The sequence below is a fragment of the Ruegeria sp. CDSC025 genome, assembly GCF_059610805.1.
Genome location: NZ_JBXWOJ010000001.1, coordinates 342,945 through 456,181, shown reverse-complemented (window position 1 = coordinate 456,181; position 113,237 = coordinate 342,945). Strand labels below are relative to the sequence as shown.

General features: G+C 55.8%; 114 protein-coding genes, 3 tRNA genes and 1 other RNA gene (2 of these 118 cut by a window edge). 51 read left to right on the top strand and 67 right to left on the bottom strand.

Features of this window, described 5'->3' with window-relative positions; genetic code table 11:
• From lpxB to AC2FH8_RS02190, 16 genes are all read right to left on the bottom strand, one after another.
• Window positions 1–451: the 5' end (the start) of a lipid-A-disaccharide synthase gene (gene lpxB / locus AC2FH8_RS02265; RefSeq protein ID WP_496688018.1), read on the bottom strand. It extends 707 nt beyond the left edge of the window; 451 of the gene's 1,158 nt are visible here — the first part of the coding sequence; its start codon is at window positions 449–451; the stop codon falls past the left edge of the window.
• Window positions 451–1,245, bottom strand: coding sequence for an LpxI family protein (locus AC2FH8_RS02260; RefSeq protein ID WP_271947045.1), 795 nt, complete (start codon window positions 1,243–1,245; stop codon window positions 451–453). The genes lpxB and AC2FH8_RS02260 overlap by 1 nt, the downstream gene beginning before the upstream one ends.
• Window positions 1,246–1,249: 4 nt before the next feature.
• Window positions 1,250–2,035, bottom strand: a complete 786-nt coding sequence (lpxA, locus tag AC2FH8_RS02255) for an acyl-ACP--UDP-N-acetylglucosamine O-acyltransferase (protein WP_271947043.1) — start codon at window positions 2,033–2,035, stop codon at window positions 1,250–1,252.
• The gene (gene fabZ / locus AC2FH8_RS02250) at window positions 2,032–2,505 is read right to left on the bottom strand and encodes a 3-hydroxyacyl-ACP dehydratase FabZ (protein ID WP_142633907.1); all 474 of its coding nucleotides are present in this window, start codon (window positions 2,503–2,505) and stop codon (window positions 2,032–2,034) included. The genes lpxA and fabZ overlap by 4 nt, the downstream gene beginning before the upstream one ends.
• A 72-nt stretch (window positions 2,506–2,577) precedes the next feature.
• Window positions 2,578–3,162 (bottom strand): OmpH family outer membrane protein, encoded by a 585-nt coding sequence (locus AC2FH8_RS02245; RefSeq protein WP_496688016.1) that lies wholly within the window; start codon window positions 3,160–3,162, stop codon window positions 2,578–2,580.
• Window positions 3,163–3,168: 6 nt separating this feature from the next.
• Complete coding sequence (bamA, locus tag AC2FH8_RS02240) at window positions 3,169–5,529, bottom strand: outer membrane protein assembly factor BamA (RefSeq protein WP_142633911.1); 2,361 nt, start codon at window positions 5,527–5,529, stop codon at window positions 3,169–3,171.
• A gap of 128 nt (window positions 5,530–5,657) precedes the next feature.
• Window positions 5,658–5,786: a hypothetical protein gene (locus tag AC2FH8_RS02235; RefSeq protein WP_271947040.1), complete on the bottom strand. Its 129-nt coding sequence runs from the start codon at window positions 5,784–5,786 to the stop codon at window positions 5,658–5,660.
• A gap of 92 nt (window positions 5,787–5,878) precedes the next feature.
• Window positions 5,879–7,231, bottom strand: coding sequence for an RIP metalloprotease RseP (gene rseP / locus AC2FH8_RS02230; protein ID WP_271947039.1), 1,353 nt, complete (start codon window positions 7,229–7,231; stop codon window positions 5,879–5,881).
• Between the two features lies 1 nt (window position 7,232).
• Entirely contained in the window at window positions 7,233–8,408 is a 1,176-nt protein-coding gene (gene dxr / locus AC2FH8_RS02225; RefSeq protein ID WP_496688012.1) for a 1-deoxy-D-xylulose-5-phosphate reductoisomerase, read from the bottom strand.
• Window positions 8,408–9,190, bottom strand: coding sequence for a phosphatidate cytidylyltransferase (locus AC2FH8_RS02220; protein ID WP_142633917.1), 783 nt, complete (start codon window positions 9,188–9,190; stop codon window positions 8,408–8,410). The genes dxr and AC2FH8_RS02220 overlap by 1 nt, the downstream gene beginning before the upstream one ends.
• Window positions 9,187–9,918, bottom strand: coding sequence for an undecaprenyl pyrophosphate synthase (gene uppS / locus AC2FH8_RS02215; RefSeq protein WP_281994644.1), 732 nt, complete (start codon window positions 9,916–9,918; stop codon window positions 9,187–9,189). Before uppS ends, AC2FH8_RS02220 begins: the two co-directional genes overlap by 4 nt.
• Window positions 9,919–9,927: 9 nt before the next feature.
• Entirely contained in the window at window positions 9,928–10,491 is a 564-nt protein-coding gene (gene frr / locus AC2FH8_RS02210; RefSeq protein WP_142633921.1) for a ribosome recycling factor, read from the bottom strand.
• 186 nt (window positions 10,492–10,677) lie between these two features.
• On the bottom strand, window positions 10,678–11,673 hold the full coding sequence (gene acuI, locus AC2FH8_RS02205; protein ID WP_496688008.1) for an acryloyl-CoA reductase: 996 nt from the start codon (window positions 11,671–11,673) through the stop codon (window positions 10,678–10,680).
• A gap of 85 nt (window positions 11,674–11,758) precedes the next feature.
• Window positions 11,759–12,862: a dimethylsulfoniopropionate demethylase gene (locus AC2FH8_RS02200; protein ID WP_281994646.1), complete on the bottom strand. Its 1,104-nt coding sequence runs from the start codon at window positions 12,860–12,862 to the stop codon at window positions 11,759–11,761.
• 140 nt (window positions 12,863–13,002) lie between these two features.
• Window positions 13,003–13,707, bottom strand: coding sequence for a DUF1326 domain-containing protein (locus AC2FH8_RS02195; RefSeq protein WP_281994647.1), 705 nt, complete (start codon window positions 13,705–13,707; stop codon window positions 13,003–13,005).
• A 4-nt stretch (window positions 13,708–13,711) separates the two neighbouring features.
• Window positions 13,712–14,503 carry a DUF2182 domain-containing protein gene (locus tag AC2FH8_RS02190; RefSeq protein WP_496688004.1) on the bottom strand — a complete coding sequence of 264 codons (792 nt, stop codon included), beginning with the start codon at window positions 14,501–14,503 and terminating at the stop codon, window positions 13,712–13,714.
• Window positions 14,504–14,590: 87 nt separating this feature from the next.
• Between AC2FH8_RS02190 and AC2FH8_RS02185 the strand changes: the two genes are divergently transcribed.
• The 7 genes from AC2FH8_RS02185 to AC2FH8_RS02155 all read left to right on the top strand — a co-directional run bounded on the left by AC2FH8_RS02185 (window position 14,591) and on the right by AC2FH8_RS02155 (window position 19,331).
• Window positions 14,591–15,325 (top strand): FadR/GntR family transcriptional regulator, encoded by a 735-nt coding sequence (locus AC2FH8_RS02185; RefSeq protein WP_142633929.1) that lies wholly within the window; start codon window positions 14,591–14,593, stop codon window positions 15,323–15,325.
• Window positions 15,326–15,332: 7 nt separating this feature from the next.
• The gene (locus tag AC2FH8_RS02180) at window positions 15,333–15,695 is read left to right on the top strand and encodes a DUF4345 family protein (RefSeq protein ID WP_496688002.1); all 363 of its coding nucleotides are present in this window, start codon (window positions 15,333–15,335) and stop codon (window positions 15,693–15,695) included.
• Between the two features lie 37 nt (window positions 15,696–15,732).
• Window positions 15,733–16,078: a transfer-messenger RNA gene (gene ssrA, locus AC2FH8_RS02175) on the top strand.
• 100 nt (window positions 16,079–16,178) lie between these two features.
• Window positions 16,179–16,610, top strand: a complete 432-nt coding sequence (locus AC2FH8_RS02170; protein WP_142633933.1) for an ester cyclase — start codon at window positions 16,179–16,181, stop codon at window positions 16,608–16,610.
• Between the two features lie 129 nt (window positions 16,611–16,739).
• On the top strand, window positions 16,740–17,543 hold the full coding sequence (locus tag AC2FH8_RS02165; RefSeq protein ID WP_142633935.1) for a chromate resistance protein ChrB domain-containing protein: 804 nt from the start codon (window positions 16,740–16,742) through the stop codon (window positions 17,541–17,543).
• On the top strand, window positions 17,540–18,796 hold the full coding sequence (chrA, locus tag AC2FH8_RS02160) for a chromate efflux transporter (RefSeq protein ID WP_496687999.1): 1,257 nt from the start codon (window positions 17,540–17,542) through the stop codon (window positions 18,794–18,796). Before AC2FH8_RS02165 ends, chrA begins: the two co-directional genes overlap by 4 nt.
• Window positions 18,797–18,872: 76 nt before the next feature.
• Window positions 18,873–19,331 carry an SspB family protein gene (locus AC2FH8_RS02155; protein ID WP_142633939.1) on the top strand — a complete coding sequence of 153 codons (459 nt, stop codon included), beginning with the start codon at window positions 18,873–18,875 and terminating at the stop codon, window positions 19,329–19,331.
• Window positions 19,332–19,365: 34 nt separating this feature from the next.
• Here the strand turns inward: AC2FH8_RS02155 and AC2FH8_RS02150 are convergent, their stop codons facing one another.
• Window positions 19,366–19,929, bottom strand: coding sequence for a hypothetical protein (locus AC2FH8_RS02150; RefSeq protein WP_142633940.1), 564 nt, complete (start codon window positions 19,927–19,929; stop codon window positions 19,366–19,368).
• 206 nt (window positions 19,930–20,135) lie between these two features.
• Here AC2FH8_RS02150 and fumC point away from each other — a divergent pair, with 206 nt between their 5' ends.
• The 4 genes from fumC to AC2FH8_RS02130 all read left to right on the top strand — a co-directional run bounded on the left by fumC (window position 20,136) and on the right by AC2FH8_RS02130 (window position 22,589).
• Complete coding sequence (fumC, locus tag AC2FH8_RS02145) at window positions 20,136–21,530, top strand: class II fumarate hydratase (protein WP_496687995.1); 1,395 nt, start codon at window positions 20,136–20,138, stop codon at window positions 21,528–21,530.
• Window positions 21,530–21,706, top strand: coding sequence for a DUF4169 family protein (locus AC2FH8_RS02140; protein ID WP_142633944.1), 177 nt, complete (start codon window positions 21,530–21,532; stop codon window positions 21,704–21,706). Before fumC ends, AC2FH8_RS02140 begins: the two co-directional genes overlap by 1 nt.
• Complete coding sequence (locus AC2FH8_RS02135; protein WP_496687992.1) at window positions 21,703–21,918, top strand: ribbon-helix-helix domain-containing protein; 216 nt, start codon at window positions 21,703–21,705, stop codon at window positions 21,916–21,918. The genes AC2FH8_RS02140 and AC2FH8_RS02135 overlap by 4 nt, the downstream gene beginning before the upstream one ends.
• Window positions 21,919–21,986: 68 nt before the next feature.
• The gene (locus tag AC2FH8_RS02130) at window positions 21,987–22,589 is read left to right on the top strand and encodes a DNA-3-methyladenine glycosylase I (RefSeq protein ID WP_496675474.1); all 603 of its coding nucleotides are present in this window, start codon (window positions 21,987–21,989) and stop codon (window positions 22,587–22,589) included.
• A gap of 6 nt (window positions 22,590–22,595) precedes the next feature.
• Here AC2FH8_RS02130 and AC2FH8_RS02125 read toward each other — a convergent pair whose 3' ends face one another.
• The 4 genes from AC2FH8_RS02125 to AC2FH8_RS02110 form a co-directional block, all read right to left on the bottom strand.
• Window positions 22,596–23,477, bottom strand: coding sequence for a fructose bisphosphate aldolase (locus tag AC2FH8_RS02125; protein WP_496687989.1), 882 nt, complete (start codon window positions 23,475–23,477; stop codon window positions 22,596–22,598).
• A gap of 72 nt (window positions 23,478–23,549) precedes the next feature.
• Entirely contained in the window at window positions 23,550–24,899 is a 1,350-nt protein-coding gene (locus AC2FH8_RS02120) for a cytochrome P450 (RefSeq protein ID WP_496687986.1), read from the bottom strand.
• Window positions 24,896–26,110, bottom strand: a complete 1,215-nt coding sequence (locus AC2FH8_RS02115; protein ID WP_496687983.1) for a hypothetical protein — start codon at window positions 26,108–26,110, stop codon at window positions 24,896–24,898. Before AC2FH8_RS02115 ends, AC2FH8_RS02120 begins: the two co-directional genes overlap by 4 nt.
• A gap of 63 nt (window positions 26,111–26,173) precedes the next feature.
• On the bottom strand, window positions 26,174–26,926 hold the full coding sequence (locus tag AC2FH8_RS02110; RefSeq protein WP_281994656.1) for a cytochrome c biogenesis CcdA family protein: 753 nt from the start codon (window positions 26,924–26,926) through the stop codon (window positions 26,174–26,176).
• Between the two features lie 105 nt (window positions 26,927–27,031).
• Between AC2FH8_RS02110 and AC2FH8_RS02105 the strand changes: the two genes are divergently transcribed.
• A complete protein-coding gene (locus AC2FH8_RS02105; RefSeq protein ID WP_271946987.1) occupies window positions 27,032–27,265 on the top strand; it encodes a sulfurtransferase TusA family protein in 234 nt (77 codons plus the stop codon).
• Window positions 27,266–27,310: 45 nt separating this feature from the next.
• Here the strand turns inward: AC2FH8_RS02105 and AC2FH8_RS02100 are convergent, their stop codons facing one another.
• The 7 genes from AC2FH8_RS02100 to purC all read right to left on the bottom strand — a co-directional run bounded on the left by AC2FH8_RS02100 (window position 27,311) and on the right by purC (window position 36,276).
• Window positions 27,311–30,046: an Rne/Rng family ribonuclease gene (locus AC2FH8_RS02100; RefSeq protein ID WP_496687979.1), complete on the bottom strand. Its 2,736-nt coding sequence runs from the start codon at window positions 30,044–30,046 to the stop codon at window positions 27,311–27,313.
• A 506-nt stretch (window positions 30,047–30,552) separates the two neighbouring features.
• Entirely contained in the window at window positions 30,553–31,887 is a 1,335-nt protein-coding gene (locus tag AC2FH8_RS02095; protein ID WP_142633961.1) for a sigma-54-dependent transcriptional regulator, read from the bottom strand.
• Between the two features lie 12 nt (window positions 31,888–31,899).
• Window positions 31,900–33,678, bottom strand: a complete 1,779-nt coding sequence (locus AC2FH8_RS02090) for a sensor histidine kinase (protein WP_496687976.1) — start codon at window positions 33,676–33,678, stop codon at window positions 31,900–31,902.
• 36 nt (window positions 33,679–33,714) lie between these two features.
• Entirely contained in the window at window positions 33,715–34,383 is a 669-nt protein-coding gene (gene purQ / locus AC2FH8_RS02085; RefSeq protein WP_271946978.1) for a phosphoribosylformylglycinamidine synthase subunit PurQ, read from the bottom strand.
• 22 nt (window positions 34,384–34,405) lie between these two features.
• Window positions 34,406–34,636 (bottom strand): phosphoribosylformylglycinamidine synthase subunit PurS, encoded by a 231-nt coding sequence (gene purS / locus AC2FH8_RS02080; RefSeq protein ID WP_142633967.1) that lies wholly within the window; start codon window positions 34,634–34,636, stop codon window positions 34,406–34,408.
• A gap of 95 nt (window positions 34,637–34,731) precedes the next feature.
• The gene (locus tag AC2FH8_RS02075) at window positions 34,732–35,391 is read right to left on the bottom strand and encodes a MarC family protein (protein WP_281994658.1); all 660 of its coding nucleotides are present in this window, start codon (window positions 35,389–35,391) and stop codon (window positions 34,732–34,734) included.
• A gap of 129 nt (window positions 35,392–35,520) precedes the next feature.
• The gene (gene purC, locus AC2FH8_RS02070) at window positions 35,521–36,276 is read right to left on the bottom strand and encodes a phosphoribosylaminoimidazolesuccinocarboxamide synthase (protein ID WP_271946969.1); all 756 of its coding nucleotides are present in this window, start codon (window positions 36,274–36,276) and stop codon (window positions 35,521–35,523) included.
• Between the two features lie 186 nt (window positions 36,277–36,462).
• Between purC and AC2FH8_RS02065 the strand changes: the two genes are divergently transcribed.
• On the top strand, window positions 36,463–36,780 hold the full coding sequence (locus AC2FH8_RS02065; RefSeq protein WP_142633973.1) for a DUF1476 domain-containing protein: 318 nt from the start codon (window positions 36,463–36,465) through the stop codon (window positions 36,778–36,780).
• Window positions 36,781–36,898: 118 nt separating this feature from the next.
• Entirely contained in the window at window positions 36,899–37,912 is a 1,014-nt protein-coding gene (gene bmt, locus AC2FH8_RS02060; RefSeq protein ID WP_496687971.1) for a betaine--homocysteine S-methyltransferase, read from the top strand.
• Between the two features lie 5 nt (window positions 37,913–37,917).
• Here the strand turns inward: bmt and AC2FH8_RS02055 are convergent, their stop codons facing one another.
• The 10 genes from AC2FH8_RS02055 to AC2FH8_RS02010 all read right to left on the bottom strand — a co-directional run bounded on the left by AC2FH8_RS02055 (window position 37,918) and on the right by AC2FH8_RS02010 (window position 49,334).
• Window positions 37,918–38,694 (bottom strand): enoyl-CoA hydratase-related protein, encoded by a 777-nt coding sequence (locus AC2FH8_RS02055; RefSeq protein ID WP_496687968.1) that lies wholly within the window; start codon window positions 38,692–38,694, stop codon window positions 37,918–37,920.
• A gap of 71 nt (window positions 38,695–38,765) precedes the next feature.
• Complete coding sequence (locus tag AC2FH8_RS02050) at window positions 38,766–39,224, bottom strand: cytochrome c-type biogenesis protein (protein ID WP_142633979.1); 459 nt, start codon at window positions 39,222–39,224, stop codon at window positions 38,766–38,768.
• Window positions 39,221–41,185: a heme lyase CcmF/NrfE family subunit gene (locus tag AC2FH8_RS02045; RefSeq protein WP_142633981.1), complete on the bottom strand. Its 1,965-nt coding sequence runs from the start codon at window positions 41,183–41,185 to the stop codon at window positions 39,221–39,223. The genes AC2FH8_RS02050 and AC2FH8_RS02045 overlap by 4 nt, the downstream gene beginning before the upstream one ends.
• Window positions 41,186–41,260: 75 nt before the next feature.
• On the bottom strand, window positions 41,261–41,839 hold the full coding sequence (locus AC2FH8_RS02040; protein ID WP_281972146.1) for a holin family protein: 579 nt from the start codon (window positions 41,837–41,839) through the stop codon (window positions 41,261–41,263).
• On the bottom strand, window positions 41,830–42,441 hold the full coding sequence (locus AC2FH8_RS02035) for a holin-associated N-acetylmuramidase (protein ID WP_281972147.1): 612 nt from the start codon (window positions 42,439–42,441) through the stop codon (window positions 41,830–41,832). Before AC2FH8_RS02035 ends, AC2FH8_RS02040 begins: the two co-directional genes overlap by 10 nt.
• Before the next feature lie 121 nt (window positions 42,442–42,562).
• Window positions 42,563–43,009: a cytochrome c maturation protein CcmE gene (gene ccmE / locus AC2FH8_RS02030; protein WP_281972148.1), complete on the bottom strand. Its 447-nt coding sequence runs from the start codon at window positions 43,007–43,009 to the stop codon at window positions 42,563–42,565.
• A gap of 7 nt (window positions 43,010–43,016) precedes the next feature.
• Window positions 43,017–44,045 (bottom strand): N-acetyl-gamma-glutamyl-phosphate reductase, encoded by a 1,029-nt coding sequence (gene argC, locus AC2FH8_RS02025; RefSeq protein ID WP_496687962.1) that lies wholly within the window; start codon window positions 44,043–44,045, stop codon window positions 43,017–43,019.
• 94 nt (window positions 44,046–44,139) lie between these two features.
• Window positions 44,140–44,949: a glutamate racemase gene (gene murI / locus AC2FH8_RS02020; protein ID WP_271946944.1), complete on the bottom strand. Its 810-nt coding sequence runs from the start codon at window positions 44,947–44,949 to the stop codon at window positions 44,140–44,142.
• Window positions 44,950–44,957: 8 nt separating this feature from the next.
• A complete protein-coding gene (locus AC2FH8_RS02015; protein WP_271946941.1) occupies window positions 44,958–45,836 on the bottom strand; it encodes a lysophospholipid acyltransferase family protein in 879 nt (292 codons plus the stop codon).
• A gap of 78 nt (window positions 45,837–45,914) precedes the next feature.
• The gene (locus AC2FH8_RS02010; RefSeq protein WP_496687959.1) at window positions 45,915–49,334 is read right to left on the bottom strand and encodes an indolepyruvate ferredoxin oxidoreductase family protein; all 3,420 of its coding nucleotides are present in this window, start codon (window positions 49,332–49,334) and stop codon (window positions 45,915–45,917) included.
• A 169-nt stretch (window positions 49,335–49,503) separates the two neighbouring features.
• Between AC2FH8_RS02010 and AC2FH8_RS02005 the strand changes: the two genes are divergently transcribed.
• The 6 genes from AC2FH8_RS02005 to grxD all read left to right on the top strand — a co-directional run bounded on the left by AC2FH8_RS02005 (window position 49,504) and on the right by grxD (window position 56,578).
• Window positions 49,504–50,409 (top strand): LysR family transcriptional regulator, encoded by a 906-nt coding sequence (locus tag AC2FH8_RS02005; protein WP_496687956.1) that lies wholly within the window; start codon window positions 49,504–49,506, stop codon window positions 50,407–50,409.
• Between the two features lie 277 nt (window positions 50,410–50,686).
• Window positions 50,687–52,936 carry a mechanosensitive ion channel family protein gene (locus tag AC2FH8_RS02000; RefSeq protein WP_496687954.1) on the top strand — a complete coding sequence of 750 codons (2,250 nt, stop codon included), beginning with the start codon at window positions 50,687–50,689 and terminating at the stop codon, window positions 52,934–52,936.
• Between the two features lie 233 nt (window positions 52,937–53,169).
• Entirely contained in the window at window positions 53,170–55,329 is a 2,160-nt protein-coding gene (purL, locus tag AC2FH8_RS01995; RefSeq protein WP_496688219.1) for a phosphoribosylformylglycinamidine synthase subunit PurL, read from the top strand.
• A gap of 134 nt (window positions 55,330–55,463) precedes the next feature.
• Entirely contained in the window at window positions 55,464–55,700 is a 237-nt protein-coding gene (locus AC2FH8_RS01990) for a BolA/IbaG family iron-sulfur metabolism protein (RefSeq protein WP_142634001.1), read from the top strand.
• Between the two features lie 238 nt (window positions 55,701–55,938).
• A complete protein-coding gene (locus tag AC2FH8_RS01985; RefSeq protein ID WP_282021284.1) occupies window positions 55,939–56,214 on the top strand; it encodes a hypothetical protein in 276 nt (91 codons plus the stop codon).
• A gap of 1 nt (window position 56,215) precedes the next feature.
• A complete protein-coding gene (grxD, locus tag AC2FH8_RS01980; protein ID WP_142634005.1) occupies window positions 56,216–56,578 on the top strand; it encodes a Grx4 family monothiol glutaredoxin in 363 nt (120 codons plus the stop codon).
• Here grxD and AC2FH8_RS01975 read toward each other — a convergent pair whose 3' ends face one another.
• Genes AC2FH8_RS01975 through AC2FH8_RS01965 form a run of 3 tightly spaced genes read right to left on the bottom strand, consistent with a single transcriptional unit; the run spans window position 56,579 to window position 58,070 of the window.
• Complete coding sequence (locus AC2FH8_RS01975) at window positions 56,579–56,896, bottom strand: MliC family protein (protein ID WP_271946931.1); 318 nt, start codon at window positions 56,894–56,896, stop codon at window positions 56,579–56,581. It lies immediately after the preceding gene.
• Window positions 56,897–56,928: 32 nt separating this feature from the next.
• Entirely contained in the window at window positions 56,929–57,324 is a 396-nt protein-coding gene (locus AC2FH8_RS01970; RefSeq protein ID WP_496687950.1) for a cell division protein ZapA, read from the bottom strand.
• Window positions 57,324–58,070 (bottom strand): hypothetical protein, encoded by a 747-nt coding sequence (locus AC2FH8_RS01965; protein ID WP_496687948.1) that lies wholly within the window; start codon window positions 58,068–58,070, stop codon window positions 57,324–57,326. Before AC2FH8_RS01965 ends, AC2FH8_RS01970 begins: the two co-directional genes overlap by 1 nt.
• 234 nt (window positions 58,071–58,304) lie before the next feature.
• Here AC2FH8_RS01965 and tkt point away from each other — a divergent pair, with 234 nt between their 5' ends.
• Window positions 58,305–60,329, top strand: a complete 2,025-nt coding sequence (tkt, locus tag AC2FH8_RS01960; protein WP_496687946.1) for a transketolase — start codon at window positions 58,305–58,307, stop codon at window positions 60,327–60,329.
• 58 nt (window positions 60,330–60,387) lie between these two features.
• On the opposite strand, the gene AC2FH8_RS01955 is transcribed toward tkt, so the two are convergent.
• Window positions 60,388–61,350, bottom strand: coding sequence for a DUF808 domain-containing protein (locus AC2FH8_RS01955; protein WP_142634015.1), 963 nt, complete (start codon window positions 61,348–61,350; stop codon window positions 60,388–60,390).
• 184 nt (window positions 61,351–61,534) lie between these two features.
• Between AC2FH8_RS01955 and gap (AC2FH8_RS01950) the strand changes: the two genes are divergently transcribed.
• The 3 genes from gap (AC2FH8_RS01950) to gap (AC2FH8_RS01940) all read left to right on the top strand — a co-directional run bounded on the left by gap (AC2FH8_RS01950) (window position 61,535) and on the right by gap (AC2FH8_RS01940) (window position 63,838).
• A complete protein-coding gene (gene gap, locus AC2FH8_RS01950; protein ID WP_142634017.1) occupies window positions 61,535–62,536 on the top strand; it encodes a type I glyceraldehyde-3-phosphate dehydrogenase in 1,002 nt (333 codons plus the stop codon).
• Window positions 62,537–62,607: 71 nt separating this feature from the next.
• Complete coding sequence (locus AC2FH8_RS01945) at window positions 62,608–62,751, top strand: hypothetical protein (protein WP_496687942.1); 144 nt, start codon at window positions 62,608–62,610, stop codon at window positions 62,749–62,751.
• 82 nt (window positions 62,752–62,833) lie between these two features.
• Complete coding sequence (gene gap, locus AC2FH8_RS01940; RefSeq protein ID WP_496687940.1) at window positions 62,834–63,838, top strand: type I glyceraldehyde-3-phosphate dehydrogenase; 1,005 nt, start codon at window positions 62,834–62,836, stop codon at window positions 63,836–63,838.
• Here the strand turns inward: gap (AC2FH8_RS01940) and coaD are convergent.
• The 3 genes from coaD to AC2FH8_RS01925 form a co-directional block, all read right to left on the bottom strand.
• Window positions 63,830–64,321 carry a pantetheine-phosphate adenylyltransferase gene (gene coaD / locus AC2FH8_RS01935; protein WP_142634021.1) on the bottom strand — a complete coding sequence of 164 codons (492 nt, stop codon included), beginning with the start codon at window positions 64,319–64,321 and terminating at the stop codon, window positions 63,830–63,832. The genes gap (AC2FH8_RS01940) and coaD overlap by 9 nt on opposite strands.
• A gap of 85 nt (window positions 64,322–64,406) precedes the next feature.
• The gene (locus AC2FH8_RS01930; protein ID WP_496687937.1) at window positions 64,407–64,844 is read right to left on the bottom strand and encodes a CBS domain-containing protein; all 438 of its coding nucleotides are present in this window, start codon (window positions 64,842–64,844) and stop codon (window positions 64,407–64,409) included.
• 60 nt (window positions 64,845–64,904) lie between these two features.
• Window positions 64,905–65,807 (bottom strand): LysR family transcriptional regulator, encoded by a 903-nt coding sequence (locus AC2FH8_RS01925; RefSeq protein ID WP_281972156.1) that lies wholly within the window; start codon window positions 65,805–65,807, stop codon window positions 64,905–64,907.
• Window positions 65,808–65,908: 101 nt separating this feature from the next.
• Here AC2FH8_RS01925 and AC2FH8_RS01920 point away from each other — a divergent pair, with 101 nt between their 5' ends.
• Window positions 65,909–67,408 carry a CoA-acylating methylmalonate-semialdehyde dehydrogenase gene (locus AC2FH8_RS01920; RefSeq protein ID WP_496687934.1) on the top strand — a complete coding sequence of 500 codons (1,500 nt, stop codon included), beginning with the start codon at window positions 65,909–65,911 and terminating at the stop codon, window positions 67,406–67,408.
• Window positions 67,409–67,610: 202 nt separating this feature from the next.
• On the top strand, window positions 67,611–68,198 hold the full coding sequence (locus AC2FH8_RS01915; RefSeq protein WP_185956612.1) for a L,D-transpeptidase: 588 nt from the start codon (window positions 67,611–67,613) through the stop codon (window positions 68,196–68,198).
• 55 nt (window positions 68,199–68,253) lie between these two features.
• Here the strand turns inward: AC2FH8_RS01915 and AC2FH8_RS01910 are convergent, their stop codons facing one another.
• Window positions 68,254–68,730, bottom strand: coding sequence for a fasciclin domain-containing protein (locus tag AC2FH8_RS01910; protein ID WP_142634031.1), 477 nt, complete (start codon window positions 68,728–68,730; stop codon window positions 68,254–68,256).
• A 77-nt stretch (window positions 68,731–68,807) separates the two neighbouring features.
• Window positions 68,808–69,653: a class I SAM-dependent methyltransferase gene (locus AC2FH8_RS01905; protein ID WP_271946902.1), complete on the bottom strand. Its 846-nt coding sequence runs from the start codon at window positions 69,651–69,653 to the stop codon at window positions 68,808–68,810.
• Window positions 69,654–69,797: 144 nt separating this feature from the next.
• Between AC2FH8_RS01905 and AC2FH8_RS01900 the strand changes: the two genes are divergently transcribed.
• The 8 genes from AC2FH8_RS01900 to AC2FH8_RS01865 all read left to right on the top strand — a co-directional run bounded on the left by AC2FH8_RS01900 (window position 69,798) and on the right by AC2FH8_RS01865 (window position 75,400).
• A complete protein-coding gene (locus tag AC2FH8_RS01900) occupies window positions 69,798–70,913 on the top strand; it encodes a carboxylate-amine ligase (protein ID WP_142634035.1) in 1,116 nt (371 codons plus the stop codon).
• A 128-nt stretch (window positions 70,914–71,041) separates the two neighbouring features.
• Complete coding sequence (locus AC2FH8_RS01895) at window positions 71,042–72,184, top strand: acyl-CoA dehydrogenase family protein (RefSeq protein ID WP_496687930.1); 1,143 nt, start codon at window positions 71,042–71,044, stop codon at window positions 72,182–72,184.
• Between the two features lie 7 nt (window positions 72,185–72,191).
• On the top strand, window positions 72,192–73,232 hold the full coding sequence (locus AC2FH8_RS01890) for an enoyl-CoA hydratase/isomerase family protein (RefSeq protein WP_496687927.1): 1,041 nt from the start codon (window positions 72,192–72,194) through the stop codon (window positions 73,230–73,232).
• Window positions 73,233–73,235: 3 nt separating this feature from the next.
• The gene (gene mmsB, locus AC2FH8_RS01885) at window positions 73,236–74,108 is read left to right on the top strand and encodes a 3-hydroxyisobutyrate dehydrogenase (RefSeq protein ID WP_281972160.1); all 873 of its coding nucleotides are present in this window, start codon (window positions 73,236–73,238) and stop codon (window positions 74,106–74,108) included.
• A gap of 94 nt (window positions 74,109–74,202) precedes the next feature.
• Window positions 74,203–74,601: a hypothetical protein gene (locus tag AC2FH8_RS01880; RefSeq protein ID WP_496687924.1), complete on the top strand. Its 399-nt coding sequence runs from the start codon at window positions 74,203–74,205 to the stop codon at window positions 74,599–74,601.
• A gap of 143 nt (window positions 74,602–74,744) precedes the next feature.
• Window positions 74,745–74,897 (top strand): hypothetical protein, encoded by a 153-nt coding sequence (locus AC2FH8_RS01875; protein WP_496687921.1) that lies wholly within the window; start codon window positions 74,745–74,747, stop codon window positions 74,895–74,897.
• A gap of 48 nt (window positions 74,898–74,945) precedes the next feature.
• Window positions 74,946–75,140, top strand: a complete 195-nt coding sequence (locus tag AC2FH8_RS01870; RefSeq protein ID WP_496688217.1) for a hypothetical protein — start codon at window positions 74,946–74,948, stop codon at window positions 75,138–75,140.
• Window positions 75,074–75,400: a site-2 protease family protein gene (locus tag AC2FH8_RS01865; RefSeq protein WP_496687918.1), complete on the top strand. Its 327-nt coding sequence runs from the start codon at window positions 75,074–75,076 to the stop codon at window positions 75,398–75,400. Before AC2FH8_RS01870 ends, AC2FH8_RS01865 begins: the two co-directional genes overlap by 67 nt.
• Window positions 75,401–75,417: 17 nt before the next feature.
• On the opposite strand, the gene uvrA is transcribed toward AC2FH8_RS01865, so the two are convergent.
• The 3 genes from uvrA to AC2FH8_RS01850 form a co-directional block, all read right to left on the bottom strand.
• Entirely contained in the window at window positions 75,418–78,276 is a 2,859-nt protein-coding gene (gene uvrA / locus AC2FH8_RS01860) for an excinuclease ABC subunit UvrA (RefSeq protein ID WP_496687915.1), read from the bottom strand.
• Between the two features lie 168 nt (window positions 78,277–78,444).
• Window positions 78,445–78,521, bottom strand: a tRNA-Asp gene (locus AC2FH8_RS01855).
• Window positions 78,522–78,565: 44 nt separating this feature from the next.
• Window positions 78,566–78,642: transfer RNA gene (locus AC2FH8_RS01850), tRNA-Asp, on the bottom strand.
• A 563-nt stretch (window positions 78,643–79,205) separates the two neighbouring features.
• Here AC2FH8_RS01850 and AC2FH8_RS01845 point away from each other — a divergent pair.
• On the top strand, window positions 79,206–81,032 hold the full coding sequence (locus tag AC2FH8_RS01845) for a M10 family metallopeptidase C-terminal domain-containing protein (protein WP_496687912.1): 1,827 nt from the start codon (window positions 79,206–79,208) through the stop codon (window positions 81,030–81,032).
• A gap of 142 nt (window positions 81,033–81,174) precedes the next feature.
• Window positions 81,175–81,249 (top strand) — tRNA-Val (locus AC2FH8_RS01840).
• 112 nt (window positions 81,250–81,361) lie between these two features.
• Here AC2FH8_RS01840 and lon read toward each other — a convergent pair.
• Window positions 81,362–83,770 carry an endopeptidase La gene (gene lon / locus AC2FH8_RS01835; RefSeq protein WP_142634051.1) on the bottom strand — a complete coding sequence of 803 codons (2,409 nt, stop codon included), beginning with the start codon at window positions 83,768–83,770 and terminating at the stop codon, window positions 81,362–81,364.
• A 351-nt stretch (window positions 83,771–84,121) separates the two neighbouring features.
• On the opposite strand from lon, the gene AC2FH8_RS01830 reads away from it, so the two are divergent.
• A complete protein-coding gene (locus AC2FH8_RS01830; RefSeq protein ID WP_496687908.1) occupies window positions 84,122–85,291 on the top strand; it encodes a sugar-transfer associated ATP-grasp domain-containing protein in 1,170 nt (389 codons plus the stop codon).
• A 49-nt stretch (window positions 85,292–85,340) separates the two neighbouring features.
• Here the strand turns inward: AC2FH8_RS01830 and tgt are convergent, their stop codons facing one another.
• Window positions 85,341–86,471 (bottom strand): tRNA guanosine(34) transglycosylase Tgt, encoded by a 1,131-nt coding sequence (gene tgt, locus AC2FH8_RS01825; protein WP_142634055.1) that lies wholly within the window; start codon window positions 86,469–86,471, stop codon window positions 85,341–85,343.
• Between the two features lie 63 nt (window positions 86,472–86,534).
• On the bottom strand, window positions 86,535–87,446 hold the full coding sequence (locus tag AC2FH8_RS01820; RefSeq protein ID WP_142634057.1) for a nucleoside hydrolase: 912 nt from the start codon (window positions 87,444–87,446) through the stop codon (window positions 86,535–86,537).
• Window positions 87,447–87,619: 173 nt separating this feature from the next.
• Between AC2FH8_RS01820 and AC2FH8_RS01815 the strand changes: the two genes are divergently transcribed.
• The 3 genes from AC2FH8_RS01815 (at window position 87,620) to AC2FH8_RS01805 (ending at window position 89,248) form a co-directional block, all read left to right on the top strand.
• On the top strand, window positions 87,620–88,510 hold the full coding sequence (locus AC2FH8_RS01815; protein ID WP_496687906.1) for an SPFH domain-containing protein: 891 nt from the start codon (window positions 87,620–87,622) through the stop codon (window positions 88,508–88,510).
• Window positions 88,510–88,788, top strand: a complete 279-nt coding sequence (locus tag AC2FH8_RS01810; protein ID WP_142634061.1) for an NfeD family protein — start codon at window positions 88,510–88,512, stop codon at window positions 88,786–88,788. The genes AC2FH8_RS01815 and AC2FH8_RS01810 overlap by 1 nt, the downstream gene beginning before the upstream one ends.
• Window positions 88,789–88,885: 97 nt before the next feature.
• On the top strand, window positions 88,886–89,248 hold the full coding sequence (locus AC2FH8_RS01805) for an SUF system Fe-S cluster assembly protein (protein ID WP_142634063.1): 363 nt from the start codon (window positions 88,886–88,888) through the stop codon (window positions 89,246–89,248).
• A gap of 22 nt (window positions 89,249–89,270) precedes the next feature.
• Here the strand turns inward: AC2FH8_RS01805 and AC2FH8_RS01800 are convergent, their stop codons facing one another.
• Window positions 89,271–89,600, bottom strand: a complete 330-nt coding sequence (locus AC2FH8_RS01800) for a hypothetical protein (RefSeq protein WP_142634065.1) — start codon at window positions 89,598–89,600, stop codon at window positions 89,271–89,273.
• Window positions 89,601–89,800: 200 nt separating this feature from the next.
• Between AC2FH8_RS01800 and AC2FH8_RS01795 the strand changes: the two genes are divergently transcribed.
• Window positions 89,801–90,166, top strand: a complete 366-nt coding sequence (locus tag AC2FH8_RS01795) for a HesB/IscA family protein (protein ID WP_142634067.1) — start codon at window positions 89,801–89,803, stop codon at window positions 90,164–90,166.
• Here AC2FH8_RS01795 and AC2FH8_RS01790 read toward each other — a convergent pair.
• Window positions 90,163–91,086 carry an isopenicillin N synthase family dioxygenase gene (locus AC2FH8_RS01790; protein WP_496687903.1) on the bottom strand — a complete coding sequence of 308 codons (924 nt, stop codon included), beginning with the start codon at window positions 91,084–91,086 and terminating at the stop codon, window positions 90,163–90,165. The genes AC2FH8_RS01795 and AC2FH8_RS01790 overlap by 4 nt on opposite strands.
• Window positions 91,087–91,202: 116 nt before the next feature.
• Between AC2FH8_RS01790 and tpiA the strand changes: the two genes are divergently transcribed.
• Window positions 91,203–91,952 (top strand): triose-phosphate isomerase, encoded by a 750-nt coding sequence (gene tpiA, locus AC2FH8_RS01785; RefSeq protein WP_496687901.1) that lies wholly within the window; start codon window positions 91,203–91,205, stop codon window positions 91,950–91,952.
• Here tpiA and AC2FH8_RS01780 read toward each other — a convergent pair whose 3' ends face one another.
• The 6 genes from AC2FH8_RS01780 to AC2FH8_RS01755 all read right to left on the bottom strand — a co-directional run bounded on the left by AC2FH8_RS01780 (window position 91,953) and on the right by AC2FH8_RS01755 (window position 98,912).
• Window positions 91,953–92,264 carry a DMT family transporter gene (locus tag AC2FH8_RS01780; RefSeq protein WP_142634071.1) on the bottom strand — a complete coding sequence of 104 codons (312 nt, stop codon included), beginning with the start codon at window positions 92,262–92,264 and terminating at the stop codon, window positions 91,953–91,955.
• Between the two features lie 156 nt (window positions 92,265–92,420).
• Window positions 92,421–93,797 (bottom strand): TRAP transporter large permease, encoded by a 1,377-nt coding sequence (locus AC2FH8_RS01775; protein WP_496687898.1) that lies wholly within the window; start codon window positions 93,795–93,797, stop codon window positions 92,421–92,423.
• A complete protein-coding gene (locus AC2FH8_RS01770; RefSeq protein ID WP_142634075.1) occupies window positions 93,797–94,474 on the bottom strand; it encodes a TRAP transporter small permease in 678 nt (225 codons plus the stop codon). Before AC2FH8_RS01770 ends, AC2FH8_RS01775 begins: the two co-directional genes overlap by 1 nt.
• Window positions 94,475–94,587: 113 nt before the next feature.
• Entirely contained in the window at window positions 94,588–95,589 is a 1,002-nt protein-coding gene (locus AC2FH8_RS01765; protein ID WP_496679567.1) for a DctP family TRAP transporter solute-binding subunit, read from the bottom strand.
• 363 nt (window positions 95,590–95,952) lie between these two features.
• Window positions 95,953–97,182: a sigma-54-dependent transcriptional regulator gene (locus AC2FH8_RS01760; RefSeq protein WP_496687895.1), complete on the bottom strand. Its 1,230-nt coding sequence runs from the start codon at window positions 97,180–97,182 to the stop codon at window positions 95,953–95,955.
• Window positions 97,179–98,912 (bottom strand): sensor histidine kinase, encoded by a 1,734-nt coding sequence (locus AC2FH8_RS01755; protein ID WP_496687892.1) that lies wholly within the window; start codon window positions 98,910–98,912, stop codon window positions 97,179–97,181. Before AC2FH8_RS01755 ends, AC2FH8_RS01760 begins: the two co-directional genes overlap by 4 nt.
• A 47-nt stretch (window positions 98,913–98,959) precedes the next feature.
• Here AC2FH8_RS01755 and AC2FH8_RS01750 point away from each other — a divergent pair, with 47 nt between their 5' ends.
• The gene (locus tag AC2FH8_RS01750; RefSeq protein ID WP_496687889.1) at window positions 98,960–100,141 is read left to right on the top strand and encodes a cytochrome P450; all 1,182 of its coding nucleotides are present in this window, start codon (window positions 98,960–98,962) and stop codon (window positions 100,139–100,141) included.
• A gap of 3 nt (window positions 100,142–100,144) precedes the next feature.
• Here the strand turns inward: AC2FH8_RS01750 and AC2FH8_RS01745 are convergent, their stop codons facing one another.
• Window positions 100,145–100,624: an Lrp/AsnC family transcriptional regulator gene (locus tag AC2FH8_RS01745; protein WP_496687886.1), complete on the bottom strand. Its 480-nt coding sequence runs from the start codon at window positions 100,622–100,624 to the stop codon at window positions 100,145–100,147.
• Window positions 100,625–100,766: 142 nt separating this feature from the next.
• Between AC2FH8_RS01745 and cobA the strand changes: the two genes are divergently transcribed.
• The 7 genes from cobA (at window position 100,767) to infC (ending at window position 106,390) form a co-directional block, all read left to right on the top strand.
• Window positions 100,767–101,543 carry a uroporphyrinogen-III C-methyltransferase gene (gene cobA / locus AC2FH8_RS01740; protein ID WP_496687884.1) on the top strand — a complete coding sequence of 259 codons (777 nt, stop codon included), beginning with the start codon at window positions 100,767–100,769 and terminating at the stop codon, window positions 101,541–101,543.
• Window positions 101,543–101,857 carry a DUF2849 domain-containing protein gene (locus AC2FH8_RS01735; RefSeq protein WP_142634089.1) on the top strand — a complete coding sequence of 105 codons (315 nt, stop codon included), beginning with the start codon at window positions 101,543–101,545 and terminating at the stop codon, window positions 101,855–101,857. Before cobA ends, AC2FH8_RS01735 begins: the two co-directional genes overlap by 1 nt.
• Window positions 101,858–101,922: 65 nt before the next feature.
• Entirely contained in the window at window positions 101,923–103,587 is a 1,665-nt protein-coding gene (locus AC2FH8_RS01730; protein ID WP_496687881.1) for a nitrite/sulfite reductase, read from the top strand.
• Window positions 103,577–104,338 carry a phosphoadenylyl-sulfate reductase gene (locus AC2FH8_RS01725; RefSeq protein WP_271946855.1) on the top strand — a complete coding sequence of 254 codons (762 nt, stop codon included), beginning with the start codon at window positions 103,577–103,579 and terminating at the stop codon, window positions 104,336–104,338. The genes AC2FH8_RS01730 and AC2FH8_RS01725 overlap by 11 nt, the downstream gene beginning before the upstream one ends.
• On the top strand, window positions 104,335–104,742 hold the full coding sequence (locus AC2FH8_RS01720; RefSeq protein ID WP_142634095.1) for a DUF934 domain-containing protein: 408 nt from the start codon (window positions 104,335–104,337) through the stop codon (window positions 104,740–104,742). The genes AC2FH8_RS01725 and AC2FH8_RS01720 overlap by 4 nt, the downstream gene beginning before the upstream one ends.
• A 109-nt stretch (window positions 104,743–104,851) precedes the next feature.
• On the top strand, window positions 104,852–105,685 hold the full coding sequence (locus AC2FH8_RS01715) for a ferredoxin--NADP reductase (RefSeq protein WP_496688215.1): 834 nt from the start codon (window positions 104,852–104,854) through the stop codon (window positions 105,683–105,685).
• Between the two features lie 123 nt (window positions 105,686–105,808).
• A complete protein-coding gene (gene infC, locus AC2FH8_RS01710) occupies window positions 105,809–106,390 on the top strand; it encodes a translation initiation factor IF-3 (protein WP_246097134.1) in 582 nt (193 codons plus the stop codon).
• A 48-nt stretch (window positions 106,391–106,438) separates the two neighbouring features.
• Here the strand turns inward: infC and AC2FH8_RS01705 are convergent, their stop codons facing one another.
• The 3 genes from AC2FH8_RS01705 to AC2FH8_RS01695 form a co-directional block, all read right to left on the bottom strand.
• On the bottom strand, window positions 106,439–106,828 hold the full coding sequence (locus AC2FH8_RS01705; protein WP_496687878.1) for a hypothetical protein: 390 nt from the start codon (window positions 106,826–106,828) through the stop codon (window positions 106,439–106,441).
• Window positions 106,829–106,901: 73 nt separating this feature from the next.
• Complete coding sequence (locus AC2FH8_RS01700) at window positions 106,902–108,218, bottom strand: aspartate aminotransferase family protein (protein ID WP_496687876.1); 1,317 nt, start codon at window positions 108,216–108,218, stop codon at window positions 106,902–106,904.
• Window positions 108,215–108,982 (bottom strand): beta-keto acid cleavage family enzyme, encoded by a 768-nt coding sequence (locus AC2FH8_RS01695; protein ID WP_496687873.1) that lies wholly within the window; start codon window positions 108,980–108,982, stop codon window positions 108,215–108,217. Before AC2FH8_RS01695 ends, AC2FH8_RS01700 begins: the two co-directional genes overlap by 4 nt.
• A gap of 83 nt (window positions 108,983–109,065) precedes the next feature.
• Here AC2FH8_RS01695 and AC2FH8_RS01690 point away from each other — a divergent pair, with 83 nt between their 5' ends.
• Entirely contained in the window at window positions 109,066–109,965 is a 900-nt protein-coding gene (locus tag AC2FH8_RS01690; protein ID WP_496687870.1) for a MurR/RpiR family transcriptional regulator, read from the top strand.
• A gap of 52 nt (window positions 109,966–110,017) precedes the next feature.
• Here AC2FH8_RS01690 and AC2FH8_RS01685 read toward each other — a convergent pair whose 3' ends face one another.
• Together AC2FH8_RS01685 and AC2FH8_RS01680 are read right to left on the bottom strand one after the other, a co-directional pair.
• Window positions 110,018–110,809, bottom strand: coding sequence for an FAD binding domain-containing protein (locus tag AC2FH8_RS01685; protein ID WP_496687868.1), 792 nt, complete (start codon window positions 110,807–110,809; stop codon window positions 110,018–110,020).
• Between the two features lie 94 nt (window positions 110,810–110,903).
• Window positions 110,904–113,237 carry the 3' portion of a xanthine dehydrogenase family protein molybdopterin-binding subunit gene (locus tag AC2FH8_RS01680; RefSeq protein ID WP_142634107.1) on the bottom strand. Its footprint extends 27 nt past the window's final position, so 2,334 of the gene's 2,361 nt are visible here — the last part of the coding sequence; the start codon falls outside the window, past its right edge; its stop codon occupies window positions 110,904–110,906.

Genomic DNA, 113,237 nt, shown 5'->3' with positions numbered 1-113,237 from the left:
GTTCCATATAGGGCGGCTCAAACGGAAGCAACGCCAGCACATGGTCGATGACCTTGGCCATCTTATCCGCACGCCCCGGTCGCCACGCCCAAACGCTGGGGGCCACATAGTGGACGGTTCGAGTATCGCTTGCCGCTTTGACCAGCTTGGCAACGCGCAACGAGAAGTCCGGACTGTCGATGGTGATCAATACGTCAGGTTTGGTGTCCAGCACGGCCTGCGCTGTCTCAGATATCCGGCGCTTGAGGTGAAAGAATTTTGGCAATACTTCGATCAGGCCCATCACTGACAATTCGGACATCGGAAAGCGGCTGTTCAGACCCTGGGCCTGCATCAATGGTCCGCCGACCCCGTCGAATGTAACATCTGGGACAAGGGCACGTAGCCCTTCCATCAACGCGCCGCCCAATCGATCGCCCGAAGGTTCGCCGGCGACCAGAAACACCCGCATCAGTTGGTTCGCTCACGCACATAAAGGAACAAACCCAGGCGATCGCACTCAGCAATTACACGTTGTCGCTGCAATACAAGCACCCCGCCCTTTTCGATCACGATCCCGGACAAACCAGCTGCGACGGCGCTGGAAATGGTTTCAGGTCCAATAGCTGGCAGATCCGCGCGAAAGTCCTGATCGGGCTTTGGACCCTTGAAAAGCACCCCACCACCCGCATCAGGCCGTTGAGTCAGAGACTCGAGCATCCATGCGGTGCCAAAAATCCCTTCGATCGCCAAAGCCTGCCCTTTGGAAACTGCACAGGCCTGGCCGATATCAGCTGCCCCCATGGCACGCAGGATACCGGATGCCCGATCCGCATCTGCCCGATCCGCATCTGAGGGCTGTGCCTCGGTCAGGCATCCAAGCGGAGGCAGCAGTTCAGGCGCAATCTCATGCGCGGCACGGACACTCAGGCCTGAGTTTTCGAATATCCCAATGACAGCCCGTAATGCGCCGTCATCGCCGGATTGAATCGCCTGCACCAAAATAGGCACCAACGGCATCGTCGCGGCATCAATGCGCGACGGGTCAACGGCGGGACGTTGAACCGCTCCGGCCATACAGATTTCAGTTACGCCACGGGTTTTGAGATCTGCGATGAATGATCCAAGCTGTTCCAGCGGGAAAACGATGTCGGCAGACAGAGTATCCGGGGCAAAGCCTTCCATCGCACAGATCAAGGGCCGTTCAGCCAGACAGGAAACCACTTCGTCCGGCAACACACCTGTTCCCGCGATCAGTGCCAACATGATGTTACTTCCTCGGTGTCAGAAAGGACCGATCCGAATCGCCGGTTACGAAATTGACGATTTCGCGGACATATTCGCTTTCGGCATCTTCACCCAAGCGCTTGGCGCGGTCCATAAAAGTTCCGTCACCATCGGACAATTCGCGAAACGCTGCACGTAAAGCTGAAATATCAGCTCGTGCGACACCGCGCCGTTTGAGGCCAACAAGATTCAGGCCGTCCAGCTCGCCGCGAGGTGCTTGAACAAGCCCATAGGGAATCACGTCGTTGGGCACCATCGTCAGCGCGCCGATAATCGCCCCTCGGCCCACACGAACCCATTGATGCAAACCCGAAATCCCGCCGACGATAACATCGTCTTCGATAATGCAATGTCCCGCGGCACCAGAATGGTTCACCATGATCACGCGATTGCCAATCTGAACGTCGTGAGCCACGTGAACACCAGCCATCAGCAAACAGTCATCGCCAATCCGGGTTACACCGCCACCGCCGTCTGTTCCAGAATTCACTGTTACATGTTCACGGATACGGTTTCGTTTGCCAATTTCCAGCCGCGTATCTTCACCGCCGAACTTAAGGTCTTGCGGGATTTCACCGATGACCGAAAAATTGAAGATTATGGTGTCTTCATCCACCTCGGTGTCACCAGTAACAACAACATGCGACTTAAGTTCTACCCGGTCTTTCAACCGCACCCTTGAACCAACAAAACAAAAAGGGCCGATGACACAGCCCTCTCCGATCTGAGCACCGTCTTCGATGATTGCGCTAGGGTGAATGCCACTCATGTTGTCTTTTCCATGTCCCAATCAACATAGGCCGAGAACTCAGCTTCGGCTGCGACCTCTCCATCAACCGTGGCCCTGCCAGAGAACTTGAAAATCTTGCCACCCTTCTTGCCGCGCACAGTTTCAACATGCATCTCGAGCACGTCACCGGGCACGACTTTGCGGCGGAACTTGCACTTGTCGATATTCATGAAATAGATCAACAAGTCGCTGTCGATGACATCCATCCCAACGCCAAGCATAACACCTGCGGTCTGCGCCATTGCTTCAACAATGGTCACACCAGGCATAATCGGTGTACCAGGAAAATGGCCCTGGAAATGCGGCTCGTTCATAGTGACGTTCTTGATGCCGACCGCTGACTGAAAGCCTGAAATCTCGACCACCTTGTCGACCAGCAGAAACGGATAGCGGTGCGGCAATATCCGTTGAATCAGCTGAATGTCGGCGCTTTTGGTGTCCGTGCTCATAGTTCTGATATCCTGTTCTGGATTTCTCTTTTCAATGTGGTTAGCAACACCGCGACCCGAGGGCAAGCAAACCTATTCGCCTGTACCTTCGTCAAGTGTTGTTCCATCACCAATGGCTGTATCAATTCGGGTGATGGCGGCATCTGTCACATCGGACAGATCCGAACTGAGAAACACGCTGGAGCGTTGAATAATGACAGAGGCGCCAGATTCGCGCAAAAGATCGATCAATACTGGGCGGGCGAGTTCAAAAAACATCTGTCGTGCATCTTCACTGCGACGCGCAAGGGCATCAAGCTTGGCGCGCTGCCCTTCTCGGTGGTTCTGAACCTTTCTGTCGAACGCCTCTGCGAGGGGACGAAATTCTTCAGCAGACAGAGAGGCGCGCTTTTCGGTGAGGTCCTTCTCCTCCGCGCTGAGCTCTGCAACGATCCGCTCGTTCTCGGCAGCAAGCAGAGTCCCCTCTGCTTCGATCTCACTGAGAATGCGACGTCCAAACGCCGAGTCAGAAAACAACCGTTCGCTGGAGATTGTCAGGACGCTGGCTTGTGTCACGCCAAGCTGCTGTCCGGTAACCTGTCCTGCCAGGGTTAAGGTCAGAAAAAGACACAGGGCCCGAATGGGGCCCTGCATATAGGTTCGAAGACTACCTCGCATCCGAGATCAGAACCTCGCCTGAATGGTCAGGTCGAAATTCTGTTCCTTGTCAAAGTCCTCTTTCTTGAGCGCTTGCGAAAAGTTAAAGCGCAGTGGGCCAAACGGTGTTTCCCATAGGACTGCAACACCCAGAACATGACGGATAGACCCATCCGCACCGACAATGTTGGCACCCGAAGTGTTTACATCGTCGATATTGTACAGGTTACCGAAATCATAGAACACGCCTCCACGCAGGCCCAATTCTTCGGGCAAGCCCAGAGGAAAGTCCGATTCCAGACGCGCGACCCAATAGTAATTCCCGCCGATAGCGTCATCCTGACCATTTGACAGATCCCGTGGCCCCAAACCGGCTGGCTCGAACCCGCGGAATTTATTGGGGCCCAACACAAAGCGATCCAACGTCCGGCTGAAATCGTTGCCAGTCCAGTGCATTGCACCCATTTCAAGCGATGCACGAAGAACGACTTCTTCACTCAGAACGCGTGTTTGGGCAATCCCGCGTGCGCTGGTTTTGTAGAACTTGTTGTCCCCACCCAGCCCAGCGGCATCCAGGCCAACCTCAAACAGAACACCGGCATTGGGGTTAAGCCCACCAAGGCGGCTGTCATATACATAGGACACACCCAGAGAACTTGTCGTGCGTTCACCCTGATCAATCTCAGAGGCGATGACCGCGCCGTTTGCCTCGTTGTCCTGCTGCTTCATCTCGCTGTTTTCCCAGGCATAGCGAACGCGCAACGAAGAAAGCTCTCCGATCGCATAGCTCAACTGAGGGTTAAAGAACACACGCTCGGTGTTATAGCTGGCAAAACTGGAGTCGGTCGACGCCAAACCCAGACCAAGATCAAAGCGAAGCTTGCGGCCCAAAAGATAGGGTTCGGTGAAATTCAGGGAGTACTCTTCTGAATCCTGTGCGGTCGAAATCGTAACCCCGACGGTCTGTCCACGGCCTAGGAAGTTTGACTCACTTAGGCCGATTGCAATGCCGAAACCGTCAGAGATCGAGTAGCTACCACCGAGGCTGAGCGAGCCTGTTGGCTGTTCTTCGACGTCGACATCCACGATCACTTGGCTGGGCGTCGAACCCTCGCGCGGTTCAACATCAGCGACGGCGAAATAGCCCAATGCCCGGATACGTTCAGCCGCCTGCCGAATTTCTCGCGGGTTGAACGGGTCACCCTCGACGGTGTCGAATTGACGACGGATCACGCGGTCAAGCGTTGTGGTGTTGCCCTCGATGTCGATACGCTCGACAAAGATACGCGGTCCTTTGGTCAGAACGAATTCAACATCCAGCGTCAAATCACGTGCATTGCGCGTGACGCGCGGCTCAACCCGCAGAAAGTCCACCCCTTGCCGAATGCCCAGACGCTCTTGCCTGGCGATAGAGTTTTCGACCAGTGAAGGAGAATAGGTGACACCCGGCTTGATCTTGAGTGCGGCCTGATACTCTGCCGCATCAACACCGGGTATTTCGCTTACGGTGGTGATCTTGCCGAATGAGAATTTCTGACCTTCAGTTACATTCATCACCAGGAAAAACGCGTCGCGCTCACGTGTGAATTCTACATTGGCGCTGTTGACGCGGAAATCGACATAGCCACGCGACAAGTAGAAATCACGGATGACTTGTTTGTCGAACTCGATCCGGTCAGCGATAAAAGTATCGCCCCGCAGGAACGTGCGCAGGAAATTGGCTTGCTTGGTTTCAAGCACACGGCGCAGACGCCGGTCGGAATAAGCCCGGTTGCCAACAAAGCTTACGCGCTCAACCTCGATCGTCGTACCTTCGGAGATTTCAAAAACGAGGTCTACCCGATTGTCGCTGCGGCGGATGATTCTGGGGATGACGGTTGCTGCAACACGTCCTTGAGCCAAATAGATTTCGGCAATCATGTCTGCGTCAGCTTCAGCGACCTGAGGCGTAAAGACCCGGCGGGGTTGAGACGAAACGGCATTGAGCAACAGCTCATCCTTGAGCCTCTTGTTACCCTCGATGCTGATCTGGTTGATCGTCGGATATTCCTGAACTTTGATGACCAAAGTGCTGCCACGAGGGGTCAAATCGACTGTTTCAAAAACACCACTGTCAAGCAGCCGTTGGAAGGCATCGTTGAGTTGTCCAGCTGTCACCGTCTGCCCAGGTTCGATTCCCGAACGTGCAATGATTGTCGATGTCTCGATGCGCCTGTTCCCCTCAACTTCGAACGAGTTGATGGTGTAGCTTTGCGCCTGAGCAGCCTGCGGCAGTGACAGCAAACTAACTGTGGCAAATAAGAAAAAGAATGTTAGGGCCTGCCACAAAATCTTGTTTACCGGCTTTTGCCCCCCGCAGGATGTGCCTGCGCCTCGCCTGTCGGTCATATTTTTCTCTACCCAGAATTTTAAGACTTTAAAGCTGAGTAACGGGATTGTCTGGCCTTGTCAAAAGCCGAAAAACAGAAAGCGGCCCATTGGGCCGCTGTTCAGCAAATAAAAAGAAAGGAACAGAATCACATGGTGATCAGATAAGCGCATCCACCCATAGCCAACGCAGTCGCGCCGAAAAACAAGATCGAGTCCCAGTTCAGCGCAAGCAGGAAGCTAAAGCTGCGATATGATTTTTTGATAGCATTCGCCATGATCGCCTCTGACAGACAAAATTATGAAACGAACACATCCTATGAGGGAATTGGGGCGGAATTGCGACTAGATTGTGCAAGCTCCGCCCAAATCAACAGAACAGGTCATTTGAGACGGAAAACAGCATCAGAGCCAGAATGATTGACACTCCGATGCCCATCAGAATCCGCAGCGCTTTGTCGCTGGGTGGTTTCCCAGAGATGGCCTCATATGCGTAAAATACCAAGTGTCCCCCATCCAAAGCCGGAATCGGAAACAGGTTTAGCAAACCGACAGCAGTTGACAGAACAGCGATAAAGAAGATGAAGTTCTGCGCACCCTGGCTGGCCATCGCACCCGAGGTTTCGGCGATTCCGATTGGGCCGGACATGTTGCAAGTGCTGATCGCTCCGGTCACCATGTGCCAGATACCTGAAAGAGACCCGTCAATGATACGCAATGTTTGTCGTACACCGCCGCCGAGAGATGTCAGGATGCCCGCCCTTTCGGTTGCAGGTTCTAGCATCATGCCGCCGACGATCCCGATCCTCCAATGCGTTACAAAACCACCATCAGACTGCGGCTCATCCGTGCGGCGTGGAGCCAGGGCAAACTCCAGTTCCGCTCCGTCACGCCAGACATTCAACAGCAGTGGCCGCCCATCAGAGCTTTCCACATGGTCCTTGAGCTGTTCAAAGGCATAAACCGGGTCGCCATTAACCGCTGTTATGACATCCCCTTGTGCCAGGCTGATATCCATTGCTGCGCTGCGCGGAACAACCTGTTGTATCAGAGGGGGGAACAGCCAAGGTGCGGAAACGTCCAATGTGTCACCGTCACGAAGAACTGTGTAATCAAGAACGGGGTCAACGGGCAAAGAGTCTACGAACTCGCTCCACGATCCTTCTTGCTCGAAATCTGGCAGGTCAATACCTGCAATCGCGAGGATTTCATCACCTTCACGCAGCTCTTGAATTGTCCCCGGCAGAGGATGCAGTGACCCAACGGTCAGAGGGTCTCTGGTTGCGCCTTGCGTAAAGAAAATTAGGGCAAAGACCAGTATCGACATTGCGAAATTAAAGATTGGCCCTGCCGCAACAGTTGCCGTCCTGGCCCAAAGTGGCGCGCCATGCATTGTGCGGCGCAGCTCCTCCGGGCTTTGCTCGGAAATTTCAGACATAGCCGCTTCATCTTTGCCGGATGCGGCATTGGCGTCACCCAAAAACTTGACATACCCGCCGAATGGAAGCGCTGCGATCTGCCAGCGCGTTCCTCTTTTGTCGATACGGCTCCAGAGTACGGGACCGAAACCGATTGAGAACACTTCGGCGTAGATGCCGGACCAACGGCCAACGATGTAATGCCCGTATTCATGTACGGCTACGATGGCGGATAACGCGATCACAAAGGCGAATATGGTGTAAATCAAATTGCCGAACTGTGGGATCAGTGAGAGTACGTCCAATTTATTTTCCTGCTCGTTGCGCAACGGCGTTATCGACCCATATACGTGCCAGATGGTCGGTTTGCAGCACGTTATCAAGGGTCATTGGGGCGTCAATATGGTTGTCTTGTGCATCGAAACGATCCAAGACGGCGGCCACGATGTCTGCCATATCAAGAAAACCAATGCGACCTGCAATGAAATGGTCGAGTGCACATTCTTTGGCTCCGTTGAAAACCGCTCCGGACAGCCCGCCCCGCTCCATGACGTCGCGCGCTAACCGCAAAGCCGGATATCGGTTTTCGTCTGGTTCCTGAAATCGCAACTGTCCCAGCTTTGCAAGGTTCAGCCTTTCGACCGGAAGGGTCTGACGTTTTGGCCAATTCAGGGCATATCCGATCGCGTGGCGCATATCTGGCGCGCCCATATGGGCCATAACCGCGCCATCGTTAAACCCGACCATCGCATGAACGATGGATTCAGGATGCACGATCACTTCGATCATATCCGGGGAAATGCCGAAGAATTCGCGTGTTTCGATCACCTCGAGCGCCTTGTTGAACATCGAAGCGCTATCAATCGTGATCCGCTGCCCCATATTCCAGTTCGGGTGGCTCGAGGCCTGCTCAACCGTGGCTGAGGCCAATTTGCTTATTGGCCAATCACGGAAAGCGCCGCCGCTGGCAGTGATGATGATACGCTCGACCGATGCCATATCTTCACCGACCAGAGCTTGAAAAACGGCAGAATGTTCGCTGTCCACCGGCAGCAATCGGGCATTGTGCTTTCGGGCAGTATCCAGAACCAAAGAACCCGCGCAGACAAGCGTTTCTTTATTCGCCAAAGCCAGCGTCGCGCCCTGTTCAAGCGCCGTCAGCCCTGGTTGCAACCCCGCAGCCCCAACGATGGCAGACATGACCCAGTCAGCCGGTCGCGCCGCAGCTTCGGCCAGAGCATTCGCGCCGGCGGCGACCTCGACATCAGAACCGGCCAAGGCCGCTCGCAGGTCCTCAAGCCGGTCTGGGTGGGCTGTAATCGCGATATCCGCCTTCAAACGTTTGGCGTCACGTGCAAGTTGTTCGATATTGGCTCCACCAGTCAGGGCGACAACATCATACGCTGATGGATTTCGGTCAATCAGATCTATCGTGTTTTGCCCGATAGAACCCGTCGCGCCAAAAACAGAGATTTTGCACATCACATGGCTCCGGGGGAAAAAATCAACCCCACAAGCAGAACGAACAGAGCGGCCCCCATCATCCCATCGAATCGATCAAGGAAGCCGCCATGGCCGGGAATCAGGTTCGAACTGTCCTTGACGCCGAATTTTCGTTTGGCCGCGCTTTCGACAATATCGCCGGCCTGGCTGGCCATTGACGCCAGAACCGAGATCACGATGAACCAAGTTCCGAAGCCGCCGTAAGCCGCAAAGGCTAAGCCAACAATGGCAGCCGCTACCCAGCCTCCTGCTGTTCCCGACCACGTCTTTTTCGGGCTGACTCGTGGCCAGAATTTTGGCCCACCCAATGCCTTTCCGACAAAATATCCGGCGACATCCGTAGCAACGACGACCGATATCAGCCAGACCATCCAGACAAACCCCATATTCGTCCGGATTGAGATAAAGCCCAGCCCCGCGGCCGCGATCCACAGCGCAAATAGGGTATAGATACCCCGGTACCGGCTGACCTGCCCTGCCCCGACCAGTGCCGGAGCAAGCAAGAAGGGAAGTTTATAGAGTGCCGGAAGATGGTAACTCAGCACCACCGCAAAACCGGTCAATATGGCAAGCTGGATCGCAACAGCTTTCCTGCCCGGGTCGATCATACGGACCAGTTCCCAGGTCATCAGCCCGCAAGCAATGGAAATGAAGGCTTCGAACCACAGACCGCCCAGCCAGACCTCGACAGCGCCAACGGCAACAAGGACACCCGCCGATAATACGCGGGCAGTCAGGTCGGACCAGCGCCCGTCACTCATGCCGGTACAGCTCCGAACCGTCGGTCGCGGCTGCCATAGCTCAGGCACAGGCGCTCAAGCTCTGCCGCAGTGAAATCTGGCCAGAGCGTGTCGATGAATTCGTATTCCGAATAGGCGGATTGCCATAACAGAAAATTGGAAATTCGCGCCTCGCCGCTGGTTCGGATCACCAGATCAGGATCGGGAAGAACATGTGTGTCCAGATATTTCGGCAGCGTTTCTTCGTCTACATCATCAGGATGCAAGCGCCCGTCAGCGACATCCTGTGCCAGACGTTTGGTAGCCCGCGCGACTTCATCCCGACCGCCATAGTTCAACGCAATGGTCAGGTGAACCAGATCATTTCCCTCGGTCTCGGCCTCAAGCGTATCCATCAATTCGATCAGTTTGGCATCCAACCTGACCCTGTCACCGATGAAACGCACCCGAACACCCGAGTCTCGGAGCGTCCGGGTTTCCTTGATAATATAGCGCCGAAACAAGCTCATCAGACCGGCAACTTCGACCTGAGTGCGTTTCCAGTTCTCGGTCGAAAACGCAAAAACAGTCAGATATTTGATACCAAGCCTCGGGCAGGCCTCGACCACATCGCGCACACGTCTTGCCCCGGCGTGGTGGCCAAACAGGCGAGGTCGCCCGCGGGCCTGCGCCCAGCGACCATTGCCATCCATGATGATCGCGACATGCTGGGGCCCTCTTTCGGGCATGGTATGCGAGGAAGAGGGCATCACCCGGTCTCAGACCTGCATGATTTCTGCCTGCTTGGTCTCAAGCGCGGCATCTACTACCTTGATCATCTGGTCGGTTAGATCCTGCACTTCGCTTTCCCAGAACTTCTGGTCATCTTCGGACATACCGTCAGCCTTGGCCTTCTTGATCTGATCCATCCCGTCGCGGCGCACATTGCGGATCGAAACGCGCGCGTGTTCGGCATATTGTCCGGCGACTTTGCCCAACTCGCGACGGCGTTCTTCGTTCAGTTCCGGGATCGGTAGCATGATGATCGTTCCGTTAAGCTGAGGGTTGATGCCCAGCCCACTTTCGCGGATCGCTTTTTCCACTTTGCCGACCAGCCCTTTATCCCAGACATTGACCGTTACCATACGCGGCTCGGGCACATTGACCGTTCCCACCTGGTTGATCGGCGTCATCGAACCATAGGCATCGACCATCACCGGCTCGAGCATCGAGGCCGAGGCGCGCCCGGTGCGCAGCGATGCAAATTCGGTTCTGAGGTTTGACATTGCGCCGTCCATGCGGCGTTTCAGGTCGTCTGTGTCCAGTTCGAAATCGTCAGACATTCTGCTCACTCCCCGTCTTCAGGTACTGTTTGCATGGCTCATAAGCCATTCAATTTGGGATGTATAGCAATGATGGTCCGTATTTACGCCATTGACCAGAGGTGTTTGCCGGAATTCCGCAAACCTGCAGCCACAAAATTAACCGACCGCAAATCAATGCGGTCGGTCAGACATATTCATTCCGGATCAGGCGTTTACGTCTACGACAACACGACCTTTTACCTGACCTTGCAGGATATCCGCCCCTAATTGGGGCAGATCGCTCAGCTTTGCGGGATGGATCATCGCCTCAAGCTTGTCCATCGGAAGGTCGGTTGCTATCCGCTGCCAGGCCCGCAGCCGATTTTCATAAGGCTGCATCACGCTGTCGATCCCCAAGAGGTTCACACCGCGTAAAAGGAACGGGATAACAGTTGCCGGAAGGCCCGCGCCGCCAGCCAACCCCACGGCCGAGACCGAGGCACCGTATTTCATCTGCCCCAGAACGCGTGCCAGCATTGCGCCGCCAACTGCGTCCACACAGCCAGACCATGCCTCGCTTTCCAGGGGGCGCTTAGTTGTCTCGTTCAACTCTTCGCGTGGCACAATGGTCGTGGCGCCCAAAGACTTCAGGTAATCGGTGGTTTCCGGCCGTCCGGTGACGGCTGCCACTTCGTATCCCAAATTGGCAAGAATCGCCGTCGCGACCGAGCCGACACCACCTGCCGCGCCCGTGACCAAGACCGGACCGTGCCCCGGTTTCAGCCCATGATCCTCAAGCGCCATAACCGCCAGCATCGCGGTGAACCCAGCGGTTCCGACGGCCATCGCCTGGCGGGGCTCCAACCCATCGGGCAGCGGAACCAACCAATCGGCACGGGCATTGGCTTTTTGTGAGTACCCACCCCAATGCGCCTCACCGACACGCCAACCGGTCAGGACCACTTTGTCACCCGGTTTATATCGCTCATCCGAAGACGACTCGACCGTCCCCGCATAGTCGATGCCAGGAACATGCGGATAGCTGCGTACCAGCCCCCCGCCTTTGGGCGACAGGCAAAGACCATCCTTATAATTTACCGTTGAATACTGAACCGCCACGGTAACCTCACCCTGCGGCAGATCCCCTTCCGAAAGCTGCTGAACCGAGGGGCTGGCCAGCCCGCTTTCCTCGTCTTTTTCCATCACCAGTGCGTTGAACATCAAAATGTCCTCCTGTTTTGGACGTCAGAGTACAGCCCCGACCCCGTGTAATATCCTGTTTCTCGACCCGATGCGGCTTTTTCGATCAGATCCAGAATTTTTCCCTTACAGTCGCCTCACGCATACCGTCGGGCGTTTCGACCTCTATCTTCGTGCCTTCGTCCCAATGGCTGAGCTTGAGCATCCCAATGGAAACATTGGTGTTGAAATCCGGAGACCAAGCGGCAGAAGTGATTTGACCGACCCGTTTCCCCTGAGCGTATACCGACCATGGAGCAACGCAGGCACCAACGGCCGGCCCAGCGATTTCAATCGGACGGATTTGCTGGATCGGCCCTTCTTTCGCGACCCGCAACAATGCGTCCCGGCCAATGCAGCCAATCGCCGTGTGTGTGTTACAGAACTTGCCCAGGCCACATTCATGTGGGGTGTTGTCGTCGGTCATATCGTTTCCGTAGGACAGCAACCCAGCCTCAATGCGTTCGATCAGGTTGGGACAACCTGCGCGTACGTTCAAATCCTCGCCCGCCGAAAACAGCGCATTCCACAGCGTCATTCCGATATCGCTGCCCTCGACATAAATCTCGAACCCGCCCTGCTTTGAATACCCTGACCTGGCGATGGCCAGATCGCGGCCCGCAAATTCGAACATGTCGAATTTGAAGAACCGGATATCTTTGACGCGCTCGCCGAATACGCGGGACATCAGCTCATCCGCCATCGGACCTTGTATGGCCAGGGGTGAGACGTCCGGCTCATCCACTAGAACATCCAGCCGATAGCCGTTCGCGATTCCTTTGACCCATAACAACAAATCGCTATCCGCGATGGAGATCCACCAGCGGTCCTCGGACAGTTTCACTGCAACCGGATCATTCAACATGCCTCCGGTCTCATCAACGATAGGGACGTAATAGCATTGGCCGGGCAACATGCCTCTCAAATCGCGTGGCGTCAGCATTTGCATAAGGCGTGCCGCGTCGGGACCTCTGAGTTCGACCTGTCGCTCACACGAGACATCCCAGACTTGGACATGCTTTTTCAGGTGCCGGTAATCAGCCTCGACGCTGTCGAATACCGTTGGCAATAGCATCCGGTTATATACCGTGAATGCCTTTACGCCTGCGGCTTCGACCCCTTCAGAAAAAGGTGTGCGCCGCAACCGGCGAGAGAAGGAAATATTGGCCACTCAAGCCTCCTCGGGCATAATGCCAGATCACAATTCGAAGCCTGCGGTCCCGTCAGCATCTGGTGCAACAGGCCGCGATGGCGTGTCTGGCGATTGAAAATTTGGATCACGTATTGCACGTAATCCTTTGTGATTTCGTATTATTTCGGCCCCTGCCAGTCGATTGGACAAATTTCTGCGGATTTTCCACCGAAATCCCAGACCCGACCGTAGTCGCGGACCTTGGATTTGGTGCCGCGCGCCACGATAATGTCCGGTCCCATCCAGTATTTCGAGTTTGAGACCATCACCGGATGCTCGGGGTCTTTGCCCGCCAACATCTCGATTTCGCCCTGGATTTTCCGACCAATCATGATGCGGCGCTTGGTCCCGTCGCGTTCGATCTGAACCGGGGCACGTTCGGCCCCGATAATTTCGCTGACCAGCATGGTAAACAAGCCGGTCGTGCCCCCGGCCTGACCGCTGAATATCTGGAGCAACCCGTTATAGGCCTTACCGCTGGCCCGTTCGTCGACATAGGCGGCAACTTTCCACTGCCCCTCACCCATGCGACCCGGAATATCGACCAGAAGGCCAACATTGAGGCCCGACAGATCTTCGCCCTCGTAATGGCCCTCATCGATGACAATCCCCATCCAGGCATGACAATGACCCTCGGTCGGAGGATGCGCGCCAAGCGATACGACACAGGGGCAGAACAGATCGCACGAGCAGTTAAGGATCAGCTCTCCCTTGATCGCCCAATTCGTCGGGCTCATCTCACGCCGCTTGGGGTTGGGCATGCGGCTGTCGATACGTTGGCTGATCGGCAGGCGATCTGCCTCTGGTTTTTTGTTCTTAGCCAATAGCTTATCCTCCATAGATAAAGGGGTATACGAGCAAGGCACAGCCGCCCGCGATAAGAGCAAATCCCAGCGGCCGTGTAATCACGTGACCGATCTGGGGTAGTTTTTCGAGAACCATAAAAAAGGTCGCCAGACCCATCCACAGCAGACTCATGACGCCGCCCACAAAGCCGAGCGCCATAAAGCCCCAGCAGCATCCGACGCAGAACGCACCAAGGCCAAGCCCCATGCGAAAACCGCCTGAAAAACCGGTTTTCCAATGGCCGAGAAAATAGGTCATTGGGGCATGGCAGACCCCATGGCACAGCTCTTTGGCGCGGGTGAATTGAAAGGCGCCGACGGCGATCATCAACCCGCCCGCAACAAGCCCGGATTTCGCAATGCCCAGCATGTCGACAACGCCGCCAAACAGCAGAACCAGTTGCACCCCGGTAATGAGCGCGGCAAACCCGACCCAGACCACGAAGTAGCCAATCAAGACACCAATCCAGCCGGAGCGTGTGCCATTTGCACTGCGGATTAGATCGTCGTAGCTGCGCAGAGTTGGAATAATGGTCGGCAACATCATTGCGGCCATCATGATGGCCCACATCCAAAACAGCGGGCCGAACTCTGCCATGGGCATATACATGTCCATCCTGGGGTCCATGGCGCGCATCGCCTGCCCCATTGCTCCGGGACGGCCGATCCAATCCAGATCCATGGCGCGGTTCATCACGAACATCATCCACCACGCCCACAGGATCAGAGCATAGAATCCCAGCCAAAACCCATTACGTAGAACTGCGCGACTCACTTGTTCCTCCCGACTCAGTCCTTGCAATTCAAATGTCAGACTTTTAAATGTCAGACAAATGAAAATTTGCCTGCGGCCCTGCTCAAAATGAAAATCGACCCCAAGAAACCTGCTGATCTTTCGGTTCAGATCGCCCAATCAATCCGAGATGCGATCATATCGGGTCGGTTGATTGTAGATGAACGCCTGCCTTCTGAGGCGGAACTGTCCGACCAGTTTCAGGTGTCCCGACCAACCGTGCGTGAGGCCCTTAAACGCCTTGCGGCACAGTCCCTGATCCGCACCCAACGTGGCGCGACGGGCGGAGCATTTGTCAACCGGCTGAGCTATCAGGATGCGTATTCCCAACAGATCACCACATCCACGTTGCTGCTGTCCATGAACGCGGTCAGTTTTGAAACGGCTTGCGAGGCTCGGTATTCGCTGGAACGCGCCTGCGCAACTTTGTCAGCCGAACGCAGGACGGCGGATCATCTGGCGACGATGCGTGCCGAGATATTTCGGCAGGCTCAACCCGGGCTGACAGACGAAGCCTTTTGCGCCTCGGATGTGACCTTTCACCGGGCATTGGTCGATGGGGCCGGCAATCCGGTGTTGTCCTATCAACTGGCCGGCGCCGTCGAGGCGATGCAGCCTTTGATGAACATGATCACGTTTACGGCGCGGTCCCGAGAAGAGATCATCGTATTGCACAACCAGATTGCCGATGCTTTGGATCGGCGGGACGCTGCTGCGGTAGATTCAGCACTGGTGGATCTCGAAGCTTATACCCGTAAGCTTGCCCTGGACGTCGCCAAACAGCGGCGCAAACCAACCGAATGAGGGTACAATGACGTCGATTTTGAATATTGCCGCGGCGGTTCTGACAATCGGTTTCGGCCTCTTTGGGTTTCTAGCACCCGCTTGGACCGCGGCCTCGCTGGACCTGGCGCCTACGAACAGCACCATGGGGTTAAGCGAATTGCGCGCTTCGGTCGGTGGGCTTTTTGTTGTCACCGGAATTGCGGTCATTTGGCTGAACACTCCCATGGCCTATGCGATGTTGGGCGTTGTTTATGCCGGCGCAGCCTTGGGCCGGTTTGTTTCCGTCATTCTGGATCACCCCCCTTTGATCAAAGCGATGACATTTGGGGGAATCGAGCTGATATTGGCGCTGTGGCTGATCCTGGCAAACATTAACCGAACAAGCTAAGACGTTATTATATAATCCGTCTTTTCGTTGAAGTATGGGGTTTGCTTTCCCCTTGTGGCTCACCTATATAAGGGATGTCCTTCGGGACTATGGACATAAACGCGCTCGTAATAAGCGGATCGGACCCGGGGGCGGTACCCGGCGGCTCCACCAACATCCTTCATTTGAGGATCGCGGGGCCGAAATAGGATCGACGAACGTCTAAAGGGGTTAGCTTTGTCTCGGCGGGGTGCCACCGTACCGGCCCAAACAGTACAATTGCAAATGACAATCGTGCTCCGGTTGCAGTTGCTGCGTAAGCAGTAGCAAGACCGAAACTTAAGCCCTTGCGCCTAGCAGCGTAAGGCGGGGTTCGCAGGTACCTGGCAACAGAAACCTGCATTTTCCCTTAAATGTCTGCTGTTTAACCCTGTCTGTGTTCACGTTCAGAGTTTGTTCACTCATTCGCGTCATGCTCGGCCCGTGAGGAAAAGGAGAGCTGGGATGTCACACGCAGATATACTCAGAGAATGGTATTCAGAGGTTTGGGAAAACGGAAATACCGATGCGATTGATCGGTATTTCGCGCCGGAAACGACAGCCGAAGGACTGATTCCGGAAATGCAGGTGGGGGCCGATGATTTTCGGGATCTGGTCATGGCGTTTCGCCACATTCTGGGCGATATCCATGTTGAGCTGCCCAAAATCATCGAAAATGGCGATTGGGTATCGGCGATATTGCAGGTCAGCACAACACGCGCCGATAACGGCGCACCACTGCAGGCCTCTGGCAGTATGATTGGCCGCATTAAAGAAGGTCGTATTGTCGAGGCGTATAACCAGTTTGACTTCATTTCCTTATTTGAACAGCTTGGTCAGTTTCCCAAGGACACCCTGCCCGTATGCATGACTGGTCAACGGCTGGACTGGGCCTAGGAAATGAGCTCGCAATCTTGACCCCGACTGGCTTGTCGCGTTAGCAAAGCCTATGGGGTAAGATTGCGAACGCCCCGTGAGGCGACAGCCCAAGTTTCGCATGTATCCGTCGATCACAGGAGACATGCCATGCCTGCGCCTAATGCTATCACACCGAAACAACTGTTACGTCTGATCGGAACGTCCCGGGCGCCTGTTCTAGTGGACATCTGCACTGACACCGATTTTGAACAGGATCCCTATCTGATACCGGGCTCGGTTCGTCATCCGGCGAAGGATCTGGATGGGGTGAAGGGGCTCATCGCTAACCGCCCCTGCATCATCATTTGCCAAAAGGGCAAAAAGCTGAGCCAGGCCGTCGTTTCCTGGCTAAGGAGTGAAGGCGTAGCTGCTGAGTATCTGGAAGGCGGCATGTATGCTTGGCGCGAGACGCCCGATGCACCGCGCATCCCATTTGCAGATATACCAGCGTCTCCTTCACTCTGGGTAACGCGCCATCGGCCTAAGATTGACCGCATCGCCTGCCCCTGGTTGATCCGCCGGTTCATCGACCCCAACGCACGTTTTCTGTTTGTTGCCCCATCCGAAGTGGCAAAGGTATCCGAAGTCTTTAACGCCACCCCGTTCGATGTTGAGGGCGTCCGCTGGAGCCATCGTGGGGATAACTGCACATTTGATGCTTTGGTAAAAGATTTCCAGCTTGCTACACCCGCAATGAACAGGCTTGCGACAGTTGTCCGGGCCGCGGATACGAACAGGCATGATCTGGCGCCCGAAGCAGCCGGGCTTCTTGCGGTCTCGGTGGGGCTATCGCGCCAATATAAAGACGACCATCAGGCAATCGAGGCCGGGATGCATCTGTACGATGCCTTGTATCTCTGGGCCCGCGACGGGTTTGACGAGAAACATGATTGGCCGGCAGTCGAGAAATGAGCACACCAACATATCCTGAACTCATCCGCGTGTTCGGCCGCATTGGATTGCTGTCCTTCGGCGGCCCGGCAGCCCAGATATCATTGATGCATCAGGAACTCGTCGAAAGGCGTCCCTGGCTGGACGAAGAAACCTATCTTCGGGCTCTGTCGCTGTGCATGTTGCTGCCCGGCCCCGAGGCGATGCAGCTTGCAACTTATTCCGGCTGGCGTCTGCGCGGCGTCTCGGGCGGTATGATCGCAGGCAGCCTGTTTGTTCTGCCCGGTGCGATCATTATCTCAGCATTGGTGGCACTATACGCGGCCTATGGCGCGCTTCCTCTGGTGCAGGCCGCGTTTCTGGGCGTGAAAGCTACGGTGATCATCATCGTGCTACAGGCCCTGCGAAACCTGTCCCGCAAAGCGCTGTCGGACGTCTCACATCGTGCGATCTCGGGCCTCGCGTTTCTGGCAATCTTTCTGTTCGACCTCCCCTTCCCCGCAATCATCGCGGCGGCAGCCCTTTGGGGGTATCTGAGCTTCAACGGCGTCGCCGCCCGACCGGTCGACACCCCCACCCCGCGCCTAAGCGAAGTGCTGCGGAACGCGTCGATCTGGTTGGTTCTGTGGCTTGGCCCGTTGTGGCTGTTAAGTCTTTCTGGTCAGAAACTTCTCAGCGATCTTGGCTGGTTCTTTGCCCGCCTCGCAGTTGTGACATTTGGCGGGGCCTACGCTGTTCTAGCTTACATAACGCAGACCGTTGTGGATCAGTATAACTGGATATCCACAGATCAGATGATCGACGCGCTTGGTCTGGCGGAAACGACACCGGGGCCTTTGATTTTGGTAACACAATTTGTCGCTATGCTGACCGGTCAGATCTCGGGCGGATCGATGCTGGCCATCGCCGCAGGTATCGTGGCGCTTTGGGCAACATTCGTTCCCTGCTTTCTGTGGATATTCCTCACAGCCCCCTATCTTGACCACATCGCTGCGCGGCCCCGGTTATCGGCGGCCCTGCAAGGTATTACCTCTGCTGTGGTTGGGGTGATTCTCAACCTATCCGTGTGGTTTGCCCTGAATGTGCTGTTTTCAGACCTGCCAAACAAAACCTTTGGACCAATCAGCCTGCCCTGGCCAGAATTGACCTCATTGGATGTGAAAGCTGCTGTGCTGACTGTCTTCGCCGGAGCGTTGATTTTTAAACTTAAATTCGGCATGGCGCTTACGCTAGTGGTTATGCTAGCTGCTGGCACCGGCCTGTTTTTTCTCTGAACAGTCAGCGTGTAACCGGCCTTTCGTTTCCAAAGGAATCCCTTATGCTGAGGGAAGCCACTTTTGAGGATGACACATGTCGCAAGACATCGACTATGGGAACCTGATGCACACCGCCATGCGCGGGTTGATCAAGACGGTTCTGACCAGCGTTTCAGAAAATGGCCTGCCGGGTGCGCACCACTTTTTCATTACGTTTGATACCAGGTGTGACGGCGTGGAAATTGCCGAATGGCTGCATGATCGTTATCCGGAAGAGATGACTGTCGTGATGCAGCATTGGTTCGAAAATCTTGAGGTCGGCGAAAGCGGATTTGCCATCACGCTCAACTTTGGCGACGCGCCGGAACCTTTGTACATCCCCTATGCCTCGATCAAAACATTCGTCGACCCCTCTGTGGAATTTGGCCTGCGTTTTGAAAGCCCGGATGAAGAGGATGACTTTGATCCGATGGACGATGAGATAATCGAGGTCGAAGAAGAACCGCAACAGCATGACGCTGATGTCGTGTCGCTGGACAGCTTCAGAAAATAGTATATGCGCTGGAAAGCCTCGCGGTTTGCGGGGCTTACTCTTTCGTCAGGAACGTCTCTACGGAACGTGATTTGGTACCGTTGCGGAAACGGGAAAATGACAGGTTCAGACCGCCTTCTGCCAACGTTCTGTCATATTGCTGCAGCTCATAGCCGCCATTTTCTGCAATGAACAACGAAAACACGGTTAGAGTTTGACCCTCAATCCGGCCCCAGACGAACGGTTCCCCCTGCATCGGGTCAAGCGGAACTTCATGGCCGAATACATTGCGCTTCATGGCCGCGGAAAAGATGTCCGATCTGTCCGAGGTCTGAAAATCAATCGAGAATGCCTGTTCCTTGACGCGGCCATTCAGTTTGTAAGTTGTCGTCTTCCAACTAACATTGAACCCGTTCTTCAATTCCTGGATTGACACACTCATATCACGAGGTGTTTCGGTCCCGTTTGCATCGACAACATTGGCAGACCCAACGTAGCTGCCAACAAAGGGCTCAATATCTGCCGCATGAAGCGGATTTACCGCCAAGGAGGCCCACAGAACGGTGGCAAAGGAATAGATAATGAAATTCAGGCAAGTGGTCGGGTGATTCAGACGCATTGCGGCCTCCGGCGTGCTCTGACTCTATAGTAGCTCACCCACCGGCGCGTACAATGGCGGTGATGGCGATTGCGACGAGAAAAATGACGCAGCTCTGCGCCTATACCTTTGTCAGGCATAAGTTTATGGTGCGCGCAACTGGCCGATTGCACCGCGACGCTGCTGACTGTAATTGGCATGCAATGGTATACATGACGGAGTGACCGATGTCTCAAACCCGCACCGAATCCGACAGCTTTGGCCCTCTGGAGGTTCCCGCAGACAAATACTGGGGTGCGCAGACCCAGCGTTCGATTATGAACTTCCCCATTGGATGGGAAAAACAGCCTGTGGCCATCGTGCGGGCCTTAGGTGTGATCAAAAAAGCCTGCGCCATGCAGAACAAGTCGACAGGGAAACTGGACGCGCGGATTGCGGATGCGGTGATTCAGGCCGCGGGTGAGGTTTTTGAAGGTAAGTTCGACGACAACTTTCCGCTGGTCGTCTGGCAAACAGGATCCGGCACCCAGTCGAACATGAACTCGAACGAGGTTATTGCGAACCGGGCTATCGAAATCCTGGGTGGTACAATCGGCACAAAAGACCCGGTTCATCCAAACGATCATTGCAACATGGGCCAGTCCTCGAACGACACGTTCCCGACGGCCATGCATATCGCCACAGGTATGAGCGTTCGGGACGTTCTGCTGCCGGGTCTGGAAAAGCTGGCCTCGGGGCTGGAGCAGAAGGCCGAAGAATTCAAAGACATCATCAAGATCGGCCGGACCCATACGCAGGATGCCACGCCGCTGACACTGGGTCAGGAATTTGGCGGCTACGCCCATCAAATTCGTCAAGGTATCGCACGGGTCAACGCCGCGATGCCTGGCATTTACGAGCTTGCCCAGGGCGGCACCGCTGTTGGTACCGGCCTGAACACCCAAACCGGGTGGAGCGAGGCAGTCGCTGTGAATATGGCTGATATCACCGGCCTGCCCTTTGTGACCGCTCCGAACAAGTTCGAGGCGCTGGCCGCCCATGATGCGATGGTTTTCCTGTCAGGCGCACTGGCGACCATCGCTGGTAGCTGCTATAAAATAGCGAATGATATCAGGCTGTTGGGCTCGGGTCCGCGATCCGGTTTGGGCGAATTGATCCTGCCCGAGAATGAGCCCGGATCGTCGATCATGCCGGGCAAGGTCAACCCGACCCAAGCCGAAGCGCTGACTCAGGTCGCAGCCCATGTCATGGGCAATGATGCCGCCATCAAATTCGCCGGCAGCCAGGGACATTTCGAATTGAATGTCTATAACCCCATGATGTCCTACAATCTTTTGCAGTCGATCCAACTGCTTGGTGATGCCACAGACAGCTTTACCGAGCGGATGTTGCTGGGCATTCAGGCCAACGAACCACGCATCGAAAAGCTGATGAAGGAATCGCTCATGCTGGTCACCGCCCTTGCCCCAACCATCGGGTATGACAACGCCACGACCGTCGCCAAGACCGCGCATAAGAATGGCACCACCCTCAAGGAAGAGGCCATCGCGCTTGGCTTTGTCGACGCCGAGACCTTTGACGCGGTTGTGCGTCCCGAACAAATGATTGGGCCCAAGGACTGATGGCAAAGCCGGTCAATCTTAACCGGTACAGAAAAGACAAGGCGCGGGCCGAGAAAAAGGCCCGCGCCGACCAGAACGCCGTGTCATTTGGGCGCAACAAAGCCGAGAAAGACGCAAGTAAAAAACACCTGGAAAAGTCGCGGCGCGACTTGGATGGGCACGAGATCGACAAATGAATGGACGTCCCATCAAACGCTCATTGACGCTTAAAGGTCATCGAACCTCGGTATCTCTTGAGGACGAGTTTTGGAAATCCTTTCGTGCCATTGCAGCTGATAAAGATATGGCAATCAATGCCTTAGCTGCGGAAATTGATTTTAACCGTGACCCTGAGGTTGGATTGGCTTCGGCAATACGCGTTTATATTCTGAACTGGTATCGCGGCTGACTTTCCGTTCTTGATTTGGCCTCTGGAAAATGCCTATGCTCATACCAGAACAAAAAGGGAACTTAGTGATGAGCGAAACAGTTACCGGCCCAGACGGTCAACCGCGTTGTGCATGGTGTCAGTCTGCGCCAGAGTTTTTCGACTATCACGACAATGAATGGGGCTATCCGGTCAGCGACGATCAGCGTTTGTTTGAGAAGCTGTGCCTTGAAAGCTTTCAGTCCGGCCTCAGCTGGCGCACCATTCTTTCCAAACGCGAGAACTTTCGAAAAGCATTTAAACATTTTGATTACAACGCAATAGCGAAGTTTGATGAGGCAGATGTCACCCGTCTTTTGCTGGATGCAGGCATTGTCAGGCATCGCGGAAAGATCGAAGCAGTCATCAACAACGCCCGGCGTGCCCAGGAGCTGGTGGCAGCTGAGGGGTCGATTGCAGCTTATGTCTGGCGCTATGAGGCCAGTTCACCGCCAGCGCCGCAAACAGCCTCAACTTCGGCTGAATCTATTGCCATGTCCAAAGACCTTAAAAAGAGGGGATGGAAGTTTGTGGGCCCGACCACGGTTTTTGCATTCATGCAGGCCATGGGTCTAGTAAACGATCATGCGACCGAGTGTTCTATGCGGGAAAAAGCGGCGCAGATGCGCCGCGATTTCACTAAACCGAAATAGCGCAGCTTAGGCAGAGGCGCGAGAAATCTTATCGATATTGCTGCCGAGGGCCGTATTGAATTCGGCATCTGACTGCTTTTTCGACAGTCCTTCGGTCAGCGCACGAGAGAAAGACGCAATCATCTTGCTATTCTGCGCCAGCAGATCACAGGCTTGTTCGGTCGAATATCCGCCGGACAGGGCTACGACCCGCAAAACTCTGGGGTGGTCAGCCAGATCGTCATACAGATTAGCCTGGCTGGGGATGGTAAGCTTAAGCATGACATCCTGGCCATCATCCAACTGATCTAGGTTCTGCAAGATTTCCGATTTTAGAATTGCTTCGGCTTCGGCTTTGGTGGTCGAGTTGATGTTCACCTCGGGCTCGACAATCGGAACCAACCCGGCGGCAACGACTTCACGCGCCACATCGAACTGCTGCGCGACAACGTTTGCGATGCCTTTGGCGTTGGCCTCATGGATCACGGAACGTTCCTTAGTGCCGAAAACGCCTTCGGCTTTAGCCAAAGTGTCGGCCAGACCGGGGATCGGTTTCATGACCTGAACGCCATCGGCCTCATCCTCGAGGCCCTTGTCGATCTTCAGAAACGGAACGATGCCTTTTACGTTCCAAAGGAAATCAGCGACTTTACGGCCATCAATCTCTTCACTGAGCGTGCGTTCGAACAGGATCGCGCCGATGACTTTGTCGTTTGTGAAGCCATCCGCCAGAATGATACGCGCGCGCATCTTCTGGATTTCGCCGAACATCTCTGCGTCCGAGCCGTATTCTGACGCGTCTACCCCATAAAGCGCCAGCGCCTTGGGGGTCGAGCCGCCACTTTGGTCCAGTGCTGCAATAAAACCGGCACCGTTGGACATCTGCTCACGCTGTAGTGTTTTGGACATATGACTTTCCCGTTCGAAATGATTCCGCGTTTTTCAACCGCATACAGCATGGAGCATGCCGATGGTAGTTTGTTAGCGCTCAACCAGGCGCAACCAAATTCCATCTTTGGATCTGACGGTCAGATGAGCCACCGGAACCGGCTCTGGCGTGTCCGAGATTTCGAACCTGAACTTCCGCAGTAGTGACGACAGCAATAGCGGACCTTCGACCATTGCAAATCCGGCACCGATGCAAATGCGCGACCCGGCCGAGAATGGGATGAAAGCCTCTCTGGGACAGCTTTCCTCATTGCCTTTGGCCCAGCGAGACGGGTCGAACCCGTCGGGGTCTGCCCACAGACGTTCGTGCCGATGCAGGTGCCATGGGCTGATAACTATCTGCGAGCCCGGTTTAATCGCTCGGCCCCTGAAGTTTTCGCGGCATGTGGCCTCTCGCACCATCATCGGGACCGGGGGGTACAATCGCAGCGTTTCGCGAAACACGTCGCGGCTGAGCTTCAACAGCGATACGGAGGTAAAATCGGACAGGTCCAGCCCTTGCGCCTCGGCCGCCAGCTTGTCCTGCCAATCCGGGTGGGTCGCCAAAAGGTACAACGCCCAAGCCAACGCAGAAGCGCTGGTCTCGTGGCCTGCCAGAAAGAAGATCGCCACCTGATCAACCATCTCCTGCGTGTCAAAACACTTGCCGGTCTTGGGATCAGCCGTTGTCATGATCTTTGTCGCCAGATCATGCGGCGCCTGCCCGGCCTCAATCATCCTCGCGCGTTGAGCGGTCATTTCGGTGATCAGCGTCCTGATTTCACGCGCGGTCTTGCGAGTTTTTCTGGAATGTAGCCGCGGCATCCATTTGGGCAGAGGCAGAAACGCCGCCAAATTCAACAGCGGTTGCTCTCTTTGATAGGTTCGGAATTTCTCAAAAACCTGAGACGCAACGCGGTCTTCAATCGGTACAGAAAAAAGCGTTCGAAAGATCACATCCGCGGCGACGTGACTGGTGACCTCTTCGCACTCGATGACAGAACCGGCCTGTCCGAGCAGACGCGCGACGCAGGCCTCTGCCGCCTGAACCATGGCCGGATAGGTATCTTTCAGGCGCCCGCCCTCAAACGCCGGGTCGATAACCCGGCGCTGGCGTTTCCAGTTTTCACCATTGGTCAGAAAGACCGAATTCCCCAGCAACGGCCGCAGACCCTCGCCAATACGGTCTGATTTCGGAAAATCATCGGGGCGTTTTTTCAGAACGGTTTCAACAAGTTCAGGTTGGTTCGTCAGATATGATCGAAAGAACGGCGTCTTAAACTCGGCCATCCATGCGCGGTACAATCGCTGCGGCTGTGCCGAGAGGATGTCCTTGCGAAACAACCTGAAATAGCGCCACAGCGAAACCCTGTCTGACCGCGATGTGGGCTTTGGCGGGGTCATGCTTGCACCGAAACATACTTGGATACAGATCGCACAATCCGGGATCCCGAAGGTTTGCGATCGGCGAACCGATGCCCAAGCGACAGAGGCCCGGCAGTCACGCGGAAATAATCGTACCTGTCCGGGTGATCAAAGGCGCAGAGATATTGGAAATGCAGTCTGAAAAACCGCCACCTCAGGGCGCGCCACCGTTCTGCTGACAGCGTTTGCGTAAACGCGGCAGATAACACCAAAGGCCAGCGCTGATCGGCATCCGCGACCCCGCTTACAGCGACAGGATCACACAGAGCGAATGCGCAGCCGTCCCCGGGTGCAGAAATGTCGACCCAAGCCAAGTCCTCGCGTTTCGAAAGAAACCTCAGGTCCGCGCGCAGATCGTATGCGTTGGGCAGGAACGAGACCATGGGAACCACCTGCCCCAATGTCAGAAAGGACAGCTCTGGCCCGTCTGTGCCCACCCGTCCGGATCGGATCAGATCGGCCAGAACCGTGACACCCAGATGAGCGCCGGAACTGTGGCCGACGATCAGAACCTCATCCGTCTCATCGGTAAGAGCTGCGGCAATCGCATTTGTGAACTCCGATAGGCGTCCAGCCAATTCAGGAGGTGTTTTACCACCTGAAGCCGCTGAATAGGCGTAATCGTGCATCAGATAATAGACGAACAGCTTGTTGTCGATTTTCCGGAACCACAGCATCAGCACATAGGCAACACCAATAGACAGAACCAACGCCACCAAAGACAGGACCGGCGCAATCAGAACTGTCAGCCCGATGACCACAGCCATTGCGACCAAAAGCTGTGCGATCAGCATCACGATCGGATAAATCGCGGCAATCACCGGACCTTTGCGCAATCGCATCAGGCGCCATAACACGCCGGTCGAGATATAGATCCATGCCGTACGCAGCATCTGCAGATAGGTGGCCGCAATCGAGTTCGACATGCTGGAGCGTACGATGTCGGACCAGACCAGCACCTCGACATCTGTGTGAACTTCAGCCCCGTCCTGAACCGAATGGACGTGCCATCCATACAAGCCCTCTCCGGTTTTGGGCGAGACCGAGATTTCATACCCTGAAATAGCCGCCTGTCTTGCGCTTTCACTGCGGTAAAGCTCGCGATAGCGCCGTGGCGGGATCGGGTCATATCCGGGAATATAGAATACCCTACGCCGTTTCACCCGAGGTTGATTTGTCTGACTGCTCATGGTCTTACCTTCTGCGACGCAGGTTAGCGCAGCATTACAGCCAAAGTAAGTCAGATAAGAGGGTTACCCAAAGTTTGCCAGCGCCGGGAAGGCTTCCAACAGCCACCAACTGAACTCAGTGAACAGGCCGGTGATCAGCATGATACCAACAAACAGCAACAGGCCACCCATGATCCTCTCGATCAGTGCCATATGGGGCTTTATTCGGTTCATCACCGACATGGATCGGTTCAGGAACATCGCGGCGAGCAGGAAAGGTATGCCAAGACCCGCTGCATAGACGCCCAGCAACAATGTCCCACGTGCGACGGATGCCTCGGAGGCAGCCAACGACAGGATCGCACCCAGTTGCGGGCCGATACAGGGCGTCCAGCCAAAGGCGAAGGCCAGACCCAGAATATAGGCCCCAAAGACAGACCCGCCGCTGTCGCCGGCTTCGATCCGGGCCTCACGGTCAAGGAATGGGATGCGGAAGACGTTCAGGAAATGCAGGCCAAAAATGATGACCACCGCGCCTGAGATCTTGGCGAACAGCACTTGGTTCTGCAGCACGAACGCCCCAAACGCAGAGGCTGTGAAGCCAAGCAACAGAAACACCGTGGACAGCCCCATGACAAAGAACAGCGCCGAAAGTGTCGCTTTTCTGCGCGCGCGGACCTCATCCTGCATCTCGTTGATCGTGACGCCGCTCATATAGGCGAGATAGGGCGGTACAATCGGCAGCACGCAGGGCGATAAAAAGCTGATCAACCCACCGAGCAATGCGATGAACATGGCGGGCAACAGCCCTGCGTCAATGATATCAATTCCGAACATGTTTCAGCACATATGTCATGAAGTCGCCCGCGTCACGGGGCCATTCGGTCACATCCTCGTGGTTGCACGCTGGACACCGTCTGAAAGTGGAAATATCTCAGGTACATGTCAAACCAAACCGAGACACTGGACGCGTTGGGGCTGCTGTGCCCTCTGCCCGTCCTGAAGGCCCGTAAACGGCTCAAGTCAATGCCCGCGGGAGCGGTCTTGAAAGTGCTGGCGGATGATCCCGCTGCAGTCATTGATGTTCCACATTTCTGCATGGAAAGTGGACATCGCTTGCTGTCACAGGAAGAATCTGACGGGCATCAGGTCTACACCATCCAGAAGTCCGTTTGAGACCCGTCAAATAAAAAGGCGGGCTCTGAGGCCCGCCTTTTCAAGTTACTGGCCCAACGACCACCAACCGCGCCGTTTTGGCTTGGCAGGCTCCGATGGCGTTTCCGGTTCATCCGCAACCACTTCCAGCACAGGCTCTGTGACTTCTACTGTTGGTTCCTCAGTGGCTTCAACCGCAACAACCTCTTGAACAGGCTCTGCCGCTTCCGGCGTTTCTTCTGTCGGCACGGCAGTTTCCGAAACCGTTTCCTGTTTCGGTGCTGCTTCGGCTTCGACAGTTTCGATTTCTGCCGGAGCTTCCGTTTCAGCTTCGACCTTGGCCTCTGGTTCAGCTTCGACGACCTGTTCGGTTATCGTCTCGGCATCTTCGGCGTCCTTCTTCTTGCGACGCGGAGCCCGGCGGCGTTTAGGCTTGGCAGGCGCTTCTTCCTGCGTCTCTTCCACCGCTACTACGGCATCTGTTGCAGGTTCTTCCACAGCTTCCTCGGACGCTTCAGCTGTATCTTCATCAGCCTCTTGCCCGTTAGAATCCTGCCCCTCGGCACCACCATTGCCCTTCTTGCGACGACGCCGACGGCGCTTGCGCTTGGGTTTGGTTTCATCTTCAGCCTGCGGCGTTTCTTCTTCGACGGTCTCTTCTTCAGAGGCGTCGACCATTTCCATCAGCGTGGCATCAACCGATACAACCGGCGCACTGGCTTCGGGAACAATCCGGCTGGCAGTCTTGAACTTCTCCATCGAGAAATCAGGGCTTACCAGATGCACATCCCCTTCGATGCGAACCGACAGACCATAGCGCGCTTCAATCTGTGCGATATGCTCGCGCTTTTGGTTCATCAGGAAGTTGGCGATGCTGACCGGGCAGCGCACCAGCACCTCGCGTGAGCGACGGCGCGTGCCTTCTTCCTCGATCTGGCGCAGAATGCTCAGCGCCATGTTGTCATCCGAACGGATCAGGCCGGTGCCATGGCAGGCCGGACAAGGCTGTGTCGTTGCCTCCAACATACCGGGACGCAGGCGCTGTCGGCTCATTTCCATCAGACCAAAACCAGATATGCGACCAACCTGGATGCGCGCACGGTCTGTTTTCAGTTTTTCTTTCAGGCGTTTTTCGACAGCGGCGTTGTTCTTCCGCTCGTCCATATCGATAAAATCGATGACGATCAGGCCGGCCAAATCACGCAGACGCAACTGGCGGGCTACCTCTTCGGCGGCCTCAAGGTTGGTCTTCAGGGCCGTTTCCTCGATCGAGCCTTCTTTGGTTGCCCGACCCGAGTTCACGTCGACCGCCACAAGCGCTTCGGTCACACCGATCACGATATAGCCACCCGATCTCAGCTGTACCGTCGGGTTGAACATCCCCGCCAGATAGCTTTCCACCTGATAGCGCGCGAACAATGGCAGCGCGTCTTCGTACCGCTGCACATTCTTGGCGTGCGACGGCATGATCATTTTCATGAAGTCCTTGGCGATGCGATATCCGCCTTCGCCTTCGACCAGAACCTCGTCGATGTCGCGATTATAGAGATCGCGGATCGACCGTTTGATCAGGTCGCCTTCTTCATAGATCTTCGCAGGCGCGATGGATTTCAACGTCAGCTCGCGGATCTGTTCCCACATACGTTGCAGATATTCGTAATCGCGCTTTATTTCGGATTTGGTGCGTTTCGCCCCGGCGGTCCGAATGATAAGACCCGCCCCTGTCGGGACGTCAATCTCAGCCGCAATTTCCTTAAGCTTTTTGCGATCAGGCGCGTTGGTAATCTTACGGCTGATGCCGCCGCCCCGCGCGGTGTTCGGCATCAAAACACAATATCGGCCAGCAAGTGACAAATAAGTGGTCAGAGCTGCACCTTTGTTGCCACGCTCTTCCTTGACGACCTGCACAAGCAGAACCTGGCGTACTTTGACGACTTCTTGAATCTTGTACCGGCGCGCGCGCGGTTTGCGCGGTGGACGGATGTCTTCGCTGTCATCTTCGTCGGCAACCGACTCAATAGTCTCGTCTTTTGCGGTGGCGTCCGTACGGGTGTTTTCTTCTTCGTCGTCGCCAACCTCGTCAGAGGCGTCCTCGGCGTTGGCTTCAGCGCTTGTCGCGTCATCCGCGTCCGTCTCAGTCGCGGCGCTTTCCTGCGCCCCGGCCTCTTCGTCCGTGCCGACTTGATCAGCGCTAGCATCTGATTGGTCGACTTCTTCCGCAGGCGCGTCTTCAGTTTCTGCGGTTGCTTCTTCCGCCTCCGGTTCGTCCGTCGGCTCTTCTACAGGAGTTTCTGCCACATGATCGGCCGGAGATGTTCCTTCTTCTACAGAAGGATCATTGGCCTCATCGCTCTCATCCAGGTCAATCGTTTCCATGCCTGTGGGTTCGGACGAGACCTCGACCGATTCCACTGCATCATCCGATTTGATATCGGCGGCCTTGGCGCGCGAGCGCGAACGGCGTCTTTTGGGCTTGGTTTCCTCAGCCTCATCACGCGCACGCATTGCCTCGGCATAGGCGCGCTCTTCTTCCATCAGAGCTTCGCGATCAGCGACGGGAATCTGATAATAGTCGGGATGAATTTCCGAGAACGCCAGGAATCCGTGGCGATTTCCGCCATAGTCAACAAAAGCTGCCTGCAGCGAGGGTTCGACCCGTGTAACTTTTGCTAGATATATGTTGCCAGCAAGCTGACGTTTGTTTTCGGATTCAAAATCAAATTCCTCGACCTTGTTTCCGTCAACCACCACGACGCGGGTTTCTTCCGCGTGGGTGGCATCGATAAGCATTTTCTTAGCCATGTTTCCTTGGTGCACCGCGCCAAACGCGTTGTCCTAACCCGTCCAGGAGGACGGGTGCTTTTGGGGTGGTGTCTTGTCAGGGCGATTTCAGACGGCGCGCTGCAGGGTCTGGCACTGTGGCCCCCTGCCCGTACACTCAGTCGTTGCGCGCGCGTCATCGCGGTTCTTCTCCGACAGGCGCGAACGACCGCTGCCTGCCCATTTATTCCTTTCGCCCGCTTTTCTGCGGGCTCAGGCGTTCAATCACCCCGTCAAGGGGCACAATCGGTCTGCTTGGCCAGTGTGGGACCTGGTCTCCACCAGTGGCGTTGCAGCGAATCTCAAAGATCGGGACTTTTCGGCGTCAAATCCGCCCAGCCCGTCTGTTTACAATAAAAGCAGTCCTGTGGAAAAGACAATGGGCAAACTGCATTGAAGACCCCGACCACCGGTCGGGATCTCGTTATCCAGCTAAAAACATCACTTGGTATCACCCAAAGGGCGACAAAGGCATCGCCTCAAGCCCGTCACAGGTAATCGGAACGTTGCAGGCCATATTTGGCCATCTTCTCATTCAATGTCCGACGCGGCAGGCATAGTTCATCCATAACCGAGGCAATCGACCCCTTATGCCGCCGCATGGTATTGTCGATCAGCATCCGCTCGAATGCCTCGACATATTCCTTGAGCGGCTTGCCTTCGGTCGTCATCACGGGCTGCATTTCTTCGTGATCAGACATCAACAGGGATGCGATCGTCCCCGATCCGCGACGGGATTGCAGCACGGCACGTTCCGCGATGTTTATCAGCTGCCGTACGTTTCCGGGCCACGGCGCTTGCAAAAGCTGAGCCGCCTCTTGCGCACTGACCTGAGGTGCATCGCAGCCGTATTCTTCGGCGAATTGCTCGCTCAGCCGCGTGAACAGGGTCAGAATGTCTTCACCGCGCTGACGCAGCGGCGGCATTGTGATCCGCAAAGCTGCTAGCCGGTAGAACAGATCAGGGCGCAGAACGTCCTCGCTGGTTTTCCCAGCTTCCTGCAGGTTGGATATGGCGACGATGCGGGTTTCTGCAGGCGTGCCCTGATCATTCATGACACTCAGCAGTTTCGCCTGAAGCGTATCGCTGAGCGCCTCGACATCCTCCAGAACCAGGGTTCCACCCCGGGCTTCCTCAATCGCGGGCAACTGGCTGTCTTCTGGCATCATCGGGCCGAACAGACGCTTTCCCAAGGCCTCTTCTTCGAGGGCAGCACACGAAACCAGAACAAATTTTTTGCCTGCGCGACTGCCAACAGCGTGCAACGCATGTGCAACCAGAGTTTTCCCGGTGCCGGTTTCTCCGTCGATCAGAACATGACCGTCAGCCTGCCCCAGATCCAGAATATCCTCGCGCAAGCGCTCCATCACGGGGCTGGCACCGATGAGTTTGTTCATGATCTGAGTGCCACCGGACAGCTCGCGGCGCAGGGCCCGATTGTCCAGCGTCAACCGGCGGGCATTGCTGGCACGTTTGGCCAGTTCGGACATCCGATCCGGGTTAAACGGCTTTTCGAGGAAATCAAACGCACCCACGCGCATGGCCTCAACCGCCATTGGCACGTCACCGTGGCCGGTAATCATGATGACCGGCAAGGTGCTGTCCGCGCCCATCAGCTTTTTCAACAGCTGGATCCCGTCCATACCAGGCATCTTGATGTCCGATATGACGATACCCGGATAATCCGGACCCAGAACTTTCAGTGCATCCTCGGCACTGGAAAAGGTTTCAGTGTCATATCCCGACAGTGCCAGCCATTGGCTGATCGACTGGCGCATGTCCTGTTCGTCATCAACAATGGCGATTTTCATGGCCTGTGCCATATTCATTCCTCGTTATTCAGCGGCCTCAAGGCCATCGCTTCCAAGTATCGGCAGTTGCATCTCAAACACCGCGCCACCGTGCTGGCTGTTGCGCGCGGTCAGCCGTCCCCCATGGTCGTTCACGATACCGGATGAGATGGCAAGCCCCAGACCGACTCCATCGCCGGGTTGTTTGGTCGTATAGAACGGCTCAAACAGGTTTTCGATGTCTTCAATCCCATAGCCGTTATCGCGTACAGTCAGAACCGCCTGGTCACCCGCGGCCAGTATGATTTCAACATCCGGTTCCGATACAGACTTGGTGGCGTCCAAGGCATTACGCAAGAGGTTCACCATAACCTGTTCGATCCGCATGCGGTCGCCCATGACCAGTACGGTTTCTTCCGGCAGTATCTGCGTAATCTTGACGTGCCTCTGACGCAGTTGCGGCTCCATCATTGACAGCGACGAAGCCAGCGCTTCGCCAAGGTTAACTGGTGAAAACGCATCCGCACCCTTGCGGGCATAGGACTTGAGCTGGCGTGTTATTGCGCCCATCCGTTCAATCAGGCCGTCGATGCGGCCAAAGCTGGCCAGCGCCTCTTCGGGGCGGTTCCGTCGCAGCAGCAAACGCGCGCCGGCAAGATAGGTCTTCATTGCAGCCAAAGGTTGATTCAGCTCGTGGCTGACGGCCGCAGACATCTCGCCCAGGGCCGCGAGTTTCGAGCTTTGGGCCAGCGTCTGCTCGGCTACTTCCAGCGTCTTTTCAACCCGTTCCCTCTCAGCGATTTCCCGCTGTAGCCTTGCGTTCAATGCGCGAAGCTCTGCCGACTCGCGCTGGAACAAGGCCATTCTGAACGTGGCCCTACGGCTGAGCGCATAGAAGGCAAGCGCCAACAGAATCGCAAAACCCATGATTTCCAATGCAAGAACGCTGTTTACCTTCTCACGGATCGAGGCGTAGGTCGTGAACGAGGTCATGGTCCAGCCGCGGAATGGAATGCGTGTCTCCATGCGGATCACCGCCTCGCCCTGTAAATAGGCGTCGGGGGGCAGAGCCGTCCAATCGGTCGTGGCCCTGATAGCGCGCTGGATGGCACTTTGCGGCGGCTGCCGCAGCATGGCAGCCCCCTCCTCTACTCCGCGCCATTGCGGTTCGGTTGACAGAATAATGGTGCCCGTACTGTCAGCGACCAGAACAGCATCGGAGATACCTGCCCAGGCGCGCTCAAATTTTTGCAGATCAACCTCGACGACTATGACCCCAAGGATGTCCGACGAGGCCTCCATCCGGCGCGAATAGATAAAGCTGTAACCACCGGATTCCTTTTCAATCACGGTGAAGATGGTCGAGTTTGACCGAATGGAATCTACAAAATACGGCGCGTTCCGGTGCGTCTCGCCCAAACGATTGCGATCGGTTGCGGCCACAGACCGGCCATCCCGATCCAACAGCATCAATGACGCGGCGCCTATCTCTTCGACAAAAGAAATAAGTCGCTGCGTGGACAGTGTAAAATCGCTGGATTGCAACGCCGAGATCAGCGTCGGATCCCGTGCCAGCAGCTGCGGCACAATCGCATTTCTGCGCAGCTCGCTCAGCAGGTTCCCGGAATATAGAGCAAGGCGCAGCTCGGCCCGGTTTCGCGTGGATTCAGTAAACCGATCCGTCAGCAGACTGTTGGTTATCCATATCGTCGCAACCGTTACCAACAAAAGCACCAGAACAGCCGCGCGCAAAGGCCAGCCAAGAGGCGCAGCGCGGAGCGGTTTGAACAGTGCAGACCAGGTAGAGCGTGTGTCGGAACTCATCCCCGAAAGTTACGCGGGCTAAGATGCAAGCTCAAGTCACGCAGGTGCGACGATGCCCGACAATGCGCGAAACAATGCCGTTCCATCGGTGCCACCATGCCCTTCGTCTGCCGCTCGTTCGGGATGCGGCATCATACCAAGAACACGGCGGTTTTCAGACAGAATGCCCGCAATGTCGCCAACCGAGCCGTTCGGATTCTCGGTATAGGTGAATGCGATCCGGTCGTGATCCCTGAGCGTGGACAATGTAGCCTCATCCGCGAAATAGTTTCCATCATGATGCGCAATCGGAATGCCGATCACATCGCCAGCGTTATAGCCTTGGGTAAAGGCGCTGTCGCTGGTTGCGACCTTCAGGCCTACGGTACGACAGATATATTTCAGGTTCGCATTGCGCAGCAGAGCGCCGGGCAGAATGCCCGTTTCGGTCAGGATCTGAAAACCGTTACAGATACCAACGGCGTATCCGCCACGCTCGGTGTGGTCGACCACGGCCTTGCAGATCGGGGATTGTGCGGCAATCGCTCCGCAGCGCAGGTAGTCTCCATAAGAAAACCCGCCGGGGACACCGACAATGTCCACGCCCTTGGGCAGAGCGGCATCTTTATGCCAGACCATGTCTACCTGGAACCCGGCCTGTTCAAAGGCAACGGCAAGATCCCGATCACAGTTGGAACCGGGGAAAACGATGACAGCTGCGCGCATGGCTAGCCCTCCTGCAAGCGGTTCAGACCAGTTCGATCTCGTAGCGTTCGATGACCGTGTTAGCCAACAGTTTTTCGCACATCTCGGTGACGTCCGATTCCGTCGCACCCTCGGCGAGTTCAAGATCAATCACCTTGCCCTGACGGACGCCTTCGACCTGATCAAAACCCATGGCACCCAATGCGTGGCGCACCGCTTCACCCTGAGGGTCAAGTACCCCGGTTTTCAGCATCACATGCACACGTGCTTTCATTTACTGCAACTCCAGCTGAGGGCCGGTATTTGAGGCCCGTTCCGTTGTGCGCGGGGATAGCGCGACTGTCGGCGTTCGACAACCCTTGTCAGCACCTACTCGGAACCCTTTAGCGCGGGATAATGCGTATCTATTGCGTTGAAGGTCCCTGTCAGAACCATTTCAACCGCTACGGCAACCAAAATGATGGCCATAACACGGGTGATCACATTGATCATTGTCGGCCCAAAGAACCTGGAAATAGGGTCAGCGAATAACAATCCCAGCCCGACAATAGCGCAGGCAATCAAAACGGCCGCCCCCAAAGTTACTACCTCGGCGCCGTCGGGCAAACTATGCGCGAACACAATGGTTGTCGCGATAGTGCCGGGCCCAATCGTTAACGGGATAGCCAGGGGAACAACCGCAATGTTCTTCTTCTGCGCGCCATCTTTAACGGCTTTCTGATCGCTTTCTGACCGGTCAGACGCGTTCAGCATCGACATACCAACCCCAAGAATGATCAACCCACCAGCGATGCGAAAAGACGGAATGTCGATACCGAAAAGCGCCAGAATTTCTTCGCCGATCAGTACCGAAATCAGTGATACAATCACAACCGTGGCTGTCACAACCATTGCAACGCGTTTACGTTCTAGCGGGCTATACCCCTCGGTCATGCTGAGGAAAATCGGGATGCCGTATAGCGGGTTGAAAATCGCCAGCAGCGCAGCGAGGAACTTTAAAAATACTGCCTGATCAAATAGCTCGGCCATTTTTATTCACCCGATTACGCTTGTTCAACAAACAATGCCGGACAAGCTGCGGCCCTGTCAAATACCCGATCTCAAATAAAAACGCCGCCCAATATCGGCGGCGTTTTTGCGTTGTTCTTCGGCTTTCGATCAGTTGATCAGGGTCGGTTTGGACACATTGCTTTTCGGCAGAACGCCTAGGCGACGCGCAACTTCCGAGTAGGCGTCGGTCAGGCTGCCCAGGTCGCGGCGGAATACGTCCTTGTCTAGCTTCTGGCCGGTTTCGATATCCCAAAGACGGCAGCTGTCTGGGCTGATTTCATCCGCTATGATCAGGCGCTGGAAGTCACCTTCATAGACGCGACCGATTTCAATTTTGAAATCGACCAGACGAATGCCAACCGCCAGCATCACACCGCTCATGAAATCATTCACCCGCAATGCGAGGCTAAGAATGTCTTCCATGTCCTGCTGGCTGGCCCAGCCAAAGGCGGCGATATGTTCTTCGGTGACAAGAGGATCACCCAACGCGTCGTCCTTGTAGCAGTATTCCACTATCGGGCGCGGCAGCTGTGTCCCCTCGGCAATGCCAAGGCGTTTGGACATCGTGCCAGCCGCGAAATTGCGAACAATAACTTCAAGCGGTACGATTTCGCAGTTGCGGACCAACTGTTCGCGCATGTTCAGGCGACGGATGAAATGGGTCGGCACACCGATTTGATTCAACCCGTTCATGAAGTATTCGCTCAGGCGGTTGTTCAGCACACCTTTCCCGTCGATCACGTCCTTCTTTTCAGCGTTGAAGGCAGTGGCGTCATCCTTGAAATACTGCACGATTGTACCCGGTTCAGGGCCTTCATACAAAATCTTGGCCTTACCTTCGTAAATTTTCTTGCGACGCGCCATAAGCGACCTTTCCAGACTGTCGCGAGGGAAAAAGTTCCTTCGCCTTGGCGCTCTCTTAGTCCAACCCCCACCTTCCCGCAAGTTCCGAGGCCCGAGAGGCTTTGACGCAGCGCAAATACCTTGCACCCGGATCGTCGTATCGTCATATCATTAAGGAAAGAACTACCAACCCAAGGGGTCCAACTGATGACTACGTTTGACGAGCGCGAAAACGCATTCGAAGCAAAATTCGCCCATGATGAAGAAATGCAGTTCAAAGCACAGGCGCGTTGCAACAAACTGCTTGGCCTTTGGGCGGCCGAAAAACTGGGCAAAACCGGTAATGAAGCCGATGAATACGCAAAATCCGTTGTGATTTCAGACCTGGAAGAAACCGGGCACGAAGATGTCGTGCGCAAAGTTTCCGGCGATCTCGGGGATCTGTCTTCGGATGACGATATCCGTGCAAAGATGGCCGAGTTTCTGGTCGAGGCCAAAGCACAGGTTCTCAACGAAACTAACTAAGGTCTCCCCGCAATATTCATGATCTTCATGAGATTTATGAATTTGATTTGACGCCCCGGTCATGAGACACGGGGCGTCTCGCATTTTTAGCGCGGCTCGCCAGTTTCGGAATATTCTTATGACAAATGCGCTCAGCAAACTTCTGGACTCCAACACGACTCTTTTGGCGGATGGAGCAACAGGTACAAACCTATTCAACATGGGCCTGCAGTCGGGCGATGCGCCCGAGCTTTGGAACGTCGATGCACCGGATAAAATCCGCGCGCTCTATCAGGGCTCAGTAGACGCAGGCAGCGACCTTTTCCTGACCAACACATTCGGCGGGACATCTGCGCGTCTCAAACTGCACGAGGCTCAGAACCGGGTCGGTGAACTCAACCGCGCCGGAGCAGAGCTTGGCCGTGAGGTTGCTGACAAAGCCAACCGTCCGGTTATCGTCGCGGGATCGGTCGGACCAACCGGCGAGATCATGCAGCCTGTTGGTGCCCTGTCCCATGCCGATGCCGTGGAAATGTTCCACGAACAGGCGCAGGCATTGAAGGACGGCGGTGTCGATGTTCTTTGGGTCGAAACCATCAGCGCCCCAGAAGAGTTCAGGGCCGCGGCAGAAGCCTTTGCGCTGGTCGATATGCCTTGGTGTGGCACGATGAGCTTTGACACGGCTGGCCGCACCATGATGGGTGTCACATCCGCCGACTTTGCTCAGTTGGTTGAAACGCTCCCTAACCCGCCGGTTGCCTTTGGCGCAAATTGCGGGACTGGCGCGTCTGATATTCTGCGCACTGTCCTTGGATTTGTCGCACAAGGTACGGAACGGCCGCTGATATCAAAAGGCAATGCCGGTATTCCGAAATATGTGGATGGACATATTCATTATGACGGCACGCCGGAACTGATGGGCCATTATGCGACCATGGCGCGAGAGGCCGGCGCAAGCATTATCGGCGGATGTTGCGGCACAATGCCCGAGCATCTGCGGCACATGAGAGCTGCGCTTGACGGTGCCCCGTCCGGTATACGCCCAACCCTTGATCAGATCACGGACGCGCTGGGCCCGTTCTCATCCGCAACTGACGGGACTGGCGAGTCCGCCCTTCCGGAACGGCGCGTGCGTAAACGCCGCCGCGCCTGACAACCTCAACGCCCTTCGAATTTCGGGGGGCGTTTTTGCATGAAGGCAACGACGCCTTCGGAAAAGTCTCGGCTGCGGCCACATTCACCTTGCAGATGCGCCTCTGCCTCGAGCTGTTGCGGCAGAGTGTTTTCATAGGTGCCGCGAATAGCCTTTTTGATGGCGCCAAACCCTGAGGTTGGACCTTTGGCCAGATACATGGCCCGCTTGCGCCAATGCGCTTCGAATTCCGCGTCGGGAACGGCTTCCCAGATCAGGCCCCAGTCATCGGCCTGACGAGCACTGATCTTATCGGCAAAAAGAGCAGCGCCCATGGCTTTGGCGAACCCCATCTGGCGCGGCATAAACCAGGTGCCACCAGCATCGGGCAACAGGCCGATACGGGCAAAAGCCTGCAGGAAATAAGCACTCTCCGTCGCGATCACGATATCCGCGCATAGCGCCAGATTGGCCCCTGCCCCCGCAGCAGCGCCATTTACTGCGGCGATTGTTGGAACCGGGCAATCATAGATTGCTTCAAGCATGGGCTCGTATTCGTCGCGCAGCGTGCGCTCAAGATCAATCTTCCCGGTGCTTGAGGCATCACCTAAATCCTGACCCGAGCAAAAAGCGTTTCCCTTACCGGTCAAAACAATCGCGCGGGCATGGGTGGCAGCGTGTTTCATCGCGTGTGTGACTTCGGCCCGCAACTGAGCGGTCATTGCGTTCAACTTCTCTGGGCGGTTCAGAGTTACCACTGCCAGATCATCCGCAATGTCCAACAGGATCGCTTCGTATTCCATCCACCCCTCCAAGGTTCGCTGCGCCTGCGACCCTGCCTCAATTTCCAATGAAGGAAAAGGTGAACCGAAGGTCAATCTTTGAGGATTTCGCGTAATCGTTCTTTCTCGGCGTCGCTAAGGAGGCCGTCACCTTCCCTTCGGTCCTGTTCCGCCGATCTTTTGCGTAAAAAGCTGAAACCAGTCGCCACAGCGATCAAAAGCATGATCGGACCGGCCAGCCACAAAAGGATGTTCGATCCTGACGTTGTTGGCCTTAGCAAAACATATTCGCCGTAGCGATCAACGATAAAGTCAATCGCCTGTCCATCTGTGTCGCCGGCCACCAGGCGTTCGCGCAATAACAGGCGCAAGTCACGGGCCAATCCTGCATTGCTTTCGTCTATGCTTTCGTTGCGGCAAACCAGACAGCGCAAGCCAGAACTCAGATCCCGCGCCCTCTGTTCCAGGATCGGATCATCAAGCACCTCGTCAGGTTGGACAGCCATGCTTGGCGTTGCCAATAAAAGCAGTATCAGTAGAAACCGTTTCATTCCGCCGGAACCCCCTGCGTCGGCGTCTTGCGCGCGCCTGCCGCAACGCGAAAACGCCTGTCGCACAGGCTAAGAACGCCTCCGAGCGCCATCAGTAGGCACCCGCCCCAAATCCAATTCGCTAAAGGCTTGATATAAGTCCGCACGACCCAGCCACCATTTGCCTGCTGATCTCCAATGACGACGTAAAGATCCCTGAGAAACCGATAGTCAATCGCAGCTTCAGTCGTTGGCATCCTTGAAACTGGGTAGTCGCGTTTTTCCGGATGCAGTGTTGCGATTGTTCGACCGGCCTGTTCGACCTTAACATCGGCTGTGGTTGAGAAATAGTTGGGCCCCTCGACATTCCGAACCTGTTCAAGTGTCAGGGTGAACTGGCCAACCTCGAAGGGCTGCCCCGTCTGCGCAACGCGGATATCCTCGACCTCCCATGCGGTCAGCCCGGCGATGGCAAAGATCGTAACCCCCAGTCCGGTATGGGCTGCAGCCTTGCCCCAATCGGCACCGGGCAGTCTGAACAGACGCTGTAGGTTGTTTTTTCTTCCCGTACGGCTCCAAAGGTCCACTATTGCGCCAAATGTGATCCAGGCCCCCAGAAACAGCCCCACGGGTCCCAATGCGCTGCGACCGGTCTGCATGACCCAAACGAGCAAGCCAAGCGCAACCGCCAGAAGGAATGCGAACCGCAACGAATGCGCCGCCTTGCCAAGCTTTCCACGTTTCCAAGGAAGCATTGCACCAAGCGGTAATACAATCCCCAACGCAACCATGAACGGTGTGAACGCCGCATTAAAGAACGGCGCGCCGACCGAGAGTTTGCGATCAAATGCCATCTCGGCCACCATCGGCCACAAGGTTCCGAAGAACACAACGAAACAGCTGACCGCCAATAGAATGTTGTTCAGCACCAGGGCGCTTTCGCGGCTGACCATACCAAACACGCCCTTGGCCTCCATCGCTTGCGCGCGTGCCGCATAGAGTGTCAACGCACCGCCAATGAAGACCACAAGAATGATCAGGATAAACACGCCGCGTTCAGGATCATTGGCAAAGGCATGTACCGAAGTCAAAAGCCCCGATCGCACAATGAACGTCCCGATCAGCGAAAAGCCAAAGGCGATAATCGCCAGAAGGATGGTCCAGCTCTTCAGCGCTTCACGCTTTTCGACCACGATAGCAGAATGTAACAGGGCTGCCGCCAATAGCCACGGCATGAAAGAAGCGTTTTCGACCGGATCCCAGAACCAGAACCCGCCCCAGCCCAGCTCGTAATAGGCCCACCAGGATCCAAGCGCGATCCCAATAGTCAGAAAAATCCATGCGGCCAGCGTCCAGGGACGCACCCACCTCCCCCAAGAGGCATCCACGCGCCCTTCGATCAGCGCGGCCACTGCAAAGCTGAATGCCATGCTCAGGCCGACATAGCCCAGATACAGAAACGGCGGGTGGAATGCCAAACCTGGATCTTGCAATAATGGGTTGAGATCCCGCCCATCGAACGGGGCGATAATCAGACGGTCAAATGGGTTCGAGGTGAGCAGGATAAAAGCGTAAAACGCCACCCCTACGGCCGCCTGAACCGCCAGCACGCGCGCTTTGAGAGTCGGAGGTAACCCTGCGCCAAAAAAAGCGGCCATGGCCCCGAAAACTGCGACGATCAGGACCCACAGTAACATTGACCCTTCGTGGTTGCCCCACGTGCCGCTGATTTTATACAGCATCGGTTTGGCGGAATGGCTGTTTTCAACCACTATCCGCAATGAGAAATCAGAGGTGGTAAAGGCCCAGACCAACGCCGCGAAAGAGAAGGCGACTAACAGAAACTGTGCAATAGCGGCGGTTTCTGCAAAGGACATCCAGCCAGTCCACCGTTTCGCCGCCCCTATCAGCGGAATGACCGTCTGAACGATGGCGACGAGAAAGGCGAGTATCAGCGCGAAGTGACCAAGTTCTGTAATCATGGTCCCGCATATATTCCTGTTGAGGGACAATCACCAATCACTTTCGCCTCTGCCGGACGCACATAGTGTCGCGGGTCAGGCGGACCGACCCCGCCGCCAATCCTCGAGCGCAGGGTTGAAATCGGGTTTTAGGACCTCATCGGCCAAGCCTGCATCTGTCCCAGTATCAGCGACCCCAATCAAACGTTCCCGCATCTCTGCCAGTGTTTCGATGTTTTCCATAACTTTCGGAGTACGTGTCATCGTTGCCGAAATTTCACGCTGCAGATCCTGCACTTTGGTCTGGTGTCTTGCGCCGAAATAGAACGAGACGACCACGCCCAACAACCACCACAAGGGCTCAGGTACCAACGCAATCCCCTGCATCCGAGCGGCAAACCAAAGCGGATCGACCATAGCGGCGATAAACAGCCCCAATGTTCCCAAGGCCATGGCGGGGCGCGGCAGCCGGTTGAGCCCATCCATAAAACGGTCAAATGCACTTTTTTGAACCCGCTCGAACTCAGCCCTATACTGTTCCAGTACTCCCTGTTGTCGCGTCAGGTCGCGTTTAGCGCCCTGCTCAGCATTTTCACGAAAGACTTCGGTTGTTTCACGCACGACATTCCGACCCTCGCCAAACAAGAACGCAAATATTCCCGAGATCAGCCCCATTCAGAAACCCTCCTTTGAAACTCTGCGTCGCTAAGATGATAGGTCGGTGACAGGAATTCCTCGGCGCGTCGTATCCAGCCACCTTTTGCCCCAGACCGGGACCGAGCATATTTGCGAGAGGTTGGACGCCGTTCCGCTATCCGGAAATAATAGTTTCTCCTGGCAACGCCATAAGCATCCCGCAGCGCGACAGGGTCCGGTTCAGACGCAGCACTGCAAGCCTGCGCCGTCTGCGGGCCCACAACGCCATCTACGACGACATGATACCCCATTTCACGCAGCAAATATTGCATAATTTTAACAGCTTGAACGCCTGAATTCACGTACATGTCGAAAACAGATGGCTGCAGAATGTTAGGCAGTAGGTGTAATCGCGGTTTTGAGAAATAGTGGCGGATAAAGATTTCAACGGCCTGCGACCGGCTCAGCCGCCTTACATCGGATACATCAACCATCCCGTCCTGCGTCAGGTCCAGTTGCAATCTGCGCATGGTATGGACTGTTACGCCGAATTTTGTCGCTCCACCCGGATCGTCGGGGTCATCGACAAAACCACCTTCACGCGTAACTATCTGTTCCGCGATCTGCCGAACCGTCTGCATGTACTGTTCTCCAACTTGGGACAGACAGACGCTCGGACAATTCTGTTAATACAGCTAAAATAGAAAGGGCGCTGCATGTCGATCCACGCAACGCCCGAATTCCGATCTCAAAGCCTATGGCTCAGCTCTCGCCGGCCTCCTTGTAAATACCTTGTTCTTTCAACGCGTCCACAACCTCTTTTGGCATATAGGTCTCATCGTGTTTCGCAAGAATTTCTGAGGCTTCAAAGACTCCGTTTACGTAGCTTCCGGTACCAATCATACCCTGGTTTTCCGAGAACAAATCAGGCAAAACCCCAGTAAACGTGACCGGCACACTTTCGCCACCGTCCGTCACCACGAAACGCACGGTTTCCCCTTGCCCCCGCACGATCGAACCCTCTTCGACAAGACCACCGATCCGGAATATTTCAGTCGGTTTTGGTGGCTCTGCCATTACTTCACTGGGTGAGCGGAAGAAATTGATGCCGTCCTGCATAGCGTATCCGATCAACGCCGTAGACACTGCCAAAGCAACGATTGACAGAAGGATGATCTGAACGCGACGACGTTTCTTGAGCGTTTTCATTTGTTCCTCATGGGAAAAGTGGGGCCATCATCAGACCCGCAGTTTCAGCTTCACCTAACATCAGGTTAGCGTTCTGCAAGGCTTGGCCACTGCTACCTTTTGTCAGGTTATCCAGTGCTCCGATCACAATGGCGCGCCTCTCGATCCGGTCGCTGGCCACGCCGATATGGCAGAAATTTGAGCCGCGCACATGGTGGGTCGAGGGTGTTTCGCCAAATGGCAGCATCTGGATAAATGGTTCGCTTTCATAGGTTTTCACAAGCGCTTCATAAACGCTCGTGGGGTCACCTTTGACATATGTAGTCGCTAGGATACCCCGGTTTGCCGGAACCAGATGCGGAGTGAACTGAACATGGACCGGGCGCCCTGCAAGGGCAGAAAATTCTTGATCGAATTCCCCCAAATGCCGATGCGTACCGCCAACAGCATATGCGTTATACCCTTCGCTAAGTTCGGCATGCAGCAGGTTTTCTTTCAGCGACCGCCCGGCACCAGACACCGCGCATTTGAGGTCCAGAATGATGTCATCCAGATCAATGACGCCGGCCGAAATCAAAGGGCGCAAAACATATTGTCCGGTGGCGGCGTTGCAGCCTGTTCCGGCAACCAAGCGGGCCGTGCGAATTTGATCGCGATAAAACTCGGTCAGGCCGTAAACGGCCTCCTCCTGCTGCTCCAAAGCCGCATGAGGGTTGCCATACCATTTTTCATATTCCTCAGGGTCGCGTAGCCTGAAATCGGCGGACAGGTCGATGATTTTAAGGTCCTTCGACAGGTCGCGGATAACTTCCTGGCTGGTTTTATGTGGCAGCGCGCAAAAGCACAGGTCGATCCCTGAAAAGTCGATTTCTGAAATTTTGCAAAGAACCGGTAACTTCAGGTGCCTCAAATGTGGAAATACCTGCGCCATCGACTGTCCGGCTTTCCGCTCGGCAGAAAGTGCAACGATTTCCATATTCGGATGCTCGTCGATCAACCGAACCAGTTCAGCGCCGGTATAACCCGAAGCGCCCAGAATTGCGATTTTGTGGGTCATCTTGGACCTCTTGAAACTGTATGCCACTGTTCATGCCCGCCACTGTGACGGTCATGGGATTACGGGTTCTTTCAGGCCGCGTCTTTGACCAAAGTCAGACAGCCTCGAAAGTAATTTGTCGTCGGAGGAACTGGGTGGCGCGATCACTGACAACGCCTGGCTTACCAGTGGTCAGATAACCGCCCTTCGCCGCACCCTGCATATTCGGATGCCGCTGCAAATAGTCTGCCAGACTTTCGGCAACCAGATCACCCTGGCTGAACACCTCAACGTCGGGTCCCAAGGCCTTCTGAAACGCCTCAGCCATTAAGGGATAGTGCGTACAGCCCAGAATTGCGGCCTGAGGCTCTGGCATCTTGCGTTTCAGGGCGTCCACATGGCTTCGAACCAGCGCTTCGGCCAGGATCATGTCGCCTTCCTCGATGGCATCAACGACCCCACCGCAGGCCTGCGCCTCAACATCTACGCCAATCGCACGAAAGGCCAACTCGCGTTGAAACGCGCGACTGGATACGGTGGCCGGGGTCGCAAACAAAGCGACGTGTTTGACCGCGACTTCACGCGGCGGGCTGTTGTCACCCCATTGCCGCTCAGTCAGCGCTTCGATCAATGGAACAAAAACGCCCAAGACGCGCTTGCCTTGAGGCACGCCCTCTTCCTGCATCCGCCGCAAAGCAGCAGCGCTGGCCGTATTGCAGGCCAGAATCACCAGATCACATCCCCGGTTCCAGAGGTCGTTCACCGCACCCCGGGTCAGCTCATAGATATTCTCCACATCACGCACCCCGTAAGGCGCATGTGCGCTGTCCGCGTAATACAGGAAATCAACGTCGGGAAGACGTTTCTGCGCGGCGTTCAGAACGGTCAGACCGCCCAAACCAGAATCAAAAATGCCTACTGCCATTTGCCCCTTTAGGCGCGATGCCGTTCCTCAAATTCATAGCCATAGTCATAAGACTTTAGTGGCTTTGGGGACAGCTCATACGTTGCTTTGCGCAAGAAATCCATCATCTTGCGCGTATCCTTGGCCAACGGGTCCAGAACGTCGCGGCCGATGGGCTCTCCGATCACCACCTGGACCGGGGTATCAACGCGTTTTTTGAATTCCTTGATTAGCAATCCCATGCGCAATGTATTGTGCAGATGGCTGGCGATCTGAAACAGGCGTGAGGTATGACCGTCAAAAAAGACCGGCACAACTGTCGCGTCTGATTTGGCAACCATCCGCGCTGTGAAGCCACGCCAGCCCGGGTCCATCGGGTACGAGAAAGGCTTTGCCCCTGTGCTGACGGTACCGCCGGGAAATATGCCAATCGCGCCGCCCTCGCCCAGATAGTTCAAAGCTTTCTTGCGGGTCTCGAGGTTCTGCTTCATCGCAGCTTTTGTATCGTCGAATGAAATCGGCAGAACGACCCGATTCAGATCCTCTGCCTTACGAAACACATGGTTGGCCAGAATGCGAAAATCCCCACGCGTACTGGACAACATGTGCCCCATCATCAACCCATCCAGAATTCCATATGGGTGATTGGCAATCAGAATCAGAGGGCCATCACGGGGAATATTAGACAATGACCCGCCAACCACATCCAGAGACAAACCGTATCTCTCAACCATGACCGACCAGAAATCTCGCCCGTTGGCCACGTCTTTTTCGTACCCATCAGCACGCCTGATAAGGCGCAGGCGGCCTGTGGTGTTCTCCATAAGCTTGATGACCATCCGTCCGCTTTTGGTTTCAGCGGAATAGGCATAAGAAATGTCACGTGCAACATGGCGTCGCGAGGGCATGGAAGTCTCCGGTTTTGTACCTGCATTTTAAATGCAAGTAACAATTTTGCCTAGCTGTCGTGACACGGTTGTGACGAATTACTCGGCGGCGGCCTGTAATTCAGGTCCTCCGTTCCGTATCGTGGTCAACAATTCCTCTCTGCGTTTGGCGGCGCTCGCCTCATTCGCCTTAAGGACGGGTCCAAAACCTTTGATATCCAAGGGCAACTTAGCGAGCGCAATTACGGCATCCTTTGTTTGGATGGAAATCAGCGGAGTGATCTCTTTGAGATCACGCTCATATTGCTTGATCAGCGCGCGCTCCATTCGACGTTCGACACTATAGCCAAAGATATCCAGCGGAGTACCTCGAAGAACTTTTAGCCGAGACATGAATTTCAGCGGCTTCAGCATCCATTCGCCGAAACTCCGTTTGCGGGGTCGGCCATCTGGTCCTTTGCCACCAAGCAGCGGCGGGGCAAGGTGGAAAGTCATTTTGAATTCGCCATCAAATTCGGCGGCGGCTTTCTCCCGACTGGACAGTAACAACCGGGCCACTTCGTATTCGTCCTTGTAAGACAACAGCTTATGATACCCTTTTGCGACTGCATCACGAATTTCTGCATCCTCAAACGAGTCAACGATTTTGCGGTAGCGTTTCGCCAAACGAGCGCTTTGATACTGGGTCAGATGATCGGTGCGGAACGCGATGACCTGCTCTGGTGATTTAGGGAGGTCGGAAACACTTGGCCGTAGAATCTCATCGACTTTTTCCGGGTGTAGAACCGCCCAACGACCGATTTCAAAGGCTCTTTTGTTGCGTTCTACCGCCGTTCCGTTCAGATCAATGGCTGCAATCACCGCATCGAGGCTGACGGGTATCAGCCCGCGCTGCCATGCGGCCCCAAAAACCATCATGTTCGAATAGATTGAATCTCCCATCACTGCGCGCGCAAGCTCAGTGGCATCAAACAGGGAAACGTCTTCTTTCAATCGTGCTTGCAGCGCCAGTTCCAGCCTCTCACCAGGAATCCTAAACTTAGTGTCGCGCGTGAAATCACCGGTAACGGTTTCGTGGCTGTTGACCACCGCTCCGGTCTGACCCAAGCGTGTCAGGCCAAGTGTTTTGGCCCCGGCGGACACAACCAAATCACCACCGATCAATGTGTCGGCTTCACCCGTTGCCACACGTATTGCACTGATATCATCTGGCCGGTTGGCAATACGGCAATGAATATGAACCGCACCGCCTTTCTGGGCCAAGCCTGCCATCTCCATCATTCCGGCGCCTTTGCCGTCAATCTGGGCCGCCTGTGCCAGAATCGCCCCCAGCGTGACAACTCCGGTCCCGCCGATGCCGGTGATGACAACATTATGTGTGCCCACTATTTCAGGCAGCTCGGGCATCGGAAGATCGGGCAGATCAAGTTCGGTCGTCGCTTCTTTGCGAATCTTCGCGCCTTCCAGCGTCACAAAGGAGGGGCAGAACCCTCTCAGACACGAAAAATCCTTGTTACAGCTTGATTGGTCAATCGCGCGTTTCCGGCCAAGTTCGGTTTCCTTGGGAACAATCGAAACACAGTTCGATTGGATGCCGCAGTCACCGCAGCCCTCACAGACATCCGTATTGATAAAGACCCTTTTGTCCGGGTCGGGAAAGGTTCCGCGTTTACGACGACGGCGTTTCTCAGCGGCGCAGGTCTGGACATAGACGATGACCGAGACGCCCTCATAGGTGCGGAATTTCTCTTGCACAGTCATCAGTTCGGCGCGCTCAAAGCTCTCTACCCCTGCGGGTAAGGCTTTGAAGTTTACATCTTCTTTTTCGTCATAGACCAGCGCGACATGTGTGACGCCCATAGCCTTGACCTCGGCCGCGATCCTTTCAGCGGTCAGATCACCCTCATTGCCCTGCCCGCCCGTCATTGCGACCGCATCGTTGAACAGAATCTTGAAGGTGATGTTCGTACCCGCCGACAAAGCTGCCCGGATCGCCTGAACACCGGAATGGTTATAGGTGCCGTCTCCGAGGTTCTGGAACACATGATTGGTGGTCGAGAACGGCTCTTCCCCGATCCAGTTTGCCCCTTCGCCACCCATCTGAGTAAAGCCAAATGTGCTTCGATCCATCCACTGAACCATGTAATGGCATCCGATGCCTGCATAGGCCCGGCTTCCGTCTGGTACCTTGGTCGAACTGTTATGCGGGCATCCAGAACAGAAATACGGAAGGCGCGAGGCTATTTCCTCGGCATTGTCCGCCCGGCGCGCTTCGGTCAGCTTGGTCAAACCTGCGCGGACCCCGTCGGTATCGCGGCCTTCTTCAATCAGAATACCGCCCAGTTTTTCAGCGATCATGTTCGGATCAAGGGCACCGCGGGTGGGAAACAGCTCTTCCCGGTGCAGCGTCCCAGCACCGCCCTTGTACCAGCCATAGACTCGTCGACCACGGCGGTCGTCAAAGATCGCTTCTTTGACCTGAACCTCGATTAGCTTGCGTTTTTCTTCAACGATTACGATCAGGTCCAGACCCTCTGCCCAGTCGTGAAATCCGGCCATGTCCAGTGGGAACGTCTGTCCGACCTTATAGGTCGTGATGCCAAGGCGCTCGGCCTCGGCCTCATCAATATTCAACAAGGAAAGCGCGTGGGTAAGGTCCAGCCAGTTCTTGCCAGCGGCCACCAGACCTATCTTTGCGCCGGGTTTGCCCCAGACACGTTTGTCCATCCGGTTGGTCCGTGAAAACGTTTCAGCCGCAAAACGCTTGTAATCAATAATGCGCTCTTCCTGCAGATGAGGCGTATCGCCAAGCCGGATGTTCAGCCCTCCTTCGGGCATATCAAACTCGGGCACCACGACTTTCATGCGATCAGGGTTGCCATCAACGACCGAGGTCACCTCGATCGTGTCCTTCATGGTCTTGAGGCCGACCCAGACACCGGCGAACCGACTGAGCGCGAATCCGTAAACGCCGTAGTCGAGTATCTCCTGTACTCCGGCCGGGCTGACCACTGGCATGTACATATCAACCAGCGACCACTCGGACTGATGCAGCACGGTCGAGCTTTCGCCCGTGTGATCATCCCCCATGGCCATCAGAACGCCACCATGTGCCGCCGTCCCTGCCATATTGGCATGGCGCATCACGTCGCCTGACCGATCTACACCAGGTCCTTTTCCGTACCACAGACCAAAGACGCCATCGAACTTGCCGTCACCCCTTAACCCGGCCTGCTGACTGCCCCAAAGCGCGGTTGCCGCAAGATCCTCATTCAGACCGTATTGAAAAGTGACATCGCTTTCTGTCAGCTGTTTCTGCGCGCGCATCATTTGCTGGTCGACCGCTCCAAGAGGCGATCCGCGGTATCCCGTCACCAATCCCGCAGTGTTCAGACCCGATTTCGTGTCGCGCGCCTTTTGCATCAGCATAAGGCGCACAAGCGCCTGAGTGCCGTTCAATAGAACCGTGTTTTTGCTTAAGTCGAAACGGTCGTTCAAAGAAATTTGTGGCTTACTCATCAAACGCCTCCCCTCGTCAGATCAGTGTGCTTCATCTGCTTCCATATTAGGTCATAATAACTGACCTGCCTAGAGCTTATCCTCTGAAACGCAAGGATTTCGCCGTTTGAATGTGGAAGTTGTCACCTATTTCATATAGGCGTTCGGCAGGATAACGAAAGTTGCGGCGATGGATTGGGACAAGCTTAGGATATTTCACGCGGTTGCAGATGCGGGCAGCCTGACACATGCAGGCGATAAGCTGAACCTATCTCAATCGGCAGTCAGCAGACAAATTCGGGCATTGGAAGAGTCACTTGATTCGACGTTGTTCCATCGTCACGCCCGCGGTCTGATTCTGACCGAACAGGGTGAGCTGCTGTTCGACGCCACCTCGGCAATGTCCAAGCGACTGGACGCGGCAGCGGCGCGCATACGAGACAGCGAAGAAGAAGTCTTTGGTGTGCTGCGGGTCACAACCACATTTGGCTTTGGGACTCTATGGCTCGCTCCGAGGTTGCCAAAGCTGTATGAACAATACCCGGACCTAAATATCGACCTCATGCTTGAGGAACGCGTTCTTGACCTGCCAATGCGCGAGGCCGATGTCGCCATCCGTATGAAAGAGCCTAGCCAGGCTGATCTGGTGCGCAAGCGCCTGATGACAGTACAGATGCTGCTTTATGCTACCCCGGAATATCTTAAGGAAATCGGTCAACCTGCCTCCCTCGAAGAAATCTCGAGCCATCGACTTATCTGTCAGACCCCCTCAGCCCCCCAAGTAGGGGCCAGTGCGGCAATGGTACGGCATCTGATGACCTATAACCCGGCGTCGTTGCTGACAGTGAACAACTATTTCGGTGTCTTGCAGGGCGTACTGCACAATCTGGGAATTGGCTTGCTGCCCGATTATGTCACGCATGATTTCCCGCATCTGCTGCCGGTACTTTCAGACATCGAAACGGCTGACGTTCCTGTTTATCTCGCCTACCCCGAAGAGTTACGCCATTCCAAACGCGTAGCAGCCTTCCGCGATTTTGTGCAGGACGAGATCATCGCGCAGCGTAAACACCTGAAGAAAATGGGGAAACTATAGCTATGCGTCAACGTCATAGCGGACATGACGGACTATCACACTGAAACGCCTTGATCGTTATCAAACTGATGCCTAAATGAGCACTCGAAGGCGGTGATGCTGTAACGCTCATCATCTTCATACCTCCCTGTTGGACTACGGCCGAGCTTAGTGCTCGGCCTTTTTTTTGGCCCTGACTTAATCGGTGACACCGAACAGCCGAAAATTGCTGGGAAATTTCCACCTCCGCACCTATGATCCCGTAAGAGATCAAAAATTCGTGTTCGAGGGAAAATTCATGCACCATCCACTCCGCCTATTACTGGCGTTGATTTCCGCCATTCTTCTTGCGGTACCAGTACACGCACAAGACAGTGGGGCCGCGTCGTCTACGGTCACAATTCCAGAGGACCTGACGCCCGATCAGGTTGATGGCTTGGTGGCACGTATGTCCGACGATCAGGTTCGCGCCATTTTGCTGGAACGGCTCGATGCGGTTGCAGAAAAGCAGGCGGCAGCAAACGAAAACCATGAAGATCCGCTTACCGAAATCAGTGAAATCTGGGCCGAGATGGTTACCTCTTGGACGCAGGTTTTGACCACATTGCCAAATATCGTCAGCGCCCAGGTTGAGGCGTTCAGCAATTTCTCAGCGAAATTCGGATCTACCGGGGTGTTTGGCCTGTTTGGGTTGATCCTAGCAGTTCTGGTGGCCGGATACGCTGCTGAGAAATTGTTTGGGTTTCTCACCCGCAAATGGCACGAAGAGCCCGATGGGAATTCTGATGCCGATCTTTGGAGCGCGGTACGTTACTTGTTCCGCCGATTCTGCCGGGAAATCGCAGGACTTGTTGTGTTCTATGTTGTTATCCGGGCGATTGGACGGGGCTTGCTGACGACAGAACAGCTTACCTATGCCGCCCCATTCGTTTTCTACCTGATTTGGATTCCGCGTCTGGGCGCAGCCGCCTCACGCTTTGTGCTGGCGCCCAAAAAGCCACATTACCGGTTGGTCAACATAGACGATCATTGGGCCAAATATCTGCATCGCAACCTGATTGGCCTTCTTCTATTGATCGGCCTCACGCTCTTTATCGTACGGTTCAACTTGCTTAACGGTATCACCCCGGCCGATACGCGTATCGGTTTCTGGCTGAACGCTGGCATCCATATATACATTGGGATCATCGCCTGGACCGCGCGCGAAGGGTTGTCTCAGATGATGTTGGGCACGGACCCGGACCACACCAAATTCGATGAAAAGGTCGCTCATTACTATCCCTACTTCGCTATCGGCGTTTCGGTGGTGATATGGTTCCTGGTCGAATTCCTGATCGCACAGCGTGATCCCAGAACACTTGCCCTGCTTGGCAAAGGGCCACATTTCACGACGATGTTCTGGCTGCTGATCGCACCAGCGCTTGATACGCTGATCCGTGGCCTAGTGCGCCATCTTCAACCCCCAATGTTGGGCGACGGACCATTGGCCGAACGCGCCTATAAATCAGCCAAGCGCAGCTATATCCGGATTGGTCGCGTGCTGGCCGGCCTGTTTGTGGTCTTTATGATCGCGCGGGTCTGGCAGCTTGATCTTCGACATGTCGCCTCTGCCGGGATCGGAACAGACGTTGGCGGTACGGTTATCGAATTCCTGATGATCATCGCTGTCGGATACATCTTGAACGAGGTCGTCTCACTATGGATCAACCGTCGTCTTGCCAAGGAACAGACAACGGCAGAAGAGCTGGATGAAGAGGCCGGTGGCGAGGGTGGCGGCGCAGGCGGTTCACGTCTGGCGACGGTTCTTCCCCTGCTGCGGATCACGGCACAAGTCACGATTGCGGTCATCTTCGGCCTGCTCGCATTGGGCGCGCTGGGCATCAACATCACCCCACTTCTGGCAGGTGCTGGTGTCCTTGGTCTTGCGATCGGTTTCGGCGCTCAGAAGCTGGTGGCAGATATCGTCGGCGGTGTCTTCTTCCTTATCGACGATGCGTTTCGCGTGGGTGAATATGTCGATGTCGGCGGCACCATGGGCACCGTCGAGAAAATCTCGATCCGTTCGATGCAGCTCCGCCATCACCGTGGGCCCGTTCACACGATCCCCTATGGCGAGATTCAAAAGCTGACCAATTTCAGCCGTGACTGGGTGATCATGAAGCTAAAGTTCACCGTGCCGTTTGACACTGATCCCAACAAGGTCAAGAAGATCTTCAAGAAGATCGGCGCCGAGATGATGGCGGACGAAACCCACAAAGAAGGCTTCTTGCAGCCCTTCAAATCGCAAGGTGTTTTCGACTTTGACGATGTTGGCATGATCATCCGCGGCAAGTTCATGGCCAAGCCGGGCAAGCAGTTCACGCTTCGCAAGGAAATCTTCAACCGGGTGAAGGCCGAGTTCAATGCCAATGGCATCGACTTTGCCCGCCGCGAAGTTCGCGTAGCAATTCCTGGTCTGGAAGAGGCCGAGAACCTTACCGAACAACAAAAAGCTGCTGTTGGGGCCGCTGCGGCGGACTCGATCAACAAGGGAGAAACCCCAGCTTAAAGACCAGATACAGACGCCACGCGGCTTTTGGGCCGTCTGGCAGGAAATACTATAGACGGAACCGGCCACTAGCGCGGTTCCGTTTTTTTTCTGGGTACACAAAGCGCAGAAAAGCTCGAAATTGGCATATGCCGGTTACGTTATTCGACCCTGCGCTGACTTGGCCCTTCCCACAGACGCGCCCTTGCCCTACAAGGCCCGCAATCTCGGCCACCATGGATACAGGACAAACGATGCAAGAGCCCGCCATCACACCGGATCTGATTGCCGCGCACGGGTTGAAACCCGAAGAATACGAGATGATCCTGGAGATTGTCGGGCGCGAGCCAACCTTTACCGAGTTGGGCATTTTCTCGGCCATGTGGAACGAGCATTGTTCCTACAAATCTTCTAAGAAATGGCTGCGCACCCTGCCCACCTCTGGACCCCAGGTGATCTGCGGACCGGGTGAAAATGCAGGTGTGGTCGATATCGGCGATGGTCAGGCCGTGGTCTTCAAGATGGAAAGCCACAACCATCCGTCTTACATCGAACCCTATCAAGGTGCAGCCACAGGTGTTGGAGGTATCCTGCGCGACGTTTTCACCATGGGTGCGCGCCCAATTGCCTCGATGAACGCGCTGTCTTTTGGTGAACCCGGCCACCACAAGACCCGTCAGCTGGTCAATGGCGTGGTCGAAGGTATCGGCGGCTATGGCAACTGTTTCGGCGTGCCTTGCGTTGGCGGCGAAGTGCGCTTTCACCCGGCCTATAATGGCAACTGCCTTGTGAATGCCTTCGCAGCCGGGCTGGCTGACAGTGACAAGATTTTCTACTCAGCCGCATCGGGCGTCGGCATGCCGGTTGTCTATCTTGGAGCCAAGACCGGACGCGACGGCGTGGGCGGAGCCACCATGGCCAGCGCCGAATTTGACGACACGATCGAGGAAAAGCGCCCCACCGTTCAGGTTGGCGACCCGTTCACCGAAAAACGCCTGATGGAAGCGACGCTGGAGCTGATGCAAACCGGCGCAGTGATCTCGATCCAAGATATGGGCGCGGCGGGCCTGACCTGTTCCGCAGTTGAGATGGGGGACAAAGGCGGTCTGGGCGTTCGGCTTGATCTGGAAAACGTCCCCCAGCGCGAAGAGAACATGACAGCCTATGAGATGATGCTGTCGGAATCCCAAGAACGCATGTTGATGGTTCTCAAACCCGAGCTTGAGGCCGAGGCTCGCGCCGTTTTCGATAAATGGGATCTGGATTTCGCCATCGTGGGTGAAACTGTCGCCGAAGATCGCTTTCTAATCATGCATAATGGTGAGGTCAAAGCCGATCTGGTTCTGTCCAAACTCTCCTCAACCGCGCCCGAATATGATCGCCCGTGGGAGCCTACACCGCAAGCAGAAGACCTAGCCGACGTGCCTCAGATCGACCCAATCGACGGACTGCGCGCCCTGCTCGCTTCGCCAAACTATGCGGGCAAGCAATGGGTTTACGAGCAGTATGACACCATGGTTATGGCTGATTCCGTGCGTACGCCTGGTCTGGGCGCCGGCATGGTTCGTGTACACGGCACCGACAAGGTTCTTGCTTTCACCAGTGACGTGACCCCACGCTATGTACGAGCCAACCCTGTAGAAGGCGGCAAGCAAGCTGTTGCCGAAGCCTACCGCAACCTGACCGCCGTCGGGGCATTGCCGCTGGCGACCACTGACAACCTGAATTTTGGCAACCCAGAAAAGCCCGAGATCATGGGCCAGTTCGTCGGCGCGATCCAAGGCATTGGTAAGGCCGTCGCAGCGCTGGATATGCCCATCGTGTCCGGCAACGTGTCGCTTTACAACGAAACCGACGGTCAGGCGATCCTGCCGACCCCGACAATTGGAGCGGTCGGCCTTCTGGCGCACACGGACGAGATCATAGGTAATGAGGTCCGCGACGGCCACGTGGCTCTGGTCATCGGCGAAACGCAGGGGCATCTGGGCCAATCCGCGCTTCTGGCCGAAGTGTTCAACCGCGAAGATGGCGACGCGCCGCATGTCGATCTGGACGCCGAAAAGCGCAACGGAGAGTTCATCCGCGCAAACCGAGAGATGATCAAGGCTTGCACCGATCTTGGCGATGGTGGTCTGGCATTGGCAGCCTTCGAACTGGCCGAAGCAACCGGCGTCGGCATAACGCTTGACGACGCCTCGACCGAATTCCTGTTTGGCGAGGATCAGGCCCGTTATCTGGTCGCCTGCAACTTTGACCAGGCCGAAGCCCTGATGATTGCCGCAGGTCAGGCTGGCGTTCCACTGGTATCGGTCGGGCGGTTCACGGGCGACAGCGTCCGCATCGGCTCTTCTGAGGCCTTGCTTGATGAACTGACTGCCACTTTCCGCAACAGCTTCGCCGAAGCCGTCGCCTGATTTTGGCACCTGCGCTTCTGAAAACCTGCACTTTGACAAGTGCAGGTTTTTGTCATTTCGGGGCTTCTATCTGACCCTTGCGCGCCCCGCCCCGGCGCACTACATCTTGGGAAAGACTTTCAGGAGAAACCTACATGCCGATGAGCGCCCACGAGATTGAGAACCTGCTGCGCGACGCGTTTCCCGATGCGGACATTCAGGTCGGCGGCAGCGACGGCGTACATATGTCGGCCATGGTCGTGGATGAGAGCTTTCGTGGCAAAAACCGGGTGCAACAACAGCGAGCAGTCTATGCAGCCCTCAAAGGCAAGATGGACGGCCCGGATGGCGACTTGCACGCGCTGGCTCTGACGACGAAAGTGCCTGAGTGAGCACGACTTTCTGGATTTACGGGATTTGCTCTTTGGTGGCGCTGGTTGGGTGCATATTGGTTGTTCGATCAGCTTTTTTGCCCGGCACCAATAAGAAAGCTCGCGGAAGCGAACCCGGCCAAGGAGATCAACTAATAACTCATGGCGTGCATACGGGCGGCCCGGGCGGTGGACACCCGACTGTGGCGAGGGTGACCCGAGATCCGCAGCAATACGCTAAAGCCATGGCTCCAAAAAAATGAGTACATGGCTGGCTTGGATTTCAGCAATCGCGGCTTTGATAGTTGCCGCCGCGCTGATCGAGGCCTATGTGAAGCGAAACAGAAAGCGTAAACTGGTCGACATGCGTCCAAACCCGGACAAAATCAGCAAGGTTGACGGCATCGAGAGATACGGGCTGAATCCGCTGGCCCTGGCGCAGGCCGAACACCGACGGCTGGAAAAGGAAGGATGGGTCGCCGCCCCATCACAGGATGAAACGACCGCCCCGGATGCGGATGACAAGGAAAAGTAACATGACCGACGTGAAAACCCAGATCGATGAGACCGTCAAAGCCAATGATGTGGTGCTATATATGAAAGGCACCAAGGAAATGCCGCAATGCGGATTCTCCTCGCGCGTGGCAGGCGTGCTGAACTACATGGGCGTAGAATTTGCTGACGTGAATGTACTGGCCGACGAAGGCTTGCGTCAGGGGATCAAGGACTATTCTGACTGGCCGACTGTTCCGCAACTCTATGTCAAAGGCGAGTTCGTAGGCGGATGCGACATCATCACCGAGATGACCCTGTCGGGCGAATTGGACACGCTGTTTGACGAAAACGGTGTCGGCTACAACAAGGAAGCCGCTGATAAAATCAGGGAAGCAAACGCCTGATCAGCGGCTGACGCAATTTCCCAATAAGACCTGCTCGCTGGCGGCATCTGCACCTGTCGCCAGAAAGCTCACCGTGGCGTCCCAGCCTTTGGAGCGCAGGATGTAAGTGCCAGTTGTTCCGTCGGATTCATAGCGAATACCAGAGCCGCTCTGAGCTTGGCGCAAAGTCACCAGCTTATTGTCGACCATCATGGCTGCCGCGCTGGATCCATCCTCGGCATTGAAATAGGCAACCTCAAGAGGCACGCCGTTATCACAAGTAAATGTGACGGGCAGAATATCGATCCCTGCCCAGGAAACCTGCGCTGACACAGACATGAAAGTCGCAATAGCAATAGTACGCATATTTATCATTTCGTTGACTTTTCTTCTATGAATGCCGCCATTGCCTCGGCCCGAGCAGCCAACTCTGCCAAGGTGTCAGTGACCGAAGGTGGAACCACGGCAACTTCAATTCTTTCCGGCTCGGGCTGTGGCATGCTACGCAGGTTCCGAAGCTCGGCTTCGGCCTCCGCCAGCTTATTTTCCAACGAGTTGATTTTGTCACCTGTGGCGGCGGCTTTGTCTGCCAACATCAATCCAGCCATCAAAAGCATCCGGGATTCAGGCATCCGACCGATCTGATCTGACAATACCTGCGCTTCATCATCCAGCAATTTAGCAGCAGCTTGCAGGAAAATCTCTTCGCCTTCCTGGCACGAAACCTCAAAGCCGCGCCCCCCGATTTGAATGGTCAATTCAGGCATTATTCCACCTCTCCTTCGGCCAATTTCGCCTGAGACAGCAACGGTTCCAACCGGGCCAGCACGGCATGTGCTTCGGCCGCATCGGTGGCCTGCGCTGCGCGCGTTGCCTCAAGCTCGGCAGCTGTGGCACGGTTCAACAGATCCGCATCGGTCATTCCGTCTTCTGCAGCTGCGCGCAGCTCTTCGACCGACATTCGTAGTTGTTCGTTGGCTTTGCGCATGCGCTGCAGATCATCATCCAGACGTGACATCGCCGAGCCATGGCTACTGCGTTCGGCGCGCAGCATTTCTAACTCGGCGCTGAGTTCCGCCACGCGTTCACTATCCGCCAATTCCGAACGAAGACGGGCATTTTCGGCTTTCAGTTCTTCGACAACATCCTGATCTTCCAATGCTGCCTTTGCGCTTGCCAACTCGGCCCGTGCGGCTTCGACCGAAGTAAGCTGTGCCTTGGCATCTTCGAGTTGCTCGCGCAGCGCTGCACTTTCCTGACTATCAGACGGCGTATTGCGCAAGCCTTCGATTTCTAGGCGCATGGCATCGACTTCGGAATCGTGCCTTTCTTTTAATGATCTGAGACGCTCTTCAAGTTGAGCATTCGCAACCCTCTCATCATCCAGAGCTACACGCAGAGTGTCATCTTCTCCACCGCTGCCTGCGCCAACTTCCGCCATTGTCGCAATGCCGGATCCAATCCGATCCATCGCGGCCACAATACGGCGTTGTAGTTCTTCGATCTGGCTCATGCCCCTGCCACCTTTTTATCAAGGTTCCTTGTTTCGCGAGGTTATCCGAATCAACCTTGTACGCGTCTTGGCCTAGTCTAACCCAATGGCATCGAAAATACCCACTGTTTGCTTTCAACGACTTGGGTCACATTCTTGATCCAGCAAAACCCTGCAGCACCCAGTTCTACTTGCACTTTGAGGGCTGAATGGTATTGAGCGGCCATCTGCCTGTAATCCAAAGGAACAACACCCGTGGACCTGACTGCGCTGCGCAATGCCAACCCCGAACACTGGGACAAAGCTGCGGCCATCCGCACATTGACCCTCGACGCCGTCGCCGCCGCCAATTCCGGCCATTCCGGTATGCCAATGGGCATGGCCGATGTCGCGACCGTACTGTTCGAAAAGCACCTGAAATTCGACGCCTCGGCCCCAAGCTGGCCCGACCGCGACCGGTTCATCCTGTCCGCCGGTCACGGCTCGATGCTGATCTATTCGCTGTTGTATCTCACTGGGAACGCTGACGTTACGCTGGAACAGATCAAGAATTTCCGTCAGCTGGGCGCAAAAACTGCAGGTCACCCCGAGAACTTCCTTGTCAACGGGATCGAAACAACAACCGGCCCGCTGGGTCAGGGGATCTCGAACGCCGTTGGTTTTGCCATGGCCGAGGAAATTCAGCGCGCTCAATACGGCAAGAAGATCGTAGATCACTATACCTATGTCATCGCGGGCGACGGCTGCCTTATGGAAGGCGTTAGCCAAGAGGCCATCACGCTGGCCGGCCGTCACGAGCTGGGTAAGCTGATCGTGTTCTGGGACAACAACAACATCACCATCGACGGCACGGTCGACATCGCTGACCGGACCGATCAGGTGAAACGTTTTGCCGCCTCGGGCTGGCAGGTCATCGAGATTGATGGTCATGATCCGCAGGCCATCGACGAGGCCATCACCAAGGCGAAATCGTCAAACAAGCCGACCATGATCGCCTGTGAAAGCCATATTGCTTTGGGTCACGCCGCGCAGGATACCTCGAAAGGCCACGGCGCCCTGACCGATCAGGAACAGCTGAAAGCGGCCAAAGAGGCCTATGCCGCCCCGCATGGCGCCTTCGAAATTCCGCCAAATGTCAAAACCGCCTGGGAAGCAATCGGTTCCCGCGGCGCGGCCGAGCGGTCTGCGTGGGAGGAGCGTTTCGGGCAAATCTCTGAACGCAAACAGGCCGAGTTCAACCGCTCTTATGCGTTCGAGGCACCCAAAAAACTGGCCGGTGCCATCCGCTCGTTCAAAAAGCAGATGTCGGAAGATCAGCCCAAGTTGGCCACCCGTGCCTCGTCCGAAAAAGTTCTGAACGTGGTCAATCCGATCATGCCGGAAACTATTGGCGGGTCTGCTGACTTGACCGGTTCGAACAACACGAAATCGGCCGATATGGGCGTGTTCCTGCCGGAAAACCGCAAGGGTCGGTACATCCATTACGGTATCCGCGAACACGGCATGGCCGCCGCGATGAACGGTATGGCGCTGCATGGCGGCATCCGTCCCTATGGCGGTACCTTCATGGCGTTCACCGACTATGCGCGGCCCTCGATGCGGCTTGCAGCGCTGATGAAGATACCCACGGTCTTTGTGATGACCCATGACTCGATCGGTCTGGGCGAAGACGGCCCGACCCACCAGCCGGTCGAGCATCTGGCAATCTCACGCGCGACACCGAATACCTATGTGTTCCGCCCGGCGGATGCCGTTGAAACAGCGGAATCCTGGGAACTGGCGCTGACCTTCAAGGACAGCCCTTCGGTCTTGTCTCTGACCCGCCAGGGCGTGCCGACCGTACGCAAGGATCACAAAACCAAAAACCTGACTGCACAAGGCGGCTATGTTCTAGCCGAAGCCGAAGGCAAGCGTCAGGCAATCCTGATCGCAACCGGTTCGGAAGTGTCGCTGGCGATGGAAGCCAAGGCGATGCTCGAGGCCGAGGGCATTGGCACGCGCGTCGTGTCGATGCCATGCATGGAACTGTTCGCCGAGCAGGATGAAGCGTATCGCAAGCGGGTTCTGCCCGGTGGAGCCGTCCGTGTCGGCATCGAGGCCGCCGTCCGCGCCGGAGGCTGGGACCGCTGGCTGCTGGGGGAACGCGGCCGTGACGCCAAGGCAGGCTTCATCGGCATGTCAGGCTTTGGCGCGTCTGCCCCCGCTGATGAACTGTACAAACATTTCGGCATCACTGCAGAGGCCACAGTTGCAAAGGTCAAGGAATTGCTGGAGCTGTAATTCCCAATTCCAAACATCAAGCGAAGGGCGGCCATGCGCCGCCCTTTTCGTTTTCTGACTAATGCGTTTCAGATTTCCGAGACAAAATCGGCGCGACCACTTTGGTTGCAATCGGGATCAGCACGAACCCCCAGGCCAGTCCGAAAATGCCATCCATCGTGGCTTTGGAAATCCACTCCACGGCACCTTCCCATTGCGCCGAAACCGCATGCCCGGCTGCATAGGCCATGTCATGGATCTGATGTCCCAACCAGCCAAAACCCAGAACCTCAAGCCCGTGAATGATGATCGAGCCGCCAACCCACAGCATCGCAGCTGTGCCGACAATCGACAGCACTTTCATGACAACCGGCATCGCCTTAACCAATCCACGCCCCAATCCGCGCCCGATCGGCGTTGGTGCGTTCCGCGCCAGGAAAAGGCCCACATCGTCCATCTTCACGATCAAGGCGACCGAGCCATAAACGGCCAGGGTCACACCTAGTCCAACAACGGCCAGCGTTGCCGCCTGCATCCAGATATTCGGTGCTTCGATGGCGGCAAGGGCGATTGTCATGATCTCGGCGGACAAGATGAAATCGGTTTTGATCGCCCCCTTGACCTTCTGCTCTTCCAGATGGCCCGGGTCTTTGACCTTCATATCTTCGTCTATAACGTGGCTGCCATGAGGGAAAAGCAGGTGAAATATCTTTTCTGCCCCTTCGAAGCACAAATAGGACCCGCCAAGCATCAACAAGGGCGTTATCAACCAGGGTGCAAAATTGGCCAGCAACAAGGCGACTGGCAACAGCAGGATAATCTTGTTGAAAATCGAGCCGCGCGCAATGCGCCAGATGATCGGCAATTCCCGCGCTGGGGCAAAGCCCTGCACATATTTCGGAGTAACTGCTGCATCATCGATGATCACGCCCGCAGTCTTGGCCCCGGCCTTGCCGGCGGCAGCGACCACATCGTCCACTGACGCTGCAGCAACCTTTGCTATGCCAGCAACATCATCCAACAGTGCCAACAAACCACTCATGCGTGTTTCCTCTCATCTCACCTGTCGCCAGGGGACCCTACCCGATCCGACGGCTAGCGCAAGCGTTAGCGCAACCGGCGAAGGTTTGCGCTAACACGTTAAGAATATGTCACTTTTGCCCTTTTGAGAAAGCGTCTGTGCCGCTATATGCCCCGCAGAGCAAGCGCATTTTTGGAGACGTCAGATGACCATCAAGGTCGGCATCAATGGATTTGGCCGTATCGGCCGCTGCACCCTGTCGCATATTGCGGCATCGGCCCGCAACGACATCGAAGTGATCAAGGTCAACGCGACCGGCCCATTGGAAACTACCGCCCACCTGCTGAAATACGACAGCATCCACGGCCGCTTTCCCCGCGATGTTTCGATCGAAGGCAACACCATGGATTTGGGCCGCGGCCCAATGGAGGTGTTCTCGACTTACGATATGAACGAGCTTGATTGGGAAGGTTGTGACGTCGTTTTGGAATGCACCGGAAAATTCAACGATGGCCTGAAAGCCAAAACGCATCTGGAACGCGGTGCTCAGAAGGTTCTTTTGTCTGCGCCAGGCAAGAATGTTGATAAAACCATTGTCTATGGCGTGAACCACAACAGCCTGGTTACTGAAGATAGAATGGTTTCGAATGGCTCTTGCACCACGAACTGCCTTGCTCCGCTTGCCAAGGTACTGGACGAAGGTATCGGGATCGAACACGGTATCATGACTACGATCCATGCCTATACCGGCGACCAGCCGACACTGGATCGCCGTCATAGTGACCTGTATCGCGCGCGCGCTGCGGCAATGTCCATGATCCCAACTTCAACAGGTGCAGCCAAAGCTCTGGGCGAAGTTCTGCCGAACCTGAAGGGTCGTTTGGACGGCTCGGCTATCCGTGTACCAACACCAAACGTTTCTGCTGTCGACCTGACTTTCCATGCGGCGCGTGACGTGACTGTCGAAGATGTTAATGCCATCGTTCGTGAAGCATCACGGGGATCAATGCAGCGCGTCGTGGGCTATGAGCCTGCGCCGCTGGTCTCGACCGATTTCAATCATACCGAAGAAAGCTCGATTTTCGCACCAGACCAGACACGGGTTGTTAACAACCGCATGGTTCGTGTTCTGGCTTGGTATGACAACGAATGGGCCTTCTCGGTCCGTATGGCAGACGTCGCCGTGGCCATGGGACGGCTTAACTAAAACGCCGTAGAAATGTTGTACCTTTACACCCGCTCAGTTTATCTGGGCGGGTGTTTTCATTCGGGGCCAACATGACCAATCAAATTGCTATCTGGCTTGGCTTTCTAATACTTGGCTGTCTGCTAGTCGATTACGCAATGTTCGACTCTGAGAACCTGATCTTCCTGGGAAAGAAACTTTACACCTTCCTGGACTGGCTCGCCTTCTGGCGCTGACAGAGGTTTTTCTTGACTTTTTCCTTGATCTAGCTTTGTTAGCGCTAACTTTGCAATAACAGACACCCAGACGGAGCAGACCATGACACTCAAGTTGGCAATCAATGGATTTGGACGGATCGGGCGCGGTGTTTTGCGGGCCTTGATGGAATCTGGGCGGACCGACGTTCAGATCGTGGCCATAAACGATTTGGCCAAGCCCGAAATTAACGCGCATCTCTTTGAATTCGACAGTGTGCATGGACGTTATACAAAGCCCGTTTCCCTGACCGACGCCGGTTTGGATGTCGGTGCAGGCCCAATCCGCCTAACCAGCGAACGCGAGCCTGAGAAACTCGTTTGGTCCGATATTGACGTTGTTCTCGAATGCACAGGCGTGTTCCGCACGCGCGAAGCCGCGGCGCGCCATTTTGACAACGGCGCCAAAAAAGTTCTGATTTCTGCTCCTGCCCGCGGGGATGGTGCGGTCAAAACTATCGTCTTCGGGGTAAATAACCATGAACTGACCGTCGAGGATACGATCGTTTCGAACGCATCCTGCACGACCAACTGTTTGTCGCCCGTTGCTGCGGCGCTGGACGAGGGTTTGGGCATTGTCCACGGAAACATGACAACCGTTCATGCCTATACAGCCAGCCAACCAGTTCACGATACCGCCGGAAAAGACCCGTATCTGTCACGCGCGGCTGCATTGTCGATGATTCCCACCACTACGGGGGCAGCCTCAGCCGTAGGTCTCGTATTGCCCCAGTTGGCAGGTAAATTGACTGGACAGGCAATCCGTGTTCCCACTCCGAACGTCTCGGTTGTGGATCTGGTGGCCGAGGTGTCGCGCCCAACAACCGAAGAAGAGGTCAACCAGTTGTTCATTGATGCCGCGGCCAATATTCGCGGTGTCCTGGCTGCGGAAAGCCGCCCACTGGTGTCGATCGACTTCAATCACGACGCACACAGTTCGACCGTCTCTTTGGCTGAAACCAAGGTGACAGACGGCACGTTGGTCCGGGTGCTGGCCTGGTACGACAATGAATGGGGCTTTTCTAACCGGATGCTGGACACGGCGGCCGCGATGGGCGCGCTATCCTAAGCGCGCACGCAGCGCGTCATTTACGCGGGGCGTGACGAAATTCGACACGTCCCCGTTCAATCGCGCGATCTCTTTCACCAGTTTCGAGGCAATCGCCTGATGGCGGGCCTCAGCCATAAGGAACACCGTCTCGATCGAGTCGTCCAAAGCGCGGTTCATACCGACCATCTGGAACTCATACTCGAAATCCGCAACAGCACGCAGGCCTCTGACAATGACCTGAGCACCTACGTCGCGGGCACAGTTGATAAGCAGGTTTTCAAAAGGATGGGCGACAATTTCAGTTCCGGTCTGTTCGGAAAGAAAGGAACATTCGGCTTCGATCATCTCGACCCGTTCTTCCAACGAAAATAACGGCCCCTTTTCCCGATTGATCGCCACCCCAATCACGAGCTTGTCAACCAGAGCGGCCGCGCGACGGATGATATCAATATGACCCAGGGTGATCGGATCAAATGTTCCGGGATACAATCCAACCCTCATTGCCGCCTCCTGCGCAACGAAATTTCTGCGCAAGCAAACATAACTTGGCTATGGGTGCAAGTAGTTGCGTCGCGTTTCTATGGGCTTAATGGCCCATGATCATGCCTTCCAATGCGTCTTTTTCCATTGCCAGTTCGGAAAGCTGTGCTTTGACAACGTCGCCTAGGGTAACAATGCCAACGAGGTTACCGTCCTCAATAACCGGCATATGGCGAAAGCGCCCTTCGGTCATCCGCGACATTATATCCTGGACAGTATCCTGTTGCGTCGCTGTCACCAGCTCGCGGGTCATATACGCGCTTACGGGTTTTGATAGGCATCCGCTGCCGCTTGCGGCCAGTTCGCGCACAATGTCACGCTCTGATAAGATGCCCGATGCGGTCTTGCCGCCGTCTTCTGATACAACCACCGTTCCGATGCGCTTTTCTGCAAGGATTCCTGCAACCTCTGAAACTGTGCGCGAAGGAGCAACTGTCACCACGCCTCCGGTGGCTTTGGATTTCAGAATGGCCTGAACAAGCATTGACGTAACCTCCGAAATAACATCGTGTTTTCCAAAGCGTTGCCGGAATGAAATAGCCTGTCAAGGTGAAGCTTCAGCCTCAAGCCGCTCAACTTCATCGCGAATCCCTTGGGACAGGGCCTGCGCGAACCGATTCAGCCGCTCGTTTCGTTGGTCACCTTGATGTCGAACCAGATGAAAACTGCGTGTCAAACTCACTTGATCAACCAATATTTTCTTCAACTTCGGGTGAAATGGCAGTGTGAAATCATGCGCAATGCAGATCCCTGATCCCTGCGAAACCTGCCGCAGTTGGACAGAGACCGAATTCGAGGCCAGCGCGACACGGTCAACACCCAGATCGACCAGATAGTCCAGTTCGCGGTCGAATATCATATCAGGTATGTATCCGATCATACGATGCCCCCCTAACGTGCTGATGGAATGAACCGCAGGGTGATCGGCAAGGTATTCCTGCGTTGCGACAAGATGAAGTTTGTAATCGGTAATTTTCTGTACAAGCAGTTTTCCAGCGGTCGGTGCGCTGACGGTCACGGCCATATCGGCTTCACGGCGTGAAAGGTTGATGACGCGCGGCAAGGCCAGAATTTGTATGTCCAGATTGGGATTGGCGTCACAGATCTTGCCACACACCTGCGGCAACAAGTAGTTCGCACACCCGTCCGGTGCGCCGATCCGGATTTGCCCGCTCAACCTCTCAGATGGTTCTGCCATGGCGCCTGCTGCAGCTCGCATCGCCTCTTCGGCTTTTAGACCGTGGTCCATCAAACGCTCACCAGCTGAGGTCAGCACATATCCCTGCTGCGATTTGGTGAACAGCGGCGCATCCAGAGACGCTTCCAACCGCGCTACACGGCGTCCGACCGTAGCCGGGTCAATCCGAAGTAATCGTCCCGCCGCCGAAAGGCTTTCTTCGCGGGCTACGGCCAGAAAGACCCTCATATCATCCCAATTAGGTGTCACGCTTCACCTTTGCAATTTTGCAAAACACCTTTGGGACATTGCCTCTGTTCAAGCCATTTATGCAAGCCTATTCTGCGCGCAGACCTTCGGAGGAATTCGCAATGAACGAACTGTCCCATTTCATCAACGGTGAGAATGTCGCCGGCACGTCCGGCCGATATGATGACGTGTTCAACCCCGCTACCGGCGAGGTACAGTACAAATGCCCGATGGCAAGTGGTGCCGAGACCACAGCAGCCATTGCTAGCGCCGCAGCCGCACAAACGGCCTGGGGTGCAACGAACCCGCAAAAACGCGGGCGCGTGATGATGGCGATGGTTCACCTGATGAACCGCGACATGGACAAGCTGGCCGAAGCGCTGAGCCGCGAGCACGGCAAGACGATCCCTGACGCGAAAGGCGATCTGCAGCGCGGTCTAGAAGTGATCGAATACTGCATCGGTGCTCCGCAGATGTTGAAAGGCGAATTCACCGACAGTGCGGGCCCAGGCATCGACATGTATTCTATGCGCCAGCCTTTAGGGGTCGTGGCCTCGATCATGCCGTTCAACTTCCCGGCCATGATGCCTCTGTGGCATGTGGGCCCTGCCCTGGCCTGTGGCAACGCTGTTGTTCTGAAACCGTCCGAGCGCGATCCTTCAGTACCTTTGATGCTGGCGGAACTTTTCGTTGAGGCAGGTTTGCCCAAAGGTGTGTTCCAAGTGGTCAATGGCGACAAAGAGGCCGTGGACACCCTGTTGGACAGCGAGATCATTCAGGGCGTTTCCTTTGTGGGCTCGACCCCTATCGCGCAGTACATCTATTCGCGCGCCACGGCCAACGGCAAACGCGCGCAGTGTTTCGGCGGCGCCAAGAACCACATGATCGTCATGCCCGACGCCGATCTTGACCAGGCAGCAGATGCCCTGGTTGGCGCCGGTTTCGGCGCGGCTGGCGAACGCTGCATGGCCGTATCGGTTGCCGTCCCGGTCGGAGAGGATACCGCCGACGCGCTGATCGAAAAGCTTATTCCTCGTATCGAGAAACTGAAGGTCGGCCCCTACACTGCCGGCGATGATGTTGACATGGGACCTGTCGTGACCGGTGCTGCCAAAGAGCGCATTTTGGGACTGATCAGCTCGGGCGTTGAACAGGGTGCCAAACTGGTTGTTGATAATCGCGACTTTAGCCTGCAGGGCTATGAAGACGGCTTCTTCGTCGGCCCTCACCTGTTTGACCACGTGACGCCCGACATGGACATCTATAAGCAAGAGATCTTTGGTCCGGTTTTGTCGACCGTCCGCGCAGGATCGTACGAAGAAGCGATTGGCTTGGCTATGGACCACGAATACGGCAATGGCACGGCGATCTTCACCCGCGATGGAGATACCGCGCGTGACTTTGCCAGCCGGATCAATATTGGCATGGTCGGTATCAACGTTCCGATCCCGGTTCCGTTGGCCTATCACACCTTTGGCGGTTGGAAGAAATCCATGTTCGGTGACCTGAACCAGCATGGTGCGGATAGCTTCAAATTCTATACACGCACAAAAACGGTCACCGCGCGTTGGCCTTCAGGCATCAAAGAAGGCGGCGAGTTCAACTTCAAAGCCATGGACTGATCCAAACGAAAGCTGTGGATCCACACAGCCCGGCCACCACTGGCCGGGCTTTTTTCAATACACGGCCAAGTTTCGCTTGTGATGTTCGCTTCACAATAAATTCACTCAACACTCCCTAGGAAATCTGATCAGCAAAACATAAGTTACACGCAGTTTCGCGCGAGCAGTTCCTGAACCGGAGGCCAATTTGTCAGATCCCCGCATGACCCGTCGCTCTGCATTATTAGGTGCAGCGTCTCTGTTGATGACACCTGCACTGGTGCGCGCACAAAGCAGCGCCGATGCTTTCCCGCTTGACGAAGAGGCGATCAGCACACAGCTAGCTGTGCGGCGGAATGTCTCTTCATTCTCGCACCAGAATTGGCAGGATCACTTCGATGAGTTAGGTGTCGGCTGCCTGCTGGCAGATATCACAAGCCGCGCTGTACACTATTGGGGGGCTGACGGGACGTACAAACTGTACCCCAGCTCAGTCCCTATGAGCGAAGAACTCACAAGGCGTGGTTATACCGAAGTAGTACGCAAGCGCGAAAACCCAAGCTGGACCCCGACCGCCTCAATGCGCGAGCGCGACCCGAACCTGCCCATCCGAATAGAAGGTGGCGAGTCCGGAAATCCGCTGGGTACGCGGGCGATGTATCTGGGCTGGCCAGCATATCTGGTGCACGGCACGCACGATACACGCAAGATTGGTCGCCAAAGTTCTTCTGGATGTATTGGCCTTTATAATCAGCATGTTGAAGAATTGTACCCGCTGGTTCAGGTTGGCACCAAGGTCAGATTGGTCTGACAGAACCCCCCGGCCATAACGGCCGGGGTTTTTGCTTGATCACGGTAATTGCCAATTATTCCGGCAGGATCACCGCATCGACGACGTGGATCACGCCATTGCTGGCCTCGATATCGGCCTGCACAACCTTGGCGCCATTCACTTTTACGCCGTTCTTGCCATTCACACTCAGGCGATCACCCTGCACGGTCAGAACTTTGGTGCGCTTGCCAGCGATGTCCCCAGACATGACTTTGGCCGGAACCACATGGTAAGTCAGGATTGCGACCAGTTGGTCTTTGTTCTCGGGCAGTAGCAGCGTTTCCACCGTCCCTTCGGGCAGTGCGGCAAAGGCCTCATCCGTGGGGGCAAAAACGGTGAACGGACCGTCCCCTTTCAGCGTATCGACCAGACCCGCCGCTTGAACCGCTGCAACCAGTGTGGTGAATGATCCAGCAGATACGGCGGTATCCACGATATCGGCGGCCTTCGCTTGTACCGGCAAGGTAAGTGCGATTGCGGCGGCGGCGCTCAGGAAAGTACGGCGAAACATATTTGAGATCTCCTATCCAGGTTGTTATGGAAAGGGGTACGGGCGTTTCGCTGCACCGGATCAATTTGGTGTCAGATTTATTTGACCTGAACCCAAATACTTTGCGCGCGCCCATCTTTCAAAAACGGCAGCGCCTCGACCGCATCCTGGCGATCCTGTTGCAAGAAGTATCCAGGCCAAAGCATTGAATATGCACTAGATTGCAACAATGCATGCAACATATATTGCTCGCCCCATCCCGGGCAGTCATAGAAGAACCGCTTGGGGTATTCGTAGGGTAGAAAAACATCGTGCACATGGATCACAACGCCTGGTTTTAAGGCCGGTATGATGCGACAGAACAGATGCGCGACATCATTGCTCATCCGGACAACATGGCTGGAATCGATGAACAGGATGTCACCCGCTTCAAGCTGTTCGAAGAGGGCTGGATCGACCTCTTCCAACCGTTTCTGTTCGAATTGATCGACAACATGCGCGATGTCCGCGCGCGGATAAGGATCAATCGCGGTGATTTGCGTCTGCAGCCCGCCATCCAATACAGCCTGCCGTGTCACGCGCGTTGAATTACCGCAGCCAACCTCAATCACCCGCTTGGGTTTGAAACGTCGGACCATAAGATACAACGCATCCGCATCTGGGCTGTCATAATACCCGTTGCCGATCCTATACCCGGTTTGATTGCGGGACGGATCTTTCAATGCAGCCAAAGCGGCGGCATGTTCACCATATTCGGCTACCAGCTGCGAGATGTCGAAATCGGCCATTCCCGGTGACAACGAATAAGCCGAACGGGTCAGCCCGCCTGCCCTTTCGAACGCCTCCAGCCGGGCACGCTCGTCCCGTTCCGTGACTTTGTCAATCAGCCTGACACCAAATCGGTCGAGAACGGCATTCAGCCGGGGGAATTTCCTGGGTTTCACACAATGGCTCCGGGGTTCTTCTGAACTTTGACCCGTTCCTTACCGTTGCTAGCCCGATGACCGCAAGGACTCTGCCGGTAAACACTTGGCAAAAAGCGTATTTCCGTATTCACTGTTTCGCATAAAGCTAGAAAGAGGGCCGCCATGCAGCAGGAATACACGCTGGGCATTGAGGAAGAGTATCTTCTGGTCGACCGCGACAGCCTTGAACTTGCCCAAGCACCCGCTGCACTGATGGAAGCCTGCCAGGCTGATTTTCAGGGCCAGGTCAGCCCCGAGTTTCTGCAGTGCCAGATCGAGGTTGGCACCCGCCCCCATGCAACGATCCGCACGGCCCGAGAAGATTTGAAACGCCTGAGGGCGGGTGTGGCGGATCGGTCCGCCGAATACAATCTGGCCCCGATTGCTGTGTCCTGCCACCCCTTTGCGGACTGGAAGAAACAGCACCACACGCGCCGAGAGCGCTATGACGCCTTGCAGCATGCCCTGGGCGGTGTCGCGCGACGGATGCTGATCTGCGGGATGCACGTGCATGTCGGTGTTGAAGAACCGTCATTGCGGGCCGACCTGATGCCGCAGCTTTCCTATTTCCTGCCGCATCTGTTGGCGCTCTCCACATCCTCGCCCTATTGGAACGGAGAGGATACCGGCCTGTCTTCCTATCGCCTGACCGTATTCGACAACCTGCCCCGCACCGGATTACCACCAGTTCTGGCAAGTTGGTCGGAATATGAACGTACGACAGGCATTCTGGTCGAACTTGGCGTGATCGAGGATACCTCGAAAATCTGGTGGGATTTGCGACCGTCTCATCGCTTTCCAACGCTCGAAACACGCATAATGGACGTGCAGCCGAGGTTGGAGCACACTTTGTCACTGGCTGCAATGGTACAGGCGCTGGTCCGAATGTTGTGCCGTCTGAAAGACCGCAACTTGCGTTGGCGGCAATATGACAGGTTCCTGATTGGTGAAAACCGGTGGCGGGCGCAGCGTTACGGTGTCGGCGAAGGCATGATTGATTTCGGGGATCGATCCATCAAGCCCATGCCGGAACTTATGGGTGAACTGATGGGTATGCTGGCCGAAGATGCCGAAGCACTGGGCACCATGACTGAACTTGCCCGGCTACAGCAAATCGCACAAAACGGCACATCTGCCACGCGGCAACGACGTGTTCACGCCGAAGCGACGGCCAAAGGTGCGGATGCAGGCAGGGCTGTGGTTCAGCATCTGATCGAAGAATTCCATCAGGATTTATGACCTGCCTCAAAGTATGATCTAATCGTTTTCGCAATATCCCTGTCAGGAATTGCTGGGCGTGCAAAATTTCTGTAAGAATCAGGAAATAAACACTCGTTCAATTCATCCGGCGACGTGGGAGGAAACCAATGGATTTTGCACCAACCGAAGAGCAAACTGCTATCTTCGATATGGCCTATGAGTTCGGGCAGGAGCATATCGCACCCTTCGCCCGGCAATGGGAGGCAGATGGCACTATTCCCAAAGACCTTTGGCCCCGTGTAGGAGAGCTTGGCTTTGGCGGTCTCTATGTGTCCGAAGATAGTGGCGGTTCCGGTCTTAGCAGGCTGGATGCGACGATGGTGTTCGAGGCCCTTTCGATGGCTTGCCCTTCAGTCGCGGCCTTCCTGACGATCCACAACATGTGCGCCAAGATGTTAGACACATTTGCCGCGGATGAGCTGAAATCGCGGATCATGCCGGATATTCTTAGCCTGAACACAGTCCTCAGCTACTGCCTGACCGAACCCGGATCAGGCTCGGACGCAGCCGCGCTGAAAACCCGCGCCGAACGCACGAACGAAGGTTATACGCTGAACGGAACCAAGGCCTTCATCTCGGGCGGCGGATACTCAGATGCTTATGTCTGTATGGTGCGCACCGGACAGGATGGTCCCAAAGGGATTTCAACCCTGTATGTCGAAGATGGCACTCCAGGTCTTAGCTTTGGCGCGCTTGAACAAAAGATGGGCTGGAAAAGCCAACCAACGGCGCAGGTTCAGTTTGACGACTGCAAAGTTCCGGCGGGCAATCTGGTGGGTACAGAAGGTGACGGATTCAAATATGCGATGATGGGCCTGGATGGCGGTCGCTTGAATATTGCCTCATGTTCTTTGGGGGCGGCACAAGCAGGTCTGAACATGACGCTTCAGTATATGTCCGAGCGTCAGGCATTCGGGAAGTCGATTGATCAGTTTCAAGCGCTGCAGTTCAGGCTTGCGGATATGGAAATAGAATTGCAGGCGGCCCGGACGTTCTTGCGTCAGGCGGCCTGGAAACTGGACACGGGCGCACCGGACGCCACCAAGTTCTGTGCAATGGCCAAGAAATTCGTGACTGAAACCGGATCAAAAGTGGTCGACCAATGCCTGCAACTGCACGGCGGTTATGGGTATCTCGCCGATTACGGTATCGAAAAGCTTGTCCGCGACTTGCGCGTTCATCAAATTCTGGAAGGCACAAACGAGATCATGCGCGTCATTGTTTCTCGTCAGATGCTTGCCCAACGCTGAGACCCCGATGTCAGATATTGAAATTCACACTACCGGCCGCGCTGGACGCATCACTCTGACACGCCCCAAAGCTTTGAACGCGCTGAGTTATGACATGTGCATGGCGATAGATACGGCCATGCGCAACTGGCGCGAGGACGAGTCAGTTGACCTGATCATACTGGACGCCGTTGGCGATAAAGCATTTTGCGCCGGGGGAGATATCGCAGAGCTTTATGATACCGGGTGCAAAGGCGACTTTGCCTATGGGCAGACTTTCTGGCGCGATGAATACAGGCTGAATGCACTGATTTTCGAATACCCCAAGCCCGTGGTCAGTTTCCTACAAGGGTTTACTATGGGTGGTGGCGTCGGAATTGGGTGCCATGGAAGCCACCGCATAGTCGGTGAAACATCTCAGATTGCCCTGCCCGAGTGCTCTATCGGTTTGGTGCCGGATGTTGGTGGCTCTCTGATGCTCGCGCTGGCTCCGGGTCGACTGGGAGAATACTTGGGCACAACAGGTCACCGAATGGGCCCTGCGGACGCCATTTATGCGGGCTTTGCCGACCATTTTATCCCCATTGAAGAATGGCCCGGCTTGATCGAACTGCTCGAAGCTTCCGGGAGCACAGACCTGTTGGTCGAGCATTCCCAGACGCCACTCACAGGTAAACTTGAAAAGGTCCAGGCGGAAATCGACGTGCTTTTCAATGGCGAGGGGTTGAACGACATCCTCAACGCGTTGCGCTTTTCCGAGACCCCGTTCTCTGACGCGGCGCAAAAGTTGATGGGCCGCAACTCTCCACTATCGGTGGCTTGTACCATTGAAATGATTCATCGGCTTAAGGCGCTGGATCTGTCGATCCGAAAAGCCCTGGAGATGGAATACCGCTTTACGGCGCGCGCCATGGAACACGGAGACTTTCTGGAAGGTATCCGCGCGCAGATCATAGACAAGGATCGCTCTCCTAATTGGCGTCACCATGGCAAACCTGTTCCCGCCGTGGATATTTCCGCAATGCTGCGGCCCCTGGGCAGCGTCGCCCTGACATTCGAGGAGGATTAAAGAATGAAAATCGGGTTTATCGGCCTTGGAAACATGGGCAATCCAATGGCAGTCAATCTTGCCAATGCCGGGCATGAAGTCGCTGGGTTTGATATGGCCGAGGTGTCGGTTTCCGGTGTTACTTTGACTGGGTCAGGGGCCGACGCTGCAAAAGACACAGACATCGTCATCACCATGCTTCCGAATGGCCAGATACTTCGATCCGTCGCAAATGAGATCATTCCAGCGATGAATGAAGGGGCCGTCTGGGTCGATTGTTCGACAGTGGATGTCGACAGCGCTCGAGCTGTTGCCGATATGGCTTTGGCTGCGGGAGTTTTGGCCGTCGACGCGCCCGTATCGGGCGGTATCGGAGGCGCCTCGGCTGGGACGCTGACATTCATGGCAGGTGGAAGCGCCGAGGCATTCGAAAAAGCCCGGCCCTTGTTCGACATCATGGGGCAAAAGGCAGTGCATTGCGGAGATGCGGGCGCGGGTCAGGCGGCCAAGATCTGCAACAACATGATTTTGGGCGTCACCATGATTGCAACCTGCGAGGCCTTCGCGCTGGCCGACAAATTGGGGCTGGACCGGCAGAAAATGTTCGACGTTGTCAGCACCTCCTCGGGCTATAGCTGGACGATGAACGCATACTGCCCTGCCCCAGGCATCGGTCCGCAAAGCCCGGCCGACAATGGTTATCAACCCGGCTTTGCCGCCGAACTGATGTTGAAAGACCTGCGTCTCAGTCAGCAGGCGGCGGAAAGCTCGGATGCCGACACCCCAATGGGGATGATGGCGACCGAGCTGTATCAGCAATTCGTCGAAAGCGAAGATGGGCTGGGGCTGGACTTCTCGGCCATGCTTCCGCGATTTGAAAAGCGCGGTCGGAACTAGGATGCCCTTGGGCGGCTTCCTGCCCATAGGGTTGACCCCTTTCCTGCCGATGTCCATCTAATGGAGAGGTTCAGCATCGATTCTTGGGGCTACGATGACGCATAATTTGGTCAAAGCGCTTACTGTTCTTGCTCTGGTCGTGACCCCGGTGGCGGCCATGGCCGGTAACGGGAAGGGAAACGGCAAGAACAAGAATAGCAATAAGGTCATCCGCATTGCGCCTCAGGGCGGTATTGTTGCAACTGGAAACGCCGGCCACTGCCCGCCGGGTCTGGCCAAGAAAAACGTACCCTGTGTCCCTCCGGGACAGGCCAAAAAGCTGTATAGAAATGGCGAGTTTATCAATGGCGACTATCGCTGGATTGATGATCCGTTTCGGTATGGCCTGAATAGGGGAAGCTATATCCGCGCAGGCGACTACGTGTATCGTGTCGACCCGGATACACGCAAAGTTCTGAACCTGATCGGCGCGGTTGCAGACATCCTGAACTGACAATCGCGGCCTGAATTCAAGCGGTCGAAAAGCAACCTCTGTCGATTTGAGAAAGTAAGCAGGCTCGGGCATTTTTCAGCCTGTTTTCAAAATTTTGACGCAATCTAACATCATCATAAACCTCACTATTTCGAGGTTTTATTATGAATACTGAAAAGGTGCTATTTGAGCTCCGCGGCCCATGGAACGTACCGATACATTTCAGCCAAAGCCTTATTTTTCTGGTTTTGATCGTTGTCGGATTTAACGCCGATCCGGTCAACCTGCCCTATGCGCTCGCCTTCGTGGCGATTTAATTGATTTCGATTCTCCTGCACGAGTTGGGCCACCTATGGGGCTGTCTTGTGCAGGGCGTGCCCGTCAATCGAGTCGTCCTTTATGGGGGCGGCGGATTCTGCGAACATCGCCGGTCAACCTCGGCATATGAAGACGAATTGATTGTGGCCATGGGGCCGATTGTGAACCTGACCCTGTGGACCGTGTGTTCATTGCTGGAACCGTTTCCAACTCGCCCGAAATTGGCTGGGTTCTGGTGGTGACGGCAGAGCTAAACCTGTGGCTGGCGCTGTTTAACATGCTGCCCCTGACGCCGCTGGATGGGGGGCAGTTGTTCTTTGCTTTGCTCACGCGCATCATGTCGGCGAACTCAGCCGCGCGTGTTTCCGGGTTTACTGGGCTGGTTGGCGTTCTGCTATGGATCCCGATGATGATTTTTGCCTATGTCAGCTTCGGCTTCGTGTTCCTGTTCTTTCCGCCAATACTGCGCCACTGGCAGACGCTGCGATACGCCAGATACTGAAGTTGCCGCGACGGAGGTTATTCCGCCGCGACCCGCTCGGGGTTCAGCAACTGTTTCAAATACCTGCCCGTATGGCTGCGTTCCACAACAACAACATCTTCGGGCGTTCCCGTGGCGACAATTTCACCACCACCATCACCGCCTTCGGGTCCGATATCAATGATGTGGTCGGCCGTTTTGACAACATCCAGATTGTGTTCGATCACAACAACCGTGTTACCCTGATCAACCAATTCATGCAGCACTTCCAACAGCTTGCGGACGTCTTCGAAATGAAGACCGGTCGTCGGCTCATCCAGAATGTAAAGCGTCCGACCAGTTGAGCGTTTGGAGAGTTCTTTTGACAGCTTCACCCGCTGCGCTTCACCGCCCGACAGGGTCGTCGCCTGTTGCCCGACCTTGATATACCCCAGACCGACCCGCGCCAGCGCGTCCATCTTATCGCGGATCGACGGCACGGCTTTGAAGAACTCTTGTGCATCTTCCACTGTCATATCAAGGACATCCGCGATGGACTTGCCTTTGAATTTGATCTCAAGGGTTTCCCGATTGTACCGCGCGCCTTTGCAGGTTTCGCAGGTTACATAGACATCGGGCAGAAAGTGCATTTCGATCTTGATGACGCCGTCGCCCTGACAAGCCTCGCACCGACCGCCTTTGACGTTAAAGCTGAACCGGCCAGGCTTGTACCCGCGCGCCTTGGACTCGGGCAGACCGGCGAACCAGTCACGGATCGGCGTGAACGCCCCCGTATACGTGGCCGGGTTCGAGCGTGGTGTACGCCCGATGGGCCGCTGGTCGATGTCGATCACCTTATCCAGATGCTCGAGCCCCTTGATCGTCTCGCACGGCGCGGGTGTCTGCCGCGCGCCGTTCAGCCGCATGGAGGCTGTCTTGAATAGGGTTTCAATCGTCAGGGTCGATTTGCCACCGCCGGATACGCCGGTCACACAGACGAACTTGCCCAGAGGAAAATCAGCGGTCACTTTCTTCAGATTGTTCCCGGTGGCCTTAACCACAGTCACTTTCTTTTTGTTCCCCTTCCGCCGCTCGGACGGCACCGGGATTTCGCGTGTGCCTGACAGGTATTGGCCGGTGATCGAGGCTGCATCGGTCGCGATCTCGGACGGGGTACCCTGGCTGACGACCTGTCCGCCATGCACGCCTGCGCCCGGTCCGATGTCAAAGACATAGTCGGCTTCGCGGATGGCTTCCTCGTCATGTTCTACGACGATGACCGTGTTCCCCTGATCCCTCAGGTTTTTGAGAGTACCCAGCAAGCGGTCATTGTCGCGCTGATGCAACCCGATCGAAGGTTCGTCCAGTACATACAACACCCCGGTCAGACCCGAACCGATCTGGCTGGCCAGACGGATACGCTGACTTTCCCCGCCCGAAAGCGTTCCACTTGAACGTGACAGCGTAAGGTACTCCAAACCAACGTTATTCAGAAATCCTAAACGCTCGCGGATCTCTTTGAGGATCACCCGCGCGATTTCATTTTTCTGAGCGCTCAGATGGTTCGGGGCATCCTCAACCCAAGCCAGTGCCTCGCGGATCGACATCTGGACCACCTGCCCGACATGCAATCCGGAGATCTTGACGGCCAGCGCCTCAGCGCGCAGGCGATAGCCTTCGCAGGTGCCGCAGGAGCGGTTGTTTTGATAACGCTCAAATTCTTCGCGGATCCAGGCGCTGTCAGTCTCGCGATAGCGCCGCTCCATATTCGGGATAACGCCTTCGAAACTGCGGGTTACCTGATAAACCCGGCCGCCTTCGTCATAGCGGAACTGGATTTCTTCCTCGCCCGATCCGCGCAGAAACACCTGCTGCACCTTGGCGGGCAGATCTTTCCACGGCGTATTCTTGTCGAACTCATAATGTCGCGCGATGGCTTCGATAGTCTGCAGGAAATAGGGCGACTTGCCCTTGCGCCAGGGCGCCAAGGCGCCATCATACAGTTTCAGCGTCTGATCCGGCACTACGAGGCGTTCGTCAAAGAACAGCTCGACCCCCAGCCCGTCACAGGCCTGACAGGCCCCGAAGGGCGCATTAAAGGAAAACAGGCGCGGTTCGATCTCGGGGATGGTGAAGCCACTGACAGGACAGGCGAAATTTTCACTGAAGGTGATCCGCTCCGGGTCGCCTTCAGGCGGTGCGGTTTCCAAAATCGCAATACCATCGGCCAAATCAAGCGCTGTGCGCAGGCTGTCCGCCAGCCGCGTTTCCATGCCCTCGCGCACCACCAATCGGTCGACCACGACGTCGATGTCATGGCGGAACTTCTTGTCCAGCTTCGGAGGCTCGTCCAACTCGTGAAACGCGCCATCAACCTTGACGCGCTGAAAGCCCTGTTTGCGCAGTTCCAGAAACTCTTTCTTATACTCGCCCTTCCGGTCTCGCACGATCGGGGCAAGCAGATACCCGCGCGTGCCCTCCTCCATCGTCATGATCCGGTCGACCATATCCTGCACCTGCTGGGCTTCGATCGGCTTGCCCGTGGCAGGGCTGAACGGTGTACCAGCGCGGGCAAACAGCAGACGCAGATAGTCGTAAATCTCGGTCACGGTTCCCACGGTAGACCGTGGGTTCTTTGAAGTCGTCTTCTGTTCGATGGAAATAGCCGGAGATAGACCACTGATATGGTCCACATCTGGCTTTTCCATCATATCCAGAAATTGCCGGGCATAGGCCGACAGGCTTTCGACATACCGGCGCTGCCCTTCCGCATAGATCGTGTCAAAGGCAAGCGACGACTTGCCCGAGCCTGACAGACCAGTGATAACCACAAGCTGGTCACGCGGAATATCCACGTCAATGCCTTTGAGGTTATGTTCGCGCGCGCCGCGCACCTCGATATTCTTCAGCTCAGCCATGTTTGGCCCCCAACACATAAGTGTCCTAGAGATAAGCGAGCCACACTGAGTCTCCAACAGAAAAGTTAGAACAAAATGTGAACGAGAGAGATGTTGCCGCCACCTACTGACAACAAAACCAATAGAGTCACCCGGTAAACGGTATGATTTCTGAAAACTAGTGGAAAATGGCGCGGTTGACGGGGCTCGAACCCGCGACCCCCGGCGTGACAGGCCGGTACTCTAACCAGCTGAGCTACAACCGCGCATCTATTTCGTGGCCTTTACCCTGGACCAAGGATGGCAGCGATGGCGCGGTTGACGGGGCTCGAACCCGCGACCCCCGGCGTGACAGGCCGGTACTCTAACCAACTGAGCTACAACCGCCCGCTGCCCGTTCGTTGCTGAACGTTGGGGTGTATTATGGCCACGCCCGGACATCGTCAAGCGGCGAATTGAAGTTTTTTCTCAGAACGTAATTTTTGTTAGAGATGTTTTCTCGTCACACGACGAATGGCCAAACAGAAACCAGCCGATAATTCACGACCCGCTGCCTTTGGCCAGACAAAAATATTCTGAAACCTTGAGCAGCACATCACCTGGCATGGGTCCCGCTAAATCCAGATCTCAGGACAGCCTCCAAGCTCATCCCCAAGCTTATTGTGACATAAACCCAAAGTGAACAGTCATATCAACTTACTGGCAGAGAGTTACTCAAAGCTTGCCGCGTTCTGCCTCAATTCAACCACAAATGGTCTGCAAGACGATTACAAACACCTCTGCCAAAAGAGACTTCATACGCTCGGTTGATCCTCGGGCCAAAACGTTGGAAATTTCTGATGCCAAAGGAAGAATTACCGATTCTAGAACCGGTCAATATATACGGCGCCAATTTTGTATTCCGGAAAAACCGGGAACAAATGGCGTGTTAGACAAGGAAGAAATTTAAGATGTCAGTTGCCAGCACAACTTCTCCGGGTGCAAATGTTACCGGCCATGTTTATGTAGACAGCCTGATTTGGGGCACGTCTTGGGACACCAGCGCCGGAGGCGTCAGTGCTCCGGGCACAATCACATACTCCTTCGATGATGGATCGTTAGGTCGCCGTGGCTTTGCCTCCTACATGAAGGAAGCAATCCGCAAAGCATTTGCAATTATCGAAACGATCATTCCGATCGAGTTCAACGAAGTCGGCTTTCTGACACCAGCAGGCGAGATTAATGACGTTAACATCACCTACGCTTTGCTGACCCAAAACGATCTTGGCGGACCCGGATCTCTTGGTGTCCATCAAGTTCCGGGTGACGACCCCCTGCTGCAGGATTCTGGCATCGACGCCCTGTTCGGCATCTTTGCCTATGATACGCCTCTGTTTAGCAAAGAGGCGCTACGCAAAGGCGGTGAAGGCTTCGCGACAATCATTCACGAGATTCTTCACGGCCTTGGTCTAGCCCACCCACATGATGAAGGCGGCAGCTCGACTATTTTTCCGGGGGTTACGCAGCCCTTCGACGACTACGGGACAGATGGGCAGAACCAGGGTGTTTATACCATCATGTCCTACAACTCGGGCTATCCCGAAGTTGTTCCTCTGAAGACATATAAGGCTGGCGGCACGGCCTCGCCCATGGCCCTTGATATAGCTGCGCTGCAGGCGATCTACGGAACGACGGACCACAACACCGACGACAGCGTCTATAAAATCAAAGGCAAGAATGGCGCCGGAACATTCTGGACATCCATCTGGGATACAGATGGAATCGATACAATTTCGGCAAAGGGTGTTGATCGTAGCGTCACGATCAACCTCAATGACGCGGATCTTGATGGCAGCGATGCAGGTGGCACTCCTTCCCATGCCAAAGGCGTAACCGGTGGATTTACGATCGCAAATGGGGTCGTCATTGAGAATGCGCAGGGCGGCAACAAGGGCGACATCATCGTCGGGAATGAAGTTGATAACCGGTTGGAAGGATTTGGCGGTAGCGATGTTATTTCTGCTGGCGAGGGTAATGACATTCTTCTTGGGGGTGGCGGCAATGACACCCTGACCGGAGGTCTTGGAAACGACGAACTGTACGGCCACAAGGGCACGGACAACTTTGTAGCCGAGGACAGCGACGGCGACGATATTATTGACGGCGGAGAGGGCCTGGATTGGTTGCGTTATATCGGCACAAGCGCCGTAACCGTTGATTTGTCTGACACCAATGCACAGGCAACCGGATACGGAACCGATACCATTACGGGTGTCGAAAACGTCGATGGGTCCGAGCAAAATGACGACATTACAGGTACGGACGGTCGAAACATCCTGCAGGGTAATGGAGGGTCTGACCGCCTGGACGGGGGCCTTGGCAAAGATACCCTGAATGGTGGCGGAGGCAGCGATACTTTGATCGGTGGTGCCGGAAGGGACACCATGACCGGCGGCGAAGGGGCCGATGAGTTTGTGTTCACGTCAACAACCGAAAGTTCGCGCAAAGCAAAATATGCCGACCGGATTACCGATTTCACTCAGGGTGAAGACAAGATCGACCTAAGTGCGATCGACGCAAGCACCGTAATTGACGGCGATGATTCATTTGTCTTCAACGGTACAACACCGGCCCAGACGTCGGACGAAGGCGAAATCTATTACGTCAAGAAAAACAACGCAGGCACCAAGAACGACTTCACACTTGTTCTTGTGGATACTGACGGCGACAAAAATCCTGAGATGGTTATCAAGATCTCTGGCTTGCACGATCTGACCCAGGACGATTTCATTCTTTGACATCAAAAAGTGAAAGGGCGGCCCCACAAGGCCGCCCGCTTATGGGCACCTCGACTGGGCATTTGCGGGGTAATCCCCGGGGCCCAAAAGGCGCAAAGACCTCTTGCGGCTTTGCTGAACTCCTTATAAGACCCCTGCTCACGGGTGATTAGCTCAGTGGTGGAGCGCTTCGTTCACATCGAAGATGTCAGGAGTTCAAATCTCTTATCACCCACCATTTCTCTACTCTGCGATCCGATATGCAAAGCCAGTAATTGGCTGACTATTTGGTCTGACCAAAGAAAAAGGGCGAGGTGCTAACCCCGCCCCTAATTGCCATATTCTGACCTTTAGTGCGCCCTGGCGGACGGGGACGTGTTCTCAGCCGTTTTGGCTGCAGCCGCGGCGGCCTCTTCTGCGGCTTCGTCCCATTCGACAGGTTCAGGATCCCGAACCAGAGCGTGTTTCAGAACTTCCGAAACATGCGTGACCGGGATGATTTTCAGCCCTTCCTTCACGTTGTCAGGAATTTCGGCCAGGTCTTTCTCATTCTCTTCCGGAATCAGAACAGTCTTGATCCCGCCGCGCAGAGCCGCCAGCAGCTTTTCCTTCAAACCACCGATGGGCATCGCATTGCCGCGCAGGGAAACCTCTCCTGTCATGGCAATATCCTTGTGCACCGGGATACCCGTCAGAACCGATACGATTGAGGTCACCATTGCCAAACCGGCCGAAGGACCATCCTTGGGCGTTGCCCCGTCCGGTACGTGGACGTGGATGTCCAGGTTGTCGAATTTGGGCGGCTTCACCCCGATCTTAGGTGAGATTGACCGCACATAAGATGAGGCTGCATCGATGGATTCCTTCATCACATCGCCCAGCTTACCCGTGGTCTTCATCCGCCCCTTACCGGGCAGTTTCAGCGCCTCGATATGCAGCAGATCGCCGCCAACGGAGGTCCAGGCCAGACCGGTTACAACCCCAACCTGATCGTGCTGTTCAGCCAAACCATAGCGGAACTTGGGCACGCCCAAGAATTCATCCAGATTGTCCGGCGTCACCGTGACCGACTCCGCCTCTTTCTTGATGATCTTGGTCAGCGACTTCCGCGCCACCTTGGCGATTTCGCGTTCAAGGTTCCGCACGCCAGCTTCTCGGGTGTAGGTGCGGATAATCGATTGCAGCGCCTCATCGGATAGTTCGAACTCTTTGGCTTTCAGACCGTGGTTCTTGATCTGCTTACCGATCAGGTGCTGCTTGGCGATCTCGCTCTTTTCATCTTCGGTATAGCCCGCCAGAGGTATGATCTCCATCCGGTCGAGCAAAGGCCCGGGCATGTTATAGCTGTTGGAGGTGGTCAGGAACATCACGTTGGATAGGTCATATTCAACCTCAAGGTAGTGATCCATGAACGTGCTGTTCTGTTCCGGGTCCAACACTTCCAGCATGGCCGAGGCCGGATCGCCACGGAAATCCTGACCCATCTTGTCGATCTCGTCGAGCAGGATGAGCGGGTTTGTGGTCTTCGCCTTTTTCAGCGCCTGGATGATCTTACCAGGCATCGAACCGATATAGGTCCGACGGTGGCCACGGATCTCGGACTCGTCACGCACACCGCCCAGCGAGATGCGAATGAATTCGCGCCCCGTCGCACGTGCAACCGACTTACCAAGCGAGGTTTTACCCACACCCGGAGGGCCAACAAGGCACATAATCGGGCCCTTCAGCTTCTTCGACCGCTGCTGAACAGCCAGATATTCGACGATCCGCTCCTTGACCTTCTCAAGCCCATAGTGATCGTCGTCCAGAATTTCCTGCGCGCGGCCCAGATCTTTTTTAACGCGGGACTTGGTGCCCCAAGGCAGAGCCAAAATCCAGTCGAGGTAATTGCGCACGACAGTAGCTTCAGCCGACATCGGGCTCATGTTGCGCAGCTTCTTCAGCTCGCCCTCTGCTTTTTCGCGCGCCTCTTTCGACAGTTTGGTTTCGGCGATTTTCTCTTCCAGCTCAGCCACTTCATTCGAGCCGTCATCGCCATCGCCAAGTTCCTTCTGAATGGCCTTCATCTGCTCATTCAGATAATATTCACGCTGTGTCTTCTCCATCTGGGTTTTGACGCGGGTCTTGATCTTTTTCTCGACCTGCAGAACCGACATCTCGCCCTGCATCAGGCCGTAGACCTTTTCAAGCCGTTCGCTGACCGACAGTGTTTCCAGCAGTTCCTGCTTTTGCTCGACCTCGATACCAAGATGCCCCGACACAAGGTCGGCCAACTTGGCGGGTTCGGCGGTTTCGCCAACAGCGGTCAGTGCTTCTTCGGGAATGTTCTTGCGGACTTTGGCATAGCGCTCGAACTCGTCGGCAACGGTGCGAAGCAACGCTTGTGTAGTGGTCACATCACCCGGAATCTCGGTCAGATATTCTGCACGAGCCTCAAAAAACTCTTCGTTATCAAGGTATTCTGTAATCTGTACGCGCGCTTGCCCCTCGACCAGAACTTTCACGGTTCCATCTGGAAGCTTCAGCAGCTGCAGCACATTTGCCAGCACGCCCGAGCGATAGATTCCGTCGATTTCCGGATCGTCATCACCTGGATCAATCTGGCTAGACAGCAGAATTTGCTTATCGTCTTGCATCACTTCCTCAAGTGCGCGGACAGACCTTTCCCGACCCACGAACAAAGGCACGATCATATGAGGAAAAACCACAATGTCGCGCAGCGGAAGTACTGGGTATGAGGAATTCAGGGGCTCTTGCATGCTCAATCCTTATCTTTGGCAAGACGGCACTGGTCCCTCATCTAGGCAACCCCCGGCCGTCTCCTGTCTGGAAGGTAAAGGTGGTGCGCCAAGCGTCCTATTTCAACCTTACCTGTAGTGGACCTAACAATGACCGGAAGGTTGCGCCTCCGCAAGACGATAACATGATCGGTCTTGTCAAATTCTCAATTTGACCCCGCTTGGTTTCTTCGGCGATTGCCTGCCTGGAAATTCAGAAACCAACAGCAAAAGTACAACACTATCTAACAGGCAACTGCCCAAAGCCTGCCATCATTGCAAACAATATGATTGCATACCCCAACTTCTGATCGATTACTGTGAGTCGTAGAGATGACAAATCCAAAAAATACCAATGCTGCGGAATCCGACCATCAACGGTACTTATCTGCCCGCGACTCCGATCATGCGACTCTTTTAGCGCATGCCGCCAAAAGCTCTGGGCGCTCTGTTTTACAAGTCCAACGGAGCTTCAATCAAATGGCAAAGCCTCCCAGCCGTTTGAATATGGTCGAGTATGTGCGCAATGGCCTTCATCACGAAGACCGCTTTACCGACGCCGAACGCGCGGCATACATCTCCAATGATCTCCATTGGCCCATCGCCCACAAGTGTAACCATCATGGTTGGAACAGTGCCGCAGAAGACAAGATACTGGCTTCTACTTTGCTTGAAACAGCGGGTGTACCTGTCCCGGAAACCGTTGGCGTCATCGACCGTTCGAACCGACACTACCCCGGGGTTACGAAAATCAACACTCCTGAGGCGTTGCGCGATCTCGTTTGCAACCATCTGGAAGGTGGGCTTTTTGGAAAGATCGTCGAGGGGATGGTAAGCTTTGGGGCCTTTTTGATCGAGGACGCGGATCAATCCACTATCACTTGTGCAGGCCAACCGCCGATCACCTATGAGGCATTCCTAGACGAGTTCGTTGGGCAGAATTCATATGTCGTGCAACCTTTGCTCAAAAATCACTCTGCAATCCAAGACTACGCTTCAGCCCTTGCAACGGTGCGAATGGTTACGCTGGTAAGAGAAAACGACGTCTTTTGCCCAGTTGCCGTTATTAAACTTCCGCAGGGCCCCAATATTGCGGACGCCTTCTGGAGACCGGGGAACTTTGCTTGTTCGATCAATATCAAAACCGGCGTTATCGAAACCGTCGCGCGCCGCGCCAAGATGGAAACAGAATTCCTAGATGACCATCCTGACAACCCCGGTTTAATGGGCTTGAAACTGCCTTTTTGGGAGGAATTGATCGAAATAAATGACCGTGCTGCAAGAACGTTTCAGCCAATTCGATATCAGTCGACCGACATCGCTATAACCGAGTCTGGTCCGGTCGTTGTCGAGCTGAACTATGGCGGTGGCTTCGATCTGCCTCAATATGCAAGTGGCCGTGGGATGTTGACCCCAGAAGTTCGTAGCTTTTTCGAAGGGTTTGGCTACGACCTTGATGCAAAACCACAAAAGAAGCGCTGGCTGTTCGGTAAACGCAGATAAAGCGCCCTCAATCTAGAGTCTTGTTAGGTTGACTGAAAAGGCGCTGAACCTAAATCTGTTCAATATCCCCTTGCGCGCGCTGCGCATGGAAGGTCGCCTGCCAGGCATCGAATGTACCAGCAGCAATGGCATCGCGCATACCCTGCATTATTTCCTGAAAATAGTGCAGATTATGCCAGGTCAGCAGCATGCCCGAGATCATCTCGTTCGAGCGGAACACATGGTGTAGATAGGCGCGAGAATAGTTCGAACAAGCCGGGCATGAGCAGGCCTCATCCAGCGGGCGCGGGTCATCGGCGTGGCGGGCATTCTTTATGTTGACCACGCCGTAACGAGTGAACACCTGTCCTGTGCGACCGGACCGTGAGGGTAAGACACAATCCATCATGTCGATCCCGCGGGCGACAGCTCCGACAATGTCGTCAGGCTTTCCAACGCCCATCAAATAGCGCGGTCTGTCGGCTGGCAGAAAGTCAGGAGCGTAGTCGAGGCAACCAAACATAGCCTCCTGACCTTCGCCCACGGCCAGACCGCCAACCGCGTAGCCTTCGAATCCGATCGCTTTCAGCGCCTCGGCGCTTTCTTCGCGTAAATCCTGTTCCAGCCCGCCTTGCATGATCCCAAACAACGCATGTCCAGGACGGTCGCCGAAAGCCTGTCGCGATCGATCGGCCCATCGCATCGACAGGCGCATTGATTCAGCGATTCGATCTCGATCTGCGGGTAGGGCCGGACATTCGTCAAAACACATCACGATGTCTGAACCCAGCAAGCGCTGTATCTCCATCGAGCGTTCCGGGGTCAGCTCGTGCTTGGACCCATCGACATGAGATTTGAAGGTCACGCCCTTTTCGGTCAGCTTGCGCAGACCAGCCAGGGACATGACCTGAAATCCACCGGAATCCGTCAGGATCGGGCGATCCCAGTTCATAAATTTATGCAACCCACCCAAACGGTCAATGCGCTCGGCCGTAGGGCGCAGCATCAGGTGATAGGTGTTCCCCAACAAGATATCGGCACCGGTTGCACGAACACTTTCCGGCATCATCGCTTTGACCGTCGCAGCAGTGCCTACGGGCATGAACGCCGGAGTACGCACTTCACCGCGCGGTGTGTGGATCACTCCGGCGCGGGCCTTGCCGTCCGTGGCCTTCAGGTCAAATGAGAAACGGTCTGTCATTGGGCATCCTCGGGTCGCTGAACCGGGCAGGATTTGCCCGATCTGTTCAGCCATTGCAAGTTGTCAGGGTAAAGAGGCAACCTGCCGGGTAAACAGATCAACAACCCCTGCCCCGTCAACATCCCGACATACCAGCACAGCCGGTCGCGTTGAGACCGGACGCGTAGCGCCGGATTCCGTACCACCCACAATTACCTCAACCCCGGTTTCGACCATCTCGAACATCGTGCCATGGGTGCAGGCGATCACAGCAGTCGAGTCATGCAGGCCGCAGCCCTCCAACCCGCCGATATCCTTGTAGAATTTCAGGTAAAATACCGAGATGTCACGCAGGAAAGCCCCCATATCGGGCGAGCGTTGGGCCAGACCGTCAAAATCCGCACTTTTGTACAGCGTTTTCAAGGTGACATCCAAACCAACCACAACGGTCGCCGGGGGTGCTGCAAACACTTCATTTGCGGCAAGGGCATCGTGATAGATGTTTGCTTCGGCATGTTCCGTGATGTTTCCTGGGCAGAAAACCGCCCCACCCATGATCACCAACTGTTTGATGTTCTGCGAAAACTCAGGGTCCAAACGCATCGCCGCAGCAATATTAGTCAAGGGGCCGATTGCACAAACCGTCAGCTCTCCCTTGTGGCGGCGCGCCATTTCCACCAGGAATTCCGTGGCATTCAAATCATGGTTCGCCCCGATTTCCGGGATATCGGTAATATCCCCAAAACCTTCGGGACCGTGAACATGTTCGGACGGTGCGTGGTGCCCTGTTCCCTGTGGGTAGGCCGCGCCTTGGGCCACGGGAATGTCCAACCCAAGTTTATCCACCAAAAACCGTGCATTGCGGCTGGATTGATGAACGTGGGTGTTGCCAAAAACGGTCGTCAGGCCGATCAAGTCAATCTCGGGGGCTGCAGCGGCATATGCAATGGCCATCGCATCGTCGATGCCGGGGTCTGTATCAATAATCAGTTTCATCCCAGCCCGATAGCGCAAACGCGAGGGGATGCAAAGCGGTCACAATAGCAAAAACTAACCAAAATCCATGGATCAGCGTTTTGAATCCAAGCACAATCCCTCCATACCAGAGTTGAAAAAGGGCGATTCAACCCCCAAATGTATACTATCGTACACAATAAAAGAGGACGGATATGACCGAAGACCAAATCATTGGATTGCTTTCTTCGAACCTAATTTACCTGCTCGCGGCGGCATTGATCGTCATCATCACGCTAAAAGGCATTAAAATCGTGCCGCAATCGGAAAAGTATGTGGTCGAACGGTTCGGGCGTTTGCATTCGGTGCTCGGCCCTGGGATCAACTTTATCGTTCCTTTACTGGATGTTGCGCGGCACAAGATATCCATTCTGGAACGCCAGCTTCCCAATGCAACGCAGGACGCAATCACCAAAGATAACGTTCTGGTCCAAATCGACACTTCGGTCTTTTACCGCATCCTAGAGCCGGAAAAGACAGTCTACCGCATCCGCGATGTAGATGGTGCTATCGCGACGACCGTTGCCGGTATCGTCCGGGCGGAAATCGGCAAGATGGACCTGGACGAAGTTCAGTCGAACCGTGCTCAACTGATCACTCAGATTCAAGGAAGCGTCGAAACCGCAGTGGATGACTGGGGGATCGAAGTGACGCGCGCCGAGATTTTGGACGTTAACCTCGATCAGGCGACCCGTGACGCGATGCTGCAACAGTTGAATGCCGAACGCGCACGCCGCGCGCAGGTTACCGAGGCCGAGGGCAAGAAACGCTCTGTTGAGCTTCAGGCCGACGCCGAACTCTATGCGGCAGAACAAACGGCCAAAGCGCGCCGCATTCAAGCCGAAGCCGAAGCCTATGCAACCAGTGTTGTTGCCCAGGCGATTAAGGAAAACGGTATCGAGGCGGCTCAGTACCAGGTTGCATTGAAACAGGTTGAGGCATTGAACACGCTGGGCACCGGCAATGGCTCGCAGACTATCGTTGTACCTGCCAATGCGCTTGAAGCTTTCGGAAACGCCTTCAACATGTTGAAAGGACGTACATAATGGCTGATCCCTTTTGGTTAACATGGTGGCTATGGCTGGCTGGCGCGTTGGCTTTGGGCATCCTCGAAATAGTCCTACCTGGGTTCATCTTTCTGGGTTTCGCCATCGGGGCCGGGCTGACGGGTATTCTGCTGGCAATCCCTGGCATAGTACCGTCACTGCCGATCCTGCTTATGATCTTTGCGACTTTGTCGCTGATTGCCTGGCTGATCCTGCGCCGCGTCTTTGCTCTGCCCCATGGCCAGGTGAAGAAGTTCAGGCATGACATAAACGACTAAACTCTTATGGCACCCCTTAAGGGGGTGTCATTGTGCCTCTGGACGCTGCCCGAGGCTTTCCCTATATAATTCGTCAGGTAACAAACCCGAGGCACGAATGACTCACCCGAGCGAACAGTTTGAAGGCACACCTCTTATTGCCCCTTCAACGATTGAACACCCTCTTTATGAGCCGGTGGTCGACGCCTGCCGAACGGTTTATGACCCCGAAATCCCTGTAAACATCTATGATCTAGGTCTGATCTATACGATCGACATCACCCAGGAAAACGCGGTCAAGGTCATCATGACACTGACCGCGCCCGGCTGCCCGGTTGCCGGCGAAATGCCTGGGTGGATCGTCGAGGCAATCGAACCCGTGGCCGGCGTAAAAGAAGTTGACGTGGAACTGACCTGGGAGCCCCCCTGGGGCATGGAAATGATGTCAGACGAAGCGCGCCTGGAACTTGGATTTATGTAAGGTCAAGTGCGAAAGCCTTCTGTTATTGAATTCCGCAGGTCGATTTGATTTCGTCCGACCTCTGGTTAAGCTTCTCTATGTAATCTCCTGATAACATAGTTAGTCTTTTCTTTTCGGTTCCAGTCACAAGGCCTAGAAGCGCCCCAGCAGGTGTAATGGCAATTACACTTTTGGCCTGCTCCTCCTCTGCATGTTTTCGTTCGGTTGCAATCGCGCGCAAATCACCTTCTGCTGTTGCACAGTTTACCGGATGTTGCTTTTCTTCTGCGATCGCCGTCTGAGCCAAAAACACAGACAGCATCAGAGAAGGAATTGTTAGAATATCTTTTTTTCTAAACCAAAGTCTTTTCATGCTATTCAGCCTCAAATATTTTCCAAAAGTGGATCATGGGTCAGGCTATGACGAGTGTAATTTGCAAAGCAAGCCTTGCTTACCGACTGGGGCGGGAAATCTAATCCGACAGTAAAAGTTAGGTAAGAAATCCTGCTATGTCTTGAGCCTGATGCCTCGCGGCACTACATTAGCAACAACGAACAACGACGGAGATCATGATGTTCGGCATCCCCGGCAAACAGGCCGTAACAATGACACCAAAGGCTGCAGAGCAGATTGCCCGCCTGATGACTTCGGGCGGTCATGCTGGTTTGCGTATTGGCGTCAAGAAAGGCGGATGTGCCGGGATGGAATACACCATGGACTATGTCGACCAGCCTGACACCAATGATGAAGTGGTCGAGCAGGACGGCGCGCGGATCATGATCGCCCCGATGGCACAGATGTTCCTGTTTGGAACAGAGATCGACTATGAGGTCTCGCTGCTTGAATCCGGTTTCAAGTTCCGCAACCCGAATGTTGTAGATGCCTGCGGTTGCGGAGAATCCATCAAGTTCGACGAAAGCATTGCAACTCAGCCTTAAGACGCTGCCTGCAAGTGCACATAGGTCTCGTTGAAACGACGCGTCAAGTGCTCTCCTGCCTGGATGACATTCTCTGAATGTGGCGGGGCAACATTGGTGTCATAAGACGGGTTGAAGAACAAAGGAACCGACAGCCTTTCAGCAGATCCACCGATCACACGGTGCAGAGTTGCCTTGACCGCCCCTGCCGTCCAGAACTCCAGCATCTCCCCAAAATTGATAATGAATGTTCCGGGCTGCGCTTGGACCTGAGCCCAACTCTGGTCCGGCATCTGTACCTCTAACCCGGCTCGACCATCGGTGGCCAGCAGGGTCAGACAGCCATAATCAGTGTGCGCTCCGATACCGAAATCCTTTTCGCCTGCCCAGACTGGCCTTTGCGGGTAATAATTGCCGCGCAACAGGGCCATGGGCGTGTCGAAGGCAGTGTCAAAGCTGTTGGCATCCTTGCCCAATGCCACCGAAATGGCGCGCAACACCCGCATGGCAACCGAACAGGCGTCACCATAATAGGCCTCGATGATTGATCGAAACTCGGGCACAGTCTCCGGCCATTGGTTCGGGGCATAAACCGAGAGGTTCTTGCCAAAGTACCTATTGGTCTCAGCTAGCTCGTATCCGCAATCGAACACCTCTTTGAAGTCAGGATTTGCAGCTGGATCTACCTGTTCCGAGCGCGCGGCGCCCCACCCACGGTTGGACCCGGTCACAGCCATATCAACACGCCGTTTCTCGACCTCTGGCAGCCGGAAGAATGCGTGATATGCCGAGATGACCCGTTCCACCCGACAGGCAGAGATACCAGTATTGGAGACGGTCAGAAACCCAACTTCACCGACGGCGCGGGTCAATTTGGCCAATTCCGCCGTGTCGCACCGATCCAGTTTTTCAAGATCAAGATGTTCGATCATATTGCTCATTCCTCATCGCGGCGGAAACTGCCGTTTTGCAACGGGCTCTGCAACCGGAATTGTCAGACCTGACTGGCAATGATATCCGGTCACCAGAAAACCGATTTATTTCAAGGGGACGCGATATGCGGCGCAAACTGGCGGCTGGAAACTGGAAGATGAATGGTAATGCTGCCGACTTGAGCGAGCTTCAGGCCCTTTCTCACATGCATGCTGCCCCGGCAGTTGATATTCTGATCTGCCCACCTGCCACCTTGATCCATCGGGCCAAAGAGAAGGTCCCGGGCGGAAACATCCAGATAGGCGGTCAGGATTGCCACGCGGCAAACTCGGGCGCGCATACAGGTGACATTAGCGCCCAGATGCTGGTCGACGCCGGAGCGTCAGCCGTCATTCTTGGCCATTCTGAACGCCGCGAAGATCATGGTGAACAGAATGAAGATGTTCGTGCTAAGTCTATTGCCGCTATGAATGGTGGGCTAAAGGCAATCATCTGCGTCGGTGAAAGCCTGGAACAGCGCGAGGCCGCCAATACCCTGGATATAATCGGCGGTCAGATGTCCGGCTCGATCCCGGATCAGGCAACGGGCGAAAACCTAATAGTCGCCTACGAACCGATTTGGGCCATTGGCACGGGCAAAGTGCCCACCCTGGATGAGATCGGACAGGTTCATGACTTTATCCGCACGCGGCTGGAACGGCGCTTTGGCGAAGGCGTTGGGCGTTCGGTCCGGCTGCTTTATGGCGGCTCGGTAAAGCCATCAAACGCCGCCGAGATTTTCGCCGTATCGAACGTGGATGGCGCTCTGGTCGGCGGGGCGAGCCTGAAGGCTGACGATTTCTCGGGCATCATTCAGGCTCTGGAACAAGCTTGATCAGGCCATTTTCATCGTCACCATCCCGGCTATGATCAAGACTGCCGCGCAGATGCGCGTGGCGGTCAGGGCTTCGCCCAGAAAAAGAATACCAAAGGTAAACGCGCCAACCGCTCCTATTCCCGTCCAGATGACATAGGCTGTTCCCAAAGGCAGCGTCCGCATGGCCAGTGCCAGCAATGTGAACGAACCAAGCATCGAAACCGCCATCAGGGCGGTCGGCCAGAACCGGGTGAACCCGGCAGATTGTTTCATCGCCACGGCCCAGACAATTTCAAGCAGGCCGGCAAACAACAGGATAATCCAGGGCATAGAAGAGACCTCTGATCAGTCCGGGTCGTCCCGGATACTGTCTCGTGATGGAGAGGTCGTCCTCTGCCCTTTAGATAATCCCCTTGGCGCCCCGTTCAAGACGCAAAAACCGGGCAGAGATCCCCTGCCCGGTCTTATTCTCAGCGGCTGGACCCGCTAGTTTGTTATGATCTCCGGCCCCATGAAAGTGTTGGGCAGAAAGGTGGATATCCACGGGATATAGGTCACCATGATCAGGAAGACGAACAGGACCGCCAGGAATGGCAGGGCCGCCCGGACAACGCCCATCATCGGCATGCCCGCCACGCCCGAGGTCACGAACAGGTTCAAGCCGACCGGCGGGGTAATCATCCCGATCTCCATGTTCACAACCATGATGATGCCCAGGTGAATCGGGTCGATGCCTAGCTCGATTGCAATCGGGAACACCAGTGGTGCTACGATAACCAGCAGTCCCGAAGGCTCCATGAACTGGCCGCCGATCAGCAAGATCACATTAACCACGATCAGGAAAGCCACCGGCCCCAGACCTGCCGACAGCATGGCAGTTGCTATGTGCTGCGGTACCTGTTCATCGGTTAGAACATGTTTCAGGATCAAGGCGTTGGCGATAACGAACAGCAGGGTAACGGTCAGTTTCCCAGCTTCGAACAACGTCTGCTTGGTGTCGGGGTGAAAAATTGCCGTGATCAGCGCATAAGGCTTTCTGAGCAAAGAGATATTCTTTTCCTCACCCTCGGTGCTGAGGGGGCCCATGTCCTTGTAGACGAAGCTGGCAATCAAAAAGGCATAGACTGCGGCCACCGCAGCGGCCTCGGTCGGGGTAAAGATACCGCCGTAGATGCCGCCCAGAATGATCACGATCAGGAACAGACCCCACCCGGCCTCGCGTGCCGAGACAAGGATTTCGCCCCAGCCTTTCCATTCACCTTTGGGTAGGTTCTTGACTTTGGCCATCACATAAATGGTGATCATCAACATCAGCCCAGCCAACAGGCCGGGGATCACACCGGCGAGGAACATGCGCCCGACAGAAACTTCGACAGCGGCGGCATAGACCACCATCACGATCGACGGCGGAATCAGAATACCCAGCGTCCCTGCGTTACAGATAACGCCGGCGGCGAATTCCTTGGAATAGCCAACCTGCCGCATGCCAGCGATCACAATCGAACCAATGGCCACCACCGTAGCCGGAGACGACCCCGACAGGGCCGCAAACAGCATACAGGCGAACACGCCCGCAATCGCCAGACCTCCGGGCAAGTGCCCCACGCAGGCAATCGAGAAACGGATGATGCGCCGGGCCACGCCGCCCGTGGTCATGAAGGACGAGGCCAGAATGAAGAAAGGGATCGCCAGCAGGGTAAAATGCCCTTCGAAAGCCTCAAACAAGGTACCTGCGACCGAGGCGAGCGAACTGTCGGAATAAATCAGCAGAAACAGGGTCGAACTGAGCCCCAACGCCACCGCAATCGGTACACCGATCAGCAGCAGGCCGATCACCATCGAGAACAGAAGAATGACATCCATCAGTTGTGCTCTCCTTGCTGAGCGCGGACTTCTTCAATCTCGTCCTCGACTTCGTGGCTAGCGACCATCCGGTCGGCTTCGCCGCGCCAAATCTGTACCGCAACCTGCGCAAAGCGGATCACCAAAAGCAGCATCGACACGGGCAGAACCAGATACGGCACCACCTTGGGCAGTTTTTCATAGCCCTCGCCATAGTTGATCAGATCCTCAAGAAACCGCAGCGGGGCGACCATCGGAATGTCGTCGACCTCATAAAAGCTCTGACTGCGCGCATCGAAGTTGAACCCGGTAGGGAACCATCGCCCCGATGTGGGCGGCAGATCCGCGAACACGGCCCAATAGTCATATGCGCCTTTTAGCATCAGCAGAGAAAACACCAGACAGCAGGCTACTGCGATCAGAGCCAAAATCCGTCGAGGCGCCGGGCTGAGCATGTTCAGGATGGCGTCCACTCCCAGATGGGCGTGTTTCTTGACGGCATAAGACGCCCCAAGCAGCACCAACCAGCCGAAGGCGAATACCGTCAGCTCCAGTGCCCATAGGATATTGGAATTAAAGAAATACCTTGCGATCACATTGGCAAATGTCACAGCCGTCATCAGGCCCAGCAACGATGCGATCAAGGTTTCTTCGATATGGTCGACCAGCCCGCCTTGGCCGGATTGCGCACCAGACATCTATCTGTCCCCACATTTTTTTGAGATAAGTGCTGTTTGGGCGGGCCAAATCGGCCCACCCTGCCTGCGCGTCGAATACTCCCCAGTCCCCGGACGCGCGGCGTATACCAGGATCAGAACCCGGCGTTGATAGCCTGCGCGGCGTCGATCTTTTCTTGACCCACGTCACCGGCGAACTGTTCCCAAACAGGTTTCATGGCGTCGATCCAGGCCTGACGCTGTTCAGGGTTAAGTTCACGGATGATACCGCCCGCATTTGTGATCGAGACCTTGGCTTCCTCGTTCACCGAGAAGGATTCTTTGTTCCGCTGTTCTGTCACTTCGCCCAGAATGGTCAGGAACTGTTCGCGCACCGCAGGATCCAGGCTGTCCAGCCAGTCAACCGATGTCACGACCAGATAGTCGATGACACCGTGGTTGGTTTCAGTGATACCGTCCTGAACCTCAAAGAACTTCTTGCCGTAGATGTTGGACCAAGTGTTTTCCTGTCCGTCGACGACACCTTGCTGCAACGCGCCATAAACCTCTGAGAAAGCCATTTTCTGCGGGCTTCCGCCAATCGCCTCCATCTGCGCGACCAGCACGTCAGAGGATTGGACGCGGAATTTCAGGCCATCGGCATCCGACGGATCGACCAGCGGTTTGTTGGCCGACATCTGTTTCATGCCATTGTGCCAGAATGCCAGCCCCTGCAGGCCACGGCGCTGCATGCTGTCTTTCATCGCCTGACCGTCAGCCGAAGCCTGAAATGCGTCTACCGCGTCAATGTTCTTGAACATGAACGGCAGGTCGAACAGGCGGAATTGCTTGGTGAACTTCTCGAACTTGGACAATGACGGGGCCGCCAGTTGCACATCGCCCTGCAACATCGCCTCAAGGACTTTATCGTCGTTATAAAGCGTGGAGTTCGGGTAGACCTCCATGCACATCACGCCGTTCATCTCATCATTAACGCGCTGTTCCAGCAACGAGGCTGCAATACCCTTGGGATGTTTATCGGTATTGGTCACATGCGCGAATTTCACGACGATTTCGCCGTCTTCACAAGCGGCCATGCCTGCGGTTGCTGTTACGGTTAGAGCGACGGCCGTCGCTGCCGTTGTCAAAAATTTCATCAGTCGAGTTCTCCCAGATACTTCACTACGTCTCCGGACGCGCAGAAGCCGTCCCATGGCGGCGAGTGAACCGAATCGGGGTCAAGCCCTCAACTTATTGTGGGCTTGACTATCGGGTAGTATTTTTTCATTTATTTACTGAGTGTTACGCACTTCCTGTCTGGTATCCATTTGAGCCATTCGGGAACCCGTGCGAGAATCCGCACATATAAATGCCCCATTGTGTGGATTTCCGCACAAATAACGATTCGCCGAATCCGAATCGATTGCCGGGCATTTGGTTCGCCCCGCAGTCCGCGTCAGCGGACTGCCACGCCCAACAGCTTAACCGCATGACAATGCGGGAAAAGCTGGCGGGAGCCTTTACCTCCGGTAGTCTTCAGGACGAATGTGGTATCGCGCCAGCTTGTCGTAGAAGGTTTTGCGAGGCAGCTTTAGCGCCTTTGCGGCTTCTGATGCCTTGCCGTTATGCCGGCCAAGGGCAGCAATCAGCAGAGATCTTTCGACCCGTGCCATCTGCTCGCTCAACCCCAGTTCTGCGGCCTGCGAGACATCTTCAGGCATTCCCAGCACAAACCTCATTGCGGCTGACATCAACGACCGTGCGTTGCCCGGCCAGTCTCTGGTCATCAGCGATGCCAGATGGTCCGACGTGATTTCCGGTTCCTTTATCCCGGCCTGTTCGGCTGCCTGTGCTACATAGTGGCGGAAGATTACAGGTATATCCTCGGGGCGCTCGGCAAGCGACGGTATGCGAACGCGCATCACATCCAAACGATAGAACAAATCCGCAAGAAACCGTCCATCCGAAGACAATTCGGCCAGGTCAGTGGTCGTGCCCGCCAGAATTCGGGCGCCTACACCCTGTTCAACCATCTCCAGTGCTGCATATTGCGTGGCCTCTGGCATGGCCGAGATTTCGTCCAGAAAAAGGGAACCACCGGCTGCATCTTCGCAGACATGAACCAGATCGCTGGTCGACAAACCGGCGGATGGACGTTTGACAAATGGGCCCTGACTTTGCGGCGACATTAGGTGAACGACCTCGGCAACTTTGGACACTCCGCTGCCAGCCGGTCCGGTGACCAAAACTTCGGCCCCTGTCTTGGCTACCGTACGAACCCTTTCCCTCAGGGCTTCAGCCTTTGATGAGAGACCGAACAGCAGGCGTGCCGCTGGATCGCCGCGCTCAAGCTCGCTTTTCATCGCCCGTTGTTGCAGGACATGTTCTCGCGCCTCAGAGGCCTTGCCCAATACCTTTAACAGGTCAGCCGCAGCGCAGGGTTTTTCCAGAAAGTCGAACGCGCCCTGCCCCATGGCCTGCACTGCCATTGGTATGTCGCCTTCTCCAGTCAACAGGATGACAGGCAGATCAGCATCCATATCGCGGGTGTAGGTCAACAGGTGAAACCCGTCCCGACCAGGCATCCGGATATCCGATACGATCACACCGGCGAAATCGGCCCGGATATGATCCTTGGCCGCCACAAAGGACCCGGCTGTTACGGGTTCATAATCGGCAAGCTCCAGCGTCTGGGCCAGCGCCTCGCGCACTGCCGAGTCGTCATCGACCAAAAGCACTTTGCGGGTCATGCTGCCCCTACTTCGCTGAAATGTTCCAGTTCCACAGTGAATACCGCACCTGTCGGAGCGTTGGTGCCCCGAATGTTACCACCAAAACTCTGAACCAGACCATATGAGATCGACAGCCCCAGCCCCATACCCTCGGACGAACCGACGGCTTTGGTGGTGTAAAACGGCTCGAACAGCTTTTCCGAGTTTTCGATCCCCGGACCGGTGTCACTGACCGTGACCGTCAGGGTTTGGCCGCTGTTTATCGCGATCTTGATCATGCGTTGGTTTTGCTCACTCATCGCATCGGCGGCATTGTTAATCAGATTTACGAACACCTGTACCAATCTCACTTCGCCACCCCAAGCATAGATAGGGACATCTGGAGCCTGCCATTCCATACGAACGTTTTCCGAATTCAGCCGGGCCTCGGTCAGTTCCAACGCCGTTTCTATTACCTGAACCAGATCAACTCTGCCCATGGGCTCGTTTTCATTGCGGGCAAAAGCCCTGAGGTTCTTGATAATTCGCGCCATTCGCGCGGCCAAATCGGAAATTCTGGTGAGGTTCTCGGCGGCTTTTGACTCGTCACCTCTGGTCAGAAAAGCCGTTCCGTTCTCGGCGAATTGGCGAATGGCCATCAGCGGCTGGTTCAACTCATGGCTGATGCCCGCCGACATCTGCCCGAGCGCACTCAACTTCCCGGCCTGTATAAGCTCTTCCTGCGCATGTTTCAGCGCGACCTCGGCCTCTTCCCGTTCATGAACCTCGCGCCGCAGGGCCGTGTTCGCGGCGGTAAGCGCATGGGTTCTGCGCGTCACGCGGCTTTCCAGCACCGCATTGGCCTCAGCAAGCGCGCGCCGGCGTTCGGTTGCCATGTACAAAAGCGCCCCGAAGGCCAGACAGATCGCAGCGACCGCCGCTGCTTGCAAATTCGCCAGACGGCGCGCCGGGGCCACATCCACCAGCACCTCTGCTGTCATGTCTATCACCGGTAGATCGAGCGTAAGGTGTAACGCATGCCGTGGCAGATACCGGCCCCAATTCAAGGTCCAAAGCTCGTGTCGTCCGATCAGATTCGACGAGAAATCAACCGCCTGCCCCTCGGGCGGCACCAGCCCCGGTTGACCTTCGGTCCGACGCCAGAACAACAGGTCGGATCGGTTCGAGATGAACACCACACCTTCCCCATCAATAAAGAAAATGGCCTCGGTACTGCCCCGCCAAGTCTGTTCGACATCCTGCACATCGGCTATAACCATCAATGCGCCTTCGACTATACCGGTGGGACCAAAGGCAGGAGCTGCATAGGAATAGGTTCGATCGCCGCTTGTGGACTCGACCCCGTGGGCACTGCCCATAGCTCCCTGCATGGCGCGCCTGAATGCGGGATGGTCTGCCATCGTCAATTCAGGCACCGGGTGGGCGGCTGCAAGTACCCTGCCCAGACGGTCCAGATAGACAATGTTAACGGCGGCAGTTTTGTCTGCCACGTCCAGCAACACAGCCTGCGCGATGGCGCGATCGCTCGGCGTGACAAGCGTTCGAACAGCCGGGTGGCTGGCCATCAAGACAGCCAGTTCCTGATAGACCTGCATTTGTGTGCTAAGGCGGTCGGCGGCCAATTCCAGATCGGCCTCAGCCTTATCGCTCAGCGGCGACAATGCCTGACGAAAGCCGTATGACCACACCCCAACAGAGAGCAGCCCAACAGCAATCAGAAATGTCGAAATCAACCATACCCTTTGCATGACATTGGGTCTTGCATTCAACGCGCCTCATGGCAAGTGTGCCCGCCATGAAGACTTTGCATCAATCCCCTGTTGACCCGAATTTTGTCCAGAACCCTTATCCGTTTTATGATGCGGCCCGCGCGCATGGCGACCTTGTGTATTGGGCCGACTACCGGATGCACGCTGCTGTATCCCACCGGGCGGTTCAGGCCTTGCTGAAGGACCGTCGTTTCGGTCGCGAAGTGCCGCCGGAAATGCAGCGTCCAGGTCCTGCGCATCTAGCCCCCTGGCTGATGGTCGAATCTCATTCGTTGTTAGAAGCAGAGCCGCCGCGCCACACCCGGCTTCGACGCCTGGTCATGCGCGCCTTTACGTCACGTGCCATTGCGGCACTGGAACCAACGATCCATGACCTCAGCCACAAGCTGATCGACGCCTTTACCGATGCGCCGTTCGATCTGCTGGACACCTATTGCACGCAAGTTCCGGTCGTTACGATCTGCCGCCTTCTAGGCGTTCCCGAAGAGATGTCGCCCGAGCTTTTGCGCTGGTCCCATGACATGGTGGCGATGTATCAGGCCAGCCGCACACGCCAGACCGAGGATGCGGCGGCGGCCTCGGCAAAAGAGTTCACCGACTTTCTCTCGTCTTACGTCGAAAAGCGCCGGTCTGACCCTCAGGATGACCTGATTACCCGGTTGATCGCCGCTGAAGAAGATGGTGAAAAACTGTCGCGTGACGAGTTGGTTGCAACTTGCATTCTTCTGTTGAATGCCGGTCATGAGGCCACGGTTCATTCTCTGGGAAATGGGCTTAGGACCGTATTGCGAAAAGGTGTAAAAGCCGATGCCTTTCAGCCTGAAACGATTGACGCCTCCGTCGAAGAAATCCTGCGCTTTGATCCCCCGCTGCATATGTTCACGCGCTATGCCTATGAAGAGATCGAACTGTTCGGGCACAGTTTTAAACGCGGTGACGAAGTCGCTTTGTTGCTTGGAGCCGCGAACCGTGATCCCCAAGTCTGGGCCGAACCTCATAAGTTCGATCCAACCCGCCCCATCCTGACCAACAGCAGCTTTGGCGCGGGTCTGCATTTCTGCGTCGGAGCACCGTTGGCCCGACTCGAAATGCGAATAGCGCTGGCGGCACTGTTCGAACGCTGTCCCAACCTAGCGCTCAGCGAGGAACCGGAATATTCCAACAGCTACCATTTCCACGGGCTAAAGCGGTTGATGGTTCAGGTCTGATCGCTATTTCTCGATCAGGGCATTCAGCGGCAGCATGGTCGTCGACTTGATCTCTTCCATCGACAGCAACGCAGTCACATTGTGGACGCGCACCTCGGAAATCAGTGTCTGGTAGAACACGTCATAGGCGCGCGCGTTTTTGACGCGCACCTTGAGTATATAGTCGATATCGCCTGCCAGCCGGTGCGCCTCTTGCACTTCGGGGCGGTCCCGCAGGGCTTTGAGGAACGTTCGCTGCCAATCCGCCTCGTGTTCAGAGGTGCGGATCAGCACGAAGAACGTCGCCTCAAAACCAAGCGCCTCGGCATCCAATAATACCGTCTGCTGACCGATCACCCCGGCCCCTTTCAGCTTGCGGATACGATTCCAGACAGGCGTCTTGGAACTGCCGACGCGGGCTGCTATTTCGTCCAGCGATTGGCTGGCGTCGCGCTGCAGCTCAACCAGAATTTTCCGATCCGTGTCATCAATCCGCACTGACATTCCAATTTCTTCCTCGTTTCGAAACTTTCGTATCGCTTAACCAATACAGCGAAACGTTTGTTCTTATTTATGCGCACATATGGCGTAATACCGGGAATATTTCCTATATTGAGGGTCAAGTCAAACCAACCCGGACCGAAACATGCAAGTGACGCAAACATATCAGGACGCAGGCCATGTCGACTTTGTCGGCGCAGGCCCCGGTGATCCCGAATTGCTGACGCTCAAGGCCCTGCGCGCATTCGAGCGCGCGGAAGTTGTCCTGCATGACCGGTTGATCAGCGCCGAGGTGCTGGCCCTAGCCGGGCAAACGGCCGTTCTGGTCGATGTTGGCAAAGCCGGGTTCGGCCCCTCGTGGAAACAGGAAGACATCGACGCGCTGCTGGTAGAGTACGCTCTGAAGGGTCTACGCGTTGTACGCCTGAAATCCGGTGACCCCACCGTATTTGGTCGTTTGGACGAAGAAATCGACGCCGTCGAAGCAGCTGGCATCTCGTGGCAGATTATCCCCGGCATCACCGCAGCCTCGGCCGCAGTTGCAGGCATCGGGCAAAGCCAGACGCGCCGCGGGCGCAATTCTTCGATCCGTTTCCTGACCGGGCACGACATGAAGGGGTTCGCCGATCACGATTGGAGCGCCCTGGCGCAGCCCGGTTCGGTGGCGGCGATCTATATGGGCAAAAAGTCTGCCCGGTTTATTCAGGGCCGCCTGATCATGCACGGCGCCGACCGGGCCACACCTGTGACGCTGATCGAAAACGCGTCGCGTCCCGATCAGCGCATATTGACCACGACGCTGGATCACATGTCCGCCGATCTGAGCGCCTCGGACATGGACGGCCCCACCCTTACTTTTTACGGCCTTGCCCCCCGCCAGGCAGCCAAGGCCCTGACTGAATTCAAAAAGGAGCACGCCTGATGGCCCGCGCTTTTACCCCCAAAGTGGTAACCGCCAACGATCTGTTGGAAGGTGACGTCATCTATCTGACCGAGGACGACCGCTGGTCACGTGAATTATCCGAGGCAGAGCTGATCACAGACGAAGCCCACGCACAGATCCGCCTTCTGGATGCCGAACGCCAAGCAGGCAAGATTGTCGGTGCCTATCTGGCGGATGCCATAGCTGGCGACGAAGGCCCAGAACCAACTCATTTTCGGGAAGACTTCCGCCGGACTGGTCCGTCCAACTATGCCCACGGCAAACAGGAAACTTCCCCGCAGCCCCGGGCCTGATCCCTGGCCCTCTCTCTCCCCTACATTGGCCCCAGGTTCGGGGCTGCACTTAAGGACAGCTAATCATGTATCGCTACTCCGAGTTCGACACAGCATTTTTGGCAGAACGCAACAGACAGTTCCGCGCCCAGGTCGAGCGCCGCATTGACGGATCGCTGACCGAGGATGAGTTCAAGCCGCTGCGGCTGATGAACGGCCTGTATCTGCAGCTGCACGCCTATATGCTGCGGGTCGCCATTCCTTACGGCACGCTGAACAGTGCGCAGATGCGCCAACTGGCCCTGCTGGCTGAAAAATGGGACAAGGGCTATGGCCATTTCACCACCCGTCAGAACATCCAGTACAACTGGCCCAAGCTGAATGACGTGCCGGATATGCTGGACGCGCTGGCCGAGGTTGGCATGCACGCCATCCAGACCAGCGGCAACACCATTCGTAATGTGACCGCCGACCATTTCGCCGGTGCCGCCGCGGATGAGGTCGCCGATCCGCGCCCCTATGCGGAACTGCTGCGCCAGTGGTCGACCGACCACCCGGAATTTCAGTTCATGCCGCGTAAGTTCAAGATCGCCATCACAGGGTCAGAGAACGACCGTGCCGTGATCAAGGCGCATGATATCGGCCTGCAACTGGTCGAACGTGACGGCGTTCTGGGCGCCCGTGTTATCGTAGGCGGCGGTCTGGGCCGTACGCCCATGATAGGCAAGGAACTGTCTGACTTCGTCGCGTTTGACGACCTGCTGGCGTATCTCGAAGCCACCGTTTCTGTGTGGAACCAGATCGGTCGCCGCGACAACAAGTACAAGGCGCGCATCAAGATCACCGTGCATGAGCATGGCATCGACGCTATCCGCGCCAAGGTCAACGAACGCTTCCTGCAGGTCCGCCCGCAGTTCAAAGGCGCGGATATGAACCTGCTGGAAGAGATCAAGAGCCACTTCGCTGCACCCACCTTCCGCGAAGCGTCGGTTGCGTCGTTTGAAGGTGCATACACCAACGATCCGGTCTTCCGCTCGTGGGTCGATACCAACATCGCGCCACACAAGAATGCGGACCACGCGATTGTCACCATCTCGATCAAGAAGCACGGCGCGACGCCGGGTGATGCAACTGCCGAGCAGATGCGCGTGATGGCCGATCTGGCCGAAGAATTCGCCTATGACGAGCTGCGCATCAGTCATGAGCAGAACGTGATCCTGCCGCATGTCCATAAATCGGACCTGCCCGCGATCCATGCCAAACTGAAAGAATACGAGCTGGCCACCGCCAATATCGGCCTGATCAGCGACATCATCGCCTGCCCTGGCATGGACTATTGCGCGCTCGCAACGGCGCGTTCGATCCCGGTTGCACAGGAAATCGCCACCCGGTTCGAAGACCTCAAACTGGAGCATGATATCGGCCACCTGAAGATCAAGATCTCGGGCTGCATCAACGCCTGTGGTCACCACCATGTCGGCCATATCGGCATTCTTGGTCTGGATCGTGCAGGCGTCGAAAACTACCAGATCACTCTGGGTGGTGACGGCACGGAAAACGCCGCAATCGGTGATCGTACGGGTCCGGGCTTTGCCTATGATGAGATCGTTCCGGCCGTTGAGCGCATCGTCGAAACCTATCTGGAGCAGCGTGAGGGTGCCGAAGAAACCTTCCTCGAGACCTATCGCCGTGTCGGAATGACTCCGTTCAAGGCGGCCCTCTACCCCGAGGCGCGAGCGAATGCCGCTTGATCTGATCCAGACTGAACTGGGCCGGGATAGACGTGAACTGACCGAACGGGTTAGTGAGTTGAACGCCCGGTTCCGCCACCACAGTGCGCATGACGTGATGCACGGAGCAATGGAAGAGATCGATGATCTCGCTCTGGTCTCAAGTTTCGGTGCGGAATCGGTGGTGTTGCTGCATATGGCGGCCGTGGTCGACAAGATGACCCCGGTGCTGTTCATCGACACGCAGATGTTGTTCACCGAAACGCTGGAGTATCAGCAGGAGGTGAGCGAGCGGTTGGGGTTGCGAAACGTCAAGATCATCCGCGCGGATGACGAGGATGTTCAACGCGACGACCCCTATGGCGCGCTGCGTCTGCGGGACATGGATGCGTGCTGTAACCTGCGCAAGACCTTCCCGCTGCAACAGGCATTGTTGGGATATGATGGCTGGATCACCGGGCGCAAACGGTTTCAGGCAGGGTCCCGCGCCACGCTTGATTTCTTTGAGGTCGAGGACGGCACAGGCCGGATCAAGGTCAACCCGCTGGCCCATTGGGCGCCCGAAGATGTGCGCGCCTATATGGAAGAGAACAACTTGCCCAGGCACCCGCTGGTGGCCAAAGGATACCCTTCGATCGGCTGTGCGCCCTGTACTTCGCCGGTCAAACAGGGCGAAGACCCCCGCGCCGGACGCTGGCGCGATCAGAACAAGGAAGAATGCGGCATTCATTTTGTAGATGGCAAGATGATGCGCGCCGGAGAGAACACATGAACGTTATCGTAACCGATGAGGGGTTCGCCCCCGATGATTGGACTGATGGCTATGTCACGCTGGAAGACGCGGCCAATGATGTGGTCGCGCTGGATGTCAGCTCGGACACGGATCCCGATGAACTTGCCGAACGGCTGGGCTGTGCCAAGATGGTGCGCATCGATTTCCCGTCCTTTGCGGATGGGCGCGGCTTTACCATCGCGCGGACCCTGCGCCTGAAAGGCTATACCGGTCGCTTGCGCGCCAAAGGCCATGTCTTGGCCGACCAGTATGCCATGGCGCGGCGCAGCGGCTTTGATGAGGTCGAGATTGAAGACACTCTGGCCGATCGCCAGCCCGAAGATCAGTGGGTGGCTCGCGCCAACTGGCAGGACAACAACTATCAGGCCCGCCTGCGCGGCTAAAACCGCCTTTCGCAGCCTCAAATAGGAACGTAGGGGCAAGAGCCCCCTTTTCCTGACTTGGATCAAAGATTAAACGGAGATGTCGGTTTACTCCACCGGCAGTGAAACGATGACAGAGATGAAACCCGTGACCGAAGCAACCGCCGTGAAGGCCCCCGTTCTGCCGGACGCCCAGACTGTGACAGACGTCAAGCATTGGACTGACAGCCTGTTCTCATTCAAAGTGTCGCGCCCCGCTTCCTTGCGGTTCCGCTCGGGCGAGTTTGTGATGATCGGCCTGCTGGGCGACAACGGCAAACCCCTGCTGCGCGCCTATTCCATCGCCTCGCCGTCCTGGGATGAAGAGCTTGAGTTCTATTCGATCAAGGTACAGGACGGCCCGCTGACTTCGAAACTTCAGCACATCAAACCAGGCGATCAGATCATCCTGCGGCCCAAGCCGGTTGGCACGCTGGTCCATGACGCCCTGCTGCCTGGTAAGCGCCTGTGGTTCTTTGCCACCGGCACCGGCTTTGCACCCTTCGCCTCTCTGCTGCGCGAACCACAGACCTATGAGGATTATGATGAGGTCATAATCACCCATACCTGCCGCGAAGTGGCCGAACTGGAATATGGTCGCCAACTGATTGAAGACATCCGTAAGGACGAAATGCTGGCTGAGCTGATGGGCGAAGGTTTTGCGGACAAGATTCGTTACTACCCGACCACCACACGCGAACAGAGCCCCAAAATGGGCCGCATTACCGAGCTGTTGAAAGACGGCACAGTATTTGCCGATCTGGGGATTGAGGGCGGCATCCAGCCGGATACGGACCGCGCGATGGTTTGCGGATCATTGGCTTTCAATCTGGATATCAAAAAAATCCTCGAGGATTTCGGACTGCGCGAAGGCGCAAATTCCGACCCCAAGGAATTCGTCATTGAAAAGGCCTTTGTTGGCTAATCCGGTTTGCCGGTCTGATATGCGACATCAGATCGGCAAAAACGCGGGAATATCATGGGAAATTCACGCTGGTGGTCACTTATGCCGCTTGAAACGTCCCGCAGCCCAGTCTAAATTCCGGGCTTGAAATTCTGCAATCATCAAAGGAATGAACCCATAGCTCGCAGACCTCACAACGCGCCGCCTCAGAGAGACACCGGCCCGCGCGTCAATGATAAGATCCGTGCCCCCGAAATTCGCCTTATCGGCGCCGAAGGTGAAAATGTCGGGGTGGTTCATCCCGCCAAAGCCATGCAACTCGCGGACGAAGCCGGCCTGGATCTGGTCGAGATTTCGCCGAATGCAAACCCTCCGGTTTGCAAAATCATGGACTTTGGTAAATTCAAATACGAAACGCAGAAACGCGAGGCCGAAGCGCGCAAAAAGCAAAAAGTCATTGAGGTGAAAGAGGTCAAGTTCCGGCCCAACACCGATACTCATGACTATGAAGTCAAAATGCGCAACGTGTTCAAATTCCTTGAAAACGGCGACAAGGTAAAGGTGACTCTGCGCTTCCGTGGTCGTGAGATGGCACACCAGAATCTGGGCCGTGAGCTGCTGGAACGTGTTGCCGTGGACACCAAGGAAATCGGCAAGGTCGAGAACATGCCCAAGATGGAAGGCCGTCAGATGATCATGATGATCGGCCCGCTGCCGCAGAAGTAAGCCCTGCGACAACTGCGTTATTCGAAACCCCCTCGGATTGAGGGGGTTTTATTTTGCGCTTCGGCTTTTGAGCCAGACCCTTGCGTCATTCACATCAAATGCCAGCGAAATCAGGTCAATAACCAGTAGAAACACCAGAAATTTCGCATATTCGGTCGCCAGTTCAGCCTCGCTTGCAAATGCTGCAATCACGACGAAAACCATTGGCACCCAACATATTAGATGCGGAAATGCCATCGCTTTGCTCATCCCTCGTGTCGCCAGCATGATCGGAAGATTCAATGCCATCCCACCGATTGCGAGTGCTGCGATTAGAATACCATTTGGCTGATCCAGATACGCCAGAGGTGCCAGATTGGTCGGGATGAGCAGCACCACCAACCAGATCTGTACCCAGGCGGGCAAGTCCCGAAAACTCTTCCAGATGTCGACAATCATCATCGCTCCTTCAGGATTTGACCTTTTGTCGATACCCTATTGAGTAAAAAGAGAAAGTCAGATCAAAAGAGCGTCAGATCGCGGCTTTGAGTGCGGCCTCCAGCTTTTCAACCAATTCCTCAATCTGTGCGTCGTCGATAATGAAAGGCGGTGCCAACAGAATATGGTCGCCACTTCGACCATCGCGCGTGCCAGACATGGGGTAACAGATCAGACCAGCGTTCAATGCCGCCTTCTTGATCTTGCCCGCGAGACCAAGTGCGGGATCAAACGGTGTTTTTCCGGCCCGATCCGAGACCAGCTCAATACCGCGGAACAGCCCGCGGCCCCGAATATCGCCGACATTAGGGTGCTCGCTGAACGCAGTTTCCAGCGCAGATTGCAGTCTCTGTCCCATAAACTCGGCGCGCTGGGGCAGTTGTTGGCTCGTCAATTCCTTCAGCACCGCCAATGCCGCTGCAGTTGCCACCGGATGGCCGACATAGGTATGCCCGTGCTGGAAAAACCCTGACCCAATTTGGATCGCCTTATATATCCGGCTCGTACACAACATTGCGCCGATGGGTTGATAACCCGCCCCCAAACCTTTGGCGATGCACAGAATATCCGGGGCAATTCCATCGTGATCGCAGGCAAACAAATGCCCGGTGCGCCCCATTCCGCACATGACCTCATCCAGGATCAGCAAAACGCCATATTGATCACAGATTTCACGTATGCGCCTAAAATACCCTTCGACCGCCGGGACCGCCCCCAGCGTTGCCCCCACGACTGGCTCGGCCATAAACGCCATGACGGTTTCAGGGCCAAGACGCAAAATTTCGGCCTCCAACTCATCGGCCACCCGTTGACCATAGGCGTGGCTGCTCTCACCATCTTGCTTTTCGGCATATTCGTAGCAGGGCGCGATATGGGTCATTTCGATCAGCATCGGTGCGAATTGCGCACGGCGCCAGGCATTTCCCCCCGCTGACAAGGCCCCCAAAGTGTTTCCATGATAGCTTTGGCGGCGCGCGATGACATGGCGGCGCTCGGGCTGACCGATCTCAAGAAAATACTGCCGCGCCAGTTTGATGGCGGCCTCTGTTGCTTCGGACCCTCCGGATACGAAGTAAACGCGATCCAAATCCCCGGGCGCATGATCAATCAGAAGGTCCGCAAGGGCTTCGGCAGGTTCGGACGTCATAAACCCGGTATGCGCAAAGGCGATCTTTTCAACCTGGCTTTGAACCGCCTCGATCACCGCCCGGTTTGAGTGGCCAAGACAGGACACAGCAGCATCACCGCAATCCAGATACCGCTTACCGTCAGCATCGATCAGATAGCAGCCTTCGCCGCCAACCGCGACCGGCAGCTGAGATTTCGTATGGCGTGGGAAAACGTGGCTCATGATCTATCCTCTTTCAATCTGGCGACAAGGGCCGCGACTGAGGCGGCGTTATTGTCCCAAGTGTCTCCGTTCCGGTCTGCGATGCTGTTTTCAAATCCGACCCGGACATCACCGCCCAAGGACGCCGCATGTATTAAACAGTCATGCTCTCGTTTTCCAAAGGCACAGATCATCCAAGGCGAATCCCCGTCCGGAAACGCATCCAGATCCAAGGGCTTTGATTCCTGATCAGTCCGATAGCGCCCCAGAACAAGCAAACGGTCGGATTGTTGTTTGCGGACAACCCCACGATATTGCCACCGTGTTAATAGGGCCGCATCTTCAGCGTCGTAAAGAATATGCTGAACCCGCGTCCCCTGATCCGCGCAAAGACCATAGATCCGGTCAGCCAGATCGTTATCGCGCGCGATTTCGCGAACCGAGATCGACGCCCAAGCCGGTCTAACCTTCTTCAGACATTCGAACTGGCTGCTTACATCAAAAATCCCTGCCGCCTCGGTTGTGATCTGGATGTCCAGAGCCGGAACCCGCCGCCGAAGTTCGGCAAGTGTTTCCAGATACTGTCCCGCGTCCAAAGAGTGACGGCCTTCTGTGTCCCGAATGTGCAGATGAAGACCGGCCGCACCGGCCTCATGGCATGCTCTGGCCGCTTCAAGAATTTGCGAGGTTGTGACAGGCAGGGCTGGGTGATCTGCCGCACCTCGGCGCGCACCATTGGGCGCCGCCAGAATGTAGGGTTCAGATTTCGACCGATGCTGTGACATTCCCTGCCCCCGATTACCTGTTGCCGCATCTATGCAAGCGGCCTATGTTTTACACCTTCTTCTTTCATAACATATGTTTTTTCATGACAGAGACCCAACGCCAGCTGACAGATAACTTGAGGAAAAACATCGACCAGATGCCGCCCAGACTTCAGGCGGCAGCCAAATACATCGTAGATCACCCCGCGGATTTCGGCCTCGACCCGATACGGGTAACTGCCGAGAAGATCGGTGTCAGTGCAAATGTCCTTGTCCGACTGGCCCAGCATATGGGTTTTGGCGGGTTTCAGGCCTTTCGCGCACCGTTCCGGCAAAACCTGGCGACGGATACCGAAGAATTCCTTGGCGCGTCCTGGCAAACCCACATGCAAGCGGACGGCGCCCATGGTCAGCTTCAAGCCAGACTTGCCCGCAACGAACAGAATGTCGTCGTCAGGTCCCTGCGATTGATGAGGCCCGAGACAGCGCATCTAGCCGTTGACCATATCTTCAGGTCCCGCCGTTGCTTCGTGACCGCCACCCGCGCCAGTTACGCGCTGGCCTATTACTTTTCCTATACCGGGCGCATGGCGCACCCCGGTATTCAACTAATACCGCGCCACATCGGCTCGGCCACGGATGACCTGCTGGATGCCGATGACAAGGACTGTCTGCTGGCAATCACGGTCAGCCCCTATTCTGCGGAGACGATTAAATCCATAAGGTTCGCCCGGGAAAAGGGGCTTCGGGTCATCCTGATCTCGGACAGCGAAGTCATTGCGCCGGGTGTCGAGCCGGATGTCGCCTTTAACGTCAGCACAAGGTCACAACATCACACCTCGAGCTTTACCGGTGTCATGGCTGTGTTGGAATGTCTCATCGGCCATTTATTTGACGCCGGTGGCAAAACAGCAGCGCACCGCGTTGAGGTCTATCAAAAGGCGCGCGAAGATACCGGAGCCTATTGGCAGCCAAACAAGCTTCCGAAAATTCGCCGAAAATAGAAAAAGCCCCGAGGGACACACCCCGAGGCTTTGCGACTAAAAGCCGATTTACTTACATGCAGGCCAGCACAGCCCGCTTGGTCATCACACTGACCAGATGCGCGCGATACGCTTTGCTGCCATGAAGATCGCCGATCATGGTGGCCGGGTTGATGTTCAGCCCCATCAACGCGTCCGGTCGGAATTCAGTATTCAGCGCCTGTTCTGCTTCGGACCAGCGGAACACCCCATCCTCGCTGGCGCCCGTGACCGCCACACGCACACCGTCGGCGAACCGGGCCAGATAGACACCCACCAACGCAAAGCGCGAGGCTGGCTGCAAGAACTTCTGATAACTCGCGGCCTGTGGCACCGGAAAGCGGATGGATGTGATGATCTCACCCTCATCCAGTGCGGTCGAGAACATGCCATCAAAAAACGCATCCGCCGCAATCTGACGGGCGTTGGTCACGATCGTGGCCCCGGATCCGAGCACACCCGCCGGGTAACAGGCCGCCGGATCGTTATTCGCAACCGAGCCGCCAATCGTGCCGCGGTTGCGCACCGCCGGATCACCGATCTGACCGGCCAATGCGGCCAGCGCCGGGTATGATCCCGCCGCCTCTTGCGCAACAACTGCATGCGGCGTTGCGCCACCGATAGAAACCGACCCGTCATCCCCAACACAGACGCCCTGCATTTCGGGAATTCCGCTGAGCGAGACGAGTGCCGATGGCGCAGCCAATCGTTGTTTCAGCGTCGGGATCAGGGTTTGCCCACCACCCAACGCCTGCGCATCCTCAGCCCCTAAAGCGGCAACCGCGTCGGCTATGGTCGAGGGTTTCTCAAATTCGAAATTGTACATTTCGTCTTCCTTTCCGAAAGGCGCTGATCCGCCCTTCATCTGGCTATAAATATCTCGGGGAGCGCGAGGGGTTGACCCCTCGCACCCCAACCTCTCACCCGTGCATCGCGGTCCAGACACGCGATGGACTCACCGGCATATCGATATGATCGATGGCTTTGCCGCCTGAATTCAACGCATCCAGCACCGCGTTGACCACCGCAGGTGGTGAACCGATTGCCCCGGCCTCACCACAGCCCTTCACACCCAACGGGTTATGCGTACAGGGCGTCTGGCTGGAATGGTCCACCGCATAGAACGGCACATCATCGGCACGCGGCATGGCATAGTCCATGAAGGATGCGCTCAGCAGCTGACCGTTTTCGTCATAGGCACAGTTTTCAAGCAATGCCTGACCGATGCCCTGACCGATGCCGCCATGCACCTGACCATCCACGATCATCGGGTTGACGATATTGCCAAAGTCATCAGCGGCAGTGAAGGCTTCGATGGTGACCCGGCCGGTTTCGGGGTCAACCTCGACCTCACAGGCATAGGCGCCAGCCGGGAAGGTAAAGTTGGCCGGGTCATAAAAGGCGGTCTCCTCCAGCCCGGGCTCGACCTCCAGCGGAAAGTTATGCGGCACATAGGCCGTCAGGGTGACATCACCCCAGGCCACCGACTTGTCGGTCCCTGCCACGCTGAACTGACCGTCCTTCAGCTCGATATCAGCCTCGGACGCCTCCAACAGATGCGCCGCGATCTTCTTGGCCTTGTCGATCACTTTCTCGGTTGCCTTGACCATCGCCGATCCACAGACCGCCAAAGACCGCGAGCCATAGGTGCCCATGCCAAACGGAATCTTCGACGTGTCGCCATGCACGATCTCGATCATCGACTCGTCGATACCGATCATGTCCGCCACAACCTGCGGGAAGGCCGTTTCATGCCCCTGCCCGTGGCTATGGGCACCTACCATGACGCTGATCGAGCCGGTGGCATTCACCCGCACAGTCGCCGCATCATACAGACCCGCACGGGCCCCCAGCATGCCAACGATGTTCGACGGCGCGATACCGCAAGCCTCGATATAACAGTTGACGCCCAGACCCCGCAGCTTGCCCTTGGCTTCGCTTTCAGCGCGACGCGCGGCAAAGCCTGCCAGATCAGCAGCGGACTCAAGCTTGTCCATCGTCCCATTATAATCGCCTGTGTCATAGGTCAGCGCCACCGGTGTGTCATAGGGGAACTGGGTGATGAAGTTCTGCCGGCGCAGGGCGATCGGATCGACACCCAGTTCACGCGCTGCCTTATCCACGACCCGCTCCAACTGGAACGTCGCCTCCGGACGGCCCGCGCCGCGATAGGCATCCACCGGGACCGTATTGGTGAACATCGCCTTGACGTTGACCTGAATGACCGGCGTCTTGTAGTTGCCCGCCATCAGCGTCCCGTGCAGCCATGTCGGCACCGAGCTGGAGAAGGTCGACAGATACGCACCCATATTTGCATAGGTGTTGGTGCGCAGACCGATAAAGTTATTGTCCGCATCCAGCGCCAGTTCGATCTGTCCGACATGGTCGCGCCCATGCGCGTCAGACATGAACGCCTCGGACCGGCTCGAGGTCCATTTGACCGGACGGTTACAAGCCTTGGCGGCGAAGGTGCAGAATGCCTCTTCGGCATAGTGGAAGATCTTGGTGCCAAAGCCGCCACCCACATCCGGCGCGACCACGCGCACCTTGTGTTCGGGCAGACCCAGAACAAAGGCACACATCAACAGGCGGATCACATGCGGGTTCTGCGACGTGGTATAAAGCGTGTATTCTTCGGTGCCGCGGCTGTACTCGCCCACCGCCACACGCGGCTCCATCGGATTGGCAACCAGACGGTTGTTCACCAGATCCAGCGTGGTGACATGGGCCGCATTGGCAAAGACCTCATTGACCTTGGCATCATCGGTTTCGCCCAACTGCCAATCATAGCAGATGTTGTTCTTCAGATCGTCATGGACCAGCGTCGCGCCCTCTTGCGCGGCGGCCTTCATGTCGATCACGGCGGGCAGCTCCTCGATATCAAGCTCGATCGCCTCAGCCGCGTCGCGGGCCTGTTCCAGGCTATCGGCGACCACAGCAGCAATCGGATCGCCCACATGGCGCACTTTACCCTGTGCCAAAATGGGATGCGGAGGTTCCTGCATCGGTGCGCCGTGCTTGTCGGTCACTTCCCAGCCACAGGGCATGCCGCCCACGCCTTCGAAATCCTTGCCGGTAAACACTTTGACCACGCCCGGCATGGCCTCGGCAGACGAGGTGTCGATACTGTTGATCCGGCCATGCGCGATGTCGGACCGCAGAAAATGCACATAGGCCTGGCCATGCACGTTGATATCGTCGGTGTAATTGCCTGCTCCGGTTAAAAAGCGCACGTCCTCGCGCCGTTTGGAACT

Bases quoted from the DNA above. Each gene is read 5' to 3' on its own strand.
- AC2FH8_RS02260 (WP_271947045.1), bottom strand. From the start codon at position 1,245: ATGTTGGCACTGATCGCGGGAACAGGTGTGTTGCCGGACGAAGTGGTT.
- lpxA (WP_271947043.1), bottom strand. From the start codon at position 2,035: ATGAGTGGCATTCACCCTAGCGCAATCATCGAAGACGGTGCTCAGATC.
- fabZ (WP_142633907.1), bottom strand. From the start codon at position 2,505: ATGAGCACGGACACCAAAAGCGCCGACATTCAGCTGATTCAACGGATA.
- AC2FH8_RS02245 (WP_496688016.1), bottom strand. From the start codon at position 3,162: ATGCGAGGTAGTCTTCGAACCTATATGCAGGGCCCCATTCGGGCCCTG.
- bamA (WP_142633911.1), bottom strand. From the start codon at position 5,529: ATGACCGACAGGCGAGGCGCAGGCACATCCTGCGGGGGGCAAAAGCCG.
- AC2FH8_RS02235 (WP_271947040.1), bottom strand. From the start codon at position 5,786: ATGGCGAATGCTATCAAAAAATCATATCGCAGCTTTAGCTTCCTGCTT.
- dxr (WP_496688012.1), bottom strand. From the start codon at position 8,408: ATGTGCAAAATCTCTGTTTTTGGCGCGACGGGTTCTATCGGGCAAAAC.
- AC2FH8_RS02220 (WP_142633917.1), bottom strand. From the start codon at position 9,190: ATGAGTGACGGGCGCTGGTCCGACCTGACTGCCCGCGTATTATCGGCG.
- uppS (WP_281994644.1), bottom strand. From the start codon at position 9,918: ATGCCCTCTTCCTCGCATACCATGCCCGAAAGAGGGCCCCAGCATGTC.
- frr (WP_142633921.1), bottom strand. From the start codon at position 10,491: ATGTCTGACGATTTCGAACTGGACACAGACGACCTGAAACGCCGCATG.
- acuI (WP_496688008.1), bottom strand. From the start codon at position 11,673: ATGTTCAACGCACTGGTGATGGAAAAAGACGAGGAAAGCGGGCTGGCC.
- AC2FH8_RS02185 (WP_142633929.1), top strand. From the start codon at position 14,591: ATGAAAATCGACCCCAAGAAACCTGCTGATCTTTCGGTTCAGATCGCC.
- AC2FH8_RS02180 (WP_496688002.1), top strand. From the start codon at position 15,333: ATGACGTCGATTTTGAATATTGCCGCGGCGGTTCTGACAATCGGTTTC.
- AC2FH8_RS02170 (WP_142633933.1), top strand. From the start codon at position 16,179: ATGTCACACGCAGATATACTCAGAGAATGGTATTCAGAGGTTTGGGAA.
- AC2FH8_RS02165 (WP_142633935.1), top strand. From the start codon at position 16,740: ATGCCTGCGCCTAATGCTATCACACCGAAACAACTGTTACGTCTGATC.
- chrA (WP_496687999.1), top strand. From the start codon at position 17,540: ATGAGCACACCAACATATCCTGAACTCATCCGCGTGTTCGGCCGCATT.
- AC2FH8_RS02155 (WP_142633939.1), top strand. From the start codon at position 18,873: ATGTCGCAAGACATCGACTATGGGAACCTGATGCACACCGCCATGCGC.
- AC2FH8_RS02150 (WP_142633940.1), bottom strand. From the start codon at position 19,929: ATGCGTCTGAATCACCCGACCACTTGCCTGAATTTCATTATCTATTCC.
- fumC (WP_496687995.1), top strand. From the start codon at position 20,136: ATGTCTCAAACCCGCACCGAATCCGACAGCTTTGGCCCTCTGGAGGTT.
- AC2FH8_RS02140 (WP_142633944.1), top strand. From the start codon at position 21,530: ATGGCAAAGCCGGTCAATCTTAACCGGTACAGAAAAGACAAGGCGCGG.
- AC2FH8_RS02135 (WP_496687992.1), top strand. From the start codon at position 21,703: ATGAATGGACGTCCCATCAAACGCTCATTGACGCTTAAAGGTCATCGA.
- AC2FH8_RS02130 (WP_496675474.1), top strand. From the start codon at position 21,987: ATGAGCGAAACAGTTACCGGCCCAGACGGTCAACCGCGTTGTGCATGG.
- AC2FH8_RS02125 (WP_496687989.1), bottom strand. From the start codon at position 23,477: ATGTCCAAAACACTACAGCGTGAGCAGATGTCCAACGGTGCCGGTTTT.
- AC2FH8_RS02120 (WP_496687986.1), bottom strand. From the start codon at position 24,899: ATGACCCCGCCAAAGCCCACATCGCGGTCAGACAGGGTTTCGCTGTGG.
- AC2FH8_RS02115 (WP_496687983.1), bottom strand. From the start codon at position 26,110: ATGAGCAGTCAGACAAATCAACCTCGGGTGAAACGGCGTAGGGTATTC.
- AC2FH8_RS02110 (WP_281994656.1), bottom strand. From the start codon at position 26,926: ATGTTCGGAATTGATATCATTGACGCAGGGCTGTTGCCCGCCATGTTC.
- AC2FH8_RS02105 (WP_271946987.1), top strand. From the start codon at position 27,032: ATGTCAAACCAAACCGAGACACTGGACGCGTTGGGGCTGCTGTGCCCT.
- AC2FH8_RS02100 (WP_496687979.1), bottom strand. From the start codon at position 30,046: ATGGCTAAGAAAATGCTTATCGATGCCACCCACGCGGAAGAAACCCGC.
- AC2FH8_RS02095 (WP_142633961.1), bottom strand. From the start codon at position 31,887: ATGGCACAGGCCATGAAAATCGCCATTGTTGATGACGAACAGGACATG.
- AC2FH8_RS02090 (WP_496687976.1), bottom strand. From the start codon at position 33,678: ATGAGTTCCGACACACGCTCTACCTGGTCTGCACTGTTCAAACCGCTC.
- purQ (WP_271946978.1), bottom strand. From the start codon at position 34,383: ATGCGCGCAGCTGTCATCGTTTTCCCCGGTTCCAACTGTGATCGGGAT.
- purS (WP_142633967.1), bottom strand. From the start codon at position 34,636: ATGAAAGCACGTGTGCATGTGATGCTGAAAACCGGGGTACTTGACCCT.
- AC2FH8_RS02075 (WP_281994658.1), bottom strand. From the start codon at position 35,391: ATGGCCGAGCTATTTGATCAGGCAGTATTTTTAAAGTTCCTCGCTGCG.
- purC (WP_271946969.1), bottom strand. From the start codon at position 36,276: ATGGCGCGTCGCAAGAAAATTTACGAAGGTAAGGCCAAGATTTTGTAT.
- AC2FH8_RS02065 (WP_142633973.1), top strand. From the start codon at position 36,463: ATGACTACGTTTGACGAGCGCGAAAACGCATTCGAAGCAAAATTCGCC.
- bmt (WP_496687971.1), top strand. From the start codon at position 36,899: ATGACAAATGCGCTCAGCAAACTTCTGGACTCCAACACGACTCTTTTG.
- AC2FH8_RS02055 (WP_496687968.1), bottom strand. From the start codon at position 38,694: ATGGAATACGAAGCGATCCTGTTGGACATTGCGGATGATCTGGCAGTG.
- AC2FH8_RS02050 (WP_142633979.1), bottom strand. From the start codon at position 39,224: ATGAAACGGTTTCTACTGATACTGCTTTTATTGGCAACGCCAAGCATG.
- AC2FH8_RS02045 (WP_142633981.1), bottom strand. From the start codon at position 41,185: ATGATTACAGAACTTGGTCACTTCGCGCTGATACTCGCCTTTCTCGTC.
- AC2FH8_RS02040 (WP_281972146.1), bottom strand. From the start codon at position 41,839: ATGGGGCTGATCTCGGGAATATTTGCGTTCTTGTTTGGCGAGGGTCGG.
- AC2FH8_RS02035 (WP_281972147.1), bottom strand. From the start codon at position 42,441: ATGCAGACGGTTCGGCAGATCGCGGAACAGATAGTTACGCGTGAAGGT.
- ccmE (WP_281972148.1), bottom strand. From the start codon at position 43,009: ATGAAAACGCTCAAGAAACGTCGTCGCGTTCAGATCATCCTTCTGTCA.
- argC (WP_496687962.1), bottom strand. From the start codon at position 44,045: ATGACCCACAAAATCGCAATTCTGGGCGCTTCGGGTTATACCGGCGCT.
- murI (WP_271946944.1), bottom strand. From the start codon at position 44,949: ATGGCAGTAGGCATTTTTGATTCTGGTTTGGGCGGTCTGACCGTTCTG.
- AC2FH8_RS02015 (WP_271946941.1), bottom strand. From the start codon at position 45,836: ATGCCCTCGCGACGCCATGTTGCACGTGACATTTCTTATGCCTATTCC.
- AC2FH8_RS02010 (WP_496687959.1), bottom strand. From the start codon at position 49,334: ATGAGTAAGCCACAAATTTCTTTGAACGACCGTTTCGACTTAAGCAAA.
- AC2FH8_RS02005 (WP_496687956.1), top strand. From the start codon at position 49,504: ATGGATTGGGACAAGCTTAGGATATTTCACGCGGTTGCAGATGCGGGC.
- AC2FH8_RS02000 (WP_496687954.1), top strand. From the start codon at position 50,687: ATGCACCATCCACTCCGCCTATTACTGGCGTTGATTTCCGCCATTCTT.
- purL (WP_496688219.1), top strand. From the start codon at position 53,170: ATGCAAGAGCCCGCCATCACACCGGATCTGATTGCCGCGCACGGGTTG.
- AC2FH8_RS01990 (WP_142634001.1), top strand. From the start codon at position 55,464: ATGCCGATGAGCGCCCACGAGATTGAGAACCTGCTGCGCGACGCGTTT.
- AC2FH8_RS01985 (WP_282021284.1), top strand. From the start codon at position 55,939: ATGAGTACATGGCTGGCTTGGATTTCAGCAATCGCGGCTTTGATAGTT.
- grxD (WP_142634005.1), top strand. From the start codon at position 56,216: ATGACCGACGTGAAAACCCAGATCGATGAGACCGTCAAAGCCAATGAT.
- AC2FH8_RS01975 (WP_271946931.1), bottom strand. From the start codon at position 56,896: ATGTCTGTGTCAGCGCAGGTTTCCTGGGCAGGGATCGATATTCTGCCC.
- AC2FH8_RS01970 (WP_496687950.1), bottom strand. From the start codon at position 57,324: ATGCCTGAATTGACCATTCAAATCGGGGGGCGCGGCTTTGAGGTTTCG.
- AC2FH8_RS01965 (WP_496687948.1), bottom strand. From the start codon at position 58,070: ATGAGCCAGATCGAAGAACTACAACGCCGTATTGTGGCCGCGATGGAT.
- AC2FH8_RS01955 (WP_142634015.1), bottom strand. From the start codon at position 61,350: ATGAGTGGTTTGTTGGCACTGTTGGATGATGTTGCTGGCATAGCAAAG.
- gap (WP_142634017.1), top strand. From the start codon at position 61,535: ATGACCATCAAGGTCGGCATCAATGGATTTGGCCGTATCGGCCGCTGC.
- AC2FH8_RS01945 (WP_496687942.1), top strand. From the start codon at position 62,608: ATGACCAATCAAATTGCTATCTGGCTTGGCTTTCTAATACTTGGCTGT.
- gap (WP_496687940.1), top strand. From the start codon at position 62,834: ATGACACTCAAGTTGGCAATCAATGGATTTGGACGGATCGGGCGCGGT.
- coaD (WP_142634021.1), bottom strand. From the start codon at position 64,321: ATGAGGGTTGGATTGTATCCCGGAACATTTGATCCGATCACCCTGGGT.
- AC2FH8_RS01930 (WP_496687937.1), bottom strand. From the start codon at position 64,844: ATGCTTGTTCAGGCCATTCTGAAATCCAAAGCCACCGGAGGCGTGGTG.
- AC2FH8_RS01920 (WP_496687934.1), top strand. From the start codon at position 65,909: ATGAACGAACTGTCCCATTTCATCAACGGTGAGAATGTCGCCGGCACG.
- AC2FH8_RS01915 (WP_185956612.1), top strand. From the start codon at position 67,611: ATGACCCGTCGCTCTGCATTATTAGGTGCAGCGTCTCTGTTGATGACA.
- AC2FH8_RS01910 (WP_142634031.1), bottom strand. From the start codon at position 68,730: ATGTTTCGCCGTACTTTCCTGAGCGCCGCCGCCGCAATCGCACTTACC.
- AC2FH8_RS01900 (WP_142634035.1), top strand. From the start codon at position 69,798: ATGCAGCAGGAATACACGCTGGGCATTGAGGAAGAGTATCTTCTGGTC.
- AC2FH8_RS01895 (WP_496687930.1), top strand. From the start codon at position 71,042: ATGGATTTTGCACCAACCGAAGAGCAAACTGCTATCTTCGATATGGCC.
- AC2FH8_RS01890 (WP_496687927.1), top strand. From the start codon at position 72,192: ATGTCAGATATTGAAATTCACACTACCGGCCGCGCTGGACGCATCACT.
- mmsB (WP_281972160.1), top strand. From the start codon at position 73,236: ATGAAAATCGGGTTTATCGGCCTTGGAAACATGGGCAATCCAATGGCA.
- AC2FH8_RS01880 (WP_496687924.1), top strand. From the start codon at position 74,203: ATGACGCATAATTTGGTCAAAGCGCTTACTGTTCTTGCTCTGGTCGTG.
- AC2FH8_RS01875 (WP_496687921.1), top strand. From the start codon at position 74,745: ATGAATACTGAAAAGGTGCTATTTGAGCTCCGCGGCCCATGGAACGTA.
- uvrA (WP_496687915.1), bottom strand. From the start codon at position 78,276: ATGGCTGAGCTGAAGAATATCGAGGTGCGCGGCGCGCGCGAACATAAC.
- AC2FH8_RS01845 (WP_496687912.1), top strand. From the start codon at position 79,206: ATGTCAGTTGCCAGCACAACTTCTCCGGGTGCAAATGTTACCGGCCAT.
- lon (WP_142634051.1), bottom strand. From the start codon at position 83,770: ATGCAAGAGCCCCTGAATTCCTCATACCCAGTACTTCCGCTGCGCGAC.
- AC2FH8_RS01830 (WP_496687908.1), top strand. From the start codon at position 84,122: ATGACAAATCCAAAAAATACCAATGCTGCGGAATCCGACCATCAACGG.
- tgt (WP_142634055.1), bottom strand. From the start codon at position 86,471: ATGACAGACCGTTTCTCATTTGACCTGAAGGCCACGGACGGCAAGGCC.
- AC2FH8_RS01820 (WP_142634057.1), bottom strand. From the start codon at position 87,446: ATGAAACTGATTATTGATACAGACCCCGGCATCGACGATGCGATGGCC.
- AC2FH8_RS01815 (WP_496687906.1), top strand. From the start codon at position 87,620: ATGACCGAAGACCAAATCATTGGATTGCTTTCTTCGAACCTAATTTAC.
- AC2FH8_RS01810 (WP_142634061.1), top strand. From the start codon at position 88,510: ATGGCTGATCCCTTTTGGTTAACATGGTGGCTATGGCTGGCTGGCGCG.
- AC2FH8_RS01805 (WP_142634063.1), top strand. From the start codon at position 88,886: ATGACTCACCCGAGCGAACAGTTTGAAGGCACACCTCTTATTGCCCCT.
- AC2FH8_RS01800 (WP_142634065.1), bottom strand. From the start codon at position 89,600: ATGAAAAGACTTTGGTTTAGAAAAAAAGATATTCTAACAATTCCTTCT.
- AC2FH8_RS01795 (WP_142634067.1), top strand. From the start codon at position 89,801: ATGTTCGGCATCCCCGGCAAACAGGCCGTAACAATGACACCAAAGGCT.
- AC2FH8_RS01790 (WP_496687903.1), bottom strand. From the start codon at position 91,086: ATGAGCAATATGATCGAACATCTTGATCTTGAAAAACTGGATCGGTGC.
- tpiA (WP_496687901.1), top strand. From the start codon at position 91,203: ATGCGGCGCAAACTGGCGGCTGGAAACTGGAAGATGAATGGTAATGCT.
- AC2FH8_RS01780 (WP_142634071.1), bottom strand. From the start codon at position 92,264: ATGCCCTGGATTATCCTGTTGTTTGCCGGCCTGCTTGAAATTGTCTGG.
- AC2FH8_RS01775 (WP_496687898.1), bottom strand. From the start codon at position 93,797: ATGGATGTCATTCTTCTGTTCTCGATGGTGATCGGCCTGCTGCTGATC.
- AC2FH8_RS01770 (WP_142634075.1), bottom strand. From the start codon at position 94,474: ATGTCTGGTGCGCAATCCGGCCAAGGCGGGCTGGTCGACCATATCGAA.
- AC2FH8_RS01765 (WP_496679567.1), bottom strand. From the start codon at position 95,589: ATGAAATTTTTGACAACGGCAGCGACGGCCGTCGCTCTAACCGTAACA.
- AC2FH8_RS01760 (WP_496687895.1), bottom strand. From the start codon at position 97,182: ATGACCCGCAAAGTGCTTTTGGTCGATGACGACTCGGCAGTGCGCGAG.
- AC2FH8_RS01755 (WP_496687892.1), bottom strand. From the start codon at position 98,912: ATGCAAAGGGTATGGTTGATTTCGACATTTCTGATTGCTGTTGGGCTG.
- AC2FH8_RS01750 (WP_496687889.1), top strand. From the start codon at position 98,960: ATGAAGACTTTGCATCAATCCCCTGTTGACCCGAATTTTGTCCAGAAC.
- AC2FH8_RS01745 (WP_496687886.1), bottom strand. From the start codon at position 100,624: ATGTCAGTGCGGATTGATGACACGGATCGGAAAATTCTGGTTGAGCTG.
- cobA (WP_496687884.1), top strand. From the start codon at position 100,767: ATGCAAGTGACGCAAACATATCAGGACGCAGGCCATGTCGACTTTGTC.
- AC2FH8_RS01735 (WP_142634089.1), top strand. From the start codon at position 101,543: ATGGCCCGCGCTTTTACCCCCAAAGTGGTAACCGCCAACGATCTGTTG.
- AC2FH8_RS01730 (WP_496687881.1), top strand. From the start codon at position 101,923: ATGTATCGCTACTCCGAGTTCGACACAGCATTTTTGGCAGAACGCAAC.
- AC2FH8_RS01725 (WP_271946855.1), top strand. From the start codon at position 103,577: ATGCCGCTTGATCTGATCCAGACTGAACTGGGCCGGGATAGACGTGAA.
- AC2FH8_RS01720 (WP_142634095.1), top strand. From the start codon at position 104,335: ATGAACGTTATCGTAACCGATGAGGGGTTCGCCCCCGATGATTGGACT.
- AC2FH8_RS01715 (WP_496688215.1), top strand. From the start codon at position 104,852: ATGACAGAGATGAAACCCGTGACCGAAGCAACCGCCGTGAAGGCCCCC.
- AC2FH8_RS01705 (WP_496687878.1), bottom strand. From the start codon at position 106,828: ATGATTGTCGACATCTGGAAGAGTTTTCGGGACTTGCCCGCCTGGGTA.
- AC2FH8_RS01700 (WP_496687876.1), bottom strand. From the start codon at position 108,218: ATGAGCCACGTTTTCCCACGCCATACGAAATCTCAGCTGCCGGTCGCG.
- AC2FH8_RS01695 (WP_496687873.1), bottom strand. From the start codon at position 108,982: ATGTCACAGCATCGGTCGAAATCTGAACCCTACATTCTGGCGGCGCCC.
- AC2FH8_RS01690 (WP_496687870.1), top strand. From the start codon at position 109,066: ATGACAGAGACCCAACGCCAGCTGACAGATAACTTGAGGAAAAACATC.
- AC2FH8_RS01685 (WP_496687868.1), bottom strand. From the start codon at position 110,809: ATGTACAATTTCGAATTTGAGAAACCCTCGACCATAGCCGACGCGGTT.